110 protein-coding genes and 1 pseudogene (1 of these 111 only partly in view) are annotated in these 111,520 nt (G+C 69.1%); 44 read left to right on the top strand and 67 right to left on the bottom strand.

The genetic code is table 11. From position 1 onward, the window contains the following. Positions 1-248: 248 nt before the first annotated feature. Entirely contained in the window at positions 249-665 is a 417-nt protein-coding gene (locus ACZ6DL_RS23135) for a hypothetical protein (protein ID WP_157172754.1), read from the bottom strand. Between the two features lie 164 nt (positions 666-829). On the opposite strand from ACZ6DL_RS23135, the gene ACZ6DL_RS23130 reads away from it, so the two are divergent. Both ACZ6DL_RS23130 and ACZ6DL_RS23125 read left to right on the top strand, forming a co-directional pair. Continuing rightward, positions 830-1,249, top strand: a complete 420-nt coding sequence (locus ACZ6DL_RS23130) for a TIGR03668 family PPOX class F420-dependent oxidoreductase (protein WP_466054058.1) — start codon at positions 830-832, stop codon at positions 1,247-1,249. Between the two features lie 93 nt (positions 1,250-1,342). Next, the gene (locus tag ACZ6DL_RS23125; RefSeq protein ID WP_466054056.1) at positions 1,343-1,774 is read left to right on the top strand and encodes a nitroreductase family deazaflavin-dependent oxidoreductase; all 432 of its coding nucleotides are present in this window, start codon (positions 1,343-1,345) and stop codon (positions 1,772-1,774) included. Here ACZ6DL_RS23125 and ACZ6DL_RS23120 read toward each other — a convergent pair. The 6 genes from ACZ6DL_RS23120 to pruA all read right to left on the bottom strand — a co-directional run bounded on the left by ACZ6DL_RS23120 (position 1,731) and on the right by pruA (position 9,726). Continuing rightward, positions 1,731-3,011 carry an MFS transporter gene (locus ACZ6DL_RS23120; protein WP_466054054.1) on the bottom strand — a complete coding sequence of 427 codons (1,281 nt, stop codon included), beginning with the start codon at positions 3,009-3,011 and terminating at the stop codon, positions 1,731-1,733. The genes ACZ6DL_RS23125 and ACZ6DL_RS23120 overlap by 44 nt on opposite strands. Then, positions 3,011-3,652, bottom strand: a complete 642-nt coding sequence (locus tag ACZ6DL_RS23115; RefSeq protein WP_466054052.1) for a GntR family transcriptional regulator — start codon at positions 3,650-3,652, stop codon at positions 3,011-3,013. Before ACZ6DL_RS23115 ends, ACZ6DL_RS23120 begins: the two co-directional genes overlap by 1 nt. Before the next feature lie 403 nt (positions 3,653-4,055). Further along, positions 4,056-5,465 (bottom strand): amidase, encoded by a 1,410-nt coding sequence (locus ACZ6DL_RS23110; protein WP_466054050.1) that lies wholly within the window; start codon positions 5,463-5,465, stop codon positions 4,056-4,058. A gap of 127 nt (positions 5,466-5,592) precedes the next feature. Continuing rightward, positions 5,593-7,038 carry an amino acid permease gene (locus ACZ6DL_RS23105; protein WP_466054328.1) on the bottom strand — a complete coding sequence of 482 codons (1,446 nt, stop codon included), beginning with the start codon at positions 7,036-7,038 and terminating at the stop codon, positions 5,593-5,595. Between the two features lie 91 nt (positions 7,039-7,129). After that, positions 7,130-8,089: a proline dehydrogenase family protein gene (locus ACZ6DL_RS23100; protein WP_466054049.1), complete on the bottom strand. Its 960-nt coding sequence runs from the start codon at positions 8,087-8,089 to the stop codon at positions 7,130-7,132. Beyond that, complete coding sequence (gene pruA, locus ACZ6DL_RS23095) at positions 8,089-9,726, bottom strand: L-glutamate gamma-semialdehyde dehydrogenase (RefSeq protein WP_466054047.1); 1,638 nt, start codon at positions 9,724-9,726, stop codon at positions 8,089-8,091. Before pruA ends, ACZ6DL_RS23100 begins: the two co-directional genes overlap by 1 nt. Before the next feature lie 125 nt (positions 9,727-9,851). Here pruA and ACZ6DL_RS23090 point away from each other — a divergent pair, with 125 nt between their 5' ends. From ACZ6DL_RS23090 to ACZ6DL_RS23075, 4 genes are all read left to right on the top strand, one after another. Then, entirely contained in the window at positions 9,852-11,105 is a 1,254-nt protein-coding gene (locus ACZ6DL_RS23090; RefSeq protein ID WP_466054046.1) for a PucR family transcriptional regulator, read from the top strand. Between the two features lie 246 nt (positions 11,106-11,351). Beyond that, positions 11,352-13,355 (top strand): serine/threonine-protein kinase, encoded by a 2,004-nt coding sequence (locus tag ACZ6DL_RS23085; RefSeq protein ID WP_466054044.1) that lies wholly within the window; start codon positions 11,352-11,354, stop codon positions 13,353-13,355. 92 nt (positions 13,356-13,447) lie between these two features. Continuing rightward, a complete protein-coding gene (locus ACZ6DL_RS23080) occupies positions 13,448-13,894 on the top strand; it encodes an ester cyclase (RefSeq protein WP_466054042.1) in 447 nt (148 codons plus the stop codon). Positions 13,895-13,896: 2 nt separating this feature from the next. Further along, positions 13,897-14,373 carry a DUF3237 domain-containing protein gene (locus tag ACZ6DL_RS23075; protein ID WP_466054040.1) on the top strand — a complete coding sequence of 159 codons (477 nt, stop codon included), beginning with the start codon at positions 13,897-13,899 and terminating at the stop codon, positions 14,371-14,373. Between the two features lie 139 nt (positions 14,374-14,512). Here the strand turns inward: ACZ6DL_RS23075 and ACZ6DL_RS23070 are convergent, their stop codons facing one another. The 4 genes from ACZ6DL_RS23070 to ACZ6DL_RS23055 all read right to left on the bottom strand — a co-directional run bounded on the left by ACZ6DL_RS23070 (position 14,513) and on the right by ACZ6DL_RS23055 (position 17,737). Next, positions 14,513-14,968: a zinc ribbon domain-containing protein gene (locus ACZ6DL_RS23070; RefSeq protein WP_466054038.1), complete on the bottom strand. Its 456-nt coding sequence runs from the start codon at positions 14,966-14,968 to the stop codon at positions 14,513-14,515. A 222-nt stretch (positions 14,969-15,190) separates the two neighbouring features. Then, on the bottom strand, positions 15,191-15,721 hold the full coding sequence (locus ACZ6DL_RS23065) for a class IV adenylate cyclase (protein ID WP_466054036.1): 531 nt from the start codon (positions 15,719-15,721) through the stop codon (positions 15,191-15,193). A gap of 69 nt (positions 15,722-15,790) precedes the next feature. Beyond that, the gene (locus tag ACZ6DL_RS23060; protein WP_466054034.1) at positions 15,791-16,696 is read right to left on the bottom strand and encodes an aromatic prenyltransferase; all 906 of its coding nucleotides are present in this window, start codon (positions 16,694-16,696) and stop codon (positions 15,791-15,793) included. A gap of 369 nt (positions 16,697-17,065) precedes the next feature. Then, on the bottom strand, positions 17,066-17,737 hold the full coding sequence (locus ACZ6DL_RS23055; RefSeq protein WP_466054032.1) for an alpha/beta fold hydrolase: 672 nt from the start codon (positions 17,735-17,737) through the stop codon (positions 17,066-17,068). A gap of 201 nt (positions 17,738-17,938) precedes the next feature. Between ACZ6DL_RS23055 and ACZ6DL_RS23050 the strand changes: the two genes are divergently transcribed. The 4 genes from ACZ6DL_RS23050 (at position 17,939) to ACZ6DL_RS23035 (ending at position 21,394) form a co-directional block, all read left to right on the top strand. Beyond that, entirely contained in the window at positions 17,939-18,520 is a 582-nt protein-coding gene (locus tag ACZ6DL_RS23050) for a TetR/AcrR family transcriptional regulator (RefSeq protein WP_466054031.1), read from the top strand. An 89-nt stretch (positions 18,521-18,609) separates the two neighbouring features. Beyond that, positions 18,610-19,047 (top strand): hypothetical protein, encoded by a 438-nt coding sequence (locus ACZ6DL_RS23045; RefSeq protein WP_466054029.1) that lies wholly within the window; start codon positions 18,610-18,612, stop codon positions 19,045-19,047. Between the two features lie 39 nt (positions 19,048-19,086). Then, positions 19,087-19,608: a DUF5994 family protein gene (locus ACZ6DL_RS23040; protein WP_466054027.1), complete on the top strand. Its 522-nt coding sequence runs from the start codon at positions 19,087-19,089 to the stop codon at positions 19,606-19,608. Positions 19,609-19,834: 226 nt separating this feature from the next. Continuing rightward, a complete protein-coding gene (locus ACZ6DL_RS23035) occupies positions 19,835-21,394 on the top strand; it encodes a phytoene desaturase family protein (protein ID WP_466054026.1) in 1,560 nt (519 codons plus the stop codon). On the opposite strand, the gene ACZ6DL_RS23030 is transcribed toward ACZ6DL_RS23035, so the two are convergent. The 5 genes from ACZ6DL_RS23030 to ACZ6DL_RS23010 form a co-directional block, all read right to left on the bottom strand. Next, on the bottom strand, positions 21,382-22,368 hold the full coding sequence (locus ACZ6DL_RS23030; protein WP_466054024.1) for a zinc-binding dehydrogenase: 987 nt from the start codon (positions 22,366-22,368) through the stop codon (positions 21,382-21,384). The genes ACZ6DL_RS23035 and ACZ6DL_RS23030 overlap by 13 nt on opposite strands. Positions 22,369-22,384: 16 nt before the next feature. After that, the gene (locus tag ACZ6DL_RS23025) at positions 22,385-22,807 is read right to left on the bottom strand and encodes an organic hydroperoxide resistance protein (protein WP_466054022.1); all 423 of its coding nucleotides are present in this window, start codon (positions 22,805-22,807) and stop codon (positions 22,385-22,387) included. Between the two features lie 2 nt (positions 22,808-22,809). Next, complete coding sequence (locus ACZ6DL_RS23020) at positions 22,810-23,256, bottom strand: MarR family winged helix-turn-helix transcriptional regulator (protein ID WP_466054020.1); 447 nt, start codon at positions 23,254-23,256, stop codon at positions 22,810-22,812. 82 nt (positions 23,257-23,338) lie between these two features. Beyond that, on the bottom strand, positions 23,339-24,532 hold the full coding sequence (locus tag ACZ6DL_RS23015) for a PQQ-dependent sugar dehydrogenase (RefSeq protein ID WP_466054018.1): 1,194 nt from the start codon (positions 24,530-24,532) through the stop codon (positions 23,339-23,341). Continuing rightward, positions 24,532-25,431, bottom strand: coding sequence for a dienelactone hydrolase family protein (locus ACZ6DL_RS23010; RefSeq protein WP_466054016.1), 900 nt, complete (start codon positions 25,429-25,431; stop codon positions 24,532-24,534). The genes ACZ6DL_RS23015 and ACZ6DL_RS23010 overlap by 1 nt, the downstream gene beginning before the upstream one ends. A gap of 196 nt (positions 25,432-25,627) precedes the next feature. Between ACZ6DL_RS23010 and ACZ6DL_RS23005 the strand changes: the two genes are divergently transcribed. After that, complete coding sequence (locus ACZ6DL_RS23005; RefSeq protein ID WP_466054014.1) at positions 25,628-27,649, top strand: CocE/NonD family hydrolase; 2,022 nt, start codon at positions 25,628-25,630, stop codon at positions 27,647-27,649. A gap of 45 nt (positions 27,650-27,694) precedes the next feature. Here the strand turns inward: ACZ6DL_RS23005 and ACZ6DL_RS23000 are convergent, their stop codons facing one another. Together ACZ6DL_RS23000 and ACZ6DL_RS22995 are read right to left on the bottom strand one after the other, a co-directional pair. Beyond that, on the bottom strand, positions 27,695-28,615 hold the full coding sequence (locus tag ACZ6DL_RS23000; protein ID WP_393235944.1) for an LLM class F420-dependent oxidoreductase: 921 nt from the start codon (positions 28,613-28,615) through the stop codon (positions 27,695-27,697). Positions 28,616-28,704: 89 nt separating this feature from the next. Beyond that, positions 28,705-29,910: a PucR family transcriptional regulator gene (locus ACZ6DL_RS22995; protein WP_466054012.1), complete on the bottom strand. Its 1,206-nt coding sequence runs from the start codon at positions 29,908-29,910 to the stop codon at positions 28,705-28,707. Between the two features lie 337 nt (positions 29,911-30,247). Between ACZ6DL_RS22995 and ACZ6DL_RS22990 the strand changes: the two genes are divergently transcribed. After that, a complete protein-coding gene (locus ACZ6DL_RS22990; RefSeq protein WP_466054326.1) occupies positions 30,248-30,721 on the top strand; it encodes a gluconokinase in 474 nt (157 codons plus the stop codon). Between the two features lie 21 nt (positions 30,722-30,742). Here the strand turns inward: ACZ6DL_RS22990 and ACZ6DL_RS22985 are convergent, their stop codons facing one another. The 7 genes from ACZ6DL_RS22985 to ACZ6DL_RS22955 form a co-directional block, all read right to left on the bottom strand. After that, positions 30,743-31,666: a DUF5995 family protein gene (locus ACZ6DL_RS22985; RefSeq protein WP_466054010.1), complete on the bottom strand. Its 924-nt coding sequence runs from the start codon at positions 31,664-31,666 to the stop codon at positions 30,743-30,745. Positions 31,667-31,801: 135 nt separating this feature from the next. Beyond that, positions 31,802-32,596: a M50 family metallopeptidase gene (locus ACZ6DL_RS22980; protein ID WP_040866344.1), complete on the bottom strand. Its 795-nt coding sequence runs from the start codon at positions 32,594-32,596 to the stop codon at positions 31,802-31,804. Between the two features lie 140 nt (positions 32,597-32,736). After that, on the bottom strand, positions 32,737-34,443 hold the full coding sequence (locus ACZ6DL_RS22975; protein ID WP_466054008.1) for a serine/threonine-protein kinase: 1,707 nt from the start codon (positions 34,441-34,443) through the stop codon (positions 32,737-32,739). A 51-nt stretch (positions 34,444-34,494) separates the two neighbouring features. Then, the gene (locus ACZ6DL_RS22970; RefSeq protein ID WP_466054006.1) at positions 34,495-35,385 is read right to left on the bottom strand and encodes a bile acid:sodium symporter family protein; all 891 of its coding nucleotides are present in this window, start codon (positions 35,383-35,385) and stop codon (positions 34,495-34,497) included. Between the two features lie 85 nt (positions 35,386-35,470). Then, positions 35,471-36,523, bottom strand: coding sequence for a Gfo/Idh/MocA family protein (locus ACZ6DL_RS22965; RefSeq protein ID WP_466054004.1), 1,053 nt, complete (start codon positions 36,521-36,523; stop codon positions 35,471-35,473). A gap of 188 nt (positions 36,524-36,711) precedes the next feature. Continuing rightward, complete coding sequence (locus tag ACZ6DL_RS22960) at positions 36,712-37,383, bottom strand: response regulator transcription factor (protein ID WP_466054002.1); 672 nt, start codon at positions 37,381-37,383, stop codon at positions 36,712-36,714. Beyond that, complete coding sequence (locus ACZ6DL_RS22955; protein ID WP_466054000.1) at positions 37,365-39,053, bottom strand: ATP-binding protein; 1,689 nt, start codon at positions 39,051-39,053, stop codon at positions 37,365-37,367. Before ACZ6DL_RS22955 ends, ACZ6DL_RS22960 begins: the two co-directional genes overlap by 19 nt. A 157-nt stretch (positions 39,054-39,210) precedes the next feature. Between ACZ6DL_RS22955 and ACZ6DL_RS22950 the strand changes: the two genes are divergently transcribed. The 4 genes from ACZ6DL_RS22950 to ACZ6DL_RS22935 all read left to right on the top strand — a co-directional run bounded on the left by ACZ6DL_RS22950 (position 39,211) and on the right by ACZ6DL_RS22935 (position 43,492). Next, entirely contained in the window at positions 39,211-40,017 is an 807-nt protein-coding gene (locus ACZ6DL_RS22950; protein WP_393235962.1) for an ABC transporter ATP-binding protein, read from the top strand. Continuing rightward, positions 40,007-40,891 (top strand): ABC transporter permease, encoded by an 885-nt coding sequence (locus ACZ6DL_RS22945; RefSeq protein ID WP_466053997.1) that lies wholly within the window; start codon positions 40,007-40,009, stop codon positions 40,889-40,891. Before ACZ6DL_RS22950 ends, ACZ6DL_RS22945 begins: the two co-directional genes overlap by 11 nt. A 2-nt stretch (positions 40,892-40,893) precedes the next feature. Further along, positions 40,894-41,943: an ABC transporter substrate-binding protein gene (locus tag ACZ6DL_RS22940; protein ID WP_466053995.1), complete on the top strand. Its 1,050-nt coding sequence runs from the start codon at positions 40,894-40,896 to the stop codon at positions 41,941-41,943. Positions 41,944-42,280: 337 nt separating this feature from the next. After that, a complete protein-coding gene (locus ACZ6DL_RS22935; RefSeq protein ID WP_466053994.1) occupies positions 42,281-43,492 on the top strand; it encodes a NupC/NupG family nucleoside CNT transporter in 1,212 nt (403 codons plus the stop codon). A 26-nt stretch (positions 43,493-43,518) separates the two neighbouring features. Here ACZ6DL_RS22935 and ACZ6DL_RS22930 read toward each other — a convergent pair whose 3' ends face one another. Both ACZ6DL_RS22930 and ACZ6DL_RS22925 read right to left on the bottom strand, forming a co-directional pair. Next, positions 43,519-44,631, bottom strand: coding sequence for a fatty acid desaturase (locus tag ACZ6DL_RS22930; protein ID WP_466053992.1), 1,113 nt, complete (start codon positions 44,629-44,631; stop codon positions 43,519-43,521). A 1,041-nt stretch (positions 44,632-45,672) separates the two neighbouring features. Further along, positions 45,673-46,428 carry a siderophore-interacting protein gene (locus ACZ6DL_RS22925; protein WP_466053990.1) on the bottom strand — a complete coding sequence of 252 codons (756 nt, stop codon included), beginning with the start codon at positions 46,426-46,428 and terminating at the stop codon, positions 45,673-45,675. A gap of 115 nt (positions 46,429-46,543) precedes the next feature. Between ACZ6DL_RS22925 and ACZ6DL_RS22920 the strand changes: the two genes are divergently transcribed. After that, positions 46,544-47,371: an NADPH-dependent oxidoreductase gene (locus ACZ6DL_RS22920; protein ID WP_466053988.1), complete on the top strand. Its 828-nt coding sequence runs from the start codon at positions 46,544-46,546 to the stop codon at positions 47,369-47,371. Between the two features lie 6 nt (positions 47,372-47,377). Here ACZ6DL_RS22920 and ACZ6DL_RS22915 read toward each other — a convergent pair whose 3' ends face one another. Further along, entirely contained in the window at positions 47,378-48,370 is a 993-nt protein-coding gene (locus ACZ6DL_RS22915; RefSeq protein ID WP_466053986.1) for an LLM class flavin-dependent oxidoreductase, read from the bottom strand. 70 nt (positions 48,371-48,440) lie between these two features. Further along, positions 48,441-49,628, bottom strand: a complete 1,188-nt coding sequence (locus tag ACZ6DL_RS22910; RefSeq protein WP_466053984.1) for a serine hydrolase domain-containing protein — start codon at positions 49,626-49,628, stop codon at positions 48,441-48,443. Between the two features lie 211 nt (positions 49,629-49,839). Between ACZ6DL_RS22910 and ACZ6DL_RS22905 the strand changes: the two genes are divergently transcribed. Then, a complete protein-coding gene (locus ACZ6DL_RS22905; protein WP_466053982.1) occupies positions 49,840-51,276 on the top strand; it encodes an amino acid permease in 1,437 nt (478 codons plus the stop codon). A gap of 13 nt (positions 51,277-51,289) precedes the next feature. Here ACZ6DL_RS22905 and ACZ6DL_RS22900 read toward each other — a convergent pair whose 3' ends face one another. The 7 genes from ACZ6DL_RS22900 to ACZ6DL_RS22870 all read right to left on the bottom strand — a co-directional run bounded on the left by ACZ6DL_RS22900 (position 51,290) and on the right by ACZ6DL_RS22870 (position 58,488). Then, positions 51,290-51,655: a DUF4345 family protein gene (locus ACZ6DL_RS22900; protein WP_466053980.1), complete on the bottom strand. Its 366-nt coding sequence runs from the start codon at positions 51,653-51,655 to the stop codon at positions 51,290-51,292. Between the two features lie 290 nt (positions 51,656-51,945). Further along, entirely contained in the window at positions 51,946-53,355 is a 1,410-nt protein-coding gene (locus ACZ6DL_RS22895) for an MDR family MFS transporter (protein WP_466053978.1), read from the bottom strand. A 176-nt stretch (positions 53,356-53,531) separates the two neighbouring features. Further along, the gene (locus tag ACZ6DL_RS22890; RefSeq protein ID WP_357958421.1) at positions 53,532-53,933 is read right to left on the bottom strand and encodes a DUF779 domain-containing protein; all 402 of its coding nucleotides are present in this window, start codon (positions 53,931-53,933) and stop codon (positions 53,532-53,534) included. After that, on the bottom strand, positions 53,933-55,450 hold the full coding sequence (gene exaC / locus ACZ6DL_RS22885; protein ID WP_466053977.1) for an acetaldehyde dehydrogenase ExaC: 1,518 nt from the start codon (positions 55,448-55,450) through the stop codon (positions 53,933-53,935). The genes ACZ6DL_RS22890 and exaC overlap by 1 nt, the downstream gene beginning before the upstream one ends. A 106-nt stretch (positions 55,451-55,556) precedes the next feature. After that, a complete protein-coding gene (locus ACZ6DL_RS22880; protein ID WP_466053975.1) occupies positions 55,557-56,759 on the bottom strand; it encodes an AfsR/SARP family transcriptional regulator in 1,203 nt (400 codons plus the stop codon). A 235-nt stretch (positions 56,760-56,994) separates the two neighbouring features. Then, a complete protein-coding gene (locus ACZ6DL_RS22875; RefSeq protein WP_466053974.1) occupies positions 56,995-57,549 on the bottom strand; it encodes a DUF8020 domain-containing protein in 555 nt (184 codons plus the stop codon). A gap of 600 nt (positions 57,550-58,149) precedes the next feature. Beyond that, positions 58,150-58,488: a hypothetical protein gene (locus ACZ6DL_RS22870; RefSeq protein ID WP_466053972.1), complete on the bottom strand. Its 339-nt coding sequence runs from the start codon at positions 58,486-58,488 to the stop codon at positions 58,150-58,152. A gap of 219 nt (positions 58,489-58,707) precedes the next feature. Between ACZ6DL_RS22870 and ACZ6DL_RS22865 the strand changes: the two genes are divergently transcribed. Together ACZ6DL_RS22865 and ACZ6DL_RS22860 are read left to right on the top strand one after the other, a co-directional pair. Then, entirely contained in the window at positions 58,708-59,220 is a 513-nt protein-coding gene (locus ACZ6DL_RS22865) for a mycothiol transferase (protein WP_466053971.1), read from the top strand. A gap of 90 nt (positions 59,221-59,310) precedes the next feature. Then, on the top strand, positions 59,311-60,813 hold the full coding sequence (locus ACZ6DL_RS22860) for a metallophosphoesterase (protein ID WP_466053969.1): 1,503 nt from the start codon (positions 59,311-59,313) through the stop codon (positions 60,811-60,813). 15 nt (positions 60,814-60,828) lie between these two features. Here ACZ6DL_RS22860 and ACZ6DL_RS22855 read toward each other — a convergent pair whose 3' ends face one another. Both ACZ6DL_RS22855 and ACZ6DL_RS22850 read right to left on the bottom strand, forming a co-directional pair. Beyond that, the gene (locus tag ACZ6DL_RS22855; protein WP_466053968.1) at positions 60,829-62,298 is read right to left on the bottom strand and encodes an AIM24 family protein; all 1,470 of its coding nucleotides are present in this window, start codon (positions 62,296-62,298) and stop codon (positions 60,829-60,831) included. Between the two features lie 363 nt (positions 62,299-62,661). Beyond that, positions 62,662-62,958 carry a hypothetical protein gene (locus ACZ6DL_RS22850; RefSeq protein ID WP_062971377.1) on the bottom strand — a complete coding sequence of 99 codons (297 nt, stop codon included), beginning with the start codon at positions 62,956-62,958 and terminating at the stop codon, positions 62,662-62,664. Between the two features lie 410 nt (positions 62,959-63,368). Between ACZ6DL_RS22850 and ACZ6DL_RS22845 the strand changes: the two genes are divergently transcribed. Beyond that, positions 63,369-63,560 carry a hypothetical protein gene (locus ACZ6DL_RS22845; protein WP_396985021.1) on the top strand — a complete coding sequence of 64 codons (192 nt, stop codon included), beginning with the start codon at positions 63,369-63,371 and terminating at the stop codon, positions 63,558-63,560. Positions 63,561-63,665: 105 nt separating this feature from the next. Here the strand turns inward: ACZ6DL_RS22845 and ACZ6DL_RS22840 are convergent, their stop codons facing one another. The 3 genes from ACZ6DL_RS22840 to ACZ6DL_RS22830 all read right to left on the bottom strand — a co-directional run bounded on the left by ACZ6DL_RS22840 (position 63,666) and on the right by ACZ6DL_RS22830 (position 66,427). Next, positions 63,666-64,370: a DUF6081 family protein gene (locus ACZ6DL_RS22840; RefSeq protein ID WP_466053965.1), complete on the bottom strand. Its 705-nt coding sequence runs from the start codon at positions 64,368-64,370 to the stop codon at positions 63,666-63,668. Positions 64,371-64,385: 15 nt separating this feature from the next. Then, positions 64,386-65,309 (bottom strand): SAM-dependent methyltransferase, encoded by a 924-nt coding sequence (locus tag ACZ6DL_RS22835; protein WP_466053963.1) that lies wholly within the window; start codon positions 65,307-65,309, stop codon positions 64,386-64,388. A gap of 284 nt (positions 65,310-65,593) precedes the next feature. Then, positions 65,594-66,427, bottom strand: a complete 834-nt coding sequence (locus ACZ6DL_RS22830; protein ID WP_466053961.1) for an SAM-dependent methyltransferase — start codon at positions 66,425-66,427, stop codon at positions 65,594-65,596. A 256-nt stretch (positions 66,428-66,683) separates the two neighbouring features. Between ACZ6DL_RS22830 and ACZ6DL_RS22825 the strand changes: the two genes are divergently transcribed. Continuing rightward, complete coding sequence (locus tag ACZ6DL_RS22825; RefSeq protein WP_357117833.1) at positions 66,684-67,580, top strand: helix-turn-helix domain-containing protein; 897 nt, start codon at positions 66,684-66,686, stop codon at positions 67,578-67,580. Between the two features lie 561 nt (positions 67,581-68,141). Here the strand turns inward: ACZ6DL_RS22825 and ACZ6DL_RS22820 are convergent. The 4 genes from ACZ6DL_RS22820 to ACZ6DL_RS22805 all read right to left on the bottom strand — a co-directional run bounded on the left by ACZ6DL_RS22820 (position 68,142) and on the right by ACZ6DL_RS22805 (position 71,225). Next, positions 68,142-68,429 (bottom strand): hypothetical protein, encoded by a 288-nt coding sequence (locus tag ACZ6DL_RS22820; RefSeq protein ID WP_466053959.1) that lies wholly within the window; start codon positions 68,427-68,429, stop codon positions 68,142-68,144. A 35-nt stretch (positions 68,430-68,464) separates the two neighbouring features. Then, positions 68,465-69,214, bottom strand: coding sequence for an LGFP repeat-containing protein (locus tag ACZ6DL_RS22815; protein ID WP_357039218.1), 750 nt, complete (start codon positions 69,212-69,214; stop codon positions 68,465-68,467). A gap of 544 nt (positions 69,215-69,758) precedes the next feature. After that, entirely contained in the window at positions 69,759-70,565 is an 807-nt protein-coding gene (locus ACZ6DL_RS22810; protein ID WP_466053958.1) for an LLM class flavin-dependent oxidoreductase, read from the bottom strand. A gap of 69 nt (positions 70,566-70,634) precedes the next feature. Then, positions 70,635-71,225 carry a TetR/AcrR family transcriptional regulator gene (locus ACZ6DL_RS22805; protein WP_466053957.1) on the bottom strand — a complete coding sequence of 197 codons (591 nt, stop codon included), beginning with the start codon at positions 71,223-71,225 and terminating at the stop codon, positions 70,635-70,637. Positions 71,226-71,291: 66 nt separating this feature from the next. Here ACZ6DL_RS22805 and ACZ6DL_RS22800 point away from each other — a divergent pair, with 66 nt between their 5' ends. Then, complete coding sequence (locus ACZ6DL_RS22800; protein WP_466053956.1) at positions 71,292-72,065, top strand: SDR family oxidoreductase; 774 nt, start codon at positions 71,292-71,294, stop codon at positions 72,063-72,065. A 59-nt stretch (positions 72,066-72,124) separates the two neighbouring features. Beyond that, entirely contained in the window at positions 72,125-73,141 is a 1,017-nt protein-coding gene (locus ACZ6DL_RS22795; RefSeq protein ID WP_466053955.1) for an NADP-dependent oxidoreductase, read from the top strand. Here the strand turns inward: ACZ6DL_RS22795 and ACZ6DL_RS22790 are convergent, their stop codons facing one another. The 3 genes from ACZ6DL_RS22790 to ACZ6DL_RS22780 form a co-directional block, all read right to left on the bottom strand. Beyond that, positions 73,142-73,495 (bottom strand): hypothetical protein, encoded by a 354-nt coding sequence (locus ACZ6DL_RS22790; RefSeq protein ID WP_391468457.1) that lies wholly within the window; start codon positions 73,493-73,495, stop codon positions 73,142-73,144. Positions 73,496-73,570: 75 nt separating this feature from the next. Further along, complete coding sequence (locus tag ACZ6DL_RS22785) at positions 73,571-74,398, bottom strand: SAM-dependent methyltransferase (RefSeq protein WP_466053954.1); 828 nt, start codon at positions 74,396-74,398, stop codon at positions 73,571-73,573. A gap of 154 nt (positions 74,399-74,552) precedes the next feature. Then, positions 74,553-75,299: an IclR family transcriptional regulator gene (locus tag ACZ6DL_RS22780; RefSeq protein WP_466053952.1), complete on the bottom strand. Its 747-nt coding sequence runs from the start codon at positions 75,297-75,299 to the stop codon at positions 74,553-74,555. 256 nt (positions 75,300-75,555) lie between these two features. Between ACZ6DL_RS22780 and ACZ6DL_RS22775 the strand changes: the two genes are divergently transcribed. Genes ACZ6DL_RS22775 through ACZ6DL_RS22740 form a run of 8 tightly spaced genes read left to right on the top strand, consistent with a single transcriptional unit; the run spans position 75,556 to position 83,187 of the window. Further along, positions 75,556-76,590 (top strand): NrtA/SsuA/CpmA family ABC transporter substrate-binding protein, encoded by a 1,035-nt coding sequence (locus ACZ6DL_RS22775; RefSeq protein ID WP_466053950.1) that lies wholly within the window; start codon positions 75,556-75,558, stop codon positions 76,588-76,590. A gap of 1 nt (position 76,591) precedes the next feature. Continuing rightward, on the top strand, positions 76,592-77,431 hold the full coding sequence (locus ACZ6DL_RS22770; protein ID WP_466053948.1) for an ABC transporter permease: 840 nt from the start codon (positions 76,592-76,594) through the stop codon (positions 77,429-77,431). Beyond that, positions 77,428-78,207, top strand: coding sequence for an ABC transporter ATP-binding protein (locus ACZ6DL_RS22765; protein ID WP_466053946.1), 780 nt, complete (start codon positions 77,428-77,430; stop codon positions 78,205-78,207). Before ACZ6DL_RS22770 ends, ACZ6DL_RS22765 begins: the two co-directional genes overlap by 4 nt. Continuing rightward, entirely contained in the window at positions 78,204-79,229 is a 1,026-nt protein-coding gene (locus ACZ6DL_RS22760; RefSeq protein ID WP_466053944.1) for an ABC transporter substrate-binding protein, read from the top strand. The genes ACZ6DL_RS22765 and ACZ6DL_RS22760 overlap by 4 nt, the downstream gene beginning before the upstream one ends. Next, entirely contained in the window at positions 79,226-80,326 is a 1,101-nt protein-coding gene (locus ACZ6DL_RS22755; RefSeq protein ID WP_466053942.1) for an LLM class flavin-dependent oxidoreductase, read from the top strand. The genes ACZ6DL_RS22760 and ACZ6DL_RS22755 overlap by 4 nt, the downstream gene beginning before the upstream one ends. After that, positions 80,323-81,492, top strand: a complete 1,170-nt coding sequence (locus tag ACZ6DL_RS22750; RefSeq protein ID WP_396985055.1) for an LLM class flavin-dependent oxidoreductase — start codon at positions 80,323-80,325, stop codon at positions 81,490-81,492. Before ACZ6DL_RS22755 ends, ACZ6DL_RS22750 begins: the two co-directional genes overlap by 4 nt. A gap of 13 nt (positions 81,493-81,505) precedes the next feature. Continuing rightward, positions 81,506-82,213, top strand: coding sequence for a class II aldolase/adducin family protein (locus tag ACZ6DL_RS22745; protein WP_466053939.1), 708 nt, complete (start codon positions 81,506-81,508; stop codon positions 82,211-82,213). A gap of 32 nt (positions 82,214-82,245) precedes the next feature. Beyond that, positions 82,246-83,187 (top strand): ABC transporter substrate-binding protein, encoded by a 942-nt coding sequence (locus tag ACZ6DL_RS22740; protein WP_466053937.1) that lies wholly within the window; start codon positions 82,246-82,248, stop codon positions 83,185-83,187. A gap of 63 nt (positions 83,188-83,250) precedes the next feature. Here ACZ6DL_RS22740 and ACZ6DL_RS22735 read toward each other — a convergent pair whose 3' ends face one another. Then, on the bottom strand, positions 83,251-83,406 hold the full coding sequence (locus tag ACZ6DL_RS22735) for a hypothetical protein (RefSeq protein ID WP_466053936.1): 156 nt from the start codon (positions 83,404-83,406) through the stop codon (positions 83,251-83,253). A 378-nt stretch (positions 83,407-83,784) separates the two neighbouring features. Here ACZ6DL_RS22735 and ACZ6DL_RS22730 point away from each other — a divergent pair, with 378 nt between their 5' ends. Both ACZ6DL_RS22730 and ACZ6DL_RS22725 read left to right on the top strand, forming a co-directional pair. Further along, positions 83,785-84,066 (top strand): hypothetical protein, encoded by a 282-nt coding sequence (locus tag ACZ6DL_RS22730; RefSeq protein ID WP_040866379.1) that lies wholly within the window; start codon positions 83,785-83,787, stop codon positions 84,064-84,066. Positions 84,067-84,420: 354 nt separating this feature from the next. Then, on the top strand, positions 84,421-84,972 hold the full coding sequence (locus ACZ6DL_RS22725) for a dihydrofolate reductase family protein (RefSeq protein ID WP_466053934.1): 552 nt from the start codon (positions 84,421-84,423) through the stop codon (positions 84,970-84,972). Between the two features lie 80 nt (positions 84,973-85,052). On the opposite strand, the gene ACZ6DL_RS22720 is transcribed toward ACZ6DL_RS22725, so the two are convergent. The 7 genes and pseudogenes from ACZ6DL_RS22720 to ACZ6DL_RS22690 all read right to left on the bottom strand — a co-directional run bounded on the left by ACZ6DL_RS22720 (position 85,053) and on the right by ACZ6DL_RS22690 (position 91,486). Then, positions 85,053-85,295, bottom strand: a complete 243-nt coding sequence (locus tag ACZ6DL_RS22720; RefSeq protein WP_157114064.1) for a hypothetical protein — start codon at positions 85,293-85,295, stop codon at positions 85,053-85,055. Between the two features lie 395 nt (positions 85,296-85,690). Next, complete coding sequence (locus ACZ6DL_RS22715; RefSeq protein ID WP_466054323.1) at positions 85,691-86,626, bottom strand: DUF5996 family protein; 936 nt, start codon at positions 86,624-86,626, stop codon at positions 85,691-85,693. Between the two features lie 719 nt (positions 86,627-87,345). Next, positions 87,346-87,712: pseudogene (locus ACZ6DL_RS22710) on the bottom strand (FAD-dependent oxidoreductase); the annotation flags it as partial. Between the two features lie 113 nt (positions 87,713-87,825). Further along, entirely contained in the window at positions 87,826-88,461 is a 636-nt protein-coding gene (gene lipB / locus ACZ6DL_RS22705; RefSeq protein ID WP_466053931.1) for a lipoyl(octanoyl) transferase LipB, read from the bottom strand. 83 nt (positions 88,462-88,544) lie between these two features. Next, positions 88,545-89,510, bottom strand: coding sequence for a sigma-70 family RNA polymerase sigma factor (locus ACZ6DL_RS22700; protein WP_466053929.1), 966 nt, complete (start codon positions 89,508-89,510; stop codon positions 88,545-88,547). A 9-nt stretch (positions 89,511-89,519) separates the two neighbouring features. Further along, positions 89,520-90,926 carry an MFS transporter gene (locus tag ACZ6DL_RS22695; protein ID WP_393236058.1) on the bottom strand — a complete coding sequence of 469 codons (1,407 nt, stop codon included), beginning with the start codon at positions 90,924-90,926 and terminating at the stop codon, positions 89,520-89,522. 101 nt (positions 90,927-91,027) lie between these two features. Further along, positions 91,028-91,486: a hypothetical protein gene (locus tag ACZ6DL_RS22690; protein ID WP_466053926.1), complete on the bottom strand. Its 459-nt coding sequence runs from the start codon at positions 91,484-91,486 to the stop codon at positions 91,028-91,030. Positions 91,487-91,648: 162 nt separating this feature from the next. On the opposite strand from ACZ6DL_RS22690, the gene ACZ6DL_RS22685 reads away from it, so the two are divergent. Both ACZ6DL_RS22685 and ACZ6DL_RS22680 read left to right on the top strand, forming a co-directional pair. Further along, positions 91,649-92,167, top strand: coding sequence for a MarR family winged helix-turn-helix transcriptional regulator (locus ACZ6DL_RS22685; RefSeq protein WP_466053924.1), 519 nt, complete (start codon positions 91,649-91,651; stop codon positions 92,165-92,167). 2 nt (positions 92,168-92,169) lie between these two features. Continuing rightward, positions 92,170-93,021, top strand: a complete 852-nt coding sequence (locus ACZ6DL_RS22680; RefSeq protein WP_466053923.1) for an EamA family transporter — start codon at positions 92,170-92,172, stop codon at positions 93,019-93,021. Between the two features lie 61 nt (positions 93,022-93,082). Here the strand turns inward: ACZ6DL_RS22680 and ACZ6DL_RS22675 are convergent, their stop codons facing one another. Together ACZ6DL_RS22675 and ACZ6DL_RS22670 are read right to left on the bottom strand one after the other, a co-directional pair. Further along, on the bottom strand, positions 93,083-93,793 hold the full coding sequence (locus tag ACZ6DL_RS22675) for an SDR family NAD(P)-dependent oxidoreductase (protein ID WP_466053921.1): 711 nt from the start codon (positions 93,791-93,793) through the stop codon (positions 93,083-93,085). 75 nt (positions 93,794-93,868) lie between these two features. Continuing rightward, on the bottom strand, positions 93,869-94,624 hold the full coding sequence (locus tag ACZ6DL_RS22670; protein WP_466053919.1) for a ZIP family metal transporter: 756 nt from the start codon (positions 94,622-94,624) through the stop codon (positions 93,869-93,871). Between the two features lie 229 nt (positions 94,625-94,853). Here ACZ6DL_RS22670 and ACZ6DL_RS22665 point away from each other — a divergent pair, with 229 nt between their 5' ends. The 3 genes from ACZ6DL_RS22665 to ACZ6DL_RS22655 all read left to right on the top strand — a co-directional run bounded on the left by ACZ6DL_RS22665 (position 94,854) and on the right by ACZ6DL_RS22655 (position 98,110). Continuing rightward, positions 94,854-95,918 (top strand): fatty acid desaturase family protein, encoded by a 1,065-nt coding sequence (locus ACZ6DL_RS22665; protein ID WP_466054321.1) that lies wholly within the window; start codon positions 94,854-94,856, stop codon positions 95,916-95,918. Positions 95,919-95,970: 52 nt separating this feature from the next. Next, positions 95,971-97,611, top strand: a complete 1,641-nt coding sequence (locus ACZ6DL_RS22660; RefSeq protein ID WP_466053917.1) for a RecQ family ATP-dependent DNA helicase — start codon at positions 95,971-95,973, stop codon at positions 97,609-97,611. 103 nt (positions 97,612-97,714) lie between these two features. Beyond that, positions 97,715-98,110: a DUF302 domain-containing protein gene (locus tag ACZ6DL_RS22655; RefSeq protein WP_466053915.1), complete on the top strand. Its 396-nt coding sequence runs from the start codon at positions 97,715-97,717 to the stop codon at positions 98,108-98,110. Here ACZ6DL_RS22655 and ACZ6DL_RS22650 read toward each other — a convergent pair. Further along, positions 98,081-98,410 carry a hypothetical protein gene (locus ACZ6DL_RS22650; protein ID WP_466053913.1) on the bottom strand — a complete coding sequence of 110 codons (330 nt, stop codon included), beginning with the start codon at positions 98,408-98,410 and terminating at the stop codon, positions 98,081-98,083. The genes ACZ6DL_RS22655 and ACZ6DL_RS22650 overlap by 30 nt on opposite strands. Positions 98,411-98,677: 267 nt before the next feature. Here ACZ6DL_RS22650 and ACZ6DL_RS22645 point away from each other — a divergent pair, with 267 nt between their 5' ends. Continuing rightward, on the top strand, positions 98,678-99,580 hold the full coding sequence (locus ACZ6DL_RS22645; protein ID WP_466053911.1) for a universal stress protein: 903 nt from the start codon (positions 98,678-98,680) through the stop codon (positions 99,578-99,580). A gap of 118 nt (positions 99,581-99,698) precedes the next feature. Here ACZ6DL_RS22645 and ACZ6DL_RS22640 read toward each other — a convergent pair whose 3' ends face one another. Next, entirely contained in the window at positions 99,699-100,157 is a 459-nt protein-coding gene (locus ACZ6DL_RS22640; protein WP_466053909.1) for a MarR family winged helix-turn-helix transcriptional regulator, read from the bottom strand. Positions 100,158-100,220: 63 nt separating this feature from the next. Here ACZ6DL_RS22640 and ACZ6DL_RS22635 point away from each other — a divergent pair, with 63 nt between their 5' ends. Continuing rightward, a complete protein-coding gene (locus ACZ6DL_RS22635; RefSeq protein ID WP_357039168.1) occupies positions 100,221-100,589 on the top strand; it encodes a VOC family protein in 369 nt (122 codons plus the stop codon). Between the two features lie 115 nt (positions 100,590-100,704). Here the strand turns inward: ACZ6DL_RS22635 and ACZ6DL_RS22630 are convergent, their stop codons facing one another. Beyond that, positions 100,705-101,199 (bottom strand): phosphoribosyltransferase, encoded by a 495-nt coding sequence (locus tag ACZ6DL_RS22630; RefSeq protein WP_466053907.1) that lies wholly within the window; start codon positions 101,197-101,199, stop codon positions 100,705-100,707. Positions 101,200-101,371: 172 nt separating this feature from the next. On the opposite strand from ACZ6DL_RS22630, the gene ACZ6DL_RS22625 reads away from it, so the two are divergent. The 3 genes from ACZ6DL_RS22625 to ACZ6DL_RS22615 all read left to right on the top strand — a co-directional run bounded on the left by ACZ6DL_RS22625 (position 101,372) and on the right by ACZ6DL_RS22615 (position 104,411). Further along, complete coding sequence (locus ACZ6DL_RS22625) at positions 101,372-103,069, top strand: FAD-dependent oxidoreductase (RefSeq protein WP_466053906.1); 1,698 nt, start codon at positions 101,372-101,374, stop codon at positions 103,067-103,069. A 52-nt stretch (positions 103,070-103,121) separates the two neighbouring features. Next, positions 103,122-103,610, top strand: coding sequence for a GNAT family N-acetyltransferase (locus tag ACZ6DL_RS22620; RefSeq protein WP_466053904.1), 489 nt, complete (start codon positions 103,122-103,124; stop codon positions 103,608-103,610). A 216-nt stretch (positions 103,611-103,826) separates the two neighbouring features. Next, positions 103,827-104,411, top strand: a complete 585-nt coding sequence (locus ACZ6DL_RS22615; protein WP_466053902.1) for an NAD-dependent epimerase/dehydratase family protein — start codon at positions 103,827-103,829, stop codon at positions 104,409-104,411. A 6-nt stretch (positions 104,412-104,417) separates the two neighbouring features. Here the strand turns inward: ACZ6DL_RS22615 and ACZ6DL_RS22610 are convergent, their stop codons facing one another. From ACZ6DL_RS22610 to ACZ6DL_RS22585, 6 genes are all read right to left on the bottom strand, one after another. Further along, a complete protein-coding gene (locus ACZ6DL_RS22610; protein ID WP_466053900.1) occupies positions 104,418-105,587 on the bottom strand; it encodes a MarP family serine protease in 1,170 nt (389 codons plus the stop codon). A gap of 117 nt (positions 105,588-105,704) precedes the next feature. Then, a complete protein-coding gene (locus tag ACZ6DL_RS22605; protein WP_466053899.1) occupies positions 105,705-108,413 on the bottom strand; it encodes a fumarate reductase/succinate dehydrogenase flavoprotein subunit in 2,709 nt (902 codons plus the stop codon). Next, positions 108,410-109,150, bottom strand: coding sequence for an ABC transporter ATP-binding protein (locus ACZ6DL_RS22600; RefSeq protein WP_466053898.1), 741 nt, complete (start codon positions 109,148-109,150; stop codon positions 108,410-108,412). Before ACZ6DL_RS22600 ends, ACZ6DL_RS22605 begins: the two co-directional genes overlap by 4 nt. Continuing rightward, on the bottom strand, positions 109,147-110,013 hold the full coding sequence (locus ACZ6DL_RS22595) for an ABC transporter permease (protein WP_466053896.1): 867 nt from the start codon (positions 110,011-110,013) through the stop codon (positions 109,147-109,149). Before ACZ6DL_RS22595 ends, ACZ6DL_RS22600 begins: the two co-directional genes overlap by 4 nt. Further along, a complete protein-coding gene (locus ACZ6DL_RS22590; protein WP_466053894.1) occupies positions 110,010-111,437 on the bottom strand; it encodes an ABC transporter substrate-binding protein in 1,428 nt (475 codons plus the stop codon). The genes ACZ6DL_RS22595 and ACZ6DL_RS22590 overlap by 4 nt, the downstream gene beginning before the upstream one ends. Before the next feature lie 12 nt (positions 111,438-111,449). Next, a protein-coding gene (locus ACZ6DL_RS22585; RefSeq protein ID WP_043690033.1) for a 4Fe-4S dicluster domain-containing protein crosses the window boundary here: on the bottom strand, positions 111,450-111,520 show its 3' portion. It continues 157 nt past the right edge of the window; the window shows 71 of its 228 coding nt (coding positions 158-228); its start codon lies off the right edge, out of view; the stop codon is at positions 111,450-111,452.

The following is a 111,520-nucleotide window of genomic DNA, read 5'->3' as shown; positions in this document are numbered from 1 at the left end:
AAGGCCGTTGCGGCAGTGCGGCCGGTGCGGAATTGCCGAATTCTCGTTTGCCTGGAATTCACCGACGGCGGCCTGTGCTCGTGCGGGCAGCCGTAATACCGACGTGATATCGGAAAATCAGATCATCGGCGCGCTCGGCGGCCGCATCGGCGAGTGGCGTACGGCGCGAGTGCGCCGAGAGATCTGCGGTGTGGCCGGCCCGCCGGGCTTGCCGAGCCGGGGGCCGAAACCGAGCCGCTGTCGTTCGATCAGAGTTGTGCGGTTTGCTCGCACGGAGGCAGGCCGTCGGCCTCGCGCAGTACTTCGGCGACGGACTCCAGGTACAGCAGCGTGCGCAGCGACACGCCGTTCACGGCCTGCCCGAGGCGGCGCAGGGCCGAATTGTCCAGGTGCGCGATCACTTCGGCGTCGTCGTCCCGATCGGGCCCGGGGTCGAAGACGAAGTAGTTGGGGTCGAGCCCGAACACATGGGCCAGCCCGGCGCGAGCCTGCTCGGGCAGCGTGGTGAGCTGTCCGCGCCGGACGCTCGCGAGGTAACCTGGCTCCAGGTCGTACCCGGCCGCGGTCACCCACATCTCGACCGTATCGTCGGCGAGCGGGCGTCCGTGCGCGCGCTCCCACATCTCGAACGCTAGGTTCAGCCGGGCAGTGATATCGATGTCCACGACCGCCTCCACCTTCTGGGGACATTTGCCTCTTGACGGGTCAAACATTCACTCGACCGTAGCGTGGGAGCACTCGATCCCCGTGATTTCACGGCAAATGTCCGGTTGCATAGGGGAGGGAACAGACTCGATCCCCGATTTACGGGGACTACGGCCTCGAGGAGATGGATGTGCGACTGAGTTCCGAGGAGGCGCGCAAACGATTCGCGACCAGTCCGGTCGCGCGGTTGGCGACCATTTCGGCGCGGACGCGCCCGCATTTGGTGCCCATCGTGTTCGTCGTGGCGGGCGAGGTGATCTACACCAGTGTGGACGCGAAGCCGAAGACGACCACCGCGCTGCGCAGGCTGGCCAATATCGCGGCGAACCCGGCGGTCACCGTGCTCGTCGACCGCTACGGTGACGACTGGACCCAGCTGTGGTGGGCCCGCGCCGACGGGGACGCCCGCATCGTGGAGGGCGCCGAGGCGGAAGCGGCGATCCGCCGATTGACCGCGCGCTATCCCCAGTACGAACGACAGCCGCCCCCGGGGCCGGTGATCGCCATCGATGTGGCGCGCTGGTCGGGATGGTCCGCGCGCTGAGTGGGCCGCGCCGGTTCGGGTAGAGTCCGATTCACCCCCTCCCGCTGAGAGGTGGTGAGCCGGACCGAATGTCGAGCCGATCGTGAGGATCGCATGCCCCCGAATTTCGCGCTGAAGACCATGAATACAGTGCATCGCGCCCTGCTGAAGGTCAGTTTCGGGAAGCTGGGCAACGAGTTCGGCGGCATGCCGTCGCTCGAACTCACCACTACCGGCCGCAAATCCGGTCGGCCGCATGCGGTGATGCTCACGGCCCCGGTCGTCGACGGCGACACCTACGTCGTCGTCGCCTCCCGTGGGGGCGACCCCGTGCACCCGGCGTGGTTCTTGAACTTGCGCGACAATCCGGATGTCGTCGTATCGGTGCGCAGCGGTCCGAAGGTGCCCATGACGGCTCGGGTGGCTACGTCCGAGGAACGGGCCGCGCTGTGGCCCCGCGTCACCTCCGCGGCGAAGAACTACGCCGACTATCAGACGAAGACTACGCGCGAGATTCCGCTGGTCCTGCTGACGCCGAAGGGGTGAGCCCGCCGCCGGGTGACGGTCGGTCCCGGTAGTCGCGCAGCACCAGGCCGAGGCATCCGGCCGCCGCCAGCGCGCCCGTGCCGAGCATTACCGGATAGCCGAGGCCGTAGGCGTCGTGCAGGAACGACAGCAGTGCCGGAGTGCCGAAACCGAGGTAGCTGGCCGAATAGAACACCGCGGTCAGCCCGGCTAGATCGCCGGGGCGGGCGATGCGCTCGATCTCTTGGAGCCCGGCCACCAGACCGATGCCGTAGCCGGCCCCGAGCGCGATGGCGGCGGCCAGAGTCGCCCACAGGGTCAGCAGGTCGGAAGCCGCCGCCGCGAGGATCATCCCGGCCGTGACCGAGCTCAGCGCCACTACGGCCGCCCGCGCGGTGCCGGTCCGGTCGATCCGCCGCGCGACGGACTGGATCGCGAATCCGCAGCCCAGCGTGGTGAGACACAGCACGGCGGAGAACGCGATCGGCGCCGCGCCGACTTGCGGTGCCATCAGCGCGGGCAGTACCGCGTACGCGGTCGCGCCGGAAGTGAACAGCCACAAGGCGACCGGAATCGCCACCGTGCGGAAGCGGCGGTGCCCGGCCGTGGGAATCCGCAGGTCATCGCGGAGCCGACGCGGATCGCGGCGGTACGGCACGGTTTCCGGCGCACGCCTGACCCACACGGCGGCGATCAGGCACAGGCCCACGTTGATCAGGTACGCCAAGGAGTTCGGCCACGGCGCCCATTGCGCGAGCACGCCGGCGCAGCAAGCGCCAACGGCGAAGCCGCCGGTGAGGCTCATCGCGGAGCGGCGCGCGCCCGTGCCCGCGGGCAGCCGCGGACCGTGGGGCGGTTGCGCCAGCTCTTTGAGCCAGCTGCCGCCGACCGCCATCGCCAGCCCGAGCGCGACGCCGCACAGCACCCGCCCCGCCGAAAGCACCGGTACCGACCCCGACCCGCACGCGAGCAGCAGCGATCCGGTCGCGGCGATCAGCGGCGCGGGCCGCAGCAGGGCGCGGCGGCCGTGGCGATCCGACAGCGGACCGCCGATCAGCAGCGCGGGCACGATGCCGAGCACGTAGTAGAACAGCAGCAGATCGACGGTCGTGGCCGCCAGGCCGTCGTTCTTGTACATCACCAGCAGCGGCGTGAATTCGTTTCCGCCCCATGCGATCGCGAACATCGCGGCCGCGACGCCGCGCCACTGTCCGGCGACGACCGATGCGCGGGGCGCTGTGCCGGTGAGGGTGGCCATCACCGGCCGCGGAGTTGCAGTTGGTGCACGCCGGACAGATGCTCGACCAGCGCGTCGGCGAACCCGTCGACGTCCGCTGCGGCGACCAGATCGGCCAGCCGCGTGTGCTGCTCGATGATCCGGGTGATGTCGACCGGGCCGCGGCGCAGGGCGACGCTGTTCATCCGGCGCTGGCGCTCGCGCAGCGAGTCGTAGAACCCCGACAGCAGCGGATTGCCACCGGCCAGGACGTAGGTGCGGTGGAAGTCGGTGTCCGCCACGGCGAATCCGTCGAGGTCGCCCGCGGCGGCCAGGTCGCGCTGCCGTTCGATCGAAGAGCGCAACGCCTCGATCAGCATGCCGGTGTCGTTCGCGGTAGCGCTGCGGACCGCCGCGGTCTCCACCACGTACCTGGCATGCGCCACATGCTCGGCCTCGTCGGGCGGGATCGGCACCACGAGCGCGCCGCGCTTGGGGTACAGCTTCATCCAGCCCTCGGTCTCCAGCCGCAGGAACGCCTCGCGTACCGGCGTGCGGGAGGTGCCCAGATCGGCGGCGATCTCGCCCTCGCTGATCAGCTCGCCCCCGGGCAGCGCGCCGGAGAGGATCCGCTCCTTCACCGCGCGATAGGCCTGCTCAGCCGATGAATACGTCTTAGACACAAGTTGTATTCTACGGATGGGGATTCGCGGCGGGTTTGCGGGGTGTGGGGACGACTGGCATCCCGCGGGAGGCGGCACCGAACCGTGTGCCGATGCACCGCGGGTATCCGGCAGCACCGCTCCGTCGCGGCGCCGACGCACCGCTCCATCTCCGCGCCGACGTCGTGCGGTGCCGACGCGCGAAGTCACGAGGCGGCGACCATATCCCCGGTAACAGCGCACGCCGCCGCGAGGCGCTGGTGTGGCCGATGGCCGGCGGCGGCGCCGGCGTTCAGGCGATGATCAGCGGCATCACGGAGCGCGCTCGTGCTGCCGCCTCACCGAACCCGCCTGCCGTAGGTTCTCCGGCGGCCGAGGGCTGCGGCGGTGCCCGGCTACGAGGCGCCGAGCGAATCGGGGTCTGTCATCCGGCAGATCGGAGTCCCGGACGCGGATGCGGGCGCGCCTGCTCGAGCTGCGCGGCGATCGGGAGGATCGTCGTCTCGCCGTTGGTGGGGCCGACCAGCTGAACCGACAAGGGAAGCCCGTCGTCGCCGACACCGGCGGGCACGGAGGCGGCGGGGTGGCCGGTGACGTTCCAGATGGCGGTGTAGGCGACCATCGGAACGGAGGCGAGCTGAGCGCGCACCGTGTTCGCCCCGTCGAGCACACCGAGCAGGGGCGGGCGGATCGCGATGGTGGGAGTCAGCAGCAGATCGCACTCGGTGAAAATGCGATCGGCCTTGCGCGCCACCGCCTCGCCGCGCCGGATCGCCCATTCGATGACCGGCCTGCGCGCCCAGGCGCCGAGCGTGAGGGTCTGCCTGGTGCGGTGTTCGAGCAGTTCCGGGTGATCCACCTCCGGCAATTCGGCGCGCACGCCGCCGAAGAACTGCGGGTAGAAGGCGTGCGTGGAATCCGGGTAAGCGGGATCGATCTCCATCACGGTGTGGCCGAGTTCGGCCAGCAGCTTCGCGGTGTCGCGGACGGCGCGGACATGCTGCGGATCGAGTCTGACCAAGGGGATGGGTGATTTCGTGCTGTAGCCGATGCGCAACGGCCGGGCCGGTCCGCGCGCCGCGGCCTCGAACGAGGTCGCCGGTTCCGGCGCCTGGAACCGGTCGGTGGGGCTGTTGCCGCGGATGACGTCGTAGACGACGGCGGAGTCCAGCACACCGCGGGTCAGCGGCCCGGCGACCCCCAGCGCCCACCACAGATGCTCGTTCGGGGCGATCGGCACGCGCCCGCGCTGCGGTTTGAGGCCGAACAATCCGCAGCACGCCGCCGGGATCCGGATCGACCCGCCGCCGTCGCCGCCGAGCGCGACCGGCACAAGACCGGCCGCCACCGCGGCGGCGGACCCGCCGCTCGAACCCCCGGCCGAGCGGCGCGGGTCCCACGGGTTGTGGACCACGCCGAACGTGCTGGACTCGGTGAACGGCCACTGCCCGAATTCCGGCATCGCGGTCTTGCCGACGATGATCGCCCCGGCCGCGCGCAGCCTGCGCACCGCTTCGGCGTCGGCCACGGCGGGCGTGGAGTTGGCTCTGGTACCGAAGGTGGTCACCACGCCTGCGACGTCGAATTCGTCCTTCACCGCGACCGGCACCCCGTGCAAGGGGCCGAGCGTGGCGCCCGCGGCGCGCTCGCGATCCCGCTCGACGGCCTCGGCCCTGGCCTCGTCCCGCAGGACGTGGGTGAAGGCGCCGAGGTCGGCGGCGGCATCGATACCGTCGAGCGTCGCCTCGACCAACTGTTCCGCGGTGAGCGCGCGCTGCGCGAGCAGTTCGCGCTGTTCGAGCACCCCCGACGAGACGACCTCCTGGAGATCCATCCGCTACCGCTCCTTCCGGGCTCGCGCCGCGCGGCCGTCGCCGATGCCGACCTTCCCGACTCATGCAGTCGAACGACCATTCTGCAATGGATATCGCCTGGTGAGCCCGTTCGGTTCCATGGGCGTGTCAGGAGGTCGCCGGACCTTCCACCGCGGCGGGGCGGGTGCGCTCGAGTTCGGCGTGGTTGCGTGAGTAGGTGAAGTAGACGATCAGGCCGACGAAGAGCCAGATCACGAAACGCGCCCAGGTCTCCCAGGGCAGCGACCAGATCAGGTACACCGAGAACCCGATGCCGATCAGCGGCACGACCGGCATGAACGGCAGGCGGAACTCGCGCGGCTCGTCGGGGCGGGTGCGCCGCAGCACGATCACGGCGACGGACACCACGATGAACGCCATCAGGATGCCGATATTGGTCAGTTCGGCGACCACGGTGATGTCCAGCAACCCGGCCATCAGCGCCGATCCGATGCCGACGATCCAGGTCACCCGGGTGGGCACCTTCCGGACCGGATGGGTCTTGGCGAACCACTCCGGCAACAGCCCGTCGCGGCTCATGGCGAACCAGACCCGGGTGACTCCGAGCATGAAGGTGAGCACCACGGTGACGATTCCGACGATGGCGCCGACCGCGATGATGTTCGCGACGCCCGGTTGCCCGACCGACTCGAAGGCGGTGGAGAATCCGCTGGTCGGACTGATCTCGGTGTATTTCTGCATGCCGGTCAGCACCAGGGTGGCCAGCACGTAGAGCGCCATGGCGATGGCCAGCGAATAGATGATCGCCTTCGGCAGGTGCTTCTTGCCGTCGGTGGACTCCTCGGCGGCGGTGCTCATCGCGTCGTAGCCGAACACGGCGAAGAACACGGTGGCCGCGCCCGTCCACACCGCGCCGGTGCCGAACGGGAAGTAGGGGGTGTAGTTCGAGCTGTCGATATGGAACACGCCGAGCACGATGATCAGCACGACGAGGGCGACCTTGATGCCGACGGCGACGGTCTCGAACCGGCCGACGCTGCGGATGCCGCGCGAGAGCAGCCATGCGGTGCCGAGGCAGAACAGCATGGCGAACACGTCGACGACATGGCCGTCGCCGGTGCCCGCGGCGCCCATCATCCAATCCGGCAGTGTGATGTCGACCTGCTCCAGCAGGAATTTGAAGTAGCCGGACACGCCGATGGCCACCACCGCCGCGACCGCGACGTACTCCAGCAGCAGGTCCCAGCCGATGAACCAGCCCGCGATCTCGCCGAGCGACACGTATCCGTAGGTGTAGGCGGATCCGGCTTTGGGCACCATCCCGGCGAATTCGGCGTAGCACAGAGCGGCGGCGGCGCTCGCCACACCCGCGATGAGGAACGAGATCAACACCGAAGGTCCGGTGACCGAGTGCGCGACCGCGCCCGCCAAGGTGAAGATGCCCGCGCCGATGATGCCGCCGACGCCGATCGCGGTGAGCTGCCACAGGCCCAGCGACCGTGACAGCTGCTCGTCCGCGGGAGCGCCTTCGTCCTCGACCGCACCGAGCGGCTTCCGGCGCGTCATCTGGGTGCGTAACCGCGCGAGGGACATATCGGTCCTTTCGTCCACTGCGTGCTCACCTCAATACGACCACAGGAAGGTGGGATCGGTCGGCGGAAGAAAATAAAGTTCGCTCTTCCGCTCAGCGGTCGCGGCCGAAGGAACGCAAGAAGAAGGCGATGTTGGCCGGGCGCTCGGCCAACCTGCGCATGAAGTAGCCGTACCACTGGTCACCGTAGGGCACGTAGACGCGCAGCGAATGGCCCGCTCCGACCAGGCGTCGCTGTTCGGCGTCGCGGATGCCGTGCAGCATCTGGAACTCGAAATCGCCGGACTTCCGGCCGCTTTCGCGCACGTAGCCCAGCGCCGCACCGATCAGCGCCGGGTCGTGCGTGGCCACCATCGGATAGCCCTTGCCCTCCATCAGGATCCGCAGGCAACGCAGGTAGGACTCGTCCACCGCGGAGCGGCTCTGGTACGCCACCGCCGCGGGTTCGCGATAGGCGCCCTTGCACAACCGGATCCGTGCGCCCGGACCGGCGAAGGTCCGGCAGTCCTCCTCGGTGCGTTTGAGATAGGCCTGCAACACCGTGCCGAGCCACGGGAAGTCCAGCCGCAGCTCGCGCACGATCGCCAGCGTCGATTCGGTGGTGGTGTGGTCTTCGGCGTCTACGGTCACCCAGATCCCGGCCGCCTTCGCCGCCGTACAGATCTCGTAGGCGTGCTCGCGCGCGATGGCGTACCCGTTCTGCGGAAGCCGCTGGCCGAGCGCGGAGAGCTTGAGCGACACCTCCAGCCGGGGCACCGGCGACTCGTTCGCGGCCCGCAGGTCGGCCAGCGCCGACAGCAGCCGCAGGTAGTGCGCGACGGTTCCGCGGGCGCGGTCGAGATCGGTGGTGTCCTCGCCGAGGTAGTCGATGCTCACGAACCGGCCGGAGCCCAGCAGCGCCGAGGACGCGGCGACCGCGTCGCGCTCGGTCTCGCCCGCGACGAAACGGTCGACCATTTTCTTGGTGGCAGGCATGCGGGTGATCGCGCGCTCGACGCGCGGGGAACGAGAGGCCGCCAGCACGGCGGGCCGCAGCAGTCCGGAGAAGGCCATCACAACTTCTGGTGCGGGTAGCGGTGGTCGGTCGCGGGGACGAAGGTTTCCTTGATCGTGCGAGCGGAGGTCCAGCGCAGCAGGTTCTGTGCCGAGCCTGCCTTGTCGTTGGTGCCGGACGCGCGCGACCCGCCGAACGGCTGCTGGCCGACGACCGCGCCGGTGGGTTTGTCGTTGATGTAGAAGTTGCCCGCCGCGAAGCGCAACCGGTCGAGCGCGGTGCCGATCGCCGCCCGATCCTGGGCGATGATCGCGCCGGTCAAGCCGTAGGGCGAGCCGCCATCGATCCGGTCGAGCGTGGACTCGAACGATCCGCGGACCGAATCGTCGTAGACGTGCACGGCCAGGATCGGGCCGAAGTACTCGGTGCGGAACGCCTCGTCGGCCGGGTCGTCGCCGAGCAGTACGGTCGGCTCGACGAAGTAGCCGACGCTGTCGTCGGCGTGGCCGCCGGTGGCGATGGTCAGGCCGGGGGTCGCCTTGGCGCGCGCCAAGGCGTCGGTGTTCCGGACGAAGGCGCGCCGATCGATGAGCGCTCCGCCGAAGTGGCCGAAGTCGGTGACGTCGCCGTAGCTGAGCGCGGCCACTCGGTCGATGAACTCGCGGCCCATCCGGTCCCACAGCGATCGCGGGAGAAAAGCGCGTGAGGCGGCCGAGCACTTCTGGCCTTGGTAGTCGAACGCGCCGCGGATCAGCGCGGTGCTCAGCACCTCGGGATCGGCGGAGCTGTGCGCCACCACGAAGTCCTTGCCGCCGGTCTCGCCGACCAGGCGCGGGTAGGAGTCGTAGCGGTCGAGATTCGCCGCCACGGTGCGCCAGAGGTGCCGGAAGGTCGCGGTGGACCCGGTGAAGTGGATTCCCGCGAGCCGGTGATCGGCCAGCGCCACGTCCGACACCTCGGGCCCCGCGCCGTGCACCATATTGATCACGCCGGGCGGCAGTCCCGCTGCCTCCAGTAGCCGCATCGTCCAGTACGCGGCCACCGATTGGGTGACGGCAGGCTTCCACACCACGGTGTTGCCCATCAGCGCGGGCGCGGTGGGCAGGTTGCCCGCGATGGCGGAGAAGTTGAACGGCGTGATCGCGTAGACGAAGCCCTCGAGCGGCCGGTAGTCCACCCGATTCCACACCCCCGGCGCCGAGATCGGCTGGTCCGCAAGGATCCGGCTCGCGAAGTGCACGTTGAATCGCCAGAAGTCGACCAGTTCGCAGGGGGTGTCGATCTCGGCCTGGTAGGCCGTCTTGGACTGCCCCAACATCGTTGCGGCGGAGATCGTTTCGCGCCACGGTCCGGCCAGTAGGTCGGCGGCGCGCAGGAAGATCGCGGCGCGCTCGGCGAAGGGCAGCGCGCGCCAGCCCGGCGCCGCCGCGCTCGCCGCCGCGATGGCGTCGCCGACCTCGCCCGGTCCGGCCGTGGTGAGCGTGCCGAGGACGGCGGCGTGCCGGTGCGGCTGCACCACCGTGACGCGCTCACCCGAACCACGGCGGTGCGCACCGCCGATGACGTGAGCGACGTCGGTCGGGGTCGCGGCGAGTTCGGCCAGCTTCACCCGTAGGCGCTCGCGTTCGGCCGTGCCCGGCGCGAAGCTGCCCACCGGCTCGTTGACCGGCGGGGGCGGGGACACGACGGTCTCCATGAGACCTCCTACTATCAGGTGAATTTCCGGCAATGGGAAGTCAACACCGTAAAACTGCCCGAAGAATGAGCCAACCAGACAAAGATGGGGCAAGTGCGTTGTCGAGTTGGCCGAAGGACGGGAACGTGGCGAGGGAAGGTGACCAGGTCGCCGCGGATATCGACCTCTTCGCGCTGGCGCAGATGATCGCGGATAACGCGGGCGGAATGGTGTCGATCGAGGACCCGCGGTCGCATGTACTCGCGTACTCGGCCTCCGACGAGAACGCCGACGAATTGCGGGTGCGATCGATCCTCGGCCGCGAGGGGCCGCGGGAGTATCTGACCCTGCTGCGGCGCTGGGGGGTGTTCGATCGTCTGCGCGATACCGACGAGGTCATCGACGTGCCCGCGCACGACGAGCTGAACATCAAGCGCCGATTGGTGATCGGCATCCGCCGTCCCACGGACGCGCACACGCGCGCTGCTCGGGTGCTCGGCGCGATCTGGCTGCAAGAAGGCGGCCGGCCGTTCAAGCCGGACGCGGCCGAGATCCTGCGCGGCGCGGCGGCCATCGCGGGACGCCTGATCTCCCGCAGTCTCGACGCACCCACCACCGAGGCGCTGCTGATCCGGCGGCTGTTCGGCGCGAGCGGGCCCGTGATCGACGCCGCGGCCGTGGTGAACGCGCTGAATCTGCCGACGACCGGCCCTGCGGCGGTGATCGGATTCGCGCTCATGGCGGGGGAGCGGGCACCGGGCGTCGAGCCGGCTGCGGTGGGCGGCGTTCTGCGCCTGCGCGCCTGCTCTTTCCGCGGTGACTCGGTGACCACCACGATCGGTGACCGCGTCTACGTACTGCTGCCCGGCTACCGTTCCGCTCAGGCGGTGACGGCTTGGACACGGCAGTTGATCGAGCAGCTCGAAGCGAAGCGCGCGCTGTCGCTGCGGGCCGCGATCGCGTGCCCGGTGCCCGATCTCGGCCGGGTGGCCGACGCGCGCGCGGAGGTCGATCGGGTGCTGGCCCGTACCTTCGCGGCATCGCCGGGAAGCCGGGTGACCACCCTCGCCGAGGCGCGGACCGCGGTGCTGCTCGGCGAGACCCTGGATCTGATCGGTGCACGGACGGAACTGCACGATCCGCGTTTGCGCGCGCTGTTCGACTACGACCGCAAGCATTCCGCGAGCCTGCGCGACAGTGTCGAGACCTATCTGCGCGAACACGGCGACGTGCGCGACGCCGCCGCGGCACTGCGCGTACATCCGAACACGCTGCGCTACCGGCTTCGCCGGGTCGAGGACATTCTCGGCATGAACCTCGACGACCCGGCCGACCGTCTGCTGTTGCAGATCCAGCTCGCCCTGCATCGCCGCCCCGGCCCGCCCGAGGCCCGGGGTTGACGGCGGTGGTGCTGCCCCGGTCACGCTCGCCGAACGGGTACACGTGCGGCGCTGGAACGTGCTTCGGACCTGCCTGGACGTGCCCTGGAAGGCGATCCGGCGGCTGACCGGCCCGCTGCGCGATACGCCTGCCGAAGGGGTCCGCGCGGCCTACAGTTGAGCGCGGGAACCCGGGTCACGGCCCCGGGGAGGCGTCCGGCTCGGATCGTGACGGACACCCTCCGGGTCCCCGTCACGGAGGACGAGATGACGACGCCACGTCAGACGCTCGAGGTGGGTTCGCGGTTCGGGCCGTATCGCCTGGATCGCCTGATCGGTCGTGGCGGGATGGGGGAAGTCTTCGAGGCCTACGACACCGTCAAGGACCGCACCATCGCCTTGAAGGTGCTGCCCGAGCGGCTGCACGACGACCCGGTGTTCCGAGAACGGTTCCGGCGCGAATCGCACGTCGCGGCGCGGTTGCAGGAACCGCACATCATCCCGATCCACGACTACGGCGAGATCGACGGCAGGCTCTACATCGATATGCGCCTGGTCGGCGGTGACAGCCTGCGCGCGCTGCTGACCGAGCGGGCGCCGCTGGATCCGGAGCGGGCGGTCGCGATCGTCCGGCAGGTCGCCGCGGCGCTGGACGCCGCGCACGCCGACGGCCTGGTGCACCGGGACATCAAGCCGGACAACATCCTGCTCACCCCGGACGGCTTCGCCTACCTGGTGGACTTCGGGATCGCCCAGTCGGCCACCGGGGAGAGTCTCACCAGCGACGGCTCGGCGATCGGATCGTTCCACTACATGGCGCCGGAACGGTTCCACTCCCGCGTGGTCACCCCCGCCGCCGACATCTACGCCCTGACCTGCGTGCTCTACGAATGCCTGACCGGTTCACGGCCGTACCCGAAGGACACCGACGCGCAGATCATCTCGGCGCACCTGTTCGAACCGCCGCCGCGGCCGCACTCGTGCCTTCCAGGACTGCCCGCCCGGCTGGACGCGGTGGTCGCGCGCGGGATGGCCAAGGACCCGCAGGCGAGGTACGGCACGGCGGGTGAACTCGGGGCGGCCGCGCAGGCGGCGGTGGCCGAAGCCCCCACGCAGGCGACTTCCGCGGCGGGTGACGCAGTGACCGATGCGGGTCCACCACCGGACCGGTCGGGCGCGACGGCCGTGCCAACGGAGCCGGGCGGCGACAACGGCGAGCGACCACGCCGCCGCGGCGTACTCCGCGTGCTCGCCCTGCTGTGCGTCGTCCTGCTCGCCGCCACCCTCGGCTTCTTCGGCTGGGAGGCGACCCGGCCGAACACCGGCGCCGCCGTTCCCGACGCGAGCGCTCCGAACGGCCCGGACGTCGAATTGCTGTCGCTGGTGGGCCCGTCGGGCTACAAACGCGCCAACTGCGTGCACGAAGACCCCGACCCGCCCACCGCCGCCGTCGTCTTCTGCACCGCGAATCCGGCCGCGAGCGATCCCGCGGCGCGATTCCTGCGATTCCGCAACGTCGACCAATTGCGCGGCTACACCTCCGCATTGCTGGCGGGCCTGCAAGGGCGCAACTGCCCCGGGGACCCGCCGGGGACGGACGGACCGATGCTGCGTGACGGCGCGGAAGTCGGCCGCAAGTCGTGTTTCCTGAGCAAGGTGGACGATCCCACCGCGCCACGGCCCGCGCTGCTGGTCACGGATGAGCGAGCGCTGGCGGCTGCGGTGTACATCTGGGAGCCTGCCGAGCAGCAGTACCGCGACTACGTGGCCGCGCGCAATGGTTTCTCGTTCCGCACCGCCGATCTAGCCCGCGATCCGGACTACTTCACGCAGGCCGATCGCGCGGTGCTGAACCATCTGGCCGGTGATTTCGGCCCGGCCAATTGCCGCCACTCCGACCCGCCGCCCGGTCCGGTGGACGCGGTGCTGGCCTGCGGCACCAAGATCGGATTCCCGTCCGCGGAGTTCTTCGGGTTCCCCGACCAGGAGTCCGCGATGTACCTGTACGAGGCGAACCGCGGGCAGTTCTCGGGACATGTGTGCGGTCGCGGCGACGTGGGCGACGACGTCTGGCGGCAGGACGGCAACGTCCTCGGCCGCTTCTTCTGCTATCCGAACACCGATCCCGCGCTGGGACCGAGCTGCCTGTTCCTGATCCACCAGAAGTTCGGCATCGCCGGGCATTTCTGCGCGCTGCGCGCCGATCACCCGGACCAGGGACCGAAGAGCGAAGCCGAGCTGACGGCGTGGTTCCACCGCTACTTCGACTAGCGCCTCGGCCAACCCTGCGCCGGTCTCGCTGCGGCGCATTCACAATCCTCCCGTAAGTGGATAATAAATACGGCCGACCGTATAGTTTCTGTATGGATAGTGGCTGGATGATGGACCTCGCGACGGAACTCGCCGTCGTCAAGAGCAGGCAGGACGTCCCTGCGGCGCTGCGGCTCATGCATGACGGGATGGTGTTGGAAGCGCCGGCGTTCGGGACGGTGGCGCGTGGGCTGGAGGCGAACGAATTCGCGCTGCGGGCCTTCTTCGCGTCGTTCCCGGACTATGACGTCGAGCTGAGCGGGCACGCGGCAGAAGGGGAGACGCTGGTCTGCTGGGGAACGGCGCGAATGACCCTGAACGGCAACCGATTCGGGGTAGAGCCGAATGGTCGGCGGGCCGAACTGCCGGTGTTCCTCCGCTTCGCGTTCGCGGACGGGCTGATCGCGGGGGAGTACTTCCACTTCGATCTGTCGGAGCTGTGCGCCCAATCGGGTGTATCCACCGACGCGGTACGGCAGAAGTTGTTCGGCGGGAGATGATCATGGACGCACGGGTCAAGGATGTCGCGGGGATCGCGACCAGGCAGCTGTTCGACGTCGTGGTGGATCTCGCGCCGCCGCTGAACATCGGGAAGGGGCGGGTGTTGTTCGGCGCGACCGGTGGGTCGTTCGAGGGGCCGAAGCTGCGCGGCGTGGTGCTGCCGGGCGGCGGCGACTGGGCGGTGTTCCGGCAGGACGGGAGCATGGTGCTCGACGTCCGGCTCACCTTGCGGACCGACGACGACGCCCTGGTGCAATTGACCTACGGTGGGCGGTGGACCATATCCGAGGAGATACGCGACCGGATGGGTGATCCGGCCACGCGGCATCTCGTCGATCCCGGGAGCTACTACTTCCGCACGACGCCGGTGTTCGAAACCGGAGCGCGAAAGTATCTGTGGCTCAACGACATCGTCTGCGTCGGATCGGGGTATCCGGTCGAGGGCGGCATCGCCTACCGAGTCTTCGAGGTCGTCTGACATCGAAGACTCGACGTCAACCCCGGCGACGCGAACGCGTTGACGATGTGACGTTGCAGCAGCGAACGCCGCTCGGGAAATTGATCAGCCCGGACACGCGGCGGCGGGAGCCGCCGCATGCGGGCGTACGTCGCCGGGGTCAGCGCTGCCAGTTGCCGCCGGGACCGGGCTGTTGCTGCCAGTGGGCGTCGGGCGCGCCGAGGGCGGGCTGGTGCGGGTTGGGAGCGGGCTGCTGGGGCCACTGCGCGGCAGGCTGCTGGTACTGGGCGGGGCCCATGGTCTCCGCGTTGGCGCGGGCGAGAAGATCGGGGACCTGCGGGCCCGCGACCGGTGAGGATGCGCCGCACCAGGTGCATTCCAGGGAATGCTTGGTGCTGAGCGGGAAGAGCGGGATGAAGAAGAGCGTGAACTTGGTGACGAGTTTGCGCAGCGCGTGTGCGGCGGGATTGCCGCAGCGGCCGCAGACCAAGGTGATCATGGCGAGCGTGTGGATACGCTTCTGCCAGCCCCAGATCAGCATGTGAAACCCCCAAAAGTAGAGAATCCGATGTCGGTCACAGTAGTAGATCGACCAGGCGGCGGCTTCAGTTAACATGTGGCGACCCCTTCGGCTGTCACAAGTGGCCCCACACTCTGTGATGTCATCCCGGACGCAGTACCCAGCCGCATTGCTTTCCAGTTGCTAGACAGCGTCTTCGGTCTCGGACGCCACCTGTGTTGTGTCCCCGGATGACCAGGGTCGTTCAAGCACCGAGGGCGAATCTCGTCCCGTGCTGCGTGCGGCCACTGGGGGAAATCCGGCTCTGTCAGGTGCGGATCAGAACCGCAGTTCGCGGACGGTGTCGAGGTCGATACCGTGCCGCGCGTAGATCTTGATCGTGTTCTCGCCGGTGAGATCGGCTTCGGCGTAACCGAGCAACTCGGCGATCCGGATCACGTCTTCCTCCGTCGCGGCTTCGATCTCCAGATATGGGGGAATCCCCGGCCAGGTGTCGATCTCGAGTTGTCCGCCGTCGAGTACGAAACTGATCCGCTTCGTTTCCTGGTAGGACTTCGCGGTGAAGCCCAACAGCTCGAGCAGGGCGTTGGTGCCGGTGAAGTCGTCGACGCTCACCTCGACTTCGTGGGTGCCGTCGATGGCGTCGCTGGTGATCTGCTTGACGGCGAGGGTCACCCCATTCCCGTTGTCACGCAGCCTGATCCACTTCGACCGATCGCCCGGCGTGATGTCGTAGACGTAGCGGCGCATGAATCGCTCACCGAGTTTCCGCCCACCCGTGTCCACGATGTGCTGTTCGATGGTGTCGGGATCGATGTCGAGAATCTTGGCTTCGTGCTCGATGGGCACTGCTGGCTCCTGTCCGGGTCGGTCCACAATGCCATCGACGAACTGCGGGAGCAGTGGCCGAGGGCAGTTCTATGAGTCAGACGTCTTCATCTTGTCCAGTATTCTGGGTTGCCATTGGTAGAACCAACTGAATTTGTAGGACTCTCCCTGCGGGGACGAGGTTGCGGCATAGGTGAATCGACGGTCGGTCGTGCTGATCGGGACTTCGTCGACGAGTTGCTCGAAGCGCGGTTCGATCGGAACCGGTAGCGTTCTCGGGTCCGGCGTTATCACCGGGAAGCAGAGGCGCTCGATCCGAGGCGATTCCCAGCTGATGGTGGCGTATATGTCGAATGCTTTCTCGGTGAGCGACAGGAATTGATCGCTCGGGTCCGGAAGTCCGGCTTCTCGGTGCAGCGACACGATGGCGCGGCGTTCGAAGAAATCGGCCGGCAGCCCGGGGAAATAGACGTTCATCGTCTTGTCGTGGTAGTCGATGCCGAGCAAGCCGACTTTGTCCTCCAAGCCGTGACGGGCGAACATGCGGGCGTGGTCGGCGAGACTGGGCGGCATGGAAGGGAGTGCGGCGAGTTCCGATACCTTCTGCACGCCATCGGCAGGAAAGAACGGCCAGATCTTCTTGAAGCCGCCGACTACACCGATGTCGATTCCGTAGCTGTCGATGGGGCACTGTTTCCGGACCTGGTCCAGCAGGGAGCCGATCGGATGATCGGTCTCGGCGAGCAGTTCGTTGGACAGGGCGATGTCGTAAGGGTCGATGTCTCTCGGCAGCGTCAGAAAACGGTAGTCGAGGTCTCCCGAGCGGCGGGCGTCGGTGACCACTCTGAGGGAGATCACGGAACGCGTGAGCATCGTGCCGTATGCGGTCAGGGTGGGCCAGACATTCTCTCGCGCGCAGGGGACGTCCACTATCCGCGCGGATTTCTCGATGGCCGCATAGAGATCGTCCAGCTCGGATTCGGTGGTGGTGAACATGCGTCCTTCCGGAGATGAGTGCTACGGAACAGCGCGGTCTCGCCAATCCTGTTCGGCCAGAACATAAGTCGTGTCCGGCCGAGTCGAATGCGGAACGCGGACAGCACTCTACGCTGCGGCGTAGCCGGGGGTTTCCCGCCGAGGGGAGTACCGAGATCAGGGGCGCGGAAACAGCCGTTCCTCGGGCAGACGGACGGCACCCGGCGCGATGGACGCGCCGCCGCCCGAGAAGTACTCACTGACCCTGCGGATGCTGATGGACGAGATCGCCGGTGGCGGCGGCGGTGCGGCACAGGTTCCGCGCCGGCGGCCTCGGTGACCTTTGCCCCGGTCGTGCGGACACACCGACCCGGTGGCGGTGCGGCTACGTCAGTGCGACTCGGCGACGTTCAGCAGCACTCGCAGTAGATCCTCCGGTGCGTCTCGCATCAGGTTGTGCCCACCGTCGAGCGCGTGGGTGGCCCACGCGTCGTCATCGCGCAATCGCTGGTAGATCTCGGTGAACGGCGAGGGAGTTTCCCATCCCGCGGCGTAGACGTACTCCCTGCGCCGGATATGGCCGAGATCTCCGCTGAGCTCGAGCGGTTGGAGGACCGATGCGATCGGGTGTGGTGTGGCGCGCGGATCGAAGAAGGGGAGCGGGCGTACGGCGTCGCCGGTGTCGACCACGTCGAGGTACCACTGCCGCTCCCGGTCCGAGACCAGCCTGAAACAGGAGTCCCCGGGGCCGGGCACCACGGCATCGATGTACACCAGTGAGCCGACCCGATCGGCGGCGCGATCGGCGGCGCCGGTGATCACCATGCCGCCGTAACTATGGCCGACCAGGACCGCGTCGGTGATGTTCTCGGCCGACAACACCGCGGTGACATCCTGGATGTGGGTGTCGAGATTCACTCCGTGGCGCAGGTGGACGCGCTCACCGACTCCCGTCGGAGTCAGCGGAAACACGCGATGGCCGTGCGCGCGCAACTGCTCGGTGAGCTGCTCGAAGCACCAACCGCCGTGGCACATGCCGGGGATCAGGACGAACGTCGTCACTGTCGTTCTCTCTTTCATCTGGTGTGCGGAGCGATCCGGTGCCCGCGACCGCGGGCCGTGCGAATCCCAGTGCCGCGATGCCGAGGGCGAGGCGCGCGGTTTGCCACACCGGGATCACGGGGGCTGTCACCCTCCTAGATCGAACCGATCAGTACGACCTGGATGTTAGCAGGCGATCGAACCGGTCGTTACCATCTCGGTATGCCTGTGGCCAAAGGTTCGACGATCGACCCGGCGCGCACTCGCGCCGCCATTCTGGAAGCGGCGCAACCGCTGCTGTACGAGCGGGGGCTCGACGGCGTCGGTGTGGCCGAACTGTGTGCACGGCTCGGAGTGTCCAAGGAGACGCTGTACCGGCACTTCGGTACCAAAGACGGGCTCGTGCGCGCGATGCTCGAGGCGCGCGGTGAAAAGGTGGGGGTATGGCTGGCTAGGGCGGTCGAATCGGCCGGTGACGACCCCGCCGAACAGGTGGCCGCGATCTTCGACGCGATGAGCGAGTGGTACGCGGAACCGGGCTTCCGTGGTTGCGCGATGGTGAACGCGGCGGCCCAGCACTACGACGATGCGGTGCGGGCCATCACCGCACGGCACCTGCACCGCTATCTCGACCTCTTCACCGGCATCGCCGCCCGCGCCGGAGCTCGGGACCCGGCTGTGCTGGGCCGTCAATTGCTGATGCTGGTGGAGGGCGCGACCGTCGTCGCGGCGATACACGGTGCGGTGGATGTCGGCGAGCAGGCTCGCGCCGCCGCGGCGGCGCTGCTCGCCGCGGCCGGGTGAGCCACCCTTCTACTGCTGTAGGTCTACGGCGTTGACATCCCGCCCGGAGCGGCGTGTACTGAGAGCACCTACAGATCCGAGGGATCACTATGATCGTCATCATCGGGCTCATCATCCTCGTCGCCGCCGTGCTGATCGGCGTCGCCGGAGTCTTCGCCAACGGCGGCAGCAATCACGCCTTGACCGACAACTTCGCGATATTCGGCTATCACGTCACGGGTTCCACCGGGGTGCTGTTCCTCTACGGCATCGTCGTCGGTGGCATCGGAATCGCCGGGCTGGGCATGTTGCTTGCCGGCGCCCGGCGCACCGCCCGTCGGGGAAGTGCCGCGCGCCGTGAGCTCGCCGCGCGCCGTGATCTCGACGCCTCCCGCCGAGACACCCCCATCTATTCCAGCCCCACCGGCACCACCGATGCCGCACCCGATGCGTCGGGCACCCTTGCCGGACACGGAACCGGTAACCAGCCCACACGCCGCCCACGCGGCCTGGGCAAGTTGTTCGGACGCAGCCCGGCCGCCCGCTGAGGGCCCCGTAGCGGCCGATGCGCGGAAAGAAGCATCATCATGACCACTCGAACGACCCTGCCCGGTACCGGGCGCGATCCCCTTGCGGCATTGGCTGCTCGGTTGGGACTACGGTCCGACGCCCCCGCGCCGGGCCATGTCGACGGCGCATGGTGGCCACGCGGCGACGACCTCGTCGCGGAGCTGCCGGATCTGCTCGCAACGCTGCGCCCGCGGCTCGGCCCCATCCATCGAGTGACCTATCATCTCGGCGAATGGCCGCACGCGCCACGAGGAATCGATGACGCCGGGCGGCGCGTCCGGCTCGACGGGTATCGGTTCAAGCAGGCGCACTCCTTGGATGTCCTCGGTGTCAGCGGCGCCCGGATCGCCTTGCTCGTCGTCCCGCCGAAGACCACCCGGGATGCCGCGTACGCGACCATCGACACCGCCGCACACGCCGCGATTCCTTCGACTGTCGACGAACTGCGAACGGTCACCGCACGAGCTCAGATCGATCGCACCGAGAGGGAGGCCGCGGAGACCAGCTGGGACTCCGAAGGGGGAGCTGCGCTCGGCTGATCAACCCGGATGCTCGCGGCCCTTTTGCCCCAGTCGACATCGGTCATGAATGACGCCGCCCGTAGTCGAGGCCTGGCGGATGTGAATGGGTAGGCTCGCCGCGCGGTGGCTGTCCGATCGACCATTGCGGTCTCGTGCGCGAGCGCAGGCCGACCCCACCGATCGTTCTCGAGCCGTTGCGGCCGGGATGCTGTCGTCCGGAGACGATTCGTGCTATCGAGAACGGATGACGCCGACGCGTTCCTTCTACGATGTCGTGATCGTCGGCGGCGGCCACAACGGTTTGGTGGCCGCCGCGTACCTGGCGCGGGCCGGGAGGTCGGTGGTGGTGCTCGAGCGGCAGCCGCATACCGGCGGCGCGGCGGTGTCCGAGAGGGTGTTCGCGGGCGTCGACGCGCGGCTTTCGCGGTACTCATACCTGGTGAGCCTGCTGCCGCGATCGATCGTCCAAGACCTGAGCCTGCGGTTCGAGAAGCGGCGGCGGGCGGTCTCGTCCTACACGCCGGTCGGGGAGGGGGGTCTGCTCGTCTCGTCCGAGCAGGCGCGGACGGCGGCGAGTTTCGCGCGGCTGACCGGCTCCGATCGGGAATTCGGTGCGTGGCAGCGGTTCTACGCGTCGACCAACCAGCTGGCCCGGCGGGTTTTCCCGACGCTGACCCGGCCGCTTCCCTCCAAGGAGGCGCTGCGGCACATCATCGACGACGCGCCCATCTGGGAGGCTCTGTTCGAACGGCCGCTGGGCGAGACGATCGAGTCCACCTTCGTGGACGACACGGTGCGCGGCGTGGTACTGACCGACGCCCTCATCGGCACCTTCACCCACGCGCGCGATCCCTCGCTGCGGCAGAATCGCTGCTTCCTCTATCACGTGATCGGCGGCGGGACCGGCGACTGGGACGTGCCGATCGGGGGCATGGGGGCGCTCACCGACGCACTGGCCGATGCCGCGCGATCGGCGGGAGCGGAAATCGTCACCGGCTGTGCGGTGACGGGCATCGAAACCGATGGCAGCGCAGCGGAAGTGCTACATCCGGACGGGAGAATCGGAGCGCGCCACGTCCTGGCGAACATCGCGCCGTATACGCTCGCCGGGTTGCTCGGTGCGCCCTTACCGCCGAAACCCGAAGGTGCGCAGCTGAAGATGAACATGGTGCTGCGGCGTCTCCCGCGGTTGCGCGACGCCGAAGCCGATCCCAGGGAGGCGTTCGCGGGAACTTTCCACATCGGGGAGTCCTACGCCCAGCTCGACCGAGCATACGGTGAGGCCGCGATCGGCCGGATCCCGTCCGCGCCACCCGCCGAAATCTATTGCCACACACTGACGGATCCGACGATCCTGGGACCGGAACTGGCCGCGCAGGGCGCGCACACCCTTACGCTGTTCGGACTGCACGCTCGCGGAAAACTCTTCGCCGCCGACCACGCCGCGGCCAAAGACGAGATCGTGCGAGCGACTCTCGCGCAACTGGATTCGGTGCTCGCCGAGCCGATCGCGGACTGCTTGGCGACGGACGAGAACGGTACCCCCTGCCTCGAGGTGAAAACTCCGATCGAACTGGAGCGCGAGGTCGGCCTCCCCGGCGGACACATCTTCCACCGGGATCTGGCCTTCCCTTACCTGCCGGAGGACGCCGATCCCGCCGACCCCGCAGCCCGGTGGGGCGTGGCGACCGGCCACCGCAACGTGTTGCTGTGCGGTGCGGGCGCCATTCGGGGTGGCGGGGTCAGCGGCATCCCTGGGCACAACGCGGCGATGGCCGTGCTGGACTCCGATCAGGCAGGCTGACCCCGCAGCGCGACCTTGGCGGCGCGGCCCGGCGTCTCGGTGGCGACCGCGGCGTCCGCCGCTTCCTCCAGCGGATAGGCGGCTTCGATATCCAGTCGCAGGACGCCGTCGGCCGCGAGGTCGATCAGCTCACGGATGAGCCGCCCTCGATGCTCGGGGCCGATTTCCTCGATCCGCTTGGCGCCCCAGAAGCCCTTGATCACCACCTGTTTGAAGATCAGCGCGCCCGGGTCGAGCGACAACGGCTGCCCCGAGAGCGCACCGAAGGAGATCAGCTGCCCGCCCGGCGCGAGCAATGCCAACTCGGCGGCCGCGGCCCGGCCGCCCACCTGATCGACGGCCCGCAGGATCGGCGCGCCCGAGGTGGCCGCCTCCACCTGGTCGCGCCAGCCCTCGCTCTCGGTGTCGAGCACCGGCTCGTAGCCGAGTTCGCGCAGCGCCGCGACCGAGGCCGGGCCGCGCACGAGATTCAGCACGTTCAAACCGCGCTGCCGGGCGAAGACGTTCACGAGCCTGCCGACCGCGCCGTTGGCGGCGTTGATCGTCAGCCAGTCGCCGGAGGACAGTTCGAGATCCTCGATCAGCATCAGCGCGCTCAGCGGCATGGCCAGCAGTTGAGCCGCGGTCTCGTCGGAGACCGCGTCGGGCAACGGAATCACCTGCCGGGCCGGGACGACGAAATACTCGGCCCACACGTTCTGCGCGCCGGACACCGTCACTCGCTGCCCGACCGACAGGTCGGCGACCTCGGGACCCACCGCGTCGACCCGCGCGACCGCCTCGCTGCCGGGGATCGCGGGCAACTCGGGCCGGTAGCCGTACACGCCGCGCACGATGGCCAGATCGTGATTGTGGATCGGCGACAGGATCAGCGCGAGCCGCACCTCACCCGGCCCCGGCTCGGGTACCGGGCGTTCCGCGGTGGCCAGCACGTCCTTCGGTTCGCCGAATCGTTCGATGACTACGGCACGCATAACCGCTCCTTCTCGATCAGTCGTCGGCAACGAGGACCTGGACGTCGATATTGCCGCGGGTCGCGTTGGAATACGGGCACACCTGATGGGCTTTGTCGGCGAGCGCCTGCGCGTCCTCGCGGGACAGATGGGGAAGCGAGACCTCCAGCGTAACGGCCAGGCCGAAGCCGCCGGCGTCGTTCGGGCCGATACCGACCTTCGCGCCGACGGCGGAGTCGTCGACATTGGTCGAGGTCTGTTTGCCGACCAGGCGCAACGCCGAATGGAAACACGCCGCGTAGCCCGCCGCGAACAGCTGTTCGGGGTTGGTGCCCTCGCCGTTGCCGCCCATCTCCTTGGGAATCGACAGATTCACGTCGAGCTTGCCGTCGGTGGTGCGCGCACGGCCGTCGCGACCGTCGCCGCTGGCCAGGGCCTCTGCGGTGTAGAGGATTCGCATGTCTACTCTCCTTCGTTCGACTGAGACTTCAGCGCCTCGGTCAGTCGGTGCAAAATGCCGCGCAACGCGATGACGTCGTCCATGGACAAGCCACTGGCCTCGGCCATCTGGGCGGGGATGTCACCCGCCTCGGCGCGCAGCGCGCGCCCGCGCTCGGTGAGCCGGATGTCGACGCGGCGTTCATCGGCCGCCGACCGCCGCCGCTCGACCAAGCCGGCCGCCTCCAGTCGCTTGAGCAGCGGCGAGAGCGTGCCGGAATCGAGGTCGAGCGCTTGGCAGACGTCTCCGACGCTGCGTTCGTCGCGTTCCCACAGCGCCAGCATCACCAGGTACTGCGGGTAGGTGAGCCCGAGCCGTTCCAGCTTCGGGCGGTAGACCGCCGTCATCGCCCGGGACGCCGCGTAGAGCGGGAAGCAGAGTTGCTCGTCGAGGGTGAGGTGATCGGTCATGAGCAATAATGTAGTGGCCAATTTGGTTGTGTACAACATAAATGGCGGTGGCACGCGTCACAGCGCTGCGAAGGGCGGCGGTCTAGCGGGCCGGGAAGCGAAGGACGCGATCGTCGCCGCTCGCGGGGTCACCCCGGCCGTCGGTGTTGGAAGTGGTGAGCCACAGCGCTCCGTCCGGGGCGGCTTCCACGGTGCGCAACCGGCCGTACCGGTCGCGCAGTTCGGCCCGGGGCCCGCCCACGCGGCCGTCCTCGAGTGGCACGGTCCACAGCCGCTGCCCGCGGAGCGCCGCGACGTAGAGGATGTCGCCGGTGATGGCGATGCCCGAGGGTGAGGCTTCCGCGGTGGTCCAGGTCAGCAGCGGATCGGTGAAGCCGCGGTCGGCGCCGCCCCCGCCCTCGACGTCGGGCCAGCCGTAGTTGCGGCCGGGCTCGATCAGATTGATCTCGTCGAACCGGTTCTGCCCGAACTCCGCCGCGAACAGGCGACCGGCCCGATCCCACGCCAGTCCCTGCACGTTGCGGTGGCCGAGACTGTAGACCGGCGAGCCGGGATACGGATTGCCCGGCGCGGGAAGGCCTTCGGGAGTCGAACGGAGGATCTTTCCGTTCAGGCTCGCCGGATCCTGCGAGCGCCCGGATTGCCCGGCGTCGCCGGTCCCGGCGTACAGCATGCCGTCGGGCCCGAACGCGATCCGTCCGCCGTTGTGGTTACCGGCCTTGGCGATGCCGGTGACAATCGCCTCGGGCGGGCCGTCGAGCCGGAACCGCACGATCCGATTGTCCGTCTCGGTGGTGAAATAGGCGTAGACGTAACGGCTTTCGGCGTAGTCCGGCGCGACGGCGAGCCCGAGTAGACCGCCTTCGCCACGTGCCGCGACGCCGGGCAGCCGGTAGACCTGTTCCGGCGCACGGCCTGCGGCGACTCGCACGATCCGTCCGGAGTCACGCTCCGCGACCAGCGCGGCGCCGTCGGGCAGGAACGCCAGGCCCCACGGGACCTCGATGTCCCTCGCGACTTCTTCGGCGGCATCGAGGTCGGGTCTTCCCGCCGGGTTGCTCGGTGCGATGGTGCCTGTCGTAGGCGCACCGCTCGGCGTGGTCGGGCTCTCGCCGCCGCAGGCGCCTACCGCCGCTACGGAAAAGAGCAAGGCGATCACCGCAAGCAAGCGCGGCGCGCGGATCGGGCTCTCGCTACCGGGAGCGCACGCTCGGTCGGCACCCCCGCCGCCCGAAGGCGCCGGGATGACGACGAAGCGGCCCGATTCGACTGCCATCAGCCGAGATACGTGCCGTACCAATCCAGGACGCGATGCCATGCTTCGGTGGCCGCCGTGGCGTTGTACCGCTGACCGGTGTCGTTGAAGAAGGCGTGGTCGGCGTCGGGTGCGGTGAAGATCTGATGCGGGGCGCCCGAACGGGCCAGTGCGGCCTCCGCGGCGGGCCGGGAGGCGTTCACGCGGGCGTCGGCCGCCGCGTAGACCCCCAGCACCGCGGCTTTCGACGCGGAGAGATCGCCGTTGTCCGGGAACGGGCCGTAGAAGGGTGTCGCAGCGGCGAGCGGGGACGGGCCGGAGGCCAGCAGTAGCCAGGTCAGGCCACCGCCGAAGCAGAAACCGGTGGCGCCGAGCTTCTTTCCCTCGACCCGGCGCTGGAGTTCGTCGAGCCCGGCCCGCAGATCGGCGACGAGCTGTTCCTGCGGGATACGGCTCAGTTCGGCGGTCGCGGCGGCCGGATCGGGGAACGCGGCGGTGCCGCCTCGCGCGGACAGCAGGTCGACCGCGAGCGCGGAGTATCCGGCGCCCGCGAAACGTCCTGCCACCGAACGGATGTGATCGGTGAGGCCCTTGTTCTCGTGGACGACCAGCACCCCGCCCCGCGGCTGCGGCGCCGCCGCCCACGCGGCTTGCAGTGGCGTCGCGCCGGGTCCGGCGAAGGCGACGGCGGCGGTCGGGACGGCTGCGGCGGCACCGGGGGGCGTCGACGGCGCCGTGGGGCTGGGCGCGGAATCGGTGATCGCCGTGTCGTTGCTCGCGCAGGCGGCCAGTAGGGCGGTCGCGGCGGCGACGCCGAGCCCGAGCAGCCCGAGCCTGCGCAATGCCTCCCGCCGGGGAAGCAGGCCGTCGGCGTGATCGGCCGCGATCTCCTCGGCGATGTAGCGCTGCAACGGCGTCATGGGCCCACGATAAGCCGGATCGTTGGTGGGTGCGCGGCGTTCACCGTCTGTTCGCCCACGACAAACCGGCCCGACCGCGCATCCCACGGCATTCGCCAGGAGATTGCTACCTTGTCGCTCAATCGGGCGATCGATGGTCGGTCCGCACACCGGTCGAGGGAGCGAGATGGCAGCGGGGCGTGACATGGGACGAACGATGAGCAGGGCGATCCGGATGGTGGCGACGGTCGCGGTACTGGCGGCCGTGGGATTCGGGTCGGGGCCCGCGGTCGCGGAGCCGTCCGCCGAGTCCCACACCGTGGGATGGACCGCGTTGCACGACGGTCCCCAGCCGTACGCCGACGTGCACATCGACTGGGACGTCCCGATCCGGATGAGCGACGGCGTCGTGCTGAAGGCCAACGTGTACCGGCCGGTGAAGCAGGGCGGCGAGGTGGAGCAGCAGCCGCTGCCGACCATCGTGAATCTGACCCCCTACACCAAGCTCATGACCAATCTGATCGACACGGCGCTCGCGGTGCCCGGCTTGCAGCCGCTGACCGTCCGGCTGGTCGATCGCGTGAATCTGGCCCGTACGCCGGTCAGCGGTTTCGGCGATCTGCTGCACGCGGTCGACGGCGGCACCGTGCAGACGGTCCTCGGACTCGATCGCAACCTGATCCGCGCCGGATACACCCAGGTCATCGCCGACGTGCGCGGGACAGGTTTCTCCCAGGGCGCATGGGACACCCTCGGCGAGCGAGAGCAACTCGACACCCGCGAGGTGATCGACTGGGCGGCCGCGCAGCCGTGGTCGAACGGCCGGATCGGGATGAGCGGCGGTTCGTATTCGGGCATCAACCAGCTGCGCGCCGCCGAGGACGCCCCGGCGCCGTTGCAGGCGATCTTCCCCGTGGAACCCGGGAGCGACCTGATGCGTGACGTCGTCGCGCCGGGCGGCGGGGTGGGGACGACGTTCCTGCCGATGTGGCTCAACACGGTCAACCAGCTGAAGTTGATTCCCGACGTGCAGTCGATGTTGAACGGCACCTTCGACTGGGGGTGGCTGCACGAACGGATGTCCGATCCGGCCAGCAACGTCGATCTGCTGGCCCAGGCGCTGCTCACGCCTTCGCTCGACCACGTTCCGCCCGCGCTGGCCGACGCGCTGGACGAGGACAGCTACTTCCGGCGCGGCATCGAGGGCCACCCGGAGCGCATCACGGTGCCCACCTTCGTCTACGGCGGCTGGCACGACATCTTCGCCAACAGCGCCACCAAGCTGTACAACGCCATCCCGCTGCCCGCGGGCAGGAAGCAATTGATCGTCGGCGACACCTATCACGCGAATCCCGGTGCGGGGACCGGCATTCCCGGAGCCCCGCCGCGGCTGGACGTGTTGCAGCGGGTGTGGTTCGACAAGTGGTTGAAGGACGTCGACCACGGCTTGGGCGATTTCGGGCCGGTCACCGTGTGGGAACAGGGAGGCGGCTGGATCACCCTCGGGCAGTTCCCGCAGAAGGACCTCAACCATCGCCGCGTGTATCTCTCCGCCACGCCGAGCGGCACCACCGGAAAAGCGGTATACGACGGATCGCTGACGATGACCGTCCCCGACGAGCGACGGACCTTGACGGTGGCGCCCGGCCTCGCCGCGGCGTGTTCCCGCGACACCGCGCAGGGCTCGGCAGGCATGGCGGCGGTGGTGGACGTGTGCGCGAAGGACTCGCGCATCGCCGAGCGCAACGCGCTGACCTTCACCAGTGCGCCGATGACCGAGCGCACGGTCATCTCGGGGCCGGTGAACGTGCACCTCAACACCGTGCACGACGCCACCGACGGCTACTGGAGCGTCACGATGAACGATGTGGCGCCCGACGGATCGTCGAAGGTGCTGACCACCGGGCAGTTGACCGCCTCCCTGCGCGCCGTCGACGAGCAGAAGAGCAGCCGCACATCATCCGGCGATCTGACCGAACCGTTCAATCCGCTCACCCTGGACAGCGTGCAGCCGGTCGTTCCCGGTGAGCCCGTGGCGCTGGACATCGCGGTCATCCCCACCCAAGCGGTGCTGCAACCCGGTCACCGGCTGCGGATCGACGTCTTCGCGGGCAACTCGCCGAAGGCGCTGGCCTTCCGCCCCATGCTCAACAACACCGAACTGAAGCCCCAGCACCTCGAATTGGATCCGTCGGCGCCGAGCTTCGTCATCGTGCCGACCAACCGTCCGCTGGGCTGAGCACCGCGTGGGGTCGTCTCTCCGGGCGACCCCACGCGCCGGGCCTCACAATTGCGACTGCACCTGCGCGGAGATCAGCTCGAGATGCTCGAGATCGGTCAGGTCGAGCACCTGCAAGTAGATGCGGCTGGTGCCGATCTCGGTGTAGCGGCCGATCTTGTCCACCACCTCGGCGGGCGAGCCGGCCAGGCCGTTGGTCTTCAGCTCGTCCACCTCGCGTCCGATCGCGGCGGCCCGGCGCGCCACCTCGGCGTCGTTCGCGCCGACGCAGACCACCAGCGCGTTGGAGTAGACCAGGTCGTCGGCCGCGCGTCCGTAGGTCTCGGCGGCGGCGCGCACCCGGTCGAACTGCCGCGCGCTGTCCTCGAGCGAGGAGAACGGCATATTGAACTCGGCGGCGTACTGCGCGGCCAGCCGGGGGGTGCGGGTGGCGCCCTGGCCGCCGATCAGCACCGGAATCGGGTCCTGCACCGGTTTGGGCAGGGCGGGGGAATCGGTGAGCTGGTAGTGCTTGCCGTCGTAGCTGAACGTGTCGCCGGGTTTGGTCGCCCAGAGCCCGGTGATGACGGCCAGCTGTTCTTCCAGCCGGGCGAACTTGTCGGCGGGGAACGGGATGCCGTACGCGGCGTGCTCCTCGGCGAACCAGCCGCTGCCAAGACCGAATTCGACCCGGCCGCCGGACATCTGGTCCACCTGGGCGACCTGGATGGCCAGCGGGCCGGGCAGCCGGAAGGTTGCGGCGGTGACCAGGGTGCCCAGGCGGATCCGTTCGGTCTCCCTGGCCAGTCCGGCGAGGGTGATCCAGGCATCGGTGGGGCCGGGCAGGCCGTCGGCGCCGCCCATGCTCAGGTAGTGGTCGGAGCGGAAGAACGCGTCGAATCCCAAGTCCTCGGTGGCCTTGGCAACGGTGAGCAGCGTGTCGTAGCTCGCACCCTGCTGCGGCTCGGTGAAGATGCGTAGTTCCATGTCGATGACCCTAGTCGGTCGAAAAATGGGCGAATCGCTCCGCTCGCGCCGTGCGGATCACGGGGAAAGCATGGGGCGATGTCGCCGGATTATCGAGATTCACCAGCGGCGGGGGTTCGGCGCTCGCCTGGTGTCGGCGATTCCGGCCGCGTGTAAGTCCGTGCGATGAGCGCGGCGCGTAATCGGTACAGCACGTGCGGAACGGCGGTGTCCAGGCCGGTGAGGCGGCCGATGCGCTTGAGACGATGGTCCACGGTGTTCGGGTGCAGATACATCGTCCGGGAGGTCCGCCTGCGGTTGAAGTCGTTGCGGATGTGCTCGCGCAGGGTGTCGAACAGCTCGGGATGGCCCTCCAGCGGGTCGAGCAGCGCCGCCAGCCGATCGCGTCCCGGCCCCGGCCGGGTGAGCTGGTATTCGAGGGCCAGATCCTCGAAACGGTACAGACCCGGCGGGTTCCGCAGGCGCCGGACCATGTCGAGCAGTTCGTGTGCCTGGTCGGCGGCGCCGGGGACCAGGTCGGGCTCGGCGGTCATGGCGGCGGCGGTGAGCGGGGCGGGTACCGCCGTGGCCAGCGCGGCGACCAAGGCGTCGAGTTCGTTCGCGGCGACCAGCGACTCCGGTACCAGAATCGTCCCGCCGATCGCGCTGAGCACGGCGGGCACATGCCCGCCGCAGTGCACGGCGAGGCAGATCTGCATGCGCTGCCGGATGCTGTAGCCGTCGCCGGGGCGTCGGCCGGGACGTTCCTCGGTGGGCCGGTCGACCGCCACGGCGAGCACGGTGTATCGGTCGGCGACCGGAATGCCGTACTCGCGGTAGACCTTCGCGGGGTGGTGTCCTCTGAGCAGTGCGACGGCGACGGCATGCGGAGCGGTCTGCTCGGCGGCGGGCGCGACGGACAGGTAGGCGAGCGATACGGTCGTGGTCACCGCGTGCAGCGCGTCGAAGAGCCCGCGGATGTCGTCGTGCCGCACGGTCTGCGCGTACCGCAGGTGGTCGTCGAGATAGAGGCGGAATCCCTCGTGGACGAGATGCTGGACGGTGTCCATCGGAATTCCCACCCCGGCCCACCGGGTGGCGGCCTCGAAGATGCGGACCGTGCGCGCCGGTCGCTCGGGATCGACGGACGCGACCAGATCGAGGCAGTGCGTGACGGTGGCGCGGATCTCCTCGCACAGCAGGTTCCCGCGCTCCACGTGCCGCCGGGGAATGATGCCGAGCAGGTGCCGCACGATGTGCTCGGTAGCCGGGACGAGCTCGGCGGACGCCGCGGCGGTGCTGCGTGGGGATGGCATGCCGCTGCTCAGACTCCGCCTCCGCCGCGGGCCGCCCGTAGCTCGGGCGTGCGGTCGCGGTGTGGATGTCGGACCAGGTCCGTGCATTGCGTCTTCGCGTACATTCGTACTTCCCATCCGGTCCGCGCGAATTTCAAATCTCTTGATACAGAACGAAATCGGCGGGCCGCAGTCTCGGTCCTCGAAATCTAGCCGCGGGCGGTGCGGATCGTCACTGCACGGGCCGACGAAGTGCTCGCCCGCTAGGTTGTTGCCGATGACAAGTCCGCGCGCACGACAGATCCGCCGCCATGGGGGGAAGGAGGTTCGAGTGCACGATGTACCGGTGATCGTCGTGATGGGGGTGTCGGGTTCGGGAAAGACGACGGTCGGCTCCCGCCTGGCCGACGCACTCGGGGTCGAGTACGCCGAAGGCGACGACTTCCACCCGCGCGCGAACGTCGCGAAAATGGCGGCGGGGGCGCCGTTGGACGATGCCGACCGCGCACCCTGGCTCGACGCCTTGGCCGCCTGGATGGCCGAGCGATCCGGCAGGGGCGGCGTCGTCACGTGCTCGGCTCTCAAACGGATCTACCGCGACCGGCTGCGCGCCTCCGCCCCCGAGGCGTTCTTCCTGCATCTGAGCGTGCCGCGCGCCGAACTCGAGCGGCGGGTGACCGGACGTCGCGGGCATTTCATGCCGCCGAGCCTGCTCGATTCCCAGCTGGCCACCCTGGAGCCGCTCGGTCCCGACGAGAACGGCGGCACCATCGATGCGGCACGCCCGCCCGAGGAGGTGGTCCGGCAAGCCGTGGCGGCGCTGGACAGGTGAGCCGCGCGTCGAGTTCGCCCGCTAGAGGCCGCCGAGATCCGACAAAACCTCGAAAGCGAGATCGAGGCCGCGCCACAACGTGTCGATCTCGGCGGTCACGACGGGTGCCGCGGCCGGATCCTGCATGGCCAATCCGTTCGAGAGAATGACGACGTTGGCGCCCGCGTCGGCCAGGCGGAGCAAGGGGCCGGTCGCCACCCCGCGACCGACTACCAGGTCCAAGCCCTCGCCGACGAAGTAGAAGCGCCACAGCGGGCCGAGGTCGCCGCCGTAGACCGCTTTGGTCGCGTCGACGATCAGCGCACCGTGCTGGGCGATCGCGTCGACGATGCGGAAATAGTCGCCCGCGTTGGCGGCGGTGCTGCCGACCGCGGCGACGGAATAGGACAGGTCGACGCTCAGATGCGCGTTGTACCCGGCCATCGCCACGCGCGCGGGGGACAGCTCGCAGCGGCTGGTCAAGGCGAAATAGTGGGCCCAGTGCGGGTCGACGGGTGCGCCGGTGAATTCGGCGTGCACTGTGCGCAGGAAGCGCGACAGGAGTTCGAGACTGATCCGATGCGCCCACTCCGGGTCGTCGAACGACGCGGGGTCGCGCTGTAGCGGCAGGACGGCGGCCCGTTCGACCGCGTCGAGCCCGAGGGCGAACACCCCGCGCGGATCGCGGTGGGCGACCAGGATCTCCGTGATCCGCCGGTGCCGGTCGACGGCTTCCTCCAATTGCCGCAGCCCGGAACCGGTCAGCGTGCCGGTGTCGGACAGTTCCGCGATAGCGGCCGTCTCGGCAGGCGCCAGCGGTGTGCCGCAGGCCGTGGCCGCCGGTGCGGCGGAGGCGATCGCCGGACCGAGCGAAATCGTGAGGATCAGCGCCGTCACGGCCGCGGTCAGCGCTGAGAAAAGCTGCCGCGCAGCAGTACTCGGCGTGCGCGCGAAGATGTTCGGCATACTGGCTCCAGGGTCGTGAATCGCGATTCCGCGCCGGGACGGCCGAAGTGGATGAATTCGGCGATGCGGCACGCGGTAGGTGGCGCAGGGCGGGATCGAAGCCTATCCGAGCCGATCGCGTCGCGCAGCGCGGCGTCAGTGCGACGCGAAGCAGGAGCCGGAAGGCGCGCCCGGCAGGCAGATCTCGGCGATGGCGGAGACGAGCAGCCACGCGCCGATCAGCAGTGAACCCACGGCTATCGCGCCGAACACGAACACCCACAGCAGGCCGGGCAGCCGGGTGAGCCTGGCGAGTTGATCGGCGTCGGAGTCGACCTCGTGATAGCGGGCGCGCTGCTGCCGGGAACGCCCCCGCTGTAACTCGAGCACCGGCCGCGCCCCGGCGAACAGCAGGAACCACGCGCCCAGATACGCGAAACCCGCTTGCAGCGTGTCGGTGCCGAACCAGGAGACGACGAAGACCGCCGCACCGAGTCCGAGCACGGTGATACCGCCGTAGATATTCCTGATCTTGATCAGGAGCGCGGCGAGCAGGACGATGGCGGTCCACAGCATCAGCGTGATCCGGCTGGCGCCGAGCAGGGCGGCGAACCCGAGACCGAGCAGCGGCGGCGCGGGGTAACCCGCCATCGTGGTGAGGATCATCCCGAGGCCGTAGGGTTTTCCGCTCGACACCGTGAGTCCCGAGGTGTCCGAATGCAATCGGATGCTGTTGAGCTTGCGGCCGGTGAGCAGCGCGACCAGGGCGTGCCCGCCTTCGTGCGCGATGGTGACGATATTGCGGGTGAGCCGCCAGATCGGGGTGTAACCCACCAGCACGAGTGCCGCCACCGCGGCCGCCACCACCAGCCACCACGGCGGTTGCGCTTGCGTCGTCGTCAGACGATCGGCGATGGAGGCGCCGCGCTCGAAGAATTCCGCTCTGTCCACCGCCGCACCTTAACCGCCCGCGTACGACCGCGCTCGTGGCATGCGTTCCTTGCTGGGACGCACCGGCGGACGCGGCCATCACGGCCATGTCCTCTGGTATCAGAGGGTGGGCAGGCTCGTGCCCGGCCGCGGAACTCGGGTCAGCTGGTTCTCGTGAGGATCCCGGTCATATCCCCCGCCACGCCCTGTGTTCGGTAGGAAATAGTCCCGTCTGGCCGCAGTTCCAGATGGGAGGACGCGCCTTCGTCGTTACATCCACCGGGATTCTGAGTGAGTGCGGCCCTCAATGTGACGCTTTCCGCTGTGAAAGCGGTGAGTGTCTCGGCGCGACCGCACTTCAAGCCGATGATTCGGCCGGTATTGGTCGATTCTCCGACTTGTTCACCTACGTCGCCCGGATTGAGTGTCAGGATGATGTCGTAGCTGCCGAGAAGATCTTTCGCCACACCTTTCCACTCGCCGAGAAACGCATTCGGAACGCTGGTAGCGGAGGGACTACTGCTGGTCGTGGTCGTATCGTCGGTCTGCGTGGCGGTAACCGTGGAAGGTTCGCCGGTGGCTTGGGTGGTCTGCGCGATCGAATCGTTCGAATCGTCGTTCCGTAGCTGTGCGCCGACCACGAACGCCGCGACGGCGACGGCACCGCAGACGACGAGCGCGCCCGCGACGAGCAGGGCGCGGCCGGGGCGGCGCGGATGAGGCTCGGCGGCGACCGCATCGAACCGGGGCGAACTCTGGTGTGCGGGTGGGTAGGTGTGGTGTCCGGTGTACGTGGGAGACGCCTGCGGCGGGCCTGGATGCCGCAGGTGCGTGGGCGCCGATCGCCCGGGGTCGCTGTGCGGGTGCGCAGGTGAAGCCGAATGGATCATGGTGTCGGCGGTGCGCGCGGGATGCGGGGGTGCGGGAAGGTCCGGGCGGTCGAACGGCCCGGAGTCGAGGTTCAGCAGCTCCACTGCGCGGTGGCTGACCTCCTCGAGCACCGGGGCGGGCAGCCAGCCGCCGCGCTCGGGGATGCCGAGAGCGGTGAGCTGGGTGAGCAACTGGTCCGGCGTAGGGCGGGCCGCGGCGTCCTTGGTCAGGCAGGCCGACACCAGCGGGCGCAGACGCTGCGGGACGTCGTCGAGCTGCGGCTCCTCGTACACCACCCGCCACAGCATCTGCACGGTGTCGCCGACGCCGAACGGTCCGTGGCCGGTCGCCGCGAACACCAGGATCCCGCCGAGGGCGAAGACGTCCGCGGGCGGGCCGACCGGGTCGCCGGTCACCTGCTCCGGGCACATGAATCCCGGAGAGCCGATGACCTTTCCGGTGGTGGTGAGCTGACTGTCGTCGACGGCGCGGGCGATGCCGAAGTCGATCACCTTGGGACCGTCGAGAGCCAGGAGGACATTGGACGGCTTGAGGTCGCGGTGCACCACCCCGGCGCCGTGGACCGCCGTCAATGCCTCGATCAGCCCGTGCGCCAGCACGAGCAGCGCGTGCTCGGTGAACGGCCCGTACCGGTCGACCGCGTCGGCCAGCGAGAACCCGGCCACGTAACCGGTGGCCAGCCACGGCGGATCGGCGTCCACGTCGGCGTCGAGCACCGGCGCGGTGAACCGTCCGCCGACCCGGCGCGCCGCCGCGACCTCCCGCCGGAAGCGCGTGCGGAACTCCGCGTCGATCATGTCGGGGCGGATGACCTTGACCGCGACGGTGCGCCCGCCCGCGTTCCGTCCGAGGTAGACGCGGCCCATGCCCCCGACGCCCAGGACGCCGAGCAGGCGATAGTCCCCGATCCTGGCCGGATCGTTCATGCCGAGCGGTTGCATCGCGCAGCTGGTTCCCTTCTCATGGCGTACGACCATCCGAGAGGCTACTCACCGGGCACTCTCGTGTTCGCGCAGCGCCTGTCCCCGCTAACCGGCCATGCTGGGCGCGGGCGCGGGTTGGTCCCGCCGCGCCCGTCTGGCCAGCAGATATGCCGCGAGCGCCGCGGGAATGTTCATCAGAACGCCGTAGACCGCGCCGGGCACGGCCATGGTCTCGTTGTCCAGGACGGAAGCGGCGACGGCGATCGCGAGGGCCGCGTTGTGCACGCCGATCTCCATGGCCGAGGCGATGGCCTGATCGGTTTCCACTCGCGCGAGCCGGGGCACGAAGTAGCCGACGGCCAGGCTGATCACGGCGAAGGACAGGCAGATCGCGGACAGCTTTCCGATGTGCTCCGACAACGTGTCCAGATTCGAGCCCACTCCGGCCGCGATCACCAGCGCGAGTACCACGACGGAAAGGATCTTGACCGCACCGCGCATCCGGCGCGACCATTCCGGGAACCGCCGGTGCACCGCCATGCCGATCGCGACGGGCACGAGCACGATGGCGAAGACCTGAGCGAATTTGTCCGGCCGCAGCCCGACCGAGCCCGCACCGTCCAGGAACAAGGCGTAGGACAGCGCCACCACCACCGGCATGGTGAACACCGCGAGCACCGAATTGATCGCGGTGAGTGTGATGTTCAGCGCCACGTTGCCCCCGGCGATGTGACTGAACAGGTTCGCCGACGCTCCGCCCGGCGACGCGGCGAGCAGCAGCATGCCCGCGGCCAGCGCGCCGTCGAGTCCGAACAGGCGGATCAGGCCCAGGCACACCGCGGGCAGCAGGACCATCTGGCACACCAGCGCGATCACCGCCGCTCTCGGATAGCGCAGCACGCGCGCGAAATCGTCGGTCGTCAGCGTCAATCCGAGCCCGAACATCACCAAGGCCAGTGCCAGCGGCAGCAACACCGCGAAAATCGTTGCACCCATGGAGGTCTCCTCTCCGCCGAGCGGCCGAGCCGGCCGATCCCGGGGACCGACGTTATCGACTCGCGGCGAAGGTGGCCAGCCCCGGTCAGGCGGTGACCGTCACACCCAGGGCCGCCGACTCTCGTGCCTTCGTCAGCAGGCGCAGCGTCGTGACGGCGTCGCGCGGGTCGACGGGTACCGGCGCGCCGTCGAGGAGCGCGGCGGCCATGGCGGAGTAGAACGCCGGGTATGCGCCGGGCGCGGTAGGCACCGGGACGGTATCGGGTTCCGCGCCGAGTACGCCCCAGCGGTCGGCATCGACTGTGCCCCAAGGCGAATCGTCATCCGGGCGGCGTCCGGACCGCAGCGCGTCCTCCTGCGGGTCCAGTCCGTAGGTGACATACCCGGCTTCCGACCCGAGCACCCGGAAGCGCGGTCCGAGGTGCGGGGCGACGGCGCTCATCCACAGGTGGGAGCGGACACCGCCGGTGTGGGTCAGCGCGACGAACGCGTCGTCGTCGGTGGTGATCCCTTCGCGCCGCCGGTCCAGCTCGCAGTACACCGAAGCTACCGGGCCGAACAAGGTCACGGCTTGGTCCACCAGGTGGCTGCCGAGGTCGAGCAGGATGCCCGCGCCCTCCTCGTCCGTGCCGACCTCCCGCCAGCCGCCCTTCGGCACCGGACGCCACCGCTCGAACCGCGACTCGAACCGCCGCACCCGGCCCAGCTTCCCGGTCTCGACCAGTTCGCGCACCGTCCGGAAGTCGCCGTCCCAGCGCCGGTTCTGGAAGACCGACAGCGCCAGGCCGGAGCGTTCCGCGCGCGCGACGAGGTCCTCGGCGTCGTCTGCCGAGACCGCGAACGGCTTGTCGACCACCACCGGCAACCCGGCCTCGAGGGCTTGCCGGGCCAGCGGCGCGTGGGTGCGGTTGGGCGTCGCGATCACGACCAGATCGATTTCGCCCGGTGTGGCGAACAATTCCTCGGCGTGCGGCGCCACGCGCACACCGGGGTGCTCGGCGCGTGCGCGTTCGGCCCGTTCGGCCGAGGAGGTGACCACCGCCGCGACTCGCATCCGAGGCTCCGCCGCGATCAGCGGAGCGTGGAAGACCGACCCGGCCAAGCCGTAGCCGAGCACGGCGACGTCGAGGATGCTCATGCCCCGACGCTACCGCGCCGGTCGCTGCGCCCGGCGGCGCCACCTGCGCGCCGGTCCGCCGAGTGAGAGCGCCTCCGATCGGCGTGGACCAGCCCACTGATCCCATGTGGTCCTCGGGTCGCCGTGCGAGGTCGGCGGCTTCGATCCACGCTGTTCAGACGTCGGGACCGTACCGGTACCCAGCCCGCTCAGCGCCGCGATGCGGCGGAGTACTCCTGTTCGGGCCGTCCCGTGGTGCCGTAGCGCAAGCTCATGCGCACCGTGCCGCTCGCCACGAGCCCGGCCAGGTAGCGCTGGGCAGTGGCCCGGGAGACGCCGATGGCTGTGGCGACCTCCCCTGCGGACAGGGGCGTGTCGGCAGCGAGAATCGCTTGCAGCACCGCGCCTTTGGTGGGCGAGGACGCGGCAGCCGACGGGCTGGCGGAGGCCGCGGGACGCAGTGCGTGCAGCGCGGCGGACACCCGGGCGTTGTCGACCTGCGGTGCCGCGAGAATGCGCCGGTACCGGGCATAGGCGGCCAGCCGGGCGGCCAGGTCGGTATGCGGAAACGGCTTGACGAGGTAGGCCAGCGCGCCCGCCGCGATGGCGGCTCGCACGGCCTCGCTCTCCGTCGACGCGGTGAGCATCATCGCGTCGCAGCGGATCTCGCGGACGAAATCGATGCCGGATCCGTCCGGCAGATAGACGTCCACCAGCGCCAGGTCGATCGGCTCCGCCGCGACCAGTTCCCGCGCGGACGCGAGGGTGTTGGCGGTGCCCGCCACCGTGAAACCCGGTATGGACCGCACGATTCCGGCATGCAGGTTCGCCACCCGGAAGTCGTCGTCGACGACGAGGACGGTCAAGGTCGGCGCGGCCATGGCACCTCGCTTTCCACGAGCACACCGGGGACGCGGGCGATGAACTCCGCGCCGGTGAGCGGCGGCGGGCCGCCGCCGGGACTCGACAGGCGCACGTCGCCGCCGTGGGCGCGGGCGATCTGGCGGATCAGGGCGAGGCCGACACCGCGCCCGCCGGGTACGCCGCGGTCGTCGCGGGTAGAGACCCCTTCGGTGAACAGCGTGTCCACCAGGCCGGGCGCGACGCCGTCGCCGGTGTCGGCGACGGCGATGTGCAACGTCGAATCCTCCTGCACCAGTTCGACTTCCACCTGCCGCACCGCCCGGTCCCCGGCGCGGACGGCCTCCATGGCGTTGTCCAGCAGGTTGCCGAGCACGGTCGTCACGTCCACCGGATCGGTGAGACTGCCCTCGACCCAGGTGTTGGGGCCGAGTACGAGTTCGACGCCGTTCTCCCTGGCGTGCGCGGCCTTTGCGGCCAGGAATGCCTGCAGGTACGCGTCGTGGATGGCGTCGATGCCCGGTGTCGCCGGGCCGAGCGGGCCCGCACCGATCAGTTCGTCGACCGACCGCGCCGCCTCCCCGACCCGCCCGCCGTGCAGCAGTCCGCTGATCAGGTGCATCTTGTTGGAGAACTCGTGGCGCTGCGCGCGCAGCACCGTGCTCATCGACTGCACCGCGTCCAGTTGCCGGGTCAGCGATTCCACGTCGGTGCGGTCGCGCACGGTGAGCACCGCGCCGAGATCGCGCCCGTCCCGGACCACCCGGCGCGCGGAGACGATCACGATGTTCGCGCCGACCGTCGCCGAGGCGGGCTGCTCGTCGAGGTCGCGAAAGACTTCCAGCACGCGGGGCGTCAGCCCGAGTTCGTCCACCGGACGCCCGATGTCCGGCGCGACACCGAGCAGCCTGCGTGCCTCGTCGTTGACGAAGGTGGTGCGCCACGACGCGTCGACCGCGAGCACGCCGCCGCCGATACCGTGCAGCACCGCGGCTTGGCCGCGGACCAGTTCGGCCAGCTCGTCCGGTTCCAGCCCGAGCGTGAGCCCCCGCCACCGGCGGGCGAGCAGGATCGATCCGGCGATGCCGACCGCGAGCGCCACCGCGACCAGCGCGCCCGCGGTGCGCAGGTCGCCGAGCAGTTGATCGTGCACCGCGTCGGTGGCGATGCCGACGCTGACCGCGCCGACCACACGATCGGAACCGGGAGCGAGCACCGGGACCTTCGCGCGCACCGAGTCGCCGAGCGTGCCGCGTTCCTCGGTGATCGACTCGCGGCCCGCGAGCGCCTCGGACGGATCGGTGCTGACGTGCTCGGCGAGCCGTCCGGCGTCCGGATGCGCGAGGCGGATGCCCGCGTCATCGGTGATCACGACGAACAGCGCACCGTTGCGCTGCGTCGCGTCCACCGCGAGCCGCTCGAGCGGACCGGCGGCCAGCTCCCGGCGCACGGCGGGATCGTCGGCGACCGCCCCCGGCGCGTACCTCCCCACCTCGGCGCGCACCACCGGATCGGCGGCGACGGTGCGCGCGACGGCCAGCGCGCGCTGGCCGTAGGCGTCGCGCAGCCGCTGGTCGCTGAGGTAGCCGAACACCGCGAACGCGACACCGAGGGTCAGCGCGACGACCAGGATCTGCGACAGCAGAACCTGGGTCCGCAATCGCACGGCCCGCGCGCCCTCAGTGGCCATGGGCGCAGCATAGGCGCGAATTACCGCGCACGGGGAGCGTGAGCAGAATGCGCAAAAACTGCGAATCCCGCGTTTGTGGCGCTTGTGCGCACAAGCTCGGGGGTGTGACCGGGGACACGTACGTTCGCCCTACCCGATCTCGCAGGAGTAGGAAGCAATGACGCAATCACTCATCGAGCTGCGGAGCGCGACCAAGCGCTTCCCCGGCACCGGCGGTGGCATCCACACCGCCGTGCGCAATCTGAACCTCACGGTGCGACCCGGCGAATTCGTCGCCGTCGTCGGCCCGACCGGATGCGGCAAGTCCACCACGTTGTCGCTGGTGTCCGGGCTGGAACCGGCCTCGGCCGGCCGGACGCTGGTGCGCGGCGAGGACGTCGACGGCATCCCGGACGGCATCGGCTACATGTTCCAGCAGGACGCGGTGCTGCCGTGGAAGAGCGTGCTGGACAACGTCGCGCTCGGCCCGCGCCTGCGCGGCGCGTCGAAAGCCGAGGCGCGCGCGAAGGCGTCGGGATGGGTGCGCAAGGTGGGCCTGGCCGGATTCGAGAGCTACTACCCCCACCAGCTGTCCGGCGGCATGCGCAAGCGCGTGGCGCTGGCGCAGACGCTGGTCAACGAGCCGGAGATCCTGCTGATGGACGAGCCGTTCAGCGCGCTGGACGTGCAGACCCGCCAGCTCATGCAGGACGAACTGCTGCGGGTCTGGGCGGGCACCAACGCGGCGGTCATCTTCGTCACGCACGATCTGGAGGAGGCGATCGTGCTGGCCGACCGGGTGGTCGTGATGACCGCGAGCCCGGCCACCGTCTGCGGGGACTTCCCCGTCGGCTTGGCGCGGCCGCGCAGTGTCGAGGAAGTTCGGCTGACGACCGAGTTCCGCGACATCTACCAGGAGATCTGGCAGACGCTGCGCGATCAGGTCGAGGCCGCCCGCGCGAAGGGAGCCTCCCGTGTCGCATGACGTGCTGGCGGCCGACGCCGCCGCGCCGGTGGTGGAGAACGAGACCGAAGAGCAGATCCTGGCCAGGGTGCGCACCACCGGGCGGCGCGCACGGATCCGCACCTGGAGCCTGCGCGCCGCGCTGGTGGCGCTGTGGCTGGGCGCGTGGGAACTCACCGCCACGGTGTGGATCGATCCCTTCTTCTACTCCAAGCCGTCGCTGATCTGGGCGCGGTTGGTGGAATGGTTCACCGAGGGAACTCAATTCGGCTCGATCTGGCTGCAGATCTACACCACCGTGCAGGAAGCCGTGCTCGGTTTCGTGATCGGCACGGTGGCCGGCGTCGTGCTGGGCGTGCTGCTCGGCCGCAGCCGGTACTGGGCCGAAGTGCTCGCGCCGTTCATCAAGGCGCTCAACGCCGTTCCGCGCATCGTGCTGGCCTCGCTGTTCATCATCTGGTTCGGGCTCGGCCTGAGCTCAAAGGTCGCCACCGTGGTGGTGCTGGTGTTCTTCGCGGTGTTCTTCAACGCGTTCACCGGGGCGCGCGAGGTCGACGGCAACGTGATCAACAATGCCCGCATTCTCGGCGCGAGCCGCAGGCAAGTGCTGGTGTCGATCGTCCTGCCCAGCGCGACCACCTGGATCCTGTCCAGCCTGCACACCGCCTTCGGCTTCGCGCTGATCGGCGCGGTCGTGGGTGAATACGCCGGTGCCAGCAAGGGTTTGGGACTGTTGATCAGCAACGCGCAAGGCACGTTCGACTCGGCGGGCATCTACGCGGGCATGATCGTCATCACGGTGATCGCGTTGATCGCCGAGTGGGGGATCGGCATGGCGGAGAACCGGTTGCTGAAGTGGCGGCCCTCGCAAGCGACCTCGAACCACGGGATCTGATCATGAGGTATCGCAAGCAGCTGGCGCTCGTGGCCGTCGCGATCGCGGCACTGCTGACCGTCACCGGATGCCGGGACTCGCGCACCATTCCGATGGCCGACGGGCGGCCGCAGATCACCATCATGGTGGGTGGCCTGGAGAAGGTGATCTATCTGCCCGCCATGCTCACCCAGCGACTCGGCTTCTTCGAGCGCAACGACATCGACGTGAGATTGCTCGGCGAGCAGTCCGGCGCCACGGCCGAGACCGCGCTGCTCACCGGCGATGTGCAGGGGGTGGTCGGGTTCTACGACCACACCATCGACCTGCAGGCCAAGGACCAGTGCATCCGCTCGGTGGTGCAGATGTCCGATGTGCCGGGCGAGGTGGAGCTGGTGTCGAAGGCGGACACGGACATCACCTCGGTCGCCGACCTGCGCGGCAGGAAGCTGGGCGTGACCTCGCTCGGTTCCTCGACCGACTTCCTCACCCAGGCGCTCACCGGCCAGGAGGGCATGACGACCGCCGAGTACACCCGGGTGAAAGTCGGCGCGGGACAGACCTTCATCGCGGGCATGAACCACGACGGCATCGACGCGGGCATGACCACCGATCCCACCGTGGCGCAGATGGTGAACTCCGGGGAGGCGCGGATTCTGGTCGACATGCGCACCGAGGCGGGCACCCGGGCCGCGCTCGGCGGGCTGTACCCGGCGACGTCGTTGTACATGAACTGCGCCACGATCGACGCCCACCCGGACATCGTGCGCAAGCTCGCCGCCGCGTTCGTGCAGACGCTGCAATGGATCCGGACGCACACGCCCGAGGAGATCGCCGCGAAGATGCCGCCGCAGTACGCGAGTGCGGGCAAGGACCTCTACGTCCAGTCGATCCGCGACTCCATCGGCATGTTCAACGGCGACGGCCTGATGAAACCCGAGGGCGCGCAGAACGTGCTGGACATTCTCGGCAAGTACTCGAAGAACGTGCGTCCCGTGCGCGATCGCATCGACCTGTCGGAGACCTACACCACGCAGTTCGTGGAGGAGGCGTTGCGCGCGCCGCGCCAGTAGGCCGGTGAGCACCGCCGAGCCGCCCGAGATCCAGCTGCTCTCGGGCGGCTCGGCCGGTCGGTGCTCGAAGACGCTCACCTCACCGGGTTCGGTTTCGAGCGCCTGCCGGTCGAAGGTGAGCAGCGCGAGGAAGTACAACCCGCCCCGGTAGCCGCCCGGCCTCGATGGAATTCTCGTCGGCCCGCGATCCCTTCCCACCTGGGCGATGTCACTGCTCGTTCGTGGAACCGAGTTCCGGAGCCGCTGCTGATCTTCTCAACCTTGGAGACACCGCACCATAGACCGACATGAGAGTTGGTCCCACAAGCCGGTGTACGCCACGGCGACCGAGGTGCGCGTGCGTTATCTGATCGGATTCGCCGGGCTGGCGTGCTTCCTGCTGCTGGCATGGCTGCCCAGTACCGACCGCCGCGCCGCCGTCGGAAGGCTGCCGCGGATCGCGGTCCTGTTGCTGCTGCAGATCGCGCTCGGGTTCCTGTTGCTGAAAACAGGGATCGGGGGGACCGTGATCCGGGCGGTCAGCGATACTTTCGCCCATATCCTCGGCTATGCCGCACAGGGTACGGCGTTCGTGTTCGGCGACCTGCCGAGCGTCGGCGGCAGCGGGCCGGCCTTCCTTTTCGCGGTCCTGATGCCGATCGTGCTCGTCTCCGCGCTCATCGGGATCTTGCAGCACCTGCGGGTGCTGCCGTTCATTATCAAGTACCTCGGTCTGCTGCTGGCATGGGTGAGCGGCTTCGGCAAGATCGAATCGTTCAACGCGGTCGCCTCCGCCATCCTCGGTCAGTCCGAGGTGTTCATCTCGCTGCGCGCCATGCTCGACGACATCCCGTCGCAGCGGATGTACACCCTGGCGGCCTCGGCGATGTCGACGGTCTCGGCGGGCATCCTCGGCGCCTACATGCAGCTGATCGACCCGAAGTACGTGATCGCGGCCATCGTGCTGAACATGCTTGGCGCTTTCGTGGTGTGCTCGCTGATCAACCCCTACGCGGTCACCGCCGCCGACGACGCGCGGCTGCTCGGCGAGGAGATCTCCGACAGCCGCAAGGCGCAATCGTTCTTCGAGATGCTCACCGAATACATCTTGGTGGGTTTCAAGGTGGCCTTCACCGTCGCGGCCATGCTGATCGGATTCATCGCTCTGCTGGCGATGATCAACGGAATCTTCGCCGCCCTGTTCCACGGCACCACGTTCCAGGATCTGATGGGGCATATCTTCGCCCCCGCCGCCTGGCTGACCGGCATCCCGTGGGACGAGGCGGCGGCCGCGGGCCGGTTCATGGGCACCAAGCTGGTGTCCAACGAGGTGGTCGCCATGCAGGAGTTGAACCGGCAACACGGGGGACTGTCCGACCGCACCGTCGCGATCGTGTCCACCTACCTGGTGTCGTTCGCGAACTTCTCCACCATCGCCATCGTCACGGGCGCGGTCCGCAGCCTCAGCGAGAAACAGGGCAGCGTCATCGCCCGCAACGGCCTCCGCCTGCTCTACGGCGCCACCTTGGTCAGCTTCCTGTCCGCCACCATCGTCGGTCTGCTGAGTTAGTATCGCAACGGAAGTCGCCGATTGCGTCACTGGTGACGTTTTCCCTTCAGCGGCAACGACTTCGGCTCCGGCGAACCGGGCCGATCATTTCGTCGCTCGATGAGCTCGATACCGGTGAATTCACCGAGCCGCGCGCTGGTCTTGCCCTCCGAAACCTGACGCACAATATCTCGGAATTGCCATAAAACGGTTCTGGACCCGGGTGCGGTATCCTCGATGGTGCGTGCGTAAACAGGGTCGAGCAATCGAATTTCATGCGCTTTGGGCAGATTCCAATACGGAATCATCGGCGAGAGATGGTGGTCCAGGTGGTATCCCTCGTTGTGTATACCCAGGAAATGGTAGGAGATCGGCCCCAACGCGCGATGGCGAGTGGTATGTAGATCTATGCTGTTATTTCCTATCAGGGGGAAATGTTCCAGCAATGCCATGTACCAGTTGATCAGTGGGAATACAAACAGCAGCGGGATGATCCAGTACAGCAGGAATTGGGTTCCGTAACCGGTCGTCGAGCAGAGCAGGCCCAGCGTTGCCAGATAGCACACCACTGCCAACCCGGGGCGGACCTCGTCCCGGGTTCCGGAGAGTCTCAACTCCTTCACGATGGCCGACGTCTCCCGGCCCAGGAGCGGCATCACCATGTGGCGCCATACGAACTCGGCGCCGGATTGCGGCTTGTACAAGCCCGCGGTGATATGTGCCCGAAAATCCGGATCTGTGCGCACATCGCCGAAACTGCCGTGATGATCGCGGATGTGGCTCCGCCGGAACGCGTCGAACGGTTGCAGGATCACATACCCCGAGAACCATGTTCCCAAAAACCTGTTGACGCGCTCGTTTGCGGCCAGCGTCCCGTGCACGGCCTCATGAACCAGTGTCGCGAGCGCGCGCTGCCGGGTTGCGATGGCAGTCAGTCCCACGGTGAGATAAACGAGCCACCATATCCACCCTGATAGCTGCTCGCACACGATGACAACAGCCGCGATGACCGCCCAGTCGCCGATCAACGCCAACGGCCCGTGCCAATTGTCGAGCTGCCGGAGTTTTTTGATCTCATTGTTGATGTCGGGGGCGAACCTGTAGCGAGGTACTCGACCAGGAAGTGGAGCGATGCCATCGCTTTGCCGTTCCTCGGGCAACACTGCATCCTTGCTGCGGCTTCCCGCCGCTGACGAATCCGCTGCCGATCGGTCGTACACGACCGGATCGGCGCGTGAGGTGAAAGGGTGCGGGAGTCCTCGATGCCGCGGCGATGTGGGCGGTGACTCGGTGCCGCCGGAGAGGGTCCCGGTACTGATCACCGATCAGACCACCTTCGATGCCGAGTCGCGTGACGGAGCCACATCGAGGGTCTGTCCTGTCGTCGGTGTACTCGTCTCCATTCTGGGTGATTCGTCGACTGGCGGGTGGCGAACAAGCGTCGGTCGAAGACCCGCGGAGCCCTCGATCCTCTTGGCGCGCTTGCTTGTTCGAAAATGGTTCTCCATCCTACCCTCGAGCGCGGGTTCCACGACCGGCTTCGTCATCCGCGCCCCAGCCTGCCCACGCCGACCGGGATCACTCGCAGTCATCCCCGCGAGCCGCCCGACCCACCGGAGAATCCGGAGTCACGATCATGGGGTCGGCTGGTGCCTGACACGCGGGACCGGCAGGGGTGGGCTCGAGAGAAGCGTGGCATCGCCCTACTGCGTCGCCGGCTGCCGCCATGTCCGGCGATTGCACGACATCGGCTTGGCCGACAGCGCGGAGGGCGACCGGATGCTCGAGATCGACGGCGCCGATCGCGCCGCGCGATTCCTCGCGGACAACGGCGTCACCGACGCCGGGCTGGACACGATCTGGGACGTCATCGCCGCGCACAACCTCGGGTTCACCGGCTCACCGGTCCGGCGCGGCCGCGGGCCGCCGAAACGTGGAGCCCCGTGGACGGCATCGGCGTGGACGGCGGCGGTTCTGCTGCCGACCTGCCGCCCGGCTACACCGACCTGGTGCACGCCGCCTATCCGCGGCTGGGCGGCAGCCGCGGATAGGCGCGGCGATCGAAGCCCGGGCGGTGGCGAACCCGCGGAAAGTGCCGCCCGCAAGCCTGGCTCGGGCGATCCCGCGGCAGCGCCATCCCGAACTCCCTACGCTCACCTGGGACGCGATCGTGGCGATGGGCGGGTGGGGCGACCGACGATTCAGGCGTTGGCTTCCTCGGCCGCCCGCAGTTCGGCCTTCCATTCCCGGAAGCCTTCCTCGGTGCGGCCGCGGCGCCAATACCCGGAGATCGACGCCGCCCACTCGGCGGGAACGCCTCGATCCCTGCGGACGTAGCGCCGCAGATCCTTCATGACCGCCTCGGCCTCGCCGTGGATGAACACCTGAACCTGCCCGGGCGCCCACGACGCGGCACGGACGGTTTCGGCGAGCACTTCGCCAGGGGACCGGACGCCGCGGTGCAGCCAGGTGAGTTCGATGCCGTCCGGCTTCTTCAGCGGGAGTTCGTCGTCGGGACCGGCGACCTCGACGAACACCAGGCCGGTCGCTTCGGCGGGCATCGCCTCGAGCGCGGCGGCGATGGCGGGCAGCGCCGCCTCGTCACCCGCCAGCAGATGCCAGTCGGCGTCCGGGCGCGGGGAGTAGGCGCCGCCCGGGCCGTACAGGTCGATGGTGTCGCCGGGCTCGACCGCGGCTGCCCAGGGTCCCGCGAGGCCCTCCGCGCCGTGGTAGACGAAATCCACCGCGATCTCCCCGGCGACGGTGTCCACCGATCGGACGGTGTAGGTGCGCAACACCTCGTTGCCGTCCTGCGGGAAGATGAACTTCACATACGAGTCGGTGAACTCGCTGGGCCGGAACGCGGCGAAGCCGGGGCCGCCGAGGTGCACCCGGATCAGGTGCGGGGTCAGCCATTCCGTGCGTTGCACCGTGAGGGTGGTGCGGGGACGTGCCAAGAGAACCTCCGATAAATATTATTAGGATTGCCTTACTTACCCTACCCTACCCGTGTTCGGCTCAGGGTGCGGCCAACCGCTGACGGCGCGCCGCGCGGGCGAAAGGATGATGCCCATGACGCAGTCCGTGCCGACACCGACCCACGCCGTGCAACAGCGCTACCGCGATCCCCGACCGGTCGAACCCGCGCAGTGGAATCAGGTCCTGCGAGTGCTGCACGAACATCGCTCGGTGCGCCGCTACCTGTCCGACCCGGTGCCCGATGCCACGCTGCGACTGCTGATCTCCGCGGCGCAGTCCGCGCCGACCTCGTCGAATCTCCAGGTCTGGAGCGTCATCGCGGTGCGCGACCCGCAGCGCAAGGCACGCTTGGCCGCGCTCGCGGGCGACCAGGCCCACATCGTGCAGGCGCCGGTACTGCTGGTCTGGACGGCCGACTTCGCCCGCCTGCGTCAGCTCGCCGAAGACCGGAGCGCGCCGCTGGAGGGCGCGGACTACCTCGAGTCGAGCTACGTCGGCTTCATCGACGCCGCGCTGGCGGCGCAGAACGCGGTCGTGGCGGCGGAATCGCTCGGACTCGGCACCGTCTACATCGGCGCGCTGCGCAACAAGCCGGAAGAAGTCGCCGCCGAGCTGGGCCTGCCGCCGCAGGTCTTCGCCGCCTTCGGCTTGGTGGTCGGCCACCCCGACCCCGCCGAGGACGCGCGGGTGAAACCGCGTCTTCCGCAGGAAGCCGTTCTGCACCGGGAAACCTACGATCTGGCCGCGCAGCGGTCGCACGTAGCCGAGTACGAGACCCGGATCGCGGAATTCTATGCCGAGCAACAGCTCGCGCATTCCTGGACCGAGCGTGTGCTGGCCCGGCTGGCCTCGGCGGCGGCGCTCAACGGCAGGCACCGGCTGCGCGAATCGCTGAACAACCACGGCTTCCGGTTGCACTGACCCGCCTCACGCCGCGACCTTCTCGGTGAGCAGTTCGAACGATCGGGCGCGGTCGTCGATGTCGTAGACCAGCGTGTTGATCATCAGCTCGTCGGCCCTCGTGCGCTCGAGCAGGTCCGCGAGCTGGCCGCGCACCGTCTCCGGCGAGCCGAGTACCTGCCCGGCCCGGCGCTGCCGGATGAACGCGCGCTCGTGCTCCGACGGGCGGAACGCGGCCGCTTCCTCCGGCGTGGCCAGCGCCTGCGGCGTGCCGCGCACCAGGTTCAGGAAAGCCAGGTCGCGCGGACCGGCGAGGGCATCGGCGCGCTCGTCGGTTTCCGCGCAGATCGCCGCGACCGCCACCATCGCGTACGGGCGCTCCAGCTGCTCCGACGGCCGGAAATGCTCTCGGTAGAGCGCGAGCGCGGGCTCGGTGTTGTCGGGGCTGATGTGGTGCGCGAAGGCGAACGGGAGCCCGAGCGCCGCGGCGACCTGGGCGCTGTAGCCGCTGGAACCCAGCAGCCAGATCTCCGGTTCCTCGCCGCGACCCGGCGTCGCGGCGATGCCGCCGGGATCGGCGCCGCGGAAGTAGCCCAGCAATGCGGCCAGTTCCTGGGGGAACGATTCCGCCGACAGTCCGTCCGCGGTCCGTCGCAGCGCGCGGGCGGTCGCCTGATCGGTGCCGGGCGCGCGTCCGATGCCGAGGTCGATCCGCCCGGGATGCAGCGCGTGCAGGGTGCCGAACTGCTCGGCGACCACGAGCGGCGCGTGATTGGGCAGCATCACCCCGCCGGAGCCGACCCGGATGGTCGAAGTGGCGGCGGCCAGGTGGGCCAGCAGCACGCTCGGCGCCGAGCTGGCGATGCCGGGCATGTTGTGGTGTTCGGCGACCCAGAAGCGGTGGTAGCCCAAAGCTTCGGTGCGCCTGGCCAATTCGGTGGTCGCGTCCAGCCCCTCACGGACGGTGCGGCCGGACTGCACCGGCGCCAGATCCAGTACGGACAGCGGGACGTCGATCATGGGTCTCCTCCACAGTGGCGATCTCCACTGCCAACGCCGCCCGTCCCCGGTGTATTTCGCCCGACTCGCCTCAGCCGCGTGCGATCGCGCGGAACACCTCGATGGTCTCCTGCTCGTCCTGGGTGGTGCCGTGGTCGCTGAGCTTGACGATGACGGTGCCGCTGGGCGGGTCCACGTAGACGTACTGGCCGTACACGCCGACGGCGGTGAGGTCGGCGCCGTCCCCGCCGGTCGGGTGCCACCATTGCGCGCTGTAGGGCCAGATGCCCACCTGGTGCGGTGCCGGCGTGCGGATGCGGTCGATCCAGGCGGGCGGCACGATCTGCGCGTCGCCTGCCCGTCCGCCGTCCAGCACCAGCCGGCCGATCTTGGCGAAATCGCGGGCGGTCGCGTTCAGGCAGCAGAACGCTTTCTCCTGGCCTCCGGAGCGATCGAGGTTCCACAGCGCGTCGTCCTCGGCGCCCATCGGCCCCCAGATGTCGCGCTCCAGCAATTCGGCCAGCGGCAGGCCTTCGACCCGCGCCAGCGCCATGCCCAGCAATTGGGTGTCCACGCTGCGGTACTCGCCCGCGCTACCGGGAGGGAACCGCAGTCCGTGGTGGTCGCGGACGAATCCGGCCAGATCCTCGGTGAGGTACATCCGGGCGGTGCCCGTCAGCGGCAGATACTTGTTGTAGTTCTCCGATACGTCCACCCCGGAGGCCATGTCCAGCAGGTCGCGGATGGTGACGCTGTCGTACTCGCCGCCGGTGGTCAGCTCGGGCAGGATCCGCACCAAGCGGTCGTCCTCGGTGAGTTTCCCCGCCGCGACGGCTCGGCCGGTCAGCAGCGACACGATGGACTTCACCACCGACCACGAGGACTGGCGGGTGGTCGCGGTGAAGCCGTCGCGATACCACTCGTGTGTCACAGCGCCGTCGCGCAGGACGAGGAATGAATTGGTGTGCGTGGTGCCGAGGAAATCGGCGATCGAGAGGTGCGAGCCCTTCCAGGGCACCTGGTCGGGCAGCGGCCGCGGTGCTTTCGGGAGGGGACGCGGGGCGGGGGAGGCGGCCACCGTCCGGCTCTCGAACAGCGCGCCCTGCGCCGATGGCGGGTCGGTCAGCAGACGCAGCAGTGTCGGCGGCGACGGGATGTGCAGGACCGTCGTCGTCGCGAACGCCGCGCCGACCAGGACGGCGACGATCACGAACAGGACGACGACGGCGCGCAGCGCGAAGCGGCCGGGTCGCCCGCGCCGTGGCGATGCTTCGGTCATGACGAAAGCCCATCGGTAGGAGATCCGATGATGGCACGCCCGACGGCGCTCCGGTAGATCCGCACGGCCGTGGCGGTCGGCCCGGAGACGACGCGCGCGCCGGCCGGGCGGTAGCGTGGCCCCCTGGGCCGGACCGTGCGATGATCCGACATCGTGTTCCGGCGTACCGGTAGGCGACCGGCGCCGCTGCCAGCGAGGGAAGGACCGCAGTATGACAGCCTCCGACCGTCACCTTCAGGACGCGGGACCCTTGGATCCGGCGGACGGCGGGGAGTCGGAGGGCTACGCGCGGGGCCTGAGCCCGCGCACCATTCAGATGATCGCCATCGGCGGCGCGATCGGCACGGGCCTGTTCTACGGTGCGGGCGGTGCGATCGAGCAGGCCGGTCCCGGTCTCATCCTCGCCTATCTGGCGGCGGGCCTGGCCATCTTCGTGATCATGCGGGCGCTCGGCGAATTGCTGACCTACCGGCCGATCTCGGGCAGTTTCGCCGAGTACGCGCACGAATTCCTCGGCCGCTTCGCCGGTTTCGTGACCGGCTGGTCGTACTGGGCGGTGTGGGTCGCCACCTGCATGGCCGAGATCACCGTGGCGGGCAAGTACGTGGAGTACTGGTTCGACATCGCGCCGTGGGTCACCGCACTGGTCGTGCTCGCGGTGATGTTCTGCGCCAACTTGATCTCGGTGCGGCTGTTCGGCGAGGGCGAGTTCTGGTTCTCCACCATCAAGGTGACCGCCATCGTCGGCATGATCCTGCTCGGCATCGGCGTGCTGCTGTTCGGTTTCGGTCACGCGCCCGACCCCACCGTCACCAATCTGTGGGCCGACGGGGGCGTGTTCCCCAACGGTCTCGGCCAGTCGCTGCTGGTGTTGCAGATCGTGCTGTTCGCCTACGTCGGCGTGGAATTGGTCGGCGTCACCGCGGGGGAGGCGCGAGAGCCCCGCAAGACGCTGCGCAAGGCGATCAACACGCTCCCCTTCCGGATCGGCCTGTTCTACGTCGGCGCGCTCGTGGTGATCATGGCGGTGTCCAGCTGGCGCACCTTCCACGCGGGCAAGAGCCCGTTCGTGGAGGTCTTCGAGCAGATCGGCATCCCCGGCGCGGCGGGCATCGTCAACTTCGTGCTGCTCACCGCGGCATTGTCGTCGTGCAACTCGGGGATCTACTCGACCGGCCGGATGCTGCGCACCCTGTCGCTGCGCGGCGAGGCGCCCGCCGGGCTGAGCAAGCTGAGCGCGAACGCGGTGCCCTACGCCGGGATCATCGCGTCCGCCGCGGCGATGGTGATCGGTGTGGTGGTCAACCTCATCTCCCCGGACAAGGCGTTCGCCTACATCACCTCGGTGTCGACCATCGGCATCATCTTCGTCTGGGGCGTCATCCTGGTCTGTCACCTGCTCTACCGGGCCAAGGTGGCCCGCGGTGAGTTGCCCGCGAGCGACTACCGGCTGCCCGCCGCGCCATACACCACCGTGCTGGCGCTGGCGTTCCTCGGGCTGGTGGTCGTGCTGCTGCTGTTCACCGACAGCGGGCGCACCGCGATCGTCGTCGGCGTGGTGTGGGCGGTGCTGGTGTCGGCCGGGTACCTCGCGCTGCGCAAGATCGGGAACTCCAGCACCGCGACCGACCCCGTGCATACCAGCTGACGGGCGGTCATAACTAGGCGGCCGCGAAGAGCGCGACAGCGCCGACCGTCTCCACCACGCCGTAGAACCAGGTCGGGTAGAAGGCCGTCCGCTCATCGAGCACGGCGGACACCACGCGGCCGACAGCCATGCCCGCCAGGGCCGCGCCGACCGCGACCATGATCCCGCCGCGCAGTGATCCGAGGTCCAGGGCGGCCACCGCGAGCACGGCCGCCATCGCCAGCCCGAAACCGCCGTAGACGGCGCGCACTTCGTAGCGGGCGCCGGCTTCGGTGAGCCGGATGCCGAAGGGTCTGATCAGCGCGGTGGGTGCGGCTAGTGCGTACGCGCCCATGCCGAGGAAGAACACGCCGACGATCCCGCATACGGTTTGTGCCACTGCGACCTCCAGATTTCCGGTTCGGTTCGGGGGAAGCCCAGCTTGCGCCAGGGTCGGGGCCAAGCGCTTCCGAAAACCCGCTGCCTCGAGTCGAGTCGTCCGCTTCATCTGTGCGCTCCTGGCCCGCGGGCCTGCGGCGGCATATGCCGATGAGGACGAGCGCTGGATGTCGGCGCGGCCCGCGCCTCCGTGAGCTGCCCGGCATGGGTGCCACCCGGTTGCCGCCCACCTGTCCAGAGCGACCGAAGCACCTCGCGCCACTGTGGCCGAGCGCGGTGCGGGACCGACGGTCAGCCGGTCGTCGAGCGCCGGGGCATCATCGCCGAAGCGATGAGCATGACGGCGGCCATCGCCGCGATCGTGACGAAGACCAGATGCACCGCCGAGGCCAGCGTGGCGGGCAGCGGGTGGTCGGTGTGGCCGACCCGCGAGTTCACGATCGCACCGAACACGGCGACGCCCACCGCGCTGCCGAGCGAGCGCGCGAACATATTGGCCGAGGTGACCACGCCCCGTTCGGTCCACTCGGCACTGGTCTGCGCCGCGATCAGGGTCGGGGTCGCGACCAAGCCCATGCCGGTGCCGATCACGAAGCAGGACGCGGCGACCTGCCACAGCGCCGAGTGCTGGGTGATCAACAGCGTGCTCGCGGCGCCGAGCGCCGCCAAGCCGCTGCCGATCAGGGCTGTCGCGCGGAAGCCGATGCGCAGGTACACCTTGCCCGCTTGGGACGCGGCCAGCGGCCAGCCGAGAGTGAGCGCGCCGACCGTCAGGCCCGCGACCAGCGCGCCGGTGCCGAGCACACCCTGGGTGAAGGTGGGCACGTAGGAGGTCGCTCCGATCAGGACGGCGCCGACCAGGACCGACACCAGGCTGCTGGCGATCACCACGCGGCGGGTGAACACCCACAGCGGCAGGATCGGATTGCGCGCCCTGCGTTCGACCGGCCCGAACAGCACGAGCAGGAGCGCGCCGCCCGCGAAGATCCCGACGCTGACCGGCGAGGACCACGCCCACGCCTGGCCGCCCTCGAGCAGTCCGAGGATCAACGCGCCCGCGCCGACGGTCAGCAGAGCCGCACCCGGGTAGTCGACGCTCTGCCTGCGTCGTGGCGCGGCCTCGGCGAAATTGCGCACCAGCATCCATCCGGCCAGCGCGCAGAGCGGAAGGTTGATCAGGAAGATCCAGCGCCAACTGACGTACTCGGCGAACAGGCCGCCGAGCAACGGGCCCGCCACACTCGACATGGCCCACACGCTGGCCAGATATCCCTGGACCTTGGCGCGCTCCGACAACGTGTACAAATCGCCCGCGATCGTCATCGTCATCGGCTGGATCGCTCCGGCGCCGATGCCCTGGACGGCGCGGAAGACGATCAGTCCGAGCATGCTGGTCGCCACGCCGCACAGCAGCGAACCCAGTGCGAACATCGCGATCCCGAACAGAATCACGGGTTTACGCCCCACGGTGTCGGCGAGCTTGCCGTAGATCGGCACCGTCACCGCCTGCGCGAGCAGATAGATGGAGAACAACCAGGGGAACTGCGCGAAGCCGCCGAGGCTGTCGGTGATGGTGAGCACCGCCGTGGCGATGACCGTCGAGTCGAGCGCGACCAGCGCGGTCGCCAGCATCAGCGAGCCGAGGATGGCGCCGCGCTCGGATCGGAGCCCTACGGACGCCGTCACAGTCTCGGTCGCCACCGCGGCCCCTCTCGTTCGCCTGTCTAACCACCTCGAACGACCGTATCCGCCCTCCGGCTATTCCCGCATACGGATTTTTCGTGCTCGGAGCGGCCCGGCCACCGCGGCGGCGGTCCGGCGAGGAGCCCTGGCGAGGCACCGGCGCGACCGTAATCGTCGGTGGCCGGCGCCCCGGGTCACCGGTGCGGGTCCGCCCCGGTCGGGGGCGGCTGTGCCTCGAGGACGGCGAGTTCCTCGTCGGTGAGCAGTCGCGAGCGGATCAGAAAGCGCACCCCTTCGGGCGCTTCCAGGGAGAATCCGCTGCCCCGTCCCGGCACCACGTCGACCGTGAGATGGGTGTGCCGCCAATACTCGTACTGGTCGGCACTCATCCAGAACGGGGTGTCCGCCGCCGGATACCCCAGCAGCACGTCCGACGCGCCGACCCGGAATTCGCCGCGCGGATAGCACATCGGTGCGCTGCCGTCACAGCAGCCGCCGGACTGATGGAACATCACCGGGCCGTGCTGCTCGATCAGCCGGCGCAGCAGCGCTCGCGCCGGTCCGGTGAACTCCACGCGACCGGCCGGATCCGGCATCAGAAGAATCCGAGCTTGTCCGGCGAGTAGCTGACCAGCAGGTTCTTGGTCTGCTGGTAGTGGTCGAGCATCATGCGGTGGTTCTCGCGCCCGATGCCGGACTTCTTGTAGCCGCCGAAGGCGGCGTGCGCGGGGTAGGCGTGATAGCAGTTGGTCCACACCCGGCCCGCCTTGATCTGGCGGCCGAGGCGGTAGGCGGCGTTGATGTCGCGGGTCCACACTCCCGCGCCGAGTCCGTAGAGGGTGTCGTTGGCGATCTTCAGCGCCTCGTCGACGGAGTCGAACGTGGTCACCGACACGACCGGTCCGAAGATCTCCTCCTGGAAGATCCGCATGTCGTTGCGGCCGGAGAAGATCGTCGGCTCGACGTAGAAACCGCCGGGGAACTCGTCGACCTTGCGCGGGCCGCCGCCGGTGAGCACCTCGGCGCCCTCCTGGCGGCCGATGTCGATGTAGGACAGGATCTTCTCGAACTGGTCGTTGCTGGCCTGCGCGCCGATCATGGTGGCCTCGTCGAGCGGGTTGCCGCTGCGGATGGCTTTGGTGCGTTCGACGCACCGGGCGATGAACTCGTCGTAGATCGAGGAGTGGATCAGCGCGCGGGACGGGCAGGTGCACACCTCGCCCTGGTTGAGCGCGAACATCACGAAGCCCTCCACCGCTTTGTCGAGGAAGGCGTCGTCGGCGGCCATGATGTCGGGCAGGAAGATGTTGGGACTCTTTCCGCCCAGTTCGAGCGTGACCGGGATGATGTTCTCGCTGGCGTACTGCATGATCAGCCTGCCGGTGGTGGTCTCGCCGGTGAAGGCCACCTTGGCCACGCGCGGGCTGGCCGCCAGCGGCTTGCCCGCCTCGACGCCGAAACCGTTGACCACGTTGAGGACTCCCGGCGGCAGCAGATCGGCGATCAGCTCAACGACCTTCAGGATCGAGGCCGGGGTCTGCTCGGCGGGCTTGAGCACCACGGCGTTTCCCGCGGCGAGGGCCGGTGCGAGCTTCCAGGTGGCCATGAGGATCGGGAAGTTCCAAGGGATGATCTGCCCGACGACGCCGAGAGGTTCCTGGAAGTGGTAGGCGATGGTGTCGGCGTCGATCTCGCTGATGCCGCCTTCCTGCGCGCGGACCGCTCCGGCGAAGTAGCGGAAGTGATCGACCGCCAAGGGCAGGTCGGCGGCCAGCGTTTCCCGGACCGGCTTGCCGTTCTCCCAGGTCTCGGCCACTGCCAACGCCTCGAGGTTGTCCTCGATCCGGTCGGCGATCTTGTTGAGCAGATTGGCTCGCTCGGTGGTCGACGTGGCGCCCCACGCGTCAGCCGCCCGGTGCGCGGCATCCAAGGCCAGTTCGATATCGGCGGCCGAGGACCGCGCCACCTCGCAGAAGGTCTGGCCGTCCACCGGCGAGGGATTCTCGAAATAACGGCCTTCCACCGGGGCGGTCCACGCACCGCCGATGAAATTGTCGTAGCGCGTGGCGAATTCGACGACGCTGCCCTCGGTTCCCGGCTTCGCGTAGCTCATGGCGGGTGACTCCTCGCTGGTTGCGGACGTGATGCACACGGCGCGGCGTCCGTGATGCGGGTCACTATGCCTCGCGAGGGTTGACGAAACGTTGAGGCGCGCGAGCTCAGTCGCGCAGCGCGCCGTGCAGCCGTGCGGCCGCCAGCGCACGACGCCCGTCGCCCGCGGGAAGCAGGCGAAGCGCGTGTTCGTGGATCTCGATGTCGTGCGGTGCGCGCTCGCCGTAACGCAGCGCGTGCTCGACGTTTCCGCCGGACAGCACCGCGGTGCGCACGCCGACCGCCAGGTACTCGCGCCACTGCACGATGCCGGGGGTGTCCGAGTCCGGCAGCAGCGGCCCGCGATACAGCTCGACCGCCGTGGCGGTGTCGCCCGCTTCGAGCGCGGCGAGCACGTCCACGGCGTCACAGGACAGCGGGCTCACCAGGCGGTAGACCCGGCTGGTGATGTCGCCGCCGGTGGCGCGCCGCAGGTAGGACATCTCGGATTTGAGCGTGCTGGCCCCGACCGGTCGGTCGCCGTACACCGCGAAGTGCAGACGTTCGTGGGTGAACCCGTCGGGTTCGAGTGCCAGCAGGGTCAGGATCTCCAGGTGCCTCGGCCGTAGCCGCACGGGGGCGCCGTCACGGATCAGGCGGGCGCCGCCGAGGCAGGTCAGCCGGACCCCTGGCGTGGCCATGCGATGGTGCAGCTTGGTCTCGATGGCGGTGACCAGGGTACGGGCGGTGGACAAGGCCAGCGGGTGCGCGCGATCCCAGGTGGTGGACAGGTCCAGCACGCCGAGCTGGCGACCGTCCGCGGCGCGGATCGGCGCGCAGTAGCAGACCCAGCCGTGCAGGGCGGCGACCAAGTGCTCGGCGGAGAACACGGTGTGCGGCCGCGCGGTGCGCAATGCCAGCGACAACGCGTTCGTGCCCATGTGCGCCTCGTCCCATCGACCGCCCGGCGCGAAGTTGACCTGTTCGGCGCGGCGGCGCATCACCGGACCGCCGTGCGACCACAGGATGGTGCCGGTTTCGTCGGTGATCGCCGCGACGTAGCCCGCGCCTTCGGTGATGTCGCGCAACTGGTCGGTCAGCTCGGATACCGGTGTGCGCAGAGGGGACTCGGCCCAGCGGGCGGCCACATCGGCGTCGGCGTGGGGCGCGTGCTCGCACGCCGGATCGACGGTGCGCAGCGATCGCAGCCACGATTGCGCGACCTCGCTGCGCAGCGCGGAATCACCCTGCGGTGTCCCGGCGGGTATCCATCGAGACCACTCTTGTTCCAGTGCAGCGCGTCGCTGCGAGAGGGAACTGCGCTGTGCCATCTCCGCGGATCCTGTGTCTTCGCTCCGATCGTCTCCGTGCCCTCACATCATGCCCCAGCACACGGCCGGGCATTCCGTTTCGGCGCGACGTCCACGGGTCTGGACGAACGACGATCGGGCCGCCGCGTTCCCCTCGGCCGACCAGCGCGAAAGTGCGCGGACACCCAGGCGATCCCGGCGGCGCGACCGGCGATCGGTGTGCGGCCGTCTTCCGGCCGCACACCGACTCGGTCGATTACGGCGTGGAGAATCCGATCAGCGCACCGATGCCCGCCCCGATCGGAACGGTGACCAGCGCGCCGACTCCGCCGAGGAAGAAGCCGATCACGGCGCCGATGCCCGCGCCGATGAGGGCGCCGATACCGGCGTTGTACTGCTTGCGCGCGAGCGTGTCGTCCTCACCGACGAACTGGGTGAGGCGCTCGGTGCTCGCGGGCGCGTCGACCGGCGTCACCGTGAGGGTGCGGCCGGCATCGGTGATCGTGGGCGCCAGCCCGTGCGCCGCGCCGGAGGCCTGGAACGCCAAGGGCATGGTCGCGACGACCTGCCCCGTCCCGTTGCGCAGTTCGACGGCGCCCGCGTCGGCCGTCAACGCGAAGGTGCCCGCGTCGAGGGTGGTGACCACCCCCGTGCCGTCGGCGGCGGGAGCCGAGGTGAAACCGATTCCCTGCTCGACGCCGTGCACGCTGACCTGTGCCGGTGCCGCGGGCTGTGCGTGCGCGACACCCGTCGCTATTCCGGTGGCTCCGACCGCCAGCAGGGCGGTTGCGGCGAATCTGTTGACTCTCATCGTTTTTCCCCACATAGTCGTGTCGGCCACGAGTGCCGACGAATCCCCGAGATGCCGGTTCTCGGCCCCACCCATTCTGGCCGTAGGGCTTTCGCGAAGCAATCGTTCTGCGAATTTCACGAAAAATCGGCGAAGTGCCCGCACCCGGGGCGCTACTGAATTGCGCACGGGCAAAGCTTGTTTCGCTGTCCGATTCGGCCGAATTGCAGACTGTGTGCTGATTCGTCTGGCGCGGTGCAAATTTCGCGCGACAAACGCTGATTTTCCCGGAAAATTCAGACGTGGCAGCCGGATCGGTGCGAGTTCGTCGGCCGAGCGCTGCCGGGGTGCTGGGTTTATCGCGGCCCGGTTCGAGATCGGAGGGTGAACTTCACCGCTCGGGCGGTCGCTCGGCGCGAGGCGGTGATTCGAGGCCGCTGCGGGGTTGCGGCACTCGATCCGGAGATCGCGTCGGTACGTATGGCTACCGGGCTCGGGGATCGATTTCGCCAGGTGCCAGATGATTCCGGGGCCGCGCCCATGCGGAGCCGGGCCGCGAACAAGGCGCAGGGTCGACGGCGCGGAGCCGGAATCATCGGACGTGCTGCGGGAGCGCTCCGCTCAGAACGCGCTACCGGTGCCGGGCAGCATCCAGGCGATGCCGGGCCAGATGCCGAACGGGCTGTAGAAGCCAAACGGGTTGCCCCCGTAGCCGTAACCGCCCCAGCCACCGTAGCCACCCCAGCCGCCGTAACCGCCCCACCCGCCGTGGTGGCCCCAGCCGCCGTGGCGGTGCCAGCCACCGTGGATCTCCTGAGCCTGGCTCGTCTGCGCGACGGTCGGCTGCTGCGCCATCGCGGGCGCGGCGACCGCGGCGACGGGGGTCAGTGCGAGCGCGGCGACCATCGCCACGCGGACAACCGCTCGCCGGGCGCGTCCGGTCTCGACGTCGTGAATCATCGGTACTCCCTCACTTCGGTACGTCTTCGTCCGGTCGGTGACCGATTTCGGAGGTCATCGACCCAATCTAACCAATGCATATCGTACCGTTGAATAACGGTACATTCAATATGGTGCGGTCGTGCGAGAATTTCCTCCCCGCGGAGCGTCGCCGGTCGTGGCGGGTGGTCGCGCTGGGTACCGTCGGTGGCAGCGGACTACCCGAGAAGGAGTCGATTGATGGCTACCAGTGCCGATGTGCTCACCGACGCCTACGAGCGGATCAAGGAGGTGGTGCACGAAGCGGTGGACGGGCTGGCGGACGACCACCTCGTCCGCCGGGTGGATCCGGGCGCCAACTCGATCGCGTGGCTGATCTGGCATCTCACCCGCGTGCAAGACGACCACCTCGCGGAAGTGGCCGGCACCGAGCAGGTCTGGACCGCGCAGGGCTGGTACGACCGCTTCGACCTGCCCATCGACGCGGGAGCGACCGGCTACGGTGACCGCCCCGCCGACGTGGCGGTCATCCGGGCGTCGGCCGAATCGCTCACGGGCTACTACGACGCGGTGCACGAACAGACGTTGCGTTTCGTCCGGAAATTGACCGACAGCGATCTGGACCGCGTCGTCGACGTCCGGTGGGATCCGCCGGTGACGCTGGGTGTGCGGCTGGTCAGCGTGATCTCCGATGATCTCCAGCATGCAGGCCAGGCGGCGTTCCTGCGCGGCGTGCTGGAACGGACGGAGTAACCGGCACCGGGAAGTCCTCGACCCGTGCACGGCCCTCATCGTGACGTAGGTTGATGCCGCGCAAGCCGAATGTTCACAGAGAGTGCCGTCGTGGTCGTGAAGAGTGTTCTGGTCGGTGTCGCCGTGCTCGTCCTCGTGGGCGTCGTCGTGCTCACGGTCGTCGGCGCCCACTGGTATGTCTGGCGGCGGCTCGTGCGGGACACGACCGCGGCGGGCTCCCGCGCGCGGCGCGTCGGCACCGCGATCGTGCTGGCCGGGCCATTGCTGCTGTTGGGCGCGACGGTGGCCGAGCTGGCGTCCGCTCCGTTCGCGGTGGTCCGGATCATCGCCTGGCCCGGCTATCTGTGGGGCGCGTTGTTCGTGTACCTGCTGCTGGCGCTGGCGATCGGCGAGCCGATCCGGATCCTCGCGCTGCGCCGGTTCGATCGGGGCCGGGCGGGACCGAACCGGGAATCTCCTGCGGAGATCGATTCCGTCCCGAAGTCTTCCGGGGGGAGCGGTTCCGAAGAGGCGTCTGCCGGGGGGAGTGGTTCGGCGTCGGAGTCTCCTGTGGGGAGCGGTTCCGGGCAGGTGTCTGTTGTGGGGAGTGGTTCGGCGTCGGAGTCTTTCGTGGGGAGCGGTTCCGGACAGGCGTCTGCCGGGGGAAGCGATTCCGCGTCGAAGTCTCCTGCGGAACATGGCTCTGCGCGGGAGTCATCGACGGCAGCGGGTTCCGCGCCGGAGTCCCTGCCGGACACGGCCGCTCCCGCCGAGTCCCCGAAGACTCGCCTACCGCGCCGTGTCTTCGTCTCGCGGGTGGTGAGCGGCGCCGCGGTCGCCGCCGCGGCGGCGACCGTCGGCATCGGCGCCCACGGCGTCCTGGACGGACCGAGCGTCAAGCGCGTCGCCGTGCCGCTGGCGAAGTTGCCGCGCCGAGCCGACGGGTTCCGCATCGCGGTGGTCAGCGACGTGCATCTCGGTCCGATCCTGGGGCGCGGCTTCGCCCAGCGAGTGGTGCGCAGTGTCAACGACACCCAGCCCGACCTCATCGCGGTCGTCGGCGACCTGGTGGACGGCAGCGTCGAGCACCTGCGATCGGCCGTCGAGCCGCTGGCCGGGCTGCGTGCCCGCCACGGCGCGTTCTTCGTGACCGGAAACCACGAGTACTTCTCCGGCGCCGAACAATGGGTGGAGCACGTTCAGGAGCTCGGCATGCACCTGCTCGCGAACGCCCGCACCGAGCTGCCCGGGTTCGATCTGGCCGGGGTGAACGACGTACAGGGCGAACGCATCGGGCAGGGACCGGATTTCGGCAAGGCGCTCGGCGACCGCGACCGGGCGCGCACCGCGGTGTTGCTGGCGCATCAGCCCGTGCTGATCGAGGACGCGGTAGCGCACGGCGTCGATCTGCAGCTGTCCGGCCATACCCACGGCGGCCAGCTCTGGCCCGGCAATTACCTTGCCGGGCTGGCGAATCCGACCGTCGCCGGGCTGGAGCGATACGGCGACACGCAGCTGTACGTCTCCCGGGGAGCCGGGGCGTGGGGCCCGCCGGTGCGAGTGGGCGCGCCGTCGGACATCACCGTCGTGGAACTCGTATCGCTCCAGGCTTGACCGCGACTCTCGCCGTCAGCCGAACAGGCCGCCGAGCACACCGCCGCTCTGGCCGGCCTCCTGTCCGCCGCCGGTGCCTCCGACGAAGCCGCCCGGCGGCAGCTCCGACGGCTGCACGATGACGAAACCGTGTCCGGAGAACGACAGCGTCATCCCCTCGCCGGTGCTGCGGCCCATCAGCCTGCCCAATCCGAACGAATCGTTGCGTTTGATGCCCGTCTGCAGGCTCGACGACCAGGCCACCGCCGCCTGCGGGTCGGCGTAGGTCGGCTGGTCGACGTTGAGTACCACCGGCGTGCCGTGGGTGGTGATGGCGATGCGGCCACGGCCGGTGAAGACGCAGTTGAACAACCCGGCGTTGCTGGCGAATCCGGCGGCGCCCTGCACCATCCGGATGTCGTAGCGCAGGGTGGAATCGAAGGCCAGCACGTTGGCGCCGTTGATGGTGAGCCCGTCGGTGCCGTCCAGATCGATGGTGTGCACGTCGGCGGCGCCGTTGGCGACGAACAGGTCGCCGCGCCCGGACACCTTCATCAGCGGAACGCCCTCGCCGGTCAGCCGCTGCTGGATCGCCCGGCCGATCCCGCCCGCGCCGAGCGCCTGGAATTGCAGATCGCCCTGGTAGGCGACCATCGATCCGGCGCGAGCCATGACCTCGCCGTTGACGGCCACCTTGATCATCTTGCCGCCCTGCTTCTGGATGCCGGCGCCGGTGACTTCGGCGTGGCTGGGGGCGAAGAGTTCGCTCTGCATCGGCAGCGCTCCTTGCTGAGGTGAGTGCATCGGTGGTGGCGGCACCGCGGCGGCCGGCGCGGAATAGGCCGGTGGCGGTGGGTAGGAAGGCGATGGCGCGGGCTGGTAGGCCGGTGGCGGTGGTTGGTTCGCCGGTGGCGGGGGAGGTGGATAGGCGGGCGGGGGAGCGGGCGCCGGAGCCGGCGGGGCCGGTCGATTCGCCGGTGGGGGAGCCGCAGCGGGCGCCGGGGCCGGTTCGTCGTCGATGCTCACGCCGAAGGCCGTCGCGATTCCGGCCAGTCCGTTGTCGTAACCCTGCCCGACCGCGCGCACCTTCCACGCGCCGCCGCGACGGTAGATCTCCACACACACCACGGCGGTCTCGGTGCTCAGCCCGGTCATCGGGAAGGCGAGCGTGCCAGAGGGGGACGCGATGGTCGCGCGCAGCGACCCCGCGGACGCGAAGGTGGGCGGGCCGTTGCCGTCCAGGCTCGCGGTGACGACGACGCGATCCACGTCGCCGGGCAGCGCGCTGGTCTGGATGTCCACCACATCGCCCGCACCCCGGCCGTGCCGGTAGGTGACGCCGGGGGCGACCGGTTGATTGAAGAACACGAAATCGGCGTCGGAGCGCACCCGCCCCGCCGAGTTCAGCAACAGCGCCGAGACGTCGACGGGGGCCGAGCAGGTCACGGTCACGGTCAGCCGGTCGCCGGGCGCGGGGCGGTTCTCACCGCGGGCGAGGTCGGTCACGGCAGGCCGTCCGATCCGCGGCGGCGCCGTCGGGTTGACATGCGATTCACGGGCTCCAGTGTGTCGTGCGGTCGGAAAGCGCGCCACAGGCACACCGGGTCGTGCGTCGACCCGGCGCCTCGAATCGGTGCGCGGGTCGGTCCATCGCCGTCATCGAGCACGTGGCGTTCGCCGATCGGAGGACCGATGTCGGCCGGAGGACGCGAGCCGGGACCGGGGCCACTCCGGCGGCGGAACACCGATGGTGCGCCCCTCGGCCGACGTGCACGCGGTCGGGCACTCACGCATCCGGCCTGCGGCGGCGAATCCCCTGAACGCGTGAGAGCCCGGCCGTGTCGACCGGGCTCTCGTCATGGATTCGGGTCAGAGGACTTCGGCGTACATGGTGCCGTCGAGGATGCCGAATTCGACCTGCCCCGGGAACAGGGGCAGGGCGCCGGTGGCGTGCTGGGTGTGGTTGAGCGCGATGGTCTCGGTGGCCCACCGGTGCAACGGCTCGGGTAGACGCAGGACCCGGTGGTCGGTGCAGCGAACATACGGATAGGTGGTCTCGCCGGGCCGGGCGAGCGGGTTGTGGATGTCGAGGGTGGCGATGTCCAGGACCAGGCCGGTGTGCTTGGCGGAGGCGACGGTCGGTGGCTGCAGTTCGATGTCGTCCATGACCGAAGACGGTAGCTCGAAGGATGCCCGAAGCGGGTGATTCCAAGCGAATGTCCCTGCGATTTCACGGGAGGCGGCGGGACGGCGAGGTTCATCTAATGGGGTGAACCCCACCGCTACCACCAGCGATCGCGGCAGGCTTGGGCATACCGATGCCGCGCCGGCTGTCCCGGAGCCACCGGGACTGTGCCGAGCCTAAGCGACGCTGAACGTTCGCGGGGCGTTTCCGGGGAATCGGCGGACGTTGCCGACCGGCCCGGATCCGGTGGCGACCGGTCGGTAACCGGCGTCGGAATGTCCGATTCCCGGTGCTGCGGCTTACTATGCCTGCGGCGTCAAAGAAGCTGTGCGCGTTGCGTATCCGGCACGGCGGTGTGCTATTCGATTTTTCCTTCAGGAGGTTGGAAGACGTGCTCTATGTAGTCATCGCGGCCATTGTCGTCGCGTTGCTGGCCGTGTCGGCCGTGGCGATGGTGTGGGATCCGCGCCGTCGTACGGAGGACGAGTACGACTACGAGTACGGCATGGACGAGGACGGTATCGCGCCGGGCGAATACGCCCGGTCGGGCAGCGTCGAATGGCCGCGCAAAGAGAGTGTCTGACCGGCGGTCAGGGCCACCGGCAGGCGATGACGTAGCTGATGCCCAGCCGAGTTCGGCTGGGCATCAGTTGTTTTCAGCGAACCTCGCGTCGCTCGGCGACGCCGGTCACTCCACCGTGAAGTCGCGCCACGACGCGTGCAGTCCCTGTCCGCGCAGCGATGTGCTGTGTCCGTCTTCGATCGGGTGCAAGGTGATGATGCCGAAACCGATCTGCACCGTCTCGGGCAGCTGCGGCGCGCGGGTGGTGTACACCGGGGCGTCGTCGACGTACCAGCCCGCGGTGCCCGCGGCCCGGTCGATCGTGACGCGGTAGCGGTGGAACTCGCCGGGTTTGATGTCGATCCCCGCCAGCGGCGCGTGCACCACGTGGGTGAACGCTTCTTCCGCGGGGACGACGCCCGGCACGAACAGCCGCTCGTGGATGGCATAGGCGTGCTTGCTGGTCGCGATCACGTCGAAGACCTGGGCGCTGCTCATATCGAGGACGTTGAACGCGGCGAAGCCGTCCCGGTAGTCCTCGCCGGTGGCGCCGATGTTCTCCGCCGCCATCTCCACGGTGAAAGTCCGTGGACCGTCGGTGAGATCGAACGCTTCGGTCGACACCAGCAGATGCTTCGGGTTGTCCAGGATCTGGACGTCGGCGTGGGATCGGGTGAAGGCGTCGATCCGGACCGACACGGCACCATCGCCGACCTCGGTACGGGCGGCCGGGTCGGCGTAGCGCCAGCTCTGGCCGGGCCCGAGCGGGACTTCCAGGTGACGCCACCGGTCCTCGCGGAGGTCCGGTCCGTTCAGGTCGTCGTAAGTCATTGCGGCAATTACCTTTCAGCCGTGTGGTCCGGCGGCGGCATCCGATAGGTCGTCCTCGGTCGCGCGGCGGCGCAGTGCGGTCACGACGCCGTTCGACGACCCGGATTTGTAGCCGACGCCGCCGAGCAGCAGACGTTCCTCGGTCATCCGCGGGCGTATCGCGGGACCCATCGGCCACCAGTCGTCGAGTTCGACCAAGCCGGGCTCGATCAGGTCCAGATCACCGAAGTACGAGGCGATCTGCTCGCGGGTGCGGTACCAGCCGGAGCCCAAGCCCATTTCGGTGAAACGCCGCTGCAGCTCGGCGGCCATCTCGTGCGCCTCGCCGCCGTCGTCGGGATCGTAGAAATGCGTGATCGCGACGTAGGAGCCTGCGGGCAGCGCGTCGATGTACTGACGCATGATCCCGGCCGGATCGAGGTCGTCGTCGACGTGATGCAGGATGCCGCACAGGATCAGCGCCAGCGGCCGGGTGAGATCGAGGTGCCGGGTGACGTCGGAGTGCGACAGCAAGGTCTTCGGCGCGGTGAGATCCGCGGGCACGAAATGCGTGAATTCGTTGCGCTCGAGCAGGACGCGGCCGTGGATGTTGCACACCGGGTCGTTGTCGACGTACACCACGCGCGCCTGGGGATTCTGCTGTTGGGCGATCTCATGGGTATTGCCGACGGTCGGCAGCCCCGCGCCGATGTCGAGGAACTGGTCGATGCCGACGGTCCCGGCCAGATAGCGCACCACGCGGTGCAGCCAGCGGCGATTCATGCGCGCCACATCGCTCTGCCGCGGCGCGACTTCGGCGACTTTGTCGCGCACGTAGCGGTCGACTTCGTAATTGTCCTTGCCACCGAGGGTGGCGTCGTAGACGCGGGCGATGCTCGCGCGTGTCGTGTCCACGCCTACCGGCGCGCGAACACCGGTCCGGGGAGCGTGCTCGGACATGGAGACCTCTCTGTAGTTCCCGTCGCCTGGCTCACCAGCCTAGGGTCCGCCGAATCGGCGGGCAATCCGTGCGGATACGTTCGGCGGGTGCTGATTTCGTGGACCGACGGCGGTCTCGCCGACCACGACCGAGCATACGAACCGGTCGATACTCATCGGCCGATCGCGGTGGTGACCGTTGGGGTTTCATGCCACCGAGGACGCCGGCCGGTTCGTCCCGGGCGCCCTGCTCGGTGATCTGCACGTCGTTCGAAGTCATATCGGGCTCCGTGGTGGGGACGGGTTCAAGTCTTGCGGCCGACGCCGCCGAGGATGAGCCGTTCGTCGGGCCACGGCGTGCGCAGCGCGGGGCCGCCGGGCCACCATTCGTGCAGCTCCACCAATCCCGGTGGAACCATTTCCAGTCCGTCGAAGAACGCCTGGATCTCCGCGCGGGTGCGCCATCGGCCGGTGCCGAGGCCCCCATCGTGCAGTGCCCGCTCGGCCCGCCTGGCCAGTACGTGCAAATGCTCGTTCTCGTCGGCCGGATCGAAGAAGTGGCTGATCATCACATAGGAGCCCGGTGCGAGACGATCGATATACCGCCGCATGATGCCAGCGGGGTCCTGGTCGTCGTCGACGTGGTGCAAAGTGCCGCACTGCATCAGCAACATCGGGCGGGACAGGTCGAGGTAACGGTTGACCGCGATGCTGTCGAACAGATCCGCGGGGCGGGTGAGGTCCGAGTCGAGGAAGTGGGTGCGTTCGTTGGCTTCGAGTACCTCCCGTCCCCGGACGACGCAGGCCGGGTCGTTGTCCACGTAGACCACCGCGACCGCCGCGTCGAGTTCCTGGGCGATCTCGTGGGTGTTCTTCTGCGTGGGCAGTCCGCTGCCCAGGTCGAGGATCTGATCGATGCCCGCCGACCGGGTGACGTACCGGACCACCCGCTCGAGCCAGCGCCGATTCGCGGCGCCGACGTCGTCCTGGTGCGGCACCGCCCGCTTCAGGCGCTGATATACCTGCCGGTCGGATTCGTACCAGTCCGTCCCGCCGAGGGCGTAGTCGTACACGCGCGCGATGCTGGGCACCGCCGGGTCCACACCCGCTAGGCGGGTCGATCCCTCTGCCGACGTCATGGCGCTCCTCCTCCTCGTGGCCACCGTCGGGGGCGACTCTACGCATACCGCCGCGGGCTCGCTCGGATTTGCGGGCAAGATATTGCGTTGGCACTCTTGCGAATACATGTTTGTGCCCCCGGTGTTCCGGGCACGCACTCGCGCCTGGACCGCCGTCCGGGAACGGACTAGTAGGATTTGCAGCCGACGTTCAGACAGCTGTGATGGTGGAGGCACTACGCCCCGCGGTCTAACCCCCGATCGGCCGGAGGCATGCATGAGCAACGACGAGGATGCCGGTGACAACGCGGATTTCCCTGCCGCAGAACGTGGTCCGACCGTCCTCCGGATCGCGTTGGGCAGCCGGTTGCGACAGCTGCGCGAGGGCTGCGGAATCAGCAGGGAGGCCGCGGGCGACGCCATCCGCGGATCGCACGCCAAGATCAGCCGACTGGAACTGGGCCGGACCGGTTTCAAAGAACGTGACCTGCGCGACCTGCTGAGCCTCTACGGCGTTGTCGACCCCGCTGAACGCGAAACGTATCTCGAACTGGCTCGCCGGGCCAACGATCCGGGATGGTGGCAGCACTACAGCGATCTGCTTCCCGCGTGGTTCGAGACCTACATCGGCCTCGAACAGGCCGCCACTACGATCCGCACCTACGAGGCGCAATTCGTGCCCGGGCTGCTGCAAACCGCCGATTACGCGCGCGCGGTGATCCAGCTGGGCAATACCGACGAGACCGAACGTCGCGTCGCCATTCGCATGCGCCGCCAGCAGATCCTCTATCGGGCGGCCGCCCCGACGCTCTGGGCGGTCATCGACGAGGCGGCGCTGCACAGGCCGGTCGGCGGGGTGGAGGTTCTGCTCGAGCAGATCGAACATCTGGTCGGGATGGCCGACCGTCCCAGCATCCGGATACAAGTACTGCCGTACTCGGCGGGCGGGCACTCCGCGGCGGGTGGCCCGTTCAGCATCCTTCGATTCCCGGAACCCGAGCTGGCCGACATCGTCTACACCGAACAGCTCACCAGCTCGTTGTATTTCGACAAGCAGCGCGATGTCGAGCTGTACATGTCGGTCATGAACCGGATCAGCGTGGAGGCGCTGTCTCCGGCCGAGAGCATCGGTTTCCTGCGCGAGTTGCTCGGCGGCATGCGCTCGGGCGAATAGGACGCGATCGGCGCCGCCCCGAGCGGGCCGTACTCGCCGTGCGGCATGCGCGGGGAGTTTGCTCAACGCGTTGACCTGCTCCGCGCACGTTGGTACTGCGCACTTTCGGAGCGGAGCCATCTCGGCCGTTTGAAAACCGGGCGGTCGGATCGATTCAGGGGCGTCGCGGTGAATCGTGCAGCACCCGAATCGAATCCTCGCACCGGGGTATGAATTCTGTTGTTGTCGATCGTAACTCGTCGAAATGATACTTCCGAAAGGTAACAGTTCGGCATCGTCGAATCCTTGCCGATGCTCAAACGTTATCGATTGGCGTCGGTCCACCTTGATCTTCGAGTATTTCGAGACCGGTGGCGCCAATGCACATGCACGCGCGCATGTACGTACCGATGGAAGATCACCGATGCGACGCGGCCGCGGTGATGTGGCAGGATTCCTGTCGAGGTCGGGGTCTGAGGATAGGCTCGGGCAGCGGCTGGTTCGGCCACGGCGACCCCAACGCGAGTTGGGGTCGCCGGCGGAGCCGTTACGAATCGCTCCGACGTCCGGATTGCCGGAAGTTCACGGTGTCAGCACGATTCGGATCGGATCGCCTTCCTTGTTCTCCAACGCCTGTATCGCTTCGCCCGCTTCGGCCGGCGGGAGCACGGCACTCACCGATTCGGCGAAGTCGATGCGATGAGCGCGGCGCAGGCGCACCGGTTCGAGCACACGATCGGGTTCGGAGCCGGAGTGTCCACGTCCACGCAGCTGCTGTCGGCGGAAGCGCCCTGGAGTCGGTACCGGCACCTCCTCCAGGCGAAATCGCTGCCCGTCGGCGGCGCGTGGGAACAGTCGTCCAGCGAGCATCTCCTCAACTCCTTCTACGGCACTGGCCCGTGCGGTCAGGGCGTCCAGGTGATACGGCCGCCTTCGAAATCCTGGGCTTTGCCGTTCTCGAAGTCGTATTCGTCGCTGGTGGGATAGCCGTAGCGTCCGGCTTCGGCCGCCGCGGCCTCCCAGGACTCACGGATCGACCCCCACACGACGTGGGTGCCGCTGCGCGGGGCCGAATAGATGGCTCCGCCGCCGAAGAGGTTGTAGCGGCCGTTGCCCGAGCGGGCGGGGGATTCGTCGGTGATGGGGAACCCCAACGGGCTGCTCTCCCACCCGAAGGCGCCCCACTTGTCGCGGATCGCGCCGCCGATCTGATGCGCGGCGGTGCCGAGGGACCAGTAGATGGACCCGTTCTGGAAGACGCTGTAGCTGCCCGGTTTCGAGGGTGTCGCCGCTTCCCGCGCCACGGGATAGCCGAGCGCTCCGCCTTCGTAACCGAGATTGCCCCATTTGTCGCGGATCGCCCCGCCGACTTGATGGGCTCCGGTGTCCGGGTGCCAGTAGATGGAGGAGCCGCGCTCGAACGCCTGGTAGCGGCCACCGCCGGCGGCGGGCGAGTCGGGCGTGACCGGATCGCCGAAGAACGCGGGCCCACCGGCCTCGTCGTATTCGACCTCGATCGCCCCGCCGACGTCGTAGGGGCCGATCGGGCGTGCCGCCGCATCGGTTCCGATGCCGGTGAGCAGAGTGCCGAGCGCGGCGGCGATGGCGAAAGCGCCGCGGGTGGTCGAGCGGTTCGGGCGACGGTGCCGTGCCAAAGTGAACTCCTGTGCATCTCGGGTGGGTGCGGGATGGAGCTGAAGCTGTGGTCGGCGTAGCGGAGATCAAATTACCTCGCCGCGTCCCGATACGGAGGAATACGAGGTAGTCGACCGGCCTGGTGTCGTGCCGCACGGTAGTTGCCGTGAGCGGCCCATCCAAGTCGCCCGGGGCTCCGAACAAACTGGCGGTGCTACCGTGCCCACGGTCGCGCCTTCTCGGATACGGCGCCGCCGGGGCAGGGTGCCTGCACCTCTGGCCCGGCGGCGTGTCCAGCCCGAACAGGTTTCCGGGCAAGGGGATCCGTTGCCGCAACGCAACGCGCGCGCCGCTTCCGCCGGACACCGTGGCGCTACTCTGCTCGCCGATACCTGCCTGAGCCCGGATCACCGCGGGGCGATGCCGACTGGCGTCCTCGGTTCACCGCGCTGGGCTTCTGCGCACGGCTGCTCGGCCCCTTTTCGCTTGGCGGGTGGGGGATACGGGATCGCAGCGATGCGTTTCGGCCTCACGCGGGGATCGTCGCGCGCCGGGGTAGAGCGATCAGAGCTGTTCCTTGATCTTCGCGGCGAACTCGTAGCCGACCTGCCATTCGCTTCCGGACGGGGCGAGGATGACGCGAGCGGCGCCCGCCTCGGCGTAGGCGGCCATTTGCTCGGCGGCCTGGCCGGGATCGGTCGCCAAGGGGGGCGCCACGATGGTCACTTCGAGCGGTGGGCGGCCGTATTCCTCCGCCAGCGTCGTCAATTCGGCCGCGGCCGCGGCCACCTGAGGCGGCTCGATTCCGATGGCGATCCAGCCTTCGGCGTAGGCCGCGGCGCGCCGTCGCGCCCGTTCTCCGTCGCCCGCGATCAGCACCGGCGGCATGGTTGCACCCGGTGCCAAGGTGACCTCGGTGCCATCCGGGAGTACCGCGGGTCGCCCGGCGACCAGATCGGGCAGGACACGCAACGCCTCGTCCGTGCGACGGCCGCGCCCGGCGAAAGACGCGCCTGCCGCCCGCCATCCGGTATCCCCGTGCGCCGGGTTGCCGGTGCCGACGCCGAGGATCAACCGGTCGCCGGAGACGTACTGGAGCGCGGCGATCTGCTTCGCGGCCCACGCGACCGGCCGCAACGCGAGCAGCAGCACGCCGTAACCGATGCGGACGCGATCGGTGACGGCGGCGGCGGTGGCCAGCACCACGGTGCTGTCCAGGATCGGCGCGCCGGCCACGAGATGATCGGTGGACCACACCGAGTCCAGGCCGATCTGCTCGGCGAGACGAGCGGCGGCGCGCACGTCGCCCAGGATCGGTCGCGCGGGATCGGGCGTCGAGGTGGGCAGGATCGTACCGATTTCCAAGGTCATGGTCACGACGCTACGAAGCCGCGGCACTCGCGCCAATGTTCCGCTCGCTCGAGTCGATATCCCGGACGCTCATCTCGAAGCTGCGGCCGGAAGCAGTGCCTCGACCAGGGCGCGGGACCGGGCGGCCGGACCCATCGCGCCGAACGCCTGTGTCGTGGCGTAGACGCCTTCCATCACCAGCATCAGCTGATCGGCCAGCGCCCGCGGGTCGGCGACCGGCGCGGTCGCCGCGAGTTCACCGACCAGCGTGCCGAACTGTGCCCGCACCCAGCTCTTCATCGCGACGGCGTGTTGGTGGCCGAGCACGTCGCGGTCCGGGAATTCGCCGAGCGCGATGAGAAACGGACAACCGCGACAGGATTCGGGGCGCACCTGCTCGGCCAGCGCCTCGAACAGGGCCAGGATGCGCTCGCGCGGGCCGTCCCCGCTCGCCGCCGTGGTGAACCACTCTCGATAATGGCGGTCCTCGCGCTCCAGGTACGCGGCGACCAGATCGTCCTTGGAACCGAACAGCCGGTACAGGGTGGGCGGCGCGACGTTCGCCTCGGCCGCGACGCGATCCACGCCGGTCGCCCGAATCCCTTGTTCGTAGAACAACTCCCGCGCGACGGCCAGGATGTGCTCCCTGGTCTCCGCGGCGGCTCGACGTTTCGGTTCCACGGGAATAGAGTAGCCGCTGGCAACGATGTTAGGGAACGTTACCTAACGACAATGCGGGAGTGCATCATGACTGATCCGAACGGAAAGACCGCCCTGGTGACCGGCGCCTCGCGGGGGATAGGCCGGGCCATCGCCGAACGGCTGGCCGCCGACGGCGTCGAGGTGGCCGTGCATTACGGCACCAACGAGGAGGCGGCGGAGCAGACGGTGTCGGCGATCCGGCACGCGGGCGGCCGGGCGTTCCCGGTGCGCGCCGAACTGGGTGTCGACGGCGACATCGACCAGCTGTTCGGCGAACTCACCGCGGGGCTCGGCGACCGGCCGTTGGACATCCTGGTGAACAACGCCGCGATCATCGCCTACGAGGCCACCGTCGAGCAGGCCACGCCCGAGGACTTCGACCGGCTGTTCGCGGTCAACGTGCGGGCGCCGCTGTTCATCGTGCAGCGGGCGTTGCCGTTGCTGCGCGACGGCGGGCGCATCGTCAACATCTCCTCCGGCGTCACCTGGTTCGCCACGCCGGAAGTCGTCTACGGGATGACCAAGGGCGCGCTCAACGTGTTCGGCCGCTCGCTGGCCAATACCCTCGGGCCCCGCGGGATCACCGTGAACACGGTCTCGCCCGGCATCACCGACACCGACATGAACTCCTGGCTGCACACCAACGACGGCGCGATCGCGGGCGTCGCGGGCATGACCGCGTTGGAGCGCGTCGGCAGCGGCGCGGACATCGCCGACGCGGTGGCCTTCTTCGCCTCCGAGGACGGGCGCTGGGTCACCGGCCAGACGCTGGAAGTGAACGGCGGCTTGTTCCTGGGGCCGAAAGCGCCGTCCTGGTGATCGCCGGACACGGTTGCGCGCGGGCGTCCGGCGCCCGCGCTTGCGGTTAGGGTGGGCGGATGGTCGAGTCGACGCGAATCGTGCTTGCCTCCCGGCCGGTGGGTGCGCCCACCGCGGAGAATTTCCGGACCGAGACCGCGCAGCTCCCCGCTCCGGCCGAGGGTGAAGTCCTGCTGCGCACCCGGTACCTGTCGCTGGACCCGTACATGCGCGGCCGGATGAGTGCGGCCGAGTCGTATGCCGCGCCGGTGGAGATCGGCGCGGTGATGGTCGGCGCGACCGTGGCCGAAGTACTCGAATCGCGCGACTCATCGATGGCGAAAGGCGATGTGGTGCTGGCCTATTCGGGCTGGCAAACCCACGATGTCGCCCCCGCGCGCGATGTCCGCAGGCTCGACCCGGCGAAGGCTCCGGTCTCGACCGCCCTCGGTGTGCTCGGCATGCCGGGATTCACCGCCTACGCGGGACTGCGCAAGATCGGCAAACCGCAGCCGGGTGAGACGCTCGTGGTCGCCGCGGCCACCGGTCCGGTGGGCTCGGCCGTCGGCCAGATCGCCAAGATCGGTGGCGCCCGCACGGTGGGCATCGCGGGTGGCCCGCGCAAGGTCTCCTACCTGAACGAACTCGGCTTCGACGTCGCGCTCGACCACCGCGCCCCCGATTTCGCCGAGCAGCTGACGGCGGCGGTCCCCGACGGCATCGACGTGTATTTCGAGAACGTCGGCGGTGCGGTGGCCGACGCGGTCTATCCGCTGCTGAACACCTACGCGCGCGTGCCCGTCTGCGGGCTGATCGCCAACTACAACGCGGCAGGAGCGCCGGACGGCCCGGACCGGCTGCCCGCCTACTACGGCCGCATCCTGACCAAGAGCCTCACGGTGCGCGGATTCATCCAGACCGAATTCGTCCGCGAGCTGTACCCGGATTTCCTGCGTGAGATGGGAGAGTGGGTCGCCGAGGGGCGCGTGCGCTACCTCGAGGATGTCGTGACCGGCTTGGCCGCCGCTCCCGAGGCGTTCATCGGGATGCTGGAGGGCCGCAACTTCGGCAAGGTGGTCGTGCGGGTCGCCGACTGATCAGCGTGCCGCCGCGCCGCCGCCGATGCTGAGATAGACCAGCATCAGGATGAACAGGAACCAGCCCGCGCCCTGCCAGATGGGCCAGGTCCGGCCGCGGCGCCACTGCACGTAGGTTTCGACGAACGCGCCGATGCCGCCGATCAGCAGAACCACCGCGGGCCCGAGTACCACGGCGACCTGGGCGGTGCTGTCACACAACAGCCGGTCCGCGTCCGCGCACTCGCGCTGGGCGGCCCACAGCAGGCTCAGCAGGAAGACCAGCGCGGCGGTGGCGAGCACCGAGGCGACGTAGGTCGCCGCGCGGCGGAACCCGCGGGGATCGCGCCAGCGCTTCTCGACGTCGTCGACCATGTCCACCGCCTCACCCGTCCGCGGCCGCCGGATACCTCCGAGGTGATTGCCGCGCGGCGGCGGCTCAAACGCCGCTCAGGGTTTGCGCCCGACGCCCGCCCAGTACCAAGCGGACCGTGCCCCGGCCGGAGCGGCATCCGAGTCCGGCCGCCAGGCGTCGACCGCGACGACGCCCGGCTCGACGAGTGCGGTTCCGGCGAAGAAGGATTCGACCTCGTCGCGGCTGCGCGGGCGGAAGGCGATGCCGGCCTGCTCGGCGGCGGCCGCCGCGCGCGCCATGGCCCGCCGGTCGAAATCACCGGTGGAATGGGTGAGCACCAGATAGCTGCCGGACGGCGCCGCCTCCAGCAGCCGGCCGACGATACCGTGCGGATCGTCGCTGTCGCGGAAGAACATCATGATCGCGACCAGCAAGATCGCGATGGGCCGGTCCGGGTCGAAGGTATCGGCCAGGACGGGCGCGTCCAGGACGGCGCTCGGATCGCGCAGATCGGCGTCGAGGAATTCGATCCTGCCCTGCGGTGTGCTCGCCATCAGGGCCCGGGCGTGGGCGAGCACGAGCGGGTCGTTGTCGACGTAGACCACGCGTGCGGCCGGATCGATCCGCTGGGCCACCTCGTGCGTGTTGCCCGCGGTGGGCAGGCCGGCGCCGATGTCGAGGAATTGATCGATGCCGGCCTCGCCGGCCAGGTGGCGCACCGCGCGGCCGAGGAACGCGCGATTGGCGCGGGCCATGTCGCGGATGGCCGGGATGTGCATGGCGATCGTGTCGCCGAGGGCGCGATCGGCGGGGTAGTTGTCCTTGCCGCCGAGCCAGTAGTCGTAGACCCGCGCCTCGTGGGCGAGGCTGGTAACGAGCTTGGGCGACGACCCGGCGCGCACCCGCGCGTGACCGTTCGTCATGCGACTCCTTTCCCGGGCGACGCCGGACCGTGCCCGGCGCGGCACCGCTGCCGCCTCCCGAACGACGACCTCGCGCTATCGATTACGCGTCAACAATAGGGTGGCGCACCTGCGGCAGGTGATTTTTCGACCGGATCGTCCTATTTTCGCGAACCTAGGCGGCGGCGAACCTGGCCGCGATCTCCTGTGCGGTGACCTTCGCGAGCTCGACGAAGAACGGCACGCGTGCGGGGATCATCAGCGTCGTCGGCCCGCGCAGGCCGAGTGCGAACCGGCAGTGGCCCGCGGGATCGAGGATGGGCAGGCCGATGGTGCGGAAGCCGGGATCGAGTTCCTCGTCGTTGTAGGCGTATCCGCGCTCCCGCGCGGTGGTCAGTTCGGCGCGCAGCTCGCCGGGCCCGGACACCGAGCGCTCGGTTCCCTCGTCGTAGGGAAGTTCGCGCAACTGCTCGTCGGTGGTTTCCGACCAGGCGAGCAGGGCCTTGCCGAGGGCGCTGGCGTGCAGAGGTAGCCGTACGCCCTGTAGTTCGTGCCCGTCGGTCTCCCGCCACCGGCTGGTGCCGAGTAGCACGGCGTGGATTCCGTGGCGGGTGGCGACCGAGCAACTGGCTCCGGTGGTGCCCGCGAGCTGTTCGAGATACGGCTCGGCGAGATAGATCCGGTGCTGGCGGTAGGCGATCTGCCCCCACTCCGCGAGGGCGCCGCCCATGCGATACCGGCTGGATTCGGTGTTCTTCTCCAGGAAGCCCGCCTGCACGAGCGTGGCCAGCAGCCGGTGCGTGGTGCTGACCGCGAGACCCTGCTGCCGCGCCACTTCCGAGACGCCGCGCTCCCGGCCGTCGCGGAAGCAGTCCAGGACCGAGAGGGCGCGGGCGACGGTCTGCACGCCGGAGGGTTCCACGGATCCGACGGTAACACAACACTGTGGGTGAGAAGGTTTGTCCTTTCCGATATTTGGAAAGCTACCGCGATGATGACGCAGACTACGTCGCGATCGCTCCGCCAGAAGTCGACTCGCAGCAGTTCGGAGCGGAAAAGGGGAGAGAGTTCGATATGTCAAGCTTTCCGATCCTCGGAAAGCATTACCTCGTGACCCGGCGCCGCCGTCCCTACTCTGCGAGGGCATTGATCGACAATTCGGACAAGGAGTCCTCACGATGTGGCGGCAAGCCCTCATGCGCATCGCGCTCGCGATCGTTCCCCTCGTCGCACTCGTCGCCGCGTGTGGTTCGGACACCGGCGGCGACACCGGCGCAGGCGCCTCCTTCGTGCTCAAAGTCGCCGACCCGGGGAACTCCGGCCCGCTGGCGGTCGGCAAGCGCGACGGCACCTTCGACGCGGCGCTGGCGCCGCTGGGCGCGAAGATCGAGTGGGTCACCATCACCCCCGGCTTCAGCTCCAACCTGAAATTGTTCAACACCAAGGAACTCGACGTTTCCGGTGCGGCGTTCAGCCCGGTCGTCGGCGCGCTGTCCAAGGATGTCGGCGTGCGGATCGTCGCCGTGCAGGATCCGGCGGGCAAGGACCAGAGCGGCATCATCGTGACTCCGGAGTCGGGCGTGCGTTCGGTCGCCGACCTGGTCGGCAAGCGCGTCGCGGTTAATCCCGCGGCCAAGGGCGAATACATCCTGCTCAAGGCGCTCGCGCAGGCGGGCGTCCCGGCCGACAAGGTGACGCGGGTGCCCTTGCAGCAGAAGGACGCCGCCTCGGCGTTCGCGACCGGCAAGGTGGACGGCTGGGCGTCGTTCCTGGTGCCCTACCAGGAGGCCAAGGCCAACGGCGGGGTCGAGATCGCTACGGAGAAGAGTATCGGCTCCAACGACAACACGGTCGTCGTGTTCCGCACCGAGGTGCTCGATCAGCGCCCGGACGTGGCGGCGAGGTATCTCGACGTCCTGCAGGATCTCACGGCGAAGCAGCGGGCCAACCCGGCCGAATTCGAGAACGTCTTCGAGAAGACCGGCCCGCGCGCGCTGTCGGGCGCGCGGCTGACCGACGCCTACCGGGTGGGCGGTGAGGCCACGGCGCCGCACCTGCCGAACGAGGCGGACGCCACCGCCTTGGCCGACGTGGTGAACACCTTCTTCGGCAACGGCGTGATCACCCGCAGGATCACCGCCGCCGACATCTTCTACGACCTGAAGTCCAAGCTGACGCCCGAGCAGTTGGCCGCGATCCAGGCGGGCAGCTGAGATGGCGGTGATCGCCGCGGCGGGGCTGGTGCCCACCGCGCTCGCCCCGCCCCGTAGCCGCGCGGGAAAGCGCAGGCCCACATGGCTTTCGGTGCCGTTGCGGTTCCTTCTCCCCGGGCTGATCGTCGGCGGCTGGTGGGTGGGCTCCGCGACCGGAGCGCTCTCCGAGCGCGTGCTCGCGGGCCCGCCCGCGGTGTGGACGGCCTTCACCGAGTTGCTCGGCACCGGACAGCTGCTCGACTTCGCGCTGGCATCGTTCGTGCGCGCCGCCTTCGGTGTCGGCATCGGCGTGGCCATCGGGCTGACGCTCGGCCTGGTGTCGGGGCTGTCGAGTCTCGGTGAGGAGCTGGTCGATTCGACGATGCAGATTCTGCGCGCGGTGCCGTTCCTCGCGCTGGTGCCGCTGTTCATCGCCTGGTTCGGCATCGATGAGCTGTACAAGGTGCTGCTCATCGCCGTCGCGACGGTGGCCCCGATGTACGCCTACACCTACCTCGGGGTGCGCAACGTCGATCGCAAGATGGTCGAGGCGGCACGGAGTTTCGGGCTGACCGGCTCGCGGCTGGTGCTCGAGGTCGTTCTGCCCTCGGCCCTGCCCGGCGTGCTGATGGCGCTGCGGGTCTGCCTGTCGATCAGCATCACCGGTCTCATCGCGGCCGAGCAGGTCGGCACCAGGGAAGGCGTGGGCTACCTGGTCACCCTGGCGCAGGAGTACAACCGCACGGACTACATGGTGCTGTGCGTTGTGCTGTACGCGCTGCTCGGCTTGATCTTCGACGGGCTGGTGCGGTTGGCGGAGCGCTTCGCGATGCCCTGGCGCGCACAGGTGGCGATCCGATGACCGCCGTCACCGAACCGGGAGCCGAGGTGACCACCGCGCCCGCGGTGGCCGAACCGGTCGCCGTTTCGATCACCGGCCTGCGCAAGTCGTTCGGCGACAAGACCGTGCTCGACGGCGTCGACCTGACCATCCGGCGCGGCGAGTTCGTCGTCCTGCTCGGGCCCAGCGGCACCGGCAAGACCACGCTGCTGCGCCTGCTCACCGGACTCGAAGCGCCCGACGCGGGGGAGGTGCTCGTCCCCGGACGGCGCACCACCGTCTACCAGGAGCCGCGGCTGATCCCCTCGAAACGGGTGCTGGCGAACGTCATCGTCGGGCAGCGCCGTTCCCGGGGCAACCGCGAAGCCGGGCTGCGCGCCCTGGCCGAGGTCAACCTCGACGGCAAGGCCAGGCAGTGGCCCGCCACTCTCTCCGGTGGCGAGGCGCAGCGCGCGGCGCTGGCCCGTGCGCTCGTGCGCGACCCCGAACTGCTGCTGCTCGACGAGCCTTTCGCGGCGCTGGACGCGCTGACCCGCCTGCAGATGCAGGACCTGGTCGGCGACCTGGTCGCCCGGCACCGGCCCGCGGTGCTCATGGTGACCCACGACGTCGACGAGGCGATCCGCCTGGCCGACCGCGTGCTGATCCTGGACAAGGGCCGCTTCGCCGTGGACGTCGGCATCGACGTGGCCCGCCCGCGCGACCGCGCCGACCCCGAAATCTTGCGTTATCAATCCCTTTTCCTCAGTCAGCTCGGCGTGGGTCGCACCCCGCCCGCTCCAAGGAGTGCCTCATGACCGACACCCTCTGGTACACCCGCTGCCCGGTGCCCACCGCGAGCGGGCTCGCGCACAGCCTCGGCTGGCTCGGAGACGCCGCGGCGCGAGCCGGGCTGGAGTTCGGCGTCCTCCAGGACGCGGGTCCGGAGCTGGCCGGGCACCACTTCCTGCACGACCTGTCCGGGCTGATCCGGGAGGGCGGCAATGTTCCGGCCTTGGCGGCGCGCGCCCAGGGCTCGCCGACCCGCTTGATCGGATTGACCTGGATCGACGAGGCGCAAGCCATTCTGGTCGGGCCGGAGTCCACCGTCGGCGGCGCCGCCGAGCTGGCCGGTCTGCGCGTCGGCATCCCGGCGTGGGCGCAGGACCAGGCGCGCAGCTTCCCCCGAGCGATGGCCCTGCACGGTTTCGCGAACGCCCTGCGGCTCGGCGGCCACACCCTCGCCGACGTGCGCCTCGTCGAGATCGGGGTGGAGCGCAACCCGCAGGTGCGCACGGAGATCCAGGCGAATCGCCGGGTGGTCACCTGGGGTGTGGCGGAGTTGCTGCGCGGCGAGGTGGACGCCATCTACGTCAAGGGCGCTCGCGCCCAGGAAGTCGCGCGCGAACACGGCCTGCGCGTCGCGGTGGACCTGGACGCCACCGAGGCGAAACGCTTCCGGGTGAACAACGGGACGCCACGCCCGATCACCGTGCACTCGGACCTGCTGGAAGCGCGTCCGGAAGTGGTCGTGGAATTCCTCGCGCAGAGCCTGCGTGCGGCCGACTGGGCCGCGGGCAACCTGCCAGGGGTCCGGGATGTGCTCCAGCGGGAAACACTGTCCGGCCCGGAGGGCGTCGTCGCGGCGTACGGCGCGAACTTCCACCGCGGCCTGCACCCCTCGCTCTCGGACGAACGGATCGAGCTGATCGGCGTGCAGAAGCAGTTCCTCTACGCGCACGGTTTCCTCGCCGCCGACTTCGACCTGGACTCCTGGGTCGCCTACGAGCCGCTGTCCCGGGCCCAGGAACTCGTCGCATCCGGGAAGGTCCCCGCATGACCGAGTTCCTGTGGCGCTTGCCCTCCCGGGGCGACGGTCGCCACACCCGTCCCGAACAGCGCAATCGCGGCGGATTCGGCGGCCCCGCGCCGGTGACGCCCGCGACCGACCTGCGCCCGGGACGCTTCGGTCCGTTCGACGACCTCGCGCAGATCATCGATGCCGCCGAACTTGCCGGGCTGGACGGGGTACTCGCGCCCTACGACCCCGCCGGCGAGGAATCGTGGATCGTGGCGGGCGGCGCGCTGCGCGGCACCCGGTACTCCCGCGTGGTGGTCGAATTCCAGCCCGCGTTCGGCACTCCGGTTTACGCGGCGAAGATCTCGGCCACCCTGCAACGCATTTCGGGCGGCCGACTGGCCTGGCAGCTGGCCGTGGACACCGATCCCGCCGACGCGCGGGCACGCGGCGATCGCGTCACCGGAGACGACCGCTACGCCAGGGCCGCGGAGTTCCTCACCGTCGCACGCGGCGTCTGGAACGAGACCGCGGTTCCCTCGGCGGGCTTCGCGGGCACCGGGTTCCACTACGCCGGAACGCATTACGACGTGATCGACGGCGGCTTCCGCGGCATCCTGTCGGGACTGCCGTTCCCGACGGTCTACCTGACCGGCGATTGCGCCGCCGCGCTCGAGCTGTCGGCCGAGCACGGGGACGTGCACGTCTTCACCGAGACCGAGGCGGGTGTCGGCACCGCGATCGCCGCCTTGCGCGAGCGCGCGACGGCGGCGGGACGCACGGTGCGCGCCGGGCTGGAGCTGCCGGTCATCGCGCGGGAAACCGAGGACGAGGCATGGGCTCGCGCCGAACGTCTGTGGCGCGAGGTGCACCCGGACGGGCCGGACGCACGGGAACACGATCTCGGCGACGGCCGCTGGGCGGGGTTCGCCGGCCTCGGATACTCCGCGACCATCGGACTCGTCGGCAGTTACACGCAGGTCGCGCACCGTCTGTCGTCCTACACCGAGGCAGGCGTCGACAGCGTGGTGCTCGCCGGGCACCCGCACATCGAGGAACTGCATCGCGCGGGCGAGCACCTGTTGTTCCTCGCCGACCCGGTCGGCCGCACGCTGACCGAGCAGGAGGCAACCGCATGACCATCGACATCTACTGGCGCATCGGCATGGAGGGCGATCACGCGTCGCTGCGCACGCCGCGCCGCTACAACCGCGGCCACGCCAACGGTTACGGGCCGGGCAATATCGCACCCGCCATCCGCGGCGGCGAACTCGACGGCTACGGCTACATCGACCATATGGCGGCGGTGGCGAAGGCTTCCGAATCGGCCGGATTCCTCGGCGGCCTGCTGCCCTCGTTCCCGGTGACCGACGACCCGTGGGCGGTCGCGGCGGCACTGGCCGCGGAAACCACCACCTACCGTTTCATGGTCGCCTTCCAGCCCGGCTTCCTGCACCCGGTGCAGGCTGCGCGGATGTCGGCGAGCTTGCAGCGCGCGACCGGTGGCAGGCTCGTCTACAACATCATCAGCGGGGGCGGCGGGCCCGCCCAGCTGTGGTGGGGCGACAAGGTCTCGCACGACGATCGCTACGCCCGCACCAGCGAGTTCCTCGACGTGCTGCGTGGCGTGTGGGACGGCGATCCCTACGACCACGAGGGCCGGTTCTTCCGGACCGAGGGCGCCGCCCTCGCGCCGGGCATCGCCGGACAGCCGTTTCCCGAGGTGTACTTCTCCGGATCCTCGGCCGCGGCGGTGCGGGCCGCGGGCACGCATGCCGACTACTACCTGTCCTGGCTGGAGCCGTTCGCCGATCTGCGCGCCAAGTTCGACGGCGTGCGCGCGCACGCCGGAACTATCGGACGCACACCGAAATTCGCCGTCCGCATCGACATCCTGGCCAGGCACACCGAGGAGGCGGCCTGGGCGGAGATCGAGAAGGGCTGGGCTTTCGTCGACCGCGGTGCGGCCGAGCGGGCCGCCAAGGGCGACTCGGTCGGCGCCGCCCGCATCCAGGGCTGGGTGCCGGAGACCATCACCGGATACCGCGACCTGGAAGTGCAGCCCAACGTCTGGTGCGGATTCAGCCTGATCCGCGGCGGTCCGGCATTCGGCCTGGTCGGCAGCTACGAGCAGGTGGCGCAGCGGCTCGACGAGCTGATCGCTCTCGGCGTCGACGCGTTCATCCTCGCGGGCAATCCCCACCTGGAGGAGGCCTATCGCGTCGGCGAAGAGGTGCTCCCACTGCTCGGCCGATCCCGGCTCACCGCGTCCGCCGGCGCGGCCTCCCTTTCCCCCGCCCGATGATTCAGGAGAAACCATGACCACCACCGAGACCCGGCTGCCGGAGTCCGTCACCACCTTCGTCGCCGCCGCGGCCCGCGACGCCGAGAAGGCATTCCGGGTGTTCCGGGAGACCGGCACCGTTTCCGGCAACGGCACCGTCAATTTCGTGGAGCGCGTGCCCGGCGAGGAGATCGCCGTCGCCCTGAACGAACCGGGGCCGTGGGCCGAGGGCCGTACCGTCGCGCCGGTGGTCGCCACCTTCGACGGTGAGGTGCTGTCGGGGACCGGCTCCGCCGGATTCGTCACCGGCTACGCGAAGGTGTTCCGCGCGCATCCGGAGATCACCTCCGTGGTGCACATCCACACCCCGTGGCTGGGCGGGTGGGCGCAGACCCATCGAACGCTGCCGATCCGCTACGCGGCCGCCCAGCGGCTCACCCTGTCCAGGGCCATTCCGCCGCACATCGACCGCAGCGTCGGCGCGGGCGATTTCATCCTGTCCAAGCTGGTCGAGGATCCCGATCTGGTCGCGATCTTCGAGGCCAACGGCGGAGCGAACGTCCTCGGTCGCTCGGGACTGCTCGAGCTGGCGAAGTTCGTCGTGCTGCTCGAGGAGGGTGCGCAGTACCAGGCGATCGCCGAAACCTTGGGCGGCTCGGTCGAATTCGATCCGTCCAACCTCGCGGTGCAGTGGAGCCGCACCGGCCTCGCCGACGAGGCCCGCCGCCGCGGCCTGATCTGACCGTCCCCATCCAGCGAACCCGAGGAACGATCATGACCATTCGTGTCGGCTACTTCCCGCACAACAATTCCCTGTTCGTCCTGCGCCACCGCGGCATCCTGGAGCATCTGCTGCCCGAGGTGGAATGGGTCGACCTGCGCGAGCTGCCGCGCCCGGCGCCGGTGGACCCGAGGACGGGACTGCCGTCGCTGCACTCCGATCATCTGTTCGACGGCGGCTACGACTTCATCGGCACCGGCTTCACGCCCCCGTTGACCGCGCTCGCCAACGGACGCGACATCGTCTACGTCGGCATCTCCGGACCCCGGGTGGAGAACGGCCGCTTGGTTACCGAAGCCGATTCCGGCATCGAGACGGTGCTGGCTCTGAAGGGCAAGCGGATCGGGATCGCACACGGTTCCTGGCAGACCACCCTCGCGCTGCTCGCGCTGGACCGCGCGGGCCTGGCGTGGAAGGACATCGAACCGGTGGACATCGACGTGCACGACGGCGGCGCGGCGCTGCTGCGTGGCGACCTGGACGCCTGGGTCGGCGCGTATCCGGGTCTCGCCGCGATCGAGGCGGCCGCCGACCTGCGCACGCTCGTGGACACCGAGTCGCTGTTCAGTCACCCCTCGCTGTGGTTCACCCGGCGGGACTTCGCCGAAGGCAACCGCGCGGCGCTGACGGCGATCATCACCGCCTTGCAGCAGTCGGACGCGTGGATCCGGGAGAACCCGCGCGCGGCCGCTCAGTATTTCGTGGACGACGTGGTGGCCCGTGGTGGGACCACGAGCCTCGACGCGTGGGAAGCCGCTCTGCGCGGCAGGCCCTTCGGTGTCCAGCCCGTCTCTGAGGAATTCCTGGACGAGCAGCAGCACGCGGCCGATCTGCTGGCCGCCAACGGCCTGCTGCCGAGCACGGTCCGGGTCCGGGACGCCGTGCTGCCGTGGATCGGCGAGACGGTCACCGCGAAATCCGGCGTAACGGTCTGATCGGACGAACGGCGGGCCGGGTGTCGGAGCGACCCCGGCCCGTTCGGCGTGTCCGAGGAAATGTCAGCGCGATGAGATATTCGACCGTCCGCCGTGTCTTTCGGTGGAGCGCAGCTCGAACCAATAGGCCGCGACAACGGTGGCGTAACCGGCGACGACGGCCGTCGCGGTGACGATCAACAGCGTGATGAACAGTGGAATCAAGAAAGCGGTGTGCATTGTGCCCTCCCCGCGGTCACGGTGATCTCAGCGGAAGGTTCGGCGCCGCACTGCACCGACATCATGTCAGCCCCTGCACTCAGTGAAATCGTAGAGGTCGCAGCGTCGTCCGGCACGACCGGAGGCTGTGAGTTGAATCATGCCGATGACGGTGTGTCGCGGGGAATACACCTTCGCAATACGATCTAATCGATCTTGTCACGAGTTTCCCGGCGAACCACCGGAAAACAGGACACGACCACGACACGGGACCGCCGGATCGGCGGCCGTGAGCGTCGCAGTGCCCGTGGCGCGCCGAATTCCTCGGTAGCGCAGCTCTTTCTCTCGAATCTGTCTCCGGCATCACCTCGGCATGCGAAAAGGAGCACGAACGTGAGCATGATTCTGGCCGCGCTGCACGACACCGTGATCGCGCAGCAGTTCGAAAATCCGACCGCGGAAGAGCCGCCGCTCGCGGACAAACTGATGCAGATGGGCCGCTATTTCACCTGGCTGGTCCAGCTGTCCGGGATCACGGCGATCACCTACGGCGGCGGCCGGTTCGCGTGGGAGAAATGGAACGGCGGCAGCCTCCAGTCGCCGAAGATGGTCGCCAGCGCGATGGCCGGGGGCGCGGTGGCCACCAGCGCGGGCACGATCATGAACTCGATCATCGGCTGACACGGCCCCGGACTCGTGACGCGCCGGCCCGACGTCGACAGTCGGGCCGGCGCTCGCATTTCGGTGGCGACGATCGTCGAATGTGTCCTGAAAAGGCGACCACCGCGGCCCGCTCGGAGGACGAGACCGTGCGATGCCGCACTCGGCCAGCCGGGGTGGTGGAACATGCGCATCGCGCGCGGCGCGAGCCGAGACGCCGTCGGTGCGGTAGAAAGCAACCGCGAACCGGGTCCGTCTCGAAGGTGACGGCCCGACCGTAGACAAACCCGTAACGCGGAGCCCGGCCGTGACGTACTCGACAGCGGCACCGGCCGCGCCCGGCGACGACGGCCGCACTGGAGTAAAGGAAACACCATGGGCACCATCGCAGTTCACGAGTTCATCGCACTCGACGGGGTATACGAGGATCCGTCCTGGACCTTCGAATACGGGTTCGACCCGAAGATGGGGGAGACCCTCGGCGCGATCACCTCGGCATCCAAAGCGATCCTGCTGGGCCGCACCACGTTCGAGATGTTCGCCCCGGCCTGGTCGACCCGCACCGTCGAGGACGATCCGGGCGCGCCGTTCTTCAACGACACGACGAAGTACGTCGTCGGGGCGCGGGAGCCGCAGGTGGAATGGGCCAACAGCATTCGCCTCGGCGCCTACGACCCCGAGATCATCCGCGACCTCAAGAACGAGGTCGACGGCAGCATCTACGTCAGCGGCAGCGGCACGCTGGTGCGGGCGCTGCTCGCGGACGGGCTGGTCGACGACCTGCACCTGTTCGTCTATCCGATCGCGCTCGGCAAGGGCAAGCGCCTGTGGGGCGAGGGTGTCGACGCGACCGAACTGGCACTCGAGGAGCACGAGGTCTACGCCAACGGCGTCGTCCACCTCGGATACGGCCCCGCCGAGGCCTGATGAAACGCGGAAGGGCGGCCCTTGCGGGCCGCCCGGGCGATCCGGCTCGCCGCCGGGTGTGGCGAGCGGAGCCGGATATGTCAGCGCCCTCCGGTGCAGTAACCCTCGGGGGTGTACTGGCACGGGCGCTCGTTGCGTCCCTGGTATCCACCGTGGTTGCTGCTGCGGGCGCGCTCACCCACCCCGGAACCGCGCTTGTCGGCCGGGTTGTGCGAGTACCGATCCGCTGTGGTGGTTACCGAGGACTCGGGCGAAGCGACTGCCGCCGCCGTGATGACCGCCCCGCCGATCAGCGCCGAGGCCACCACTCGACGCACTGTCACGCGCTTGCTCGTGTTGTGCATAAGATTCATCCCGTCGATTAACGTGCCGTCATATAACGATACATTGATCGGTGGACCGCCAGTAGGTAACTTCACCAATGCTGGGAAGCTTTTCCCCCGGCAGGGTGCGGTTTTCGGTGGTGACCAGGCGTGATGACCTGTGGTTAGACGGCTTGACCTGAGCATCGTGCCGTTCATCAGGTCTTCAGGGTCTACTGCGCCTGCCGCCGGGCCGCCGAAGCTATGCGGATACGACGGAGGTTCTGCCGCGCTCTATCGATCGGCGCGAAGTCCCGTGCCCGAGTCGCGAGGCTTACCGACGCGCAGAACGCGCGCCACTGCCGACGGATCGGTGGGGTGTGACGGTCCGATCGCGCACCTTTCGCGGCAGGCGGTCACGGTCGTGAACCGTCCATGCCGTGCGCCCGGCGCTTGTGCTGCCAGCGCTCCGGGTCGGCCTCCAGGGCGGCGCGGTCCCAATGGCCGAGGTCGGCGGCGGCGGCATACGTCGTGTCGAGGAACTCGAGCAGCGCCCGCTCCGGCGCTTCGGCCGTGCGCACTGCCTCGTACGGCAGGAGGAATTGGCGATAGTCCTGGCTGTAGAAGGCCTCTCGTGGACCGACCCGGTAGTCGGCGAACCCCTCGGGCTCCGGGTACGCGTAGGCGTAGAAGGCGCCTTCCGCGCCGCCGCCCGGCCAGAAGCCACAACTGCTCAGTTCGTGCGAGTAGCCCTCGACCATGACCCAGTCGCCGCAGTTGGGAGCGCCACCCGGATGCCGCGGAGCGGATCGGCCGGAGAATCTGGTGCACGCCAGATCCATCGCGCCCCAGAAGAAGTGCACCGGGCTCACCTTGCCGATGAAGCGGGAGCGGAACTGGTGCATGACGCGATCGGCGGCGAGCAATTGCCGCCAGAACAAGGTGGCGGCCGCGGCGTCGTAGGAGCGGTGCTCGTAGTCCTCGGCGAACGGAATGGCGGGCTCGACCTCGTTCGGCTTGGCTTGGATTCGTACCGGAATGCCGAGTTCGTCGAGCGCGGTGACGACTTCGCCGTAGAAAGCCGCTACCGGCTTCGGTTCGAGCGCGATATGCCGGGTTCGGCCGTCACTGGACCGGATGTGCAGCCGATGATCGAGGAAGTCGAATTCGATATCGAAACACCCTGTCGGGTGCGGCACGGCGGAGGTGGTCAGCCCCCTCGGGCTGAGGTAGAAGGTGACCTGCCACCAGTGGTTGACCAGCGGAGCGTGCGAGAGCCTGATCTTGCCGACGATCTGCGTCCACATGTGCAGCGTCTCGCGCGTGGGCGTCCAATCATCGACGCGCAACATCGGCCACGGCCCAGGGGTGGTCTCGGAGCCTGTCACTGCCACACCTCCGTCTTTTCGGGATTCTCGGTGCCAGTGCCGTGCGCGGACGCCCATGAAGGCGCGGCGCAGCGTTTTGATCGTCACCGTACCTGCTGGTAACGCACCGGGCAGCCCGACATGCGCTGAGAATGGCAACTGTCTGGCAACGTTCGGGGTGTGGCTCCGAGTTCGATGACTCGGAGCGAGGAGTGGCTCCGCGGCCGACGGCTGCGCCTCAAGGTCGGCGGGGCCAACTGTCGTGCGGCGATGGCATGCTCGCCACCGGCAGCGCGGCGCCCTTTCCGGTTGCCCGGGCTCGCCGACGGGAATTCGGATCCCACACCATAGCCGCGGCCGCACCGCCGAGAAGAATTACGACGATGGCGACGATCGCCACCCACAGCAGTACCACCGCTATTTCTCCAGTCATCCCCGTCCGCTCCATAGGGCACGTTATGCAAAGGCGGACAATTGATTTCGCAATTGCGAGCATTCTTCCCGCCCAGGGCGAACGGCGCGAATCGGCGCGCGGATTCTGTGGTGTGACAGCACCACTATCACCGAGGTTTGGGATACGTCTGGTAACGCATAATGTCGCGGACAGGAAGCTCGGGTGTCCTTGCGCGAAAACGGGATCTGGTCGAGGGATCGGTGCGAGTGTCGCACGCGGGGCGGAACTCGCTGTCCTGGGTGTGTATTCCTCAGGGCTCGAGCAGATCGGCGGTCTCCTCGCCGAGGAGGGGCCCGAGGGCCGTGCCACGATCGCCGGCCCCGGTGATCACCCAGACGTGGCGGTCGACTCGTGCGCGGACAACCCGGGACGCCGGGGTCGATACTCTGGCTGCACACGCCTGCCCACCGCCGCACGACCGGCGGTAGTTCGCGGCCCAGTAACTCCTCGGTCACGCACGTGAGGTGCTCGTAGGGGGCCTCGTGCACGTCGAACGCGAACGGCTCGGTGTGCGCGTGGGTGTCGCCGATGGTCAACCCGCCGCGCAGGCGCTGCACGCATAGTGGTTGCGTCCGGTGCTCGGCGGCGGTCGCTGTCTGCGACTGTTCGCGGTTCAGGCAAGTGTTGTCACCTCCGGCGTCGGCCGCGCGGAGCACTGCTCAGCGTTCGTGCGGCGCAGAGCGAGCGCCGGCGCCACGCGGACTATAGGGTCGTTCGTCGACGCCGACGTTCAGTTCGCCTCGAAGGCGGTGGCGACGATCGGGCGCACCTGTTCCATGGTGGCCGTCCCGGATTCGCGTGCCACGGAGGTCATGTCGACCTCGGGGAGCCCGCAGGCAACCGCCCAGTGCCAGGGTTCGAGGTCACCGTTGACGTTGAGCGCGAAGCCGTGACTGGTGATCCCGCGGCTCTGGCGCATGCCGATGGAGACGATCTTGCGGCCGGTGTGCCTGGTCCACACGCCCGTGAGCAGCTCGGAGCCGGCCGGGGTATCGCGGCGTTCCGCGGCAATGCCCAGCAGGCCGAGTGCCTCGATCAGGCGGAACTCGACCTCGCGGATGTAATCGACCACTCCTTCGCCGGGATCGAGCCGGACGATGAGATAGCCGACCAGTTGACCGGGGCCGTGATAGGTGAGCTGGCCCCCGCGCGTGGTCTGCACGACCGGGATGTCATGGGCCGGGTCGGGCAGGTGGTCCTGCGGCGTTCTGCGTCCGATGGTGTAGACCGGCGGGTGGCTCAGCAGCCACAAGGTATCCGGCCGCGCACCGCTGTGGCGTTGGTCGACCAGTTCACCCATGCGCTCCATGGCCTTGTCGTAGTCGACGAGGTCGTCCTGGATCAACGTCAGCGGCCTGGATCGCATGCTCCGACGATAACGCTCTCCCGCGCAGGGGAAGTTCGCCGCCTTCGGATGTCCATCTCGGCGGCCACACACCGCAACCTCCGTCACAGTGTCGGCGGCAGGCCGAAGGGCCGGAACAACTCCTCGCCGAGGAAGACGGTGATGCGTTCGATGGCGGTCTCGGTCGTGGTGAGAACGTGGATGGAGTGCGCGCGGTGGGTCCCGTCCGCGTCGCGCAGGTAGTAGGCGACGGCGGGCTGGGTGTTGGCGGCGGTCGGCACGGCCCGCCAGGTGTCGCCGTCCTGGTTCGCCTTGTGTGCGAAGAAGGCGACCACGTGGGCGCGGCCGGCGAACCAGACCAGGGCGGGTGGCATCTCGAGCACCACGTCGTCGCGCAGGAGCTTGCCGAGTTCGTCCATATCGCCGTTGCCGAAGGCGGTGACGTAGCGATCGATCATCGCGCGCTCACCGGGGCTGAGGGATTCGGACATCCGATCGATCATGGGTGCGGCCTTGTCGAGCTGGGCGCGGGCGCGTTGCAGCGCGCTGTTGACCGCGGCGGGGGAGGTGTCGAGCAGATCGGCGACCTCCGCGGCGGACCAGGCGAGCACGTCGCGCAGGAGGAGCACCGCGCGCTGGCGGGCGGGCAGGTATTGCAGCGCGGCGATGAAGGCGAGGCGGATGCCGCTGCGCGCGGCCACCACGGTCGCCGGGTCATCGGCCGAGTTGCCGAGCAGGGCATCGGGAATCGGTTCCAGCCAGGAGATTTCGGGATGCCGGACCGGCCGGGGCCGGACGGTCGCGGCCGGTTCGGTCAGGTCGGTGGGCAACGCCCGCCTGCCGCGCTGTTCGAGCGCGGTCAGGCAGGCGTTGGTGGCGATGCGGTACAGCCACGTGCGCAGCGAAGCGCGCCGCGCGTCGAACCGGTCGGCGGCCCGCCAGGCCCGCAACAGGGTTTCCTGCACCAGGTCCTCGGCGTCGTGGACGGACCCGAGCATGCGGTAGCAGTGTGCGAGCAGCTCCGGCCGATAGGTCATGGTCTCGGCCGCGAAATCGGCGCCGATGGTCATCGTCGCAACCTACCGAGCCGCGACCGGCTGCGCGTCGGTGGGCGCGGCGACGGGCGCGCCGGCCGGTAGCAGCAGGCCGAGCGCGGCGCCGGTCAGCGCCAGCAGCGCCGCCGTGCCGATGGCGGCGGCGAATCCGGTGCTGAAGGCCCCCGCGGATCCGAGACCGCCGACCGATGCGAAAACCGCCGCGGGTAGCGCGATTCCGAACGCGCCCCCGAGCTGACGCAAGGTGTTGAACGTGCCCGACGCCGCGCCCACCGCCGACAGCGGCACCGAACGCAGCACGGCGCTCTGTGCCGCGGGAATGGCCATCGAGACGCCGACGCCGCTGAGCACGAAGGGCGCGATCATGGCCGGGTAGGACAGCTGCGGCCCGGCCATGATCGCGAGGCAGCCGTAGCCCGCGGCCTGCATGAGCAGTCCCGCGACGACGAGCGGTCGTTCACCGAAGCGGTTGACCTGCCTGCCCGCTACCGGCGCGACGAGGAACAAGGTGATCGTCCACGGCGCCAGCCGCACCCCCGCGCCGAGCGGACCGTGGTGCTGGACCGTCTGCAGGAACTGCGCGAAGAAGAACGCCCCGCTGAAAATGGAACCGAACAGCAGGAACCCCACCGCGTTGCCGATCGAGAAGCCGCGCGCGGCGAACAGCCGCATCGGGATCAGCGGCGCGGTGGCCCGCCGCTCCCAGCGCACCAACGCGACCAGCGCGACCGCCCCGAGCGCGAACGCCGCGAGGACTTCCGCACTGCCCCAGCCCGATTCGTTGCCGCGCAGCAGACCCCACACCGATCCCAGCGCGGCGGCGCCGGCCAGCCCGATGCCCGGGTAGTCCAGTCCGCGTGCCTCGCCTCGGCTCTCCGGCAGCCGGGTCAGCATCAGCGGCACGAGCAGTGCGGCGATCGGCAGATTCAGCCAGAAGATCCACTGCCATGTCGCACCCTCCACCACCGCGCCGCCGACCAGGGGACCGCCGAGCGTAGCCAGTCCGGTCACCGCCGCGAACAGCCCGAGCGCGCGGGTGCGCTGTTCGGGCGGGAAGGCAGCCGACAACAGTGCCATGCCCACCGGCATGACGGCCGCCGATCCCACGCCCTGCACCGCGCGGGCGGCGATCAGCCAGCCCAGGCTCGGCGCCAGCGCGCACGCGGCCGACGCCGCCGAGAACAGCAGTACCCCGGCGACCAGCACGCGGCGCCGTCCGTATCGCTCGCCCAGCGCCGCACCCGCCATCAACAACACCGCGAAGCTCAGGGTGTAGGCGTTGACGGTCCACTCCAGTTCGGCGATCGAGGCGTGCAGGTCGATCTGGATCGCGTGCAGCGCGGTGGTGACGACCAGCGCGTCCAGCGAGATCAGTAGCGCGGCCACCGATGTCAGCGCGAGTACCCAGCGCTGTCCCGTGGTCATATTCATGGGCGAAAGTCCTCCTCCGATAGGTTCGCCAGTACCTACCGGCGCCACGTCCGCGATTCATCGCGGGTGCGGAAATTCGCCGCGAACTCGTCCCGTGATCCTCAGCCCGGCTGCGGGGACCGGCGCGCGCCGCGCCGCCTGACGGAATACGGACCCACCAGCATGTACAGACCGGAGAACAGGAGCAGGGCGAGCGGGAGCAGCGGCAGGTAGGACACCCAGATGACCGGCTGCTCCTGGGCCAAGGCGACGAAGGTGGCGAGGACCGTCGCGACGAAGACTATGCCCGACCCGCGGTGCAGTTGCCGGACCCGTGGAGCGGAAGCGCGGGGAGCCCCGGCCTGCGGAATGTTCGCGGCTCGGCTTCGTCGGGTAGCGGCGTACGACAACACGAAGATGCCGAGACCGGACAAGAGCAACAAGGTGAGTGGTGCCAGCGGCACGTAGGACACCCAGACCGGACCCTTCAGCGCCAAGGTGACGACGGTGACCACGATCGTCACCGTGAAGACGATGGCAAGCCACCGGTGTGTCCGTCGAACCCGATCGTTCCAAGTCATGCGTCCTCCTCTGCCTGCGATCCCTCCGCGTCCCGGCGATGCGCCGGGCGGACCTCCGTGCCGATGACGGTAGTTCCGGCTCGGTGACCAGCGCTTCTCGAATCCTGATCGTTCGCAGAACTTCTGTCGGTTGATCTCTGTCGGCACGGGTATGCATGAGTCATGCATGATCAGCGTTTGGTGAATCTGCTGGGGGCGGCGGCGCTCGCGATCAACGATGTGCTGCTCGCCGAGGTGCACAGCACCGGTGCGGTGAGCGCCAGCGGTGCGAGCGCGCTGGTGACGCTCGCGCAAGCGCCGGGTCTCGGCGTGACCGACCTGGGCAGACGAGTGGGCCTGAGTCAGTCCGCGACCACCCGCATGGTCGACGCGATGGAGGCCGCCGGACTGATCCGCCGCGCTCCCGGCGCCGGCCGGCTGGTCGGTGTGAGCCTGACGCCGTCCGGCAGCGAAACCGCGGGCCGGATCCTCGCCGCTCGAGCCAGGCGGCTGACCGCGCTGGTCTCCGACCTCGACGCCCACGAGCGAGAAGCGTTGACGGAGTTGCTGGTGAAGTTGCTCGCCCGGCTGTACGGGGAGATCGGCAGTGCGGATCTGTTGTGCCGGTTGTGTGACCGCGGCTGCTGCACTCGATCGGCGGTGTGTCCGGTGGGCCAGGCCGAGCGGGACCGGGAGGCCTGATCATGGGCACGCTTCTGGCACTGGTCTCCGCATCGAGTTACGGCTTGTCGGATTTCGTGGGTGGCGTGGCGTCCCGGCGCGTCGGGTTCGTGCGCGTCGCCTTGCTCGGGCAGCTCGGCGGGCTTGCCGTCACCATCCTCGCCGGCCTCCTGGCTCCCCGGCTCGTAGCGCATCCGTCCGATCTCGGGTGGGGAGCGCTGTCCGGGGTGGGTACCGGTATCGCGATGACATTCCTGTTCCGGGGCATCAGCCGCGGAGCGATGTCGGTGGTGGTACCGGTCAGCGCCGTGGGTGGCGTCGCGTTGCCGGTCCTCGTCGGCACCGCCGTCCTCGGGGAACATCCGGCGCCCTCGGCGTGGGCCGGGATCGCGGTAGCCGTGCCGGCTCTCTGGCTCGTCGCGGGCGGCAGCACCGGTACCGCCGCGAAGGCCCGCGCCGCCGTCGGCGACGGACTGATCGCCAGCGCCGGGATCGGCGTGCAGTACCTGGCCTTGGCCCAGGCCACACCGGCCTCCGGTATCTGGCCGGTGACCGCGGGCCGGGCAGCGGCGGTCGTTCTCGTCGCCCTGTCGGCGTGGAAGATCGCGTCCGGAGCCGGCGACGCAGCGACGGCCCGGCCACATCGGGCCGACCTCGCCGCCGTGTGCTCCGGCGTCCTCGCCGCCGCCGCACTGGTGTCCTACCTCTTCGCCACCCGGACCGAGTACCTGGCCGTGGCGGTCGTGTTGTCTTCGCTCTACCCGATCGTCCCCGTGGTGTTGGGCGTCTCGGCGCTGAAGGAGCGGTTGCGCCGGAGCCAGATCGTCGGGCTGGCCGCCGCGTTGGTCGCGAGCACTGTCATCGCCACTTCCTGAGACCTCGTCGGGTGCGCTTCCGTCCTCTGCTGCGCGGCACCTGCCTTCGTGACCGATCCGATCACCAGGGAAGGGTGCCTTCGGCGTCGAAGTAGCCCCCGGTGGGCCCGTCCGGACTCACCTGCGCCATCCGCACGATGATCTCCGCGCCGCGCTCAACGGTCTGGTGGCCGGTTCCGCCGTTCAGGTCGGTCTTGGTGAACCCGGGCTCCACCGCGTTGATCCGCATTTCCGGAAACGCCTTCGCGTACTGCACGGTGATGACGTTGACCGCGGTCTTCGACGCCGGATAGGCGATGCCCGGGTAGGCATACGCCGGGGTGCCCGGGGTGGCGACCCTGCTCAGCGAGGCCAGGCCGCTGCTGACATTGACCACGACCGGGGCCGTGGAACGCCGCAACAGCGGCAGGAACGCGTGCAGGACCCGCACCGTGCCGAAGACGTTCGTCTCGAATGTCTGCCGCATCAGTTCGGCGGTGAGGTCCGCCGCGCCGGTCACGGTATCGGTGGCGCTCCATTCCGGTGCGATGCCGGCGTTGTTGACCAGTACGTCCAGGCCTCCGCCTGCCTCGATGGTCGCGACGGCGGCCGCCACGGACGCGTCGTCGGTGACGTCCAGACGCACCGGCCGCGCGCCCAACTGTTCGGCGGCCAGGCGCCCGCGCTCGGCGTCGCGGCTGCCGAGGTAGACGGTGTGGCCCGCCGCGAGGAGCCTGCGGGCGGACTCGAAACCGAGCCCCTTGTTCGCTCCGGTGATCAGTGTTGTCGTCATGATCACCGACGCTAAGAGCTGGAGCGCGCTCGAAGTCAAGCCGAGCCGCATGCCGACCTCGAACACGACCCAGCCCTAGTGGTCGAGCTGGGACAGCGCGAAGGCGGTGAGGAAACCCGCCACCGTGATCAACCCGACCCACAGGTGGGCGTCCTCGAATGCCTCCGGAATCATGGTGTCGGTGATCATGGCCAGGATCGCGCCCGCGGCCAAGGCGGTGATCGCCGCGAGCACGGCGGGCGCGGCGTCGCCGAGCAATCCGTAACCCGCCATGGCGGACACGCCGCTGATCACCGCTATCGCGCCCCACAAGCCGAACACGTAACGCGGGTGGCGGTGGGCGCGGCGCATACCGGCCGCGCTGGACAGGCCCTCGGGGATATTGCTGATGAACACCGCGGCCACGGTGACGGCGCTGACGGCCTTGCCGCCGAGCAAGCTGGTCCCGATGACGATGGACTCGGGCACACCGTCCAGTAGCGCGCCCAGCGCGATGGCCGTGCCGGAGCCGGACTGTTCGGCTTCGCTGGGCTGCTGGTCTCCCGAACGCTTGCGGTGGCGAGCGCCGCGGCGGGCCAGAGCGAGGTTGGCCAGGGTATAGATCACCGCACCGGACACGGCACCGAGTGCGGTGGGCGGCAATCCGGCGCGTTCGTGCGCGTCGGCGATCAACTCGAACGACACCGCCGACAGCAGCACCCCGCTGCCGAACCCCATCACGCTCGCCACGATCTTCGGCGGGACGCGCGCCAAGAATCCCACCAAAGCCCCCATCAGCAGGGCGGATCCGGCCAGCAACCCCCAACCGCCCGCAGCCCACAACCCTGACACCCGACCGTCTCCTCACTGCTCGAACCCGCAGAAACCAGCGCGGATCATCGCTGACTTCTCGTCCGAGCTACCCGCACCGCCGGGGTCGGAAACGAGGCGCCGCCGGTGCGCGGCATTCTGTTCTCGCGAGGGGTTGAGCCGTTCTGTGCTTGACTTGCGATCGAACACCAATGGTCGGATGAGCTCCGGCGGACAACGGCGAGAGCAGGACGGTAGGCGGCCCGTGGTGATGGAAAGTGCTGTGTCGGCGCGCGGCAGTGAGTACGCGGTGTTGCTGCGCCGGGTGCGGGGCGCGGGACTGCTGAGCAGGCGGCGGCGGTACTACGTCTGGAAGAGTGCGCTCACAGCCGTGGCGTTCGCGGCCGGGTGGACGGCGTTCGTGGTGGTCGGCGACTCGTGGTGGCAGCTGGGCGTCGCCGCGTTCCTGGCCGCGGTGTTCGCCCAGATCGCCTTCCTCGGCCACGATGCCGGACACCGGCAGATCTTCGGTACGCGGCGCGCCGACTACCTGTACGGCGTGCTCTTCGGCAACCTCGGTATCGGGGTGAGCATCGGCTGGTGGACCAGCAATCACAACCGGCACCACGCACACCCGAACACCGAGGGCGCCGACCCCGACGTCATGGGTGTGCTGGCGCATTCCGGCGACCGAGCACACGCGGCCCGGGGCCTGCGGCGGCTGATTTTCCGGAACCAGGCCTGGCTGTTCTTTCCGATGCTGCTGCTGGAGGGCTGGAGCCTGCACTACGCGAGCGCCCGTGCGGTGCTGCGATGGGACATCCCGCACCGCGCCTGGGAGGGACTGTTGCTCGCCGCGCACGCCACCGGGTACCTCGGCGCGGTGTTCCTGGTCCTGTCCCCGGCCGAGGCCGTGATTTTCATCCTCGTGCACCAGGGCCTGTTCGGGCTCTACATGGGCTGCACCTTCGCGCCCAACCACAAGGGGATGGAAGTGCTGGCGGCCGACGACTCGAAGGACTTCCTGCGACGTCAAGTGCTCACCTCCCGCAACGTCCGCGGCAGCCTGCTCATCGATACGGCCTTGGGTGGCCTGAACTATCAGATCGAGCATCACCTGTTCCCGTCCATGCCCCGGCCCAACCTGCGCCGAGCCCAGCCGCTGGTCGCGGAGTTCTGCGCCGAGCGCGGGCTGCCCTATTGCCAGACCGGCCTCCTGGACTCCTATATCCACGCGCTGCGCCACCTGCACAGGGTCGGTCGACTCGCTCGGCCGCTGGCCCCTGTCGGCCCGATCGAGCCCTCGGCAGGCGCGGCGACCGATCGGGTCGGGTGAACCTCGCGCCGCACCGACGTTTTCGCCGTGGTGGTGGTGGTATGCCCAGCCGGTGACGACCTCGTCCGAATACGACAGTCGCCTGCGGAGTCTGGCCGCCGAGAAGTTCGGCTGGGCACACCTGCACGACGAGCAGCTGCGGGCCATGGCGCAGGTCATGGCCGGTAAGGACGTGCTGGTCGTGCTGCCGACCGGTGCCGGTAAGTCGGCGATCTATCAGGTGCCCGCATTGCTGCTGGACGGTCCGACCGTGGTGGTGTCTCCGCTCATCGCGTTGCAGAACGATCAGATCGACAGCATCGAGGACAGCCGTGCTCCGGATGCCGTCGCGTTGAACTCCACCCAGAGCAAGAGCGAGCGCCGAGCGGCCTGGGACGCCCTGCGCCGTGGCGATGCCGGATACATCTTCCTCTCGCCGGAGCAACTGGCCAACGACGACCTGGTCGACGACCTGGCCGCCCTGCGGGTTGGCCTGTTCGTGGTGGACGAGGCGCATTGCGTTTCGGCGTGGGGGCACGACTTCCGGCCGGACTACCTACGGCTTGCTCCGGTGATCGATCGCCTCGGGCACCCCGGGGTGATCGCCTTGACGGCGACCGCCGCACCGCCGGTGCGCCGCGATATCGTGTCGCGGCTGGGCATGCGCGACCCTGGCGAAGTCGTAGCCGGTTTCGATCGGCCGAACCTGCGCCTGGCTGTCGACCGATTCACCGACGACGCCGACAAGCGTGAGGCCGTGATCGCCCGCATCCGGACACTGACCTCCGACCCGGCGACGCGCCGCGGACTCGTGTACGTGGCCAGCCGCAAGGACAGCGAGTTCTATGCCGCGGAATCAGCCGCGGCCGGCATCCGGGTAGCGGCCTACCACGCGGGCATGAGGGCCGCTGATCGCGAGCAGGTGCATCAGGACTTCCTCGCCGGCGCGATCGACGTGATCGTGGCCACCTCGGCCTTCGGCATGGGCATCGACAAGCCCGACGTGCGCTTCGTCCTCCACGCGTCGGCTCCGGATGCGCTGGACTCCTACTATCAGCAGATCGGCCGCGCCGGACGTGACGGCGAGGCCGCGGAGATCACGTTGTTCTACCGTCCCGAGGATCTGAGCCTGCAAAAGTTCCTCACCGCGACGACGGCCCCCGAGGACACCATCGCCGAAGTGGCACACGCTCTGTACCAGCACGATCATCCCGTCCGGCCGTCCCGGCTCGAGGTCGCCGCCGCCCCCGCTCGGCGCACTCGGGCGATCAACCTGCTCGAACAGGTCGGCGCGATCACCATCACCGAATCCGGCCTGCTCGAAGCGGATTCCGGGCGTACACCCGGCCAGGCGGTCGAGCAGGCGGCGGAGGCCGCGCGGGCCTACGAAGAACTGGCCCGCTCGCGCATCGAGATGATGCGCGGCTACGCCGAGACGACAGGGTGCAGGCGACAGCATCTGCTCGGTTACTTCGGTGAGCAACTGCTCGATCCGTGCGGCAACTGCGACACCTGCGATGCCGGAACCGCCGCGCGGCGCACACCGGGCGCCGCCGAGTTCCCGGTGCACAGTGCTGTGCGGCACCGTGATTGGGGCGCCGGGAGCATCATGTCCGCCGAAGCCGATCGCATCACCGTGCTGTTCGAGGAAGTCGGATACAAGACCCTGTTCCTGCCCGAAGTGCGTAAGCACGACCTTCTCACCCGGGGCTGAGCGAGGTGGTGGGCGACCGCGGTCGCGGGGTGCGCGGACAGCTCAGCGGCCGAGCCGCCGACGGCGGGAACCCGAATCATCCCTTTCACGGAAGGACCGCACCATGAACCTGGGACTGTCCACCACTTTGCACACCAGCTTCGACGACGCCGCCGCACGGACCCGGACCGCCCTGAGCGAGCAGGGATTCGGCGTCCTCACCGAGATCGACATCCGAGCCACCCTGAAAGCCAAACTCGACGAGGACATCGAGGACTACCTGATCCTCGGGGCCTGCAATCCATCCCTGGCCCACGAGGCGGTCGGTATCAACCGGCAGATCGGGCTCCTGCTGCCCTGCAACGTCGTCGTGCGCCGGAACCCCGACTCGGACGCCGAGATCCTCGTGGAAGCGATGAATCCGCAACTGTTGGTCGAGGTCACGAACGAACCGGCCCTGCAACCGGTAGCCACGCAAGCGGCCGTCAAGTTACAGGCTGCCATCGACTCCCTGGATTGAACGGATTCCCTCGATCGAGATGTGCCCGGAGCGGACCGCACGGCTGGCGCCCGGCGACACGGATCGGCTGGGGAACTCGATGCGGTAACTGTCGAAGTCGATCTGCTCGAGTGCGACGCCCGGTCCGAAATCGGCCGGCGCGGGAATCGAGTCGATGATGTGCAGCGGTGCGTGGCGGTGGGGCGCGGCGAAGCGCACGGCGGCGAGCGCGGACTCCGACCCGTCGACGCCGACGGGGACGGGGGGATTCTCGGGGTCGGCAGACATGACTTTCGCTTTCTGAACCTGGTGGGCGGCCATGACCGGGCAGTGGACATGTCGTGTACTCGAAGAGTAGGGATCGGCGCGGCCGCCCACGCCTGGCGTTGGTCCCGGATGCGAAGGGCTTTCGGCAGCGGCGCCGGGCCGGAGAAGACAGCCGTATCCGGCACTGCCGACCTACCGCGAGAACCGTGATCCAGGGTCCGAGGTCCCCTCCGGGGAAGGACCTTCGTCTCTGCCGATGACCCGCCCGAGGCTCGATGCTCGAAGTGGCCGCAGTGCACGCGGAGTGGAAGGGAAGGCGGCATGGACATCGACAAGGTCTCGCGCGCAACACAATCGAACTCTCCGATCCTGGCGGCGGTGGACGGATCGGCCAGTTCGTATCAAGCGGTGGCTTGGGCGGCAGCCGAAGCGGCGCTGCACCGTTGCGCGCTGCACATCATCACGTCCATGGCCATACCCACCGGTTTCGGGCCGGGTATCTCGCTGGGGGAGGCCGACCTGGAGTGGCTGCGCCGCGACGGCGACCGAATCCTCGCCGAGGCCGCGCGGGTGGCGCGGACAGCAGCACCCGGCGACGAACCCGCGATCACCACCGAGGTGAGCTTCGAGTTGCCCATCCCGCTGCTCATCGACCGGTCCGCGCGAGCGCGGATGCTGGTGGTCGGCAGCCGCGGGCTCGGTGCGTTCCAGCGTGGACTGCTGGGTTCGGTGAGTACCGCGACCACCCACCACGCGCACTGCCCGGTCGCGGTGATCCATGGCATCTCCGCGATCGACGCGGTGTCGGCCCGTCAACCTGTGCTCGTCGGCGTCGACGGCACCGGCAACAGCGCGCCCGCGGTCGAACTCGCCTTCGAGGAGGCATCTCGGCGGAAGGTCGACCTCGTCGCGCTGCACGCATGGAGCGATACCAGCGGTCTGGACATGCCTGCCCGAGGGTGGGACGCGGCCCGCGAATCGGCGGAGGCGGTCTTGGCCGAGAGCCTGGTGGGGTGGGGGGAGCGCTATCCGGACGTCACCGTGCGGCGCGTCGTCACGGCGGATCGGCCGGTGCGGTCCCTGCTGGAGCAGTCGTCGGATACGCAATTGGTGATCGTGGGTACGCGCGGTCGAGGCGGATTCGCCAGCACCGTGCTGGGGTCGACCAGCAACGCGCTGCTGCACTCGGTGGAGGTGCCGATGATCGTCGTTCGTTCACGGTGAGGTGGGACGGCCGACGTTCGGACGGGTGCGCAGGTGCGCGCTGTCTACCGCCGTCATCACCGAGGTCTTCCGGCACCGCTGTCGAACCCGCGGAGTTCGGTGGCGATGATCGCCGCGGCTATGCGCCGTCGTTGCCATCGCGCAGGGAATGGATCATGCTCCGCAGGATCCGGAACGCGCTCGACTGCTCGGTCTCGCTCAGGCCGGCCAGCATTCTGACCTCGACGGACCGGACCGCTACGGTCGCCTTCTCGAGGCTCCGCCGTCCGCGAGGCGTGAGCCGTGTGGGAAGAACCTTTCCGACGGGTGCCTCCGCGGGCCTGGTCACGTAGCCGTCTCGTTCCAGGGCTTGGAGCAGCACGTTCATCGTCTGCCGTGTCACGAACGCGCCCCGCGCGAGCTCGGAGTTCGACAGGCCCGGTCGTTGAGCGAGCAGCTCCAGGCAGGAGTAGTGCGTCACGCTCATCCCGAGTGGCCGCAGCACCTCCTCCATGGCCACGCGAAGGGTGCTCGAGGCCTCTTTCAGCAGGTAGCCCAGTGACCTCTCCAGGTCGACGCCCGCGCCGTCTCGACTCATGTCAGCATTCTGACATAGACTCACCAGTGTCAGAAAACTGACACAGACTCGAGGAGCATCATCATGCCCGTCACCGGCCCCGACTTCATCTCCCTCCAAGCGCGCGACCTCGCCGCTTCACAGGCGTTCTACGAGCAGTACCTCGGCCTGGTCCGCTCGCAGGCCGGACCTCCGCACGCCGTCGTCTTCGAGACGGAACCGATCGCGTTCGCACTCCGCGACGTCGTTCCCGGCACCGATCTCGCCTCCGTTGCCCAGCCCGGCATCGGTGCCGCGATCTGGCTGCACGCCACGGACGTCCAGGCCATTCACGATGCTCTCGTCGCCGACGGTCACACCATCGTCTCCGCACCGATCGACGGCCCCTTCGGCCGGACATTCACCTTCGCCGACCCCGACGGCTACCAGGTCACTCTCCACGACCGCGTCTGATCGGCCCGACGCAACGGACGGATCAGTGTCATGTCGGCGGGAGTCGCCTCATCCGGCGCCGATTCGCACCGGCTCGGCCGCCGCGATGTCCCGGTGACAGCGCCGCGGAACCGGGTTACGCGTCGAGCACGCGTGGCCGGCGTTGCACTACCGGCGGCTCGGTGGACCACGGGAAATTGATCCACCGGTCGGTGCGCCGCCACACGTACTCGCTGTCGACCTTCGACCACGGCTTCTGGTAGATCACCGCGCAGCGCACCTCGGCGACTTTGCCGGAGCAGAAGTCGCGAACCAGTTTCAGGGTGGCGCCGGTGTCGGCGACGTCGTCGGCGACCAGCACCGTGGCGCCGGCCAGATCCACGGTCTGCGGCACCGGCGGCAGCATCACCGGCAGTTCCAGGCGCTGGTCGATACCGGTGTAGAACTCCACGTTCATCACGTGCAGGTTCTTCACGTCCAAGGCGTAGCCGAGGGCGCCCGCCACGAACAGCCCGCCCCGGGCGATCGACAGGATCAGATCGGGCTCGAAGCCGTCCGCCGCGATGGCCGCGGCGAGTTCCCGGCTCGCGGAACCGAACGATTCCCAGGTCAGTACTTCGCGATCCGTCACAGGCTCTCCCTCTCGCTGGACGCGACGCAGTGAGCATACGAGGGCGCGCCGGGGTTTCCCGGCGGGTTGCTCGGCGCGGTGGAAAAGGAGAAGGGGAAGATGGCCGGAAATCTCGATATCCCGTCCGTATCTCTCGTCCGGCCTGCGTGTTTGCCGCCATACGCTCGAGCGCATGGACAGCCACTACGACGTGCTCGTCATCGGTTCCGGCTTCGGCGGCAGCGTGGCCGCACTGCGAGCGACCGAGAAGGGATACCGGGTCGGCGTACTCGAGGCGGGCAGGCGGTTCGCCGACGACGAGTACGCGAAGAACTCCTGGCATCTGCGCGAGTACCTGTGGGCGCCGAAACTCGGCTGCTACGGCATCCAGCGGATGACCTTGCTCAACGACACCTTCATCATGAGCGGAACGGGAGTCGGGGGCGGGTCGCTGGTGTACGCCAACACGCTGTACGAGCCGCCGGAGAAGTTCTACCGCGACAAACAGTGGGCGCACATCACCGATTGGCGCGACGAGCTGACGCCGTATTACGACCAGGCCAAACGCATGCTCGGCGTCACCCAGAATCCGGCGACCACACCTACCGACCGGATTCTGCGCGAAGTCGCGGAGGAGATGGGCATCGGCGACACCTATCGCCGCACACCGGTCGGAGTGTTGTTCGCGGACAACGATTCCCGTCCGGGTCAGCAGGTCGCCGACCCGTTCTTCGGCGGCGTCGGACCGGCGCGCTCGACCTGCACGCACTGCGGCGAGTGCATGACCGGCTGCCGGCACGGCGCGAAGAACACACTGGTGAAGAACTATCTCTACCTGGCCGAAAAAGCCGGGGCGACAGTGCATCCGCTCACCACCGTGACCGACGTGCGGCCACGGCCGGAGGGCGGTTACGAGGTGCGGACGGTGCGCACCGGGCGGTGGGTGCGCAAGGAGAGGCGGACCTTCACCGCCGACCAGGTGATCTTCGCGGCCGCCGCGCTCGGCACCCAGAAGCTCTTGCACCGGTTGCGCGAGAACGGCAGTTTGCCGCATGTCTCGCCGCGGCTGGGACATCTGGCCCGTACCAACTCCGAAGCGGTGCTCGCGGCGCGGTCCCTGCGCAAGGACTCCGACTTCACCAAGGGCGTCGCGATCACCTCGTCCATCCACCCCAACGAGTACACCCACATCGAGCCGGTCCGCTACGGCAAGGACAGCAATGCGATGAGTTTGCTCACCACCGTGCTCGTGGACGGCCAGGAAGGCAGGGCCCGCTGGTGGCTGGGGGTGCGGGAACTCATCGCGCAGCGCCGTCACCTGCATCGGCTGCACAATCCCCGGCGCTGGTCGGAGCGCATCATCGGCGTGCTCGTCATGCAGAACGTCGACAACTCGATCGTGACCTACACCAAGCGCGGCTTGTTCGGCAGGCGGATGACGACCAAGCCGGGCGACGGCATCGCGCCGCCGACCTGGATTCCGGAGGGCCACGAGGTGACCAGGCGGATCGCCGAGAAGATCGGCGGCCTTCCGCAGGGCGCGTGGACCGAGCTGATGAACATTCCGATCACCGGCCACTTCATCGGCGGCTGCGCCATCGGCGACTCGCGCGAGACCGGCGTCGTCGACGCGTATCACCGGGTCTACGGCTATCCCGGCCTGCACATCACCGACGGGTCGACCATTTCGGCGAACCTGGGCGTGAATCCCTCGCTGACCATCACCGCCCAAGCCGAACGCGCCATGGCGCTGTGGCCGAACAAGGGCGAGGACGACCCGCGCCCGCCCCTCGGGAGCGCCTACCGCAGGCTCGCTGCGATCGAACCGAAGAACCCGGTGGTCCCCGTCGCCGCGCCAGGTGCGCTGCGGCTGCCGATCACTCCGGTCTGAGCGGGCGGAAATACGGTCGCGCGTGGTCGGATCCGGTGACAGGATCGGCGTTGTGCCCGTCCATGTCACCCTGGAACCGCTCGACGAGCGATGCCTCACCGATCTGCTGCGCGCGGCCGTGGCGGACGCGGAGCCGGGCGAGGTGATGCCGGTCGAGGAGCCGGGCGACGGCTGGGACGCCGACCGGACAGCGGGCTTCCTGGCGTTCCACCGAGGCCGGGCGCTGGCGAGTCCGCCGATCGAGTCGACCTACGGCATCCGAGTGGACGGCGAGGTGGTCGGGGCGGCACGCCTGTTTCCGCTGCCCGACGCGCCGGGAGCCGCCGAGGCCGGAGTATGGATCGGCCGTTCCCGCAGGGGAGCGGGCATCGGGACCGCGGTGCTCGGTGGGCTGATCGAGCGGGCGAGAGCGGAGGGTTACGCGAAGCTCTTCGTGAGCACGACGGCGGACAACACGGCCGTGTTGCGCATGCTGGCAGCCCGCGAGATCGCGTACGCGGTGGTCGACAACGCGGTGACCGCCTGGGTTCGCTGCGATTGACCTGTCGCGCTGCACTCTGCCCCGGACTTATCGCAGCGGCGAGAATTATTGCCGCCGCGCGAAGTACATAATCGACCGCGAGGTCGCGTCGTCCACGGCCGCTCGTGTCCCAGGGGCTGTCTCGTCCGCGATGCGGTCGCCGGCGACGGTGCCACCACCCACGAGACACCAGGGGGCCGCGAACACGCCGGGGCGCAGTCGCGGCAAGATAACATCGTGCGCATCTTCCTGGCCGGGGCTACCGGCGTGATCGGCGTCCGCCTGCTTCCGCTGCTGCTCGCGGCGGGACACGAGGTGGCGGGGATGACCCGGTCGGCGGCGAAAGCCGACCGGTTGCGGGCGGCCGGCGCCGAGCCGGTGGTATGCGACGTCTACGACGTGGATGCTCTGACCGCCGCCGTGGTCGGGTTCGGCGCCGACATGGTGATGCATCAGCTCACCGACCTGCCAGACGACGTGGCGCTGCTGCCGGAGCGGGCCGCGGCCAACTCGCGCATCCGCACGGAGGGCACCCGCAACTTGATCGCCGCCGCGCGGGCGGCCGGTGCGAAACGCTTTCTCGCGCAGAGCATCGCGTGGGAGCCGCCCTCGGGCCGGGGCGCGGCGATCCAGGAGCACGAAGCGGCCGTGCTGGACTTCGACGGTGTGGTGGTGAAGTACGGCCAGTTCTACGGTCCGGGCACCTATTACGAGACCGAACTGCCCACGCACCCGCGCGTGCACGTCGACGACGCCGCGGAGCGCACGATTCCGCTACTGGACGCCTCGAGCGGAGTGGTGATCGTCGCCGACGCGTCCTGACACCGGTCAGGAGGCGCAGGGGCCGGTGTCGACCGGCCGGTCGGATCGCCATGCGTGGTCGAGCCGATCGAGGACCTCCGGCAGGCTCGTGGCGAACCCGACGTTGCTGTTGTTCTCGTCGACACCGAACACGATGCCCAGCACGCGGCCGGCGCGGTCGACCAGCGGTCCGCCCGAATTGCCGTGCTGGATCGACCCGTCGACGGTGTAGATCTCGCGTTCGCCGAGACCGGTGCGGTATATGTCGCGTACCTGACGCGCGGCCCGGCTGCGCACCCGGGTGGCGGACGCGGTGTAGGACCCGCCCCGCGGATAGCCGAGCGCGATGGCGTCGGCGCCGGGACCGGCGGGTTCGGGCGCGACGGTGAGGGCGGGGGCGGCGAGACCGGGGACGGCGAGCACCGCGATGTCCATGGTCGGGTCGAACTGCACGACGTCGGCGGTGAGCGATCCGGTCGGGGCGTCGACGGAGACCTTGCTGGAGCCTGCGACGACGTGCGCGTTGGTCAGCACCCGCTCCGGCGCGATGACGAAGCCGGAGCCGGATTGGCGCACACCGCAGGTCGGTGCGAGGTCCTGGATCCGCAGCACGCTCGCCCGCAGTTCGGCGGGCATCGGTCCGTCGACGATGCCGGGATCGGGCGGCGCGAGCGGGAGGCCGAGCCCGGCCTCCCTGATCGGCCCGGTGAGCACCTCGGACAGCCCGGACAGCCAGAACGGCGCGACGTCGTCCACGGTCCGCACGGTGGTCGAATCACGCACCAAGGCGGCGGATTCCACCGGCGCGGCGAACAACCACACCACCAGCGGGACCGCGAGCACATGAACGAGGCAGCCGCAGAGGGCGTCGACGCGCCGCGTGAGGGGATCGGAAACCGCGGCGCGCGCGGCTTGTCCGGCCCGGTGCCCGGCGACCGCGCCGAAGGCGACCAACCCGACGATCACCACCAGCACCAGGAGGAGCCGCACGGCGCCCGGAGCGAGCTGACCGAGCACCGCCGCCGACAGCGCCGCGCCGAGGATCGCCCCCGCCAATCCACCCGCGAAGCCGGGCAGCCCCACGATCGCGCCGCGGCGCCAGCCGAGCACCGCCGCGACCGCGAGGATGCCGAGCACGGCCAGATCCAGCCAGTTCGGCACGGTCAACGCCACACTCCCGTCGCTGCTGATGGACAACGGCGCGGACTCGTCGTCGGCCGCCCCGTCACCACCCGGCTATACCCTGGTTAGCGCGTCGGCAACGGTCGAGCCGCTAATTTAATCAGCGATTCGAGCTGCGGCAACCATGTTGCCCTATGCCGTGGGCTGGGTGGCCAGCGCCCGCCGGGCATACGCGCGCACGTCGGCATCGGTGTCGTCGATCGCGGCGCGCAGCGCGTCGTGCGCGGCGGGCAGGTGCGGCCACGCCGAGAGCGACAGCACCGCCGCCTTGCGGACGTCGAGATGCGGATCGTGCAGGGCGGCGGCCAGAATCGGCACCGCGAGGTCCGGGTCGGCGCCTGCGAGCCCGCGCGCCGCGCCTTGACGGATCTGCCAGGCCGAATGGCGCAGAGCGGCGTCCAGTGCGGTGACGTCCGCGGGTTCGCCACCCAGCTGGGCGAACGCGGTGAGCGCCGCGGCACGCACCAGCGGGTCGTGGTCGTCGCCGAGGCGACGGATCACCTCGAGCCCGCCGTCGCCGATGGCGGCGAGGCCGTGGGCGACGGCGATCCGCACTTCCCGATTCTCGTCGGCGGCCAGGGTGGCGACGCCGTCGCGATCGTTCAGCGACACCAGCGCGCGGACCGCTTCGATGCGGACGCGATGATCCCCGTCCGCCAAGGCGGCGCGATACTGCGCGGCCTCGCCCGCCCGCAGCGCGCGCAGCAGATCGATCACGGTGGATCGCACGACGGGATCGGCCGAACCGAGCCGGTCGGCGAGCCCGTCCGCGGAGGGCAGCACTTCGACGAGCTCGCGCAGACCGGCCGCGGCAGCACGCCGGACCGAGGCCGCTTCGTCGTCCAAGGCCTCGCCGAGGGCGATCGAGAAGCCCTGCGGGGTGTGCTCGCTCAGCACCGAGATCGCCGCGGCCCGGACGCCCGCGTCGGGATCGGTCAGATAAGCCGACAATTGCTCCACGGTGGGCTCGTCGAGCGCGAGCAACGCGACGATCCGGGGTGACGGGGGAGCGGCGGGTTGCGCCGTCGCGGTGGCGGCCCGATCGTCGTCAGCGGCGACGCCGATATGCGGCGCACGGCCTGCGATCAGGTGCGGCTGGTGCACCGGCACCGCTTCGGCATCGGCCGAGGGCAGGTCGTCGAGCCCGGGCACGGGAACCAGGTACGGCGCCACCGGTCGCTTCAGGAAGGCCATGGTTCCGTCGGGGTTCTTGCGCAGGTTGAGGTGGTATCGCCATTCGACATCGTCGCGTTCGGGTTGGTCGGCGCGCTCATGATAGAGGCCCCAACGGGATTCGGTCCTGGTCAGGGAGCTGCGGGCGGCCATCTCGGCGCAGTCGCGGATGAAGGACACCTCCACCGCGCGCATCAGCTCGTGCGGGGTGCGCGCGCCGATGCTCTCGACCTCTCCGCGCATCCGGTCGAAGGTCTCCACCGCGATGCTCAGCTTGGCCGCGGTTTTGGGCGGCGCGACATAGTCGTTCACGAAACGCCGCAGCTTGTACTCGACCTGCGGTTGCGGCGGCCCGTCCGGCTGACGCAACGGCCGGTAGATCAGCTCGTGGGCCGCGGCCAGCTGGTCCTCGGGCAGGTCGGCGGGTGCGGCGACATCGTCCAGGGTGGACGCGGCGTGCGCGCCGGCGAGATCGCCGTAGACGAACGCGCCGATCATGTAGTTGTGCGGCACGCACGCCAGATCACCCGCCGCGTACAAGCCGGGCACCGTGGTGCGCGCGTGCTCGTCGACCCACACGCCGGAGGCGGAATGCCCGCTGCACAGGCCGATCTCGGAGATGTGCATCTCGATGTCGTGGGTGCGGTAGTCGTGGCCGCGGTTGGCGTGGAAGGTGCCGCGGGTGGGGCGCTCGGTGGTGTGCAGGATGCCTTCGAGCGTGCTCAGCGTCTCGTCGGGCAGGTGCGACACCTTGAGATAGATGGGGCCGCGCGCGGATTCGATCTCCCGCTTGACCTCGGCCATCATCTGGCCCGACCAGTAATCGGAGTCGACGAAGCGTTCACCGTCGGCGTTGACCTGGTAGCCGCCGAACGGATTGGCGACGTAGGCGCAGGCCGGGCCGTTGTAGTCCTTGATCAGCGGGTTGATCTGGAAGCATTCGATGCCGCTGAGTTCGGCGCCCGCGTGGTAGGCCATCGAGTAGCCGTCGCCCGCGTTCGTCGGATTCTCGTAGGTGCCGTATAGGTATCCGCTGGAGGGCAGCCCGAGCCTGCCGCACGGCCCGGTGGCCAGGATCACCGCTTTCGCGGCGACGGCGACGAATTCGCCGGTGCGGGTGTGCAGGGCGGCGGCGCCGACGGCGCGCCCGCCCTCGGTGAGCACGCGCACCGGCATGAGCCGGTTCTCGATGCGGATCCGCTCGCGCATCTTGCGTTGGCGCAGGACGCGATACAGCGCTTTCTTGACGTCCTTGCCCTCGGGCATCGGCAGGACGTACGAGCCGGAGCGGTGCACCCGGCGCACCGCGTACTCGCCGTACTCGTCCTTCTCGAACTTCACGCCGTAGCGCTCCAGCCGCTGCACCATGGCGAAGCCGCGCGTCGCCGTCTGATAGATGGTGCGCTGGTCGACGATCCCGTCGTTGGCCCGGGTGATCTCGGCGACGTAGTCCTCCGGTTCGGCCTTGCCCGGGATCACGGCGTTGTTCACGCCGTCCATGCCCATGGCCAGCGCACCGGAGTGCCGCACGTGCGCCTTCTCCAGCAGCAGCACGTTCGCGCCCTGCTCGGCGGCGGTGAGCGCGGCCATCGTGCCCGCCGTGCCGCCCCCGATGACGAGCACGTCGCAGTCCAGCCGGATCCGTTCCGACAGCGGCGGAATGTTCACAGTTTCTCCAGGATCTCGGCCTTCGTCGCGGCCCGGTCGATCGCCTCGCGCGGCGCGGGCACCGGCACCAGCGCCCGCAGCGTGCCGCCGCCGAGCACGGCGATGCGGTCGCCGAGCAGCAGGGCCTCGTCGAGGTCGTGGGTGACGAAGACGATGGTGGTGGGATGGGCGCGCCAGGTCTGGATGAGCAGGCGCTGCATGGTTTCCCTGGTCTGGGTGTCCAGCGCGCCGAACGGCTCGTCCATCAGCACGGCGCGCGGCGCGGCGGCCAGGCTGCGCGCCAGCTGGACGCGCTGGCGCATGCCGCCGGACAGGTCGCGCGGCAGATAGTCGGCGTACCCGGTGAGCCCGACTTCGTCCACCCAGTGCAGGGCGGTGGCTCTGCGCTCGGCCCGGGGCGTGCCGCGCAGGCGCAGGGCGAGTTCGATGTTCTGCCGCACGGTGCGCCATGGCAACAGCGCGTCGTCCTGGAACACCAGGGCGCGGTCGGCCGCGGGACCGCTCACGCGGTCGTCGTCGGCCAGGATGGTTCCACCTTCCGGGGCGCGCAGTCCGGCGATCGCGCGCAGCAAGGTCGACTTGCCGCAGCCGGATTTGCCGACCACGACCAGGATCTCGCCCGGCGCGATCGCCAAGTCCAGCCCGTCGAGCACCGGTTCGCCCCCGTAGGCGATCCGGACGCCGGTGAGGCTCAGGCGCATCCCGGTCGATGCCGGTGCGTCGATCACTGTGGTCATGCTTCGACCTCTCTGGGCAGCCAGCGGGTGATGCGGCGGCCGGCCAGCTCGACCAGCCCCGATGTCGCGAAACCGAGGACGCCGATGGTGATCATGCCGACGAACACCGCCGGATAGTCCACGATGGTGTAGGCCTGCCAGGTGCGGTAGCCGACGCCGAGACGTCCGGAGATCATCTCCGCGGAGATGAGGCAGATCCATGCCACGCCGACGCCGACCGACAGTCCGCTGAAGACGCCGGGCAGGATGCCGGGGAACACCACGCGCGCGAGCACGTCCAGCCGGGACGCGCCGAGGGTGCGCACCGCGTCCTCCCAGATCGTGGGCAGTGCGCGCACCGCGTGCCTGGTGCTGACCAGCACCGGGAACAGCGACGCGGTGAAGGTGATGAACACGATGCCGGATTCGTCGCTGGGGAACAGCAGGATCGCGACCGGGACCAGGGCGATGGCCGGGATCGGCCGGACCAGTTCGGCCAGCGGGCCGAAGGTGTCGGCGAGCAGCCGCGAGCGGCCGAGGCCGATGCCCGCGACCACGCCGACCACCGCGGCCAGCCCGAAGCCGGTGACGATCCGGATCAGCGACTGCGCGATGTCCAGGTAGTACTGGTCGGCGCGCAACTGGGTGCCGAATTCGGCGACGATCTCGGTGACGGTCGGCAAGGTGTCGAAACGCAGGCCCGCCCGCACGTTGTTGACCGTGAGCAGCTGCCACAGGCCGACCGCGACGGCGACCGAGGCTACCCGCAGCAGGCGCGAGCGCCAGGCCGATCGCGCCGCCGTGGCGGCGGCCGATCGTGTCGCGGTGGCGTCGGTCGTGCTCGCGGTGGCCCGCACCGCGGGGGCGGCGAGTTCGCTGGTCATCCGCGTACTTCCGTGACGGCCTGGTCGTAGCTGACCGCAGTGGCGGACGGATGCGCCTGCCGGTAGCGCTGTGCGGCGGCGGCCGTGGTGAAGGGCAGGTAGGCGGCGCCGTCGCGCAGCCAGATCGACTTGTCGGCGAACCAGCGCGTGCCGAGTTCGGTATCCGGGATGTAGGCGGCGCGGATCGCCTTGCCTTGTGCCTTCGCAGCCTGGACCGCGCGTAGCAGGCAGGTCGGGTCGGCGGCGGGTTGCGGCTCCGGTGCGCCGTCAAGCCACAATTCGCCGGCCAGCGCCGGGTTCTGCGCCGCGGTGCCGCAGAGGGGGTCGGCGCCGGTGACGCGGGTCGGGTTGGCGGTGGAAGCCAGCTCACCGTCGTAGTCGGTGCGCCCGGTCTCCGCGAACGCCTTGCGCAGCGGCGCGTCGTCGACGAACCGGTCGATGTCCAGATCGGCGAAGTCGCCGATCGACTTCAGGTACGCCACATCGCCTTTGAGCGCCGCGATCAAGCTGGGCTTCAGCGTGGTGTCGAAACTGGTTCCGCCGGGGCCGTTGTAGAGGTACACCACCTCCTGTGGAAGACCGGACCCGTCGGCGACGATCTTCGCGGCTTCGAACGGCTTCTCCCGCAGGAACTGGGTGGCGTCCAGCTGCGCGGCCAGGAACGCCTGGAGCACCTCCGGATGATCGGCGGCGTACGCGCGCCGCGCCACCACGCCGTGGAAGGTCGGCACGCCGAGTTCGGCGCCGTCGTAGAGCAGCTTGGCCTTGTTCTGGAAGACGACAAGACCGGGCCACGCGACGAACTGGGACAGCGCGCCCACCTGACGGGACTCCAGGGCGGTCGCGCCGACCTGTGGCTGCTGGTTGAGCACCTCCACACCCTTGGCCGGGTCTATGCCCGCCCGCGTGAGCGCCTGCACCAGCGTGCCGTGCCCGGCCGAACCCACGCTGGCCGAGATCTTCTGCCCGGCCAGATCGCCGATGCCGGTGGCCGCCGAGTCGTTCGGCACCACCACCATGTTCAGCGCGCCCTTGGGGTTGTACCCGGTCACCGACACCAGTTCGGTGCGCGAGCGCTCGCCCGCCTGGGTGCGGGAGCCGTTGATCAGCAACGGGTAATCACCCATCGACCCGATGTCGATCTTCTCGGCCACCATCTGCGCGGTGATCGGCGCGCCGGTGTCGTAGTCCTGCCACTCGACCTGGTACTTGGCCCCGCCGTTGTCGGTGATCTTCTGTAGTCGCCGCTCGAGGTAGCCCTGCGCGCGCAGCAAGGTGCCCGCGGTGACGGTGTTGATGGTCTTCGATTGGTAGCCGACGACCACCTTCACGGTGCCCGCGGGGGTGTCGTCGGTCTGCTCCAGCGAGCACCCGGTCAGCGCGAGCGCGGCGGCGAGCAGGATGGGGGCGAGTTTTGCTTTCATCGGTCTTCCAGATCAGCGGAGCAGGTAGGGCATGTTGACGGTGACGGCGCCGGTGGGGCAGCGGGCCGCGCAGGGACCGCAGT

The organism is Nocardia sp. NPDC041819, from assembly GCF_055590505.1.
This window is presented reverse-complemented; position numbering and strand designations above follow the sequence as displayed.

Bases quoted from the DNA above. Each gene is read 5' to 3' on its own strand.
- ACZ6DL_RS23010 (WP_466054016.1), bottom strand. From the start codon at position 25,431: ATGACGCCGTTGCAGCGCTACATCGCCGAGGAGATCGCGGCCGATCAC.
- ACZ6DL_RS22865 (WP_466053971.1), top strand. From the start codon at position 58,708: ATGGCTACCAGTGCCGATGTGCTCACCGACGCCTACGAGCGGATCAAG.
- ACZ6DL_RS22910 (WP_466053984.1), bottom strand. From the start codon at position 49,628: ATGACCGAAGCATCGCCACGGCGCGGGCGACCCGGCCGCTTCGCGCTG.
- ACZ6DL_RS23005 (WP_466054014.1), top strand. From the start codon at position 25,628: ATGAGCAGGGCGATCCGGATGGTGGCGACGGTCGCGGTACTGGCGGCC.
- ACZ6DL_RS23030 (WP_466054024.1), bottom strand. From the start codon at position 22,368: ATGCGTGCCGTAGTCATCGAACGATTCGGCGAACCGAAGGACGTGCTG.
- ACZ6DL_RS22590 (WP_466053894.1), bottom strand. From the start codon at position 111,437: ATGAAAGCAAAACTCGCCCCCATCCTGCTCGCCGCCGCGCTCGCGCTG.
- lipB (WP_466053931.1), bottom strand. From the start codon at position 88,461: ATGCGATCCAGGCCGCTGACGTTGATCCAGGACGACCTCGTCGACTAC.
- ACZ6DL_RS22650 (WP_466053913.1), bottom strand. From the start codon at position 98,410: ATGGCCGCCCACCAGGTTCAGAAAGCGAAAGTCATGTCTGCCGACCCC.
- ACZ6DL_RS22755 (WP_466053942.1), top strand. From the start codon at position 79,226: ATGACCGAGTTCCTGTGGCGCTTGCCCTCCCGGGGCGACGGTCGCCAC.
- ACZ6DL_RS22595 (WP_466053896.1), bottom strand. From the start codon at position 110,013: ATGACCAGCGAACTCGCCGCCCCCGCGGTGCGGGCCACCGCGAGCACG.
- ACZ6DL_RS23045 (WP_466054029.1), top strand. From the start codon at position 18,610: ATGATCGTCATCATCGGGCTCATCATCCTCGTCGCCGCCGTGCTGATC.
- ACZ6DL_RS22870 (WP_466053972.1), bottom strand. From the start codon at position 58,488: ATGATTCACGACGTCGAGACCGGACGCGCCCGGCGAGCGGTTGTCCGC.
- ACZ6DL_RS22875 (WP_466053974.1), bottom strand. From the start codon at position 57,549: ATGAGAGTCAACAGATTCGCCGCAACCGCCCTGCTGGCGGTCGGAGCC.
- ACZ6DL_RS22725 (WP_466053934.1), top strand. From the start codon at position 84,421: ATGGGCACCATCGCAGTTCACGAGTTCATCGCACTCGACGGGGTATAC.
- ACZ6DL_RS22745 (WP_466053939.1), top strand. From the start codon at position 81,506: ATGACCACCACCGAGACCCGGCTGCCGGAGTCCGTCACCACCTTCGTC.
- ACZ6DL_RS22795 (WP_466053955.1), top strand. From the start codon at position 72,125: ATGGTCGAGTCGACGCGAATCGTGCTTGCCTCCCGGCCGGTGGGTGCG.
- ACZ6DL_RS22760 (WP_466053944.1), top strand. From the start codon at position 78,204: ATGACCGACACCCTCTGGTACACCCGCTGCCCGGTGCCCACCGCGAGC.
- ACZ6DL_RS22955 (WP_466054000.1), bottom strand. From the start codon at position 39,053: ATGGCCACTGAGGGCGCGCGGGCCGTGCGATTGCGGACCCAGGTTCTG.
- ACZ6DL_RS22640 (WP_466053909.1), bottom strand. From the start codon at position 100,157: ATGAGTCGAGACGGCGCGGGCGTCGACCTGGAGAGGTCACTGGGCTAC.
- ACZ6DL_RS23120 (WP_466054054.1), bottom strand. From the start codon at position 3,011: ATGGCCACCCTCACCGGCACAGCGCCCCGCGCATCGGTCGTCGCCGGA.
- ACZ6DL_RS22750 (WP_396985055.1), top strand. From the start codon at position 80,323: ATGACCATCGACATCTACTGGCGCATCGGCATGGAGGGCGATCACGCG.
- ACZ6DL_RS22850 (WP_062971377.1), bottom strand. From the start codon at position 62,958: ATGGACGACATCGAACTGCAGCCACCGACCGTCGCCTCCGCCAAGCAC.
- ACZ6DL_RS22655 (WP_466053915.1), top strand. From the start codon at position 97,715: ATGAACCTGGGACTGTCCACCACTTTGCACACCAGCTTCGACGACGCC.
- ACZ6DL_RS23110 (WP_466054050.1), bottom strand. From the start codon at position 5,465: ATGGATCTCCAGGAGGTCGTCTCGTCGGGGGTGCTCGAACAGCGCGAA.
- ACZ6DL_RS22975 (WP_466054008.1), bottom strand. From the start codon at position 34,443: ATGGTCGTACGCCATGAGAAGGGAACCAGCTGCGCGATGCAACCGCTC.
- ACZ6DL_RS22915 (WP_466053986.1), bottom strand. From the start codon at position 48,370: ATGATCGACGTCCCGCTGTCCGTACTGGATCTGGCGCCGGTGCAGTCC.
- ACZ6DL_RS23020 (WP_466054020.1), bottom strand. From the start codon at position 23,256: ATGACCGATCACCTCACCCTCGACGAGCAACTCTGCTTCCCGCTCTAC.
- ACZ6DL_RS23085 (WP_466054044.1), top strand. From the start codon at position 11,352: ATGACGACGCCACGTCAGACGCTCGAGGTGGGTTCGCGGTTCGGGCCG.
- ACZ6DL_RS22840 (WP_466053965.1), bottom strand. From the start codon at position 64,370: ATGACTTACGACGACCTGAACGGACCGGACCTCCGCGAGGACCGGTGG.
- ACZ6DL_RS22830 (WP_466053961.1), bottom strand. From the start codon at position 66,427: ATGACGTCGGCAGAGGGATCGACCCGCCTAGCGGGTGTGGACCCGGCG.
- ACZ6DL_RS22665 (WP_466054321.1), top strand. From the start codon at position 94,854: ATGGAAAGTGCTGTGTCGGCGCGCGGCAGTGAGTACGCGGTGTTGCTG.
- ACZ6DL_RS22600 (WP_466053898.1), bottom strand. From the start codon at position 109,150: ATGACCACAGTGATCGACGCACCGGCATCGACCGGGATGCGCCTGAGC.
- ACZ6DL_RS22680 (WP_466053923.1), top strand. From the start codon at position 92,170: ATGGGCACGCTTCTGGCACTGGTCTCCGCATCGAGTTACGGCTTGTCG.
- pruA (WP_466054047.1), bottom strand. From the start codon at position 9,726: ATGGAGACCGTCGTGTCCCCGCCCCCGCCGGTCAACGAGCCGGTGGGC.
- ACZ6DL_RS23070 (WP_466054038.1), bottom strand. From the start codon at position 14,968: ATGTTAACTGAAGCCGCCGCCTGGTCGATCTACTACTGTGACCGACAT.
- ACZ6DL_RS22825 (WP_357117833.1), top strand. From the start codon at position 66,684: ATGAGCAACGACGAGGATGCCGGTGACAACGCGGATTTCCCTGCCGCA.
- ACZ6DL_RS23130 (WP_466054058.1), top strand. From the start codon at position 830: ATGGATGTGCGACTGAGTTCCGAGGAGGCGCGCAAACGATTCGCGACC.
- ACZ6DL_RS22675 (WP_466053921.1), bottom strand. From the start codon at position 93,793: ATGACGACAACACTGATCACCGGAGCGAACAAGGGGCTCGGTTTCGAG.
- ACZ6DL_RS22715 (WP_466054323.1), bottom strand. From the start codon at position 86,626: ATGTTGCGCGTCGATGATTGGACGCCCACGCGCGAGACGCTGCACATG.
- ACZ6DL_RS23035 (WP_466054026.1), top strand. From the start codon at position 19,835: ATGACGCCGACGCGTTCCTTCTACGATGTCGTGATCGTCGGCGGCGGC.
- ACZ6DL_RS22790 (WP_391468457.1), bottom strand. From the start codon at position 73,495: ATGGTCGACGACGTCGAGAAGCGCTGGCGCGATCCCCGCGGGTTCCGC.
- ACZ6DL_RS22740 (WP_466053937.1), top strand. From the start codon at position 82,246: ATGACCATTCGTGTCGGCTACTTCCCGCACAACAATTCCCTGTTCGTC.
- ACZ6DL_RS22635 (WP_357039168.1), top strand. From the start codon at position 100,221: ATGCCCGTCACCGGCCCCGACTTCATCTCCCTCCAAGCGCGCGACCTC.
- ACZ6DL_RS22700 (WP_466053929.1), bottom strand. From the start codon at position 89,510: ATGACCATCGGCGCCGATTTCGCGGCCGAGACCATGACCTATCGGCCG.
- ACZ6DL_RS22920 (WP_466053988.1), top strand. From the start codon at position 46,544: ATGACGCAGTCCGTGCCGACACCGACCCACGCCGTGCAACAGCGCTAC.
- exaC (WP_466053977.1), bottom strand. From the start codon at position 55,450: ATGAGCTACGCGAAGCCGGGAACCGAGGGCAGCGTCGTCGAATTCGCC.
- ACZ6DL_RS22950 (WP_393235962.1), top strand. From the start codon at position 39,211: ATGACGCAATCACTCATCGAGCTGCGGAGCGCGACCAAGCGCTTCCCC.
- ACZ6DL_RS22730 (WP_040866379.1), top strand. From the start codon at position 83,785: ATGATTCTGGCCGCGCTGCACGACACCGTGATCGCGCAGCAGTTCGAA.
- ACZ6DL_RS22695 (WP_393236058.1), bottom strand. From the start codon at position 90,926: ATGAATATGACCACGGGACAGCGCTGGGTACTCGCGCTGACATCGGTG.
- ACZ6DL_RS22810 (WP_466053958.1), bottom strand. From the start codon at position 70,565: ATGACCTTGGAAATCGGTACGATCCTGCCCACCTCGACGCCCGATCCC.
- ACZ6DL_RS22995 (WP_466054012.1), bottom strand. From the start codon at position 29,910: ATGCCATCCCCACGCAGCACCGCCGCGGCGTCCGCCGAGCTCGTCCCG.
- ACZ6DL_RS22940 (WP_466053995.1), top strand. From the start codon at position 40,894: ATGAGGTATCGCAAGCAGCTGGCGCTCGTGGCCGTCGCGATCGCGGCA.
- ACZ6DL_RS23060 (WP_466054034.1), bottom strand. From the start codon at position 16,696: ATGTTCACCACCACCGAATCCGAGCTGGACGATCTCTATGCGGCCATC.
- ACZ6DL_RS22965 (WP_466054004.1), bottom strand. From the start codon at position 36,523: ATGAGCATCCTCGACGTCGCCGTGCTCGGCTACGGCTTGGCCGGGTCG.
- ACZ6DL_RS23040 (WP_466054027.1), top strand. From the start codon at position 19,087: ATGACCACTCGAACGACCCTGCCCGGTACCGGGCGCGATCCCCTTGCG.
- ACZ6DL_RS22785 (WP_466053954.1), bottom strand. From the start codon at position 74,398: ATGACGAACGGTCACGCGCGGGTGCGCGCCGGGTCGTCGCCCAAGCTC.
- ACZ6DL_RS22905 (WP_466053982.1), top strand. From the start codon at position 49,840: ATGACAGCCTCCGACCGTCACCTTCAGGACGCGGGACCCTTGGATCCG.
- ACZ6DL_RS22735 (WP_466053936.1), bottom strand. From the start codon at position 83,406: ATGCACACCGCTTTCTTGATTCCACTGTTCATCACGCTGTTGATCGTC.
- ACZ6DL_RS22765 (WP_466053946.1), top strand. From the start codon at position 77,428: ATGACCGCCGTCACCGAACCGGGAGCCGAGGTGACCACCGCGCCCGCG.
- ACZ6DL_RS22880 (WP_466053975.1), bottom strand. From the start codon at position 56,759: ATGGCACAGCGCAGTTCCCTCTCGCAGCGACGCGCTGCACTGGAACAA.
- ACZ6DL_RS22985 (WP_466054010.1), bottom strand. From the start codon at position 31,666: ATGCCGAACATCTTCGCGCGCACGCCGAGTACTGCTGCGCGGCAGCTT.
- ACZ6DL_RS22835 (WP_466053963.1), bottom strand. From the start codon at position 65,309: ATGTCCGAGCACGCTCCCCGGACCGGTGTTCGCGCGCCGGTAGGCGTG.
- ACZ6DL_RS23105 (WP_466054328.1), bottom strand. From the start codon at position 7,038: ATGTCCCTCGCGCGGTTACGCACCCAGATGACGCGCCGGAAGCCGCTC.
- ACZ6DL_RS23075 (WP_466054040.1), top strand. From the start codon at position 13,897: ATGGACGCACGGGTCAAGGATGTCGCGGGGATCGCGACCAGGCAGCTG.
- ACZ6DL_RS22775 (WP_466053950.1), top strand. From the start codon at position 75,556: ATGTGGCGGCAAGCCCTCATGCGCATCGCGCTCGCGATCGTTCCCCTC.
- ACZ6DL_RS22645 (WP_466053911.1), top strand. From the start codon at position 98,678: ATGGACATCGACAAGGTCTCGCGCGCAACACAATCGAACTCTCCGATC.
- ACZ6DL_RS22770 (WP_466053948.1), top strand. From the start codon at position 76,592: ATGGCGGTGATCGCCGCGGCGGGGCTGGTGCCCACCGCGCTCGCCCCG.
- ACZ6DL_RS22990 (WP_466054326.1), top strand. From the start codon at position 30,248: ATGGGGGTGTCGGGTTCGGGAAAGACGACGGTCGGCTCCCGCCTGGCC.
- ACZ6DL_RS23050 (WP_466054031.1), top strand. From the start codon at position 17,939: ATGCCTGTGGCCAAAGGTTCGACGATCGACCCGGCGCGCACTCGCGCC.
- ACZ6DL_RS22690 (WP_466053926.1), bottom strand. From the start codon at position 91,486: ATGACTTGGAACGATCGGGTTCGACGGACACACCGGTGGCTTGCCATC.
- ACZ6DL_RS22960 (WP_466054002.1), bottom strand. From the start codon at position 37,383: ATGGCCGCGCCGACCTTGACCGTCCTCGTCGTCGACGACGACTTCCGG.
- ACZ6DL_RS23025 (WP_466054022.1), bottom strand. From the start codon at position 22,807: ATGCGAATCCTCTACACCGCAGAGGCCCTGGCCAGCGGCGACGGTCGC.
- ACZ6DL_RS23015 (WP_466054018.1), bottom strand. From the start codon at position 24,532: ATGGCAGTCGAATCGGGCCGCTTCGTCGTCATCCCGGCGCCTTCGGGC.
- ACZ6DL_RS22800 (WP_466053956.1), top strand. From the start codon at position 71,292: ATGACTGATCCGAACGGAAAGACCGCCCTGGTGACCGGCGCCTCGCGG.
- ACZ6DL_RS22890 (WP_357958421.1), bottom strand. From the start codon at position 53,933: ATGCCGGATCCGGCCGGTCGCGTGGAGTTCACCGGACCGGCGCGAGCG.
- ACZ6DL_RS23100 (WP_466054049.1), bottom strand. From the start codon at position 8,089: ATGGCCTTCTCCGGACTGCTGCGGCCCGCCGTGCTGGCGGCCTCTCGT.
- ACZ6DL_RS22685 (WP_466053924.1), top strand. From the start codon at position 91,649: ATGCATGATCAGCGTTTGGTGAATCTGCTGGGGGCGGCGGCGCTCGCG.
- ACZ6DL_RS23080 (WP_466054042.1), top strand. From the start codon at position 13,448: ATGGATAGTGGCTGGATGATGGACCTCGCGACGGAACTCGCCGTCGTC.
- ACZ6DL_RS22625 (WP_466053906.1), top strand. From the start codon at position 101,372: ATGGACAGCCACTACGACGTGCTCGTCATCGGTTCCGGCTTCGGCGGC.
- ACZ6DL_RS22970 (WP_466054006.1), bottom strand. From the start codon at position 35,385: ATGGGTGCAACGATTTTCGCGGTGTTGCTGCCGCTGGCACTGGCCTTG.
- ACZ6DL_RS22820 (WP_466053959.1), bottom strand. From the start codon at position 68,429: ATGCTCGCTGGACGACTGTTCCCACGCGCCGCCGACGGGCAGCGATTT.
- ACZ6DL_RS23000 (WP_393235944.1), bottom strand. From the start codon at position 28,615: ATGGAACTACGCATCTTCACCGAGCCGCAGCAGGGTGCGAGCTACGAC.
- ACZ6DL_RS23125 (WP_466054056.1), top strand. From the start codon at position 1,343: ATGCCCCCGAATTTCGCGCTGAAGACCATGAATACAGTGCATCGCGCC.